The organism is Paramylibacter ulvae, assembly GCF_014652655.1.
GTDB classification, from domain to species: Bacteria; Pseudomonadota; Alphaproteobacteria; order Rhodobacterales; family Rhodobacteraceae; genus Amylibacter; species Amylibacter ulvae.
The window spans coordinates 115,343-230,685 of record NZ_BMZF01000004.1 but is presented as its reverse complement, the minus strand read 5'-3'; the positions used below and the strand labels follow the sequence as shown (position 1 = coordinate 230,685).

Genomic DNA, 115,343 nt, shown 5'->3' with positions numbered 1-115,343 from the left:
CAGATTTTTCCGAAGACACCTATCGCACACTCACCGCCGTTGACGCTGCCGTCATGGTGATTGACGGTGCCAAAGGTGTTGAAAGCCAAACGCGCAAATTGTTCGAGGTCTGTCGCCTGCGCGATATGCCGATCCTGACGTTCTGTAATAAAATGGATCGCGAGAGCCGTGAAACATTTGATATTATTGACGAAATCCAAGAAAATCTTGCAATTGATGTCTGTCCTGCGAGTTGGCCAATTGGTGTTGGTCGTGAATTTTTGGGCTGTTACGATCTGTTAAATGATCGCCTCGAATTAATGGATCGCTCTGATCGCAATGTGATCGCGGAAAGCGTTGAAATCAACGGCTTGGATGATCCAAAACTGGCCGAACATGTGCCTGCGAACTTGCTTGAAAAATTCTTGGAAGAGGTCGAAATGGCACGCGAATTGCTGCCAGAATTCGACCACCAAGCATTCCTTGATGGCACGTTGACCCCAATCTGGTTTGGCTCTGCGATCAATAGCTTTGGCGTGCAGGAATTGATGGAAGGCATCGGAAAATTTGGCCCCAAACCACAGGTTTGCCCATCCGACGTACGCCCAATTTCCCCTGATGAGTCAAAGGTTTCGGGATTTGTGTTCAAGGTTCAAGCCAATATGGACCCCAAACACCGCGACCGCATTGCATTCGTGCGTTTGTGCGCCGGGCATTTCAAACGCGGCATGAAATTAACCCACGTGCGCAGCAAAAAAATCATGGCCATCGCCAGCCCTATGTTGTTCCTCGCATCAGATCGTGAATTGGCCGAAGAAGCATGGGCAGGCGATATTATCGGCATCCCCAACCACGGCCAATTGCGCATCGGTGATGCCCTGACCGAAGGCGAAATGCTGCGGTTCGCAGGCATCCCCTCATTCGCACCCGAATTGCTGCAATCCGTACGCGCCACCGACCCGATGAAGGCAAAACATCTGGACAAAGCATTGACCCAATTCGCCGAAGAAGGTGCTGCCAAGCTGTTCAAACCGATGATCGGTGCGGGCTGGATTGTGGGCGTTGTGGGCGCGTTGCAGTTCGAGGTTTTGGCATCACGCATCGAATTGGAATACGGCATTCCCGTGCGATTTGAACAAACCCAATTCACATCGGCCCGTTGGTTAACCGGTCCGAAAGAAAATGTTGATAAGTTCATTGATGGAAACAAGGGGCATATGGCAACGGATCATGATGGTGACCCCGTTTATATGACCCGCTTACAATGGGATATTGATCGTGTGGAACGTGATTTCCCTGAACTGAACCTGACTGATATCAAAACGGTGATGGTTTAACCTGCGGGCGCGGTGTTTCGCGCCCGATCACGCCGTGCCACGCTGCGGTCACCCTGCCACCATTGCCATGCATCGCGCAGATCAAACAGGATGGATATCAGATTCACCCAAAAGATAATCGCGATAAACGCACCGTACTTGTAATCGACATCCGCCCCCACCAACGGGTATGCGACGATCAACAACGGTATCCAAAATATCAGATGCGGTATCGCCATCGCCTTGGAAAACCCACGTTGAACCAACATGATCACAGCGTTCATCGCCAAGCCTAAAAACGCCAGCAACCCAATTAACCAGCCCATAGGATCGAACAAAAAGTTGGATGACAGAACATTCACAGGCACCAATATTAGCGCGATCCACAATTGCACCCAAAGCGGTAATGCGCGAAAGCTTTGCCAAATATCCAACAGGTAACGGATCACTTGGTTTCCCAACCAACCACGATTTCATCCTCTAGGTAAACACGCGTTCCATAACGGTTTTTACCTTTTTCGTCGTATTTCATTTCATGTTTAGTTTTAGTTTTCATTACCACTTCATCCAGATCAGCGGGAATGCCCCAGACATCCACAACCATATCCATGGTCATGCCACGCGCAATGCGCCCTGCCATCATGCTGTTCACCATTTCAACATCGTTGTATCGTTTCATCCACAACGCACGTCGCCCTGCGCGCCACGCCATGCGCAACATGATCAATGCGATAATTCCAACCACAATCGCGGCCACGAAATAAATAAACCAATCTGGCATAGCGCCCCCAAACATCAATATCTGTCCACTATATAGGCAATTTTGTCGCGCAAACAATCTTAACCACACCTGTTCTTTTCGCCAGATTGACATATGCGTAAAATCCTTTAAATCATGCCCAGAGGATATGATGACACTTCGGTCATCGGGCCGCGATGAGCATGCGGCAATTATTAATGCCGCAACTAAACGCGAGAAATATGACAAAATTTATAGATTTGGGCCTGTCTCCAAAGGTCCTAAAAGCAATAGCCGATGTTGGCTATGATACCCCCACCCCCATCCAAGCCGAGGCAATACCCCCCGCATTGGAAGGACGCGATGTTTTAGGCATTGCGCAAACGGGTACGGGCAAAACGGCGGGCTTTACCCTGCCAATGATCCACAAATTGGCACGGGGTCGCGCACGCGCACGGATGCCACGCAGCCTTGTTTTGGCGCCGACCCGCGAATTGGCGGCACAGGTTGCGGAAAACTTCGAGCTTTATGCGAAATACGTAAAACTGGATATGGCCCTGTTGATCGGTGGCGTATCGTTTAACGAACAAGATAAGCTGATTGATCGCGGCGTTGATGTGTTGATCGCAACACCAGGTCGTTTGTTGGATCATTTCGAACGTGGCAAACTGTTGCTTACGGGTATTGAGATCATGGTGGTGGACGAAGCTGACCGTATGTTGGATATGGGGTTCATTCCCGATATTGAACGTATTTTCAAACTGACACCTTTCACCCGACAAACCCTGTTTTTCAGCGCGACAATGGCACCTGAAATTACGCGGATCACACAAGAGTTTTTGCAAAATCCAACACGGATCGAAGTCGCGCGCCAAGCAACGACTTCGGAAAATATAGAACAAAAAGTTTGCTGTTTCAAAGCGCCAAATCGCAAAGTCGAGGCGAAGGTGAAACGCGATACATTGCGCGCAATTATCGAGAGCCAATCCGAAACGCTGACCAACGGTATTATCTTTTGCAACCGCAAGGTTGATGTTGATATCGTTCTGAAGTCATTGAAAAAACACGGCTATAACGCAGGCGCCATTCACGGCGATCTGGATCAGCGTTACCGCATGGAAGTGCTGAACGGATTTCGCAATAACGACATTCAATTGTTGGTCGCATCTGATGTGGCGGCGCGTGGTTTGGACATTCCGAATGTATCACATGTCTTTAACTATGACGTTCCAATCCATTCCGAAGACTACGTCCACCGTATTGGCCGCACAGGTCGCGCAGGGCGTAGTGGCTGGGCGTTCATGCTTTGCCTACCCCACGAGCAAAAGCATCTGGACAAGATCGAAGAATTGGTGAAACAGCCCATTCCACGTATTGATGCGCCTATTGCAGAAACGCCAAAATCAACACGCGCGCCAAAGGCCGATAAACCAAAACACGACCAAAAAGAAAAACCGCAACGCGCCAAGCCACAACAGGCCAAGCCAGCAGCGGACAAAACCGACAAGCAAGATAAAGCACCTGCGAAACAGCAACCGGAAAAGAACGATCAAAACAATCGTCAAAAACAGCCGCGCAATCACAAACAAGAACCAAAGAACACGGTCAAAGGCATGGGCGACCATATGCCCGCATTTATGACGCAATCCTTTGATTTTGTGAAAAAAGACCCAGCGCCTCAAAATGTATCGGATGAAGACACCGATACAAACGACGACGCATAATCAACGCAAATTTTGAAAAATTTAGGGCGCTTGGTACCAAACCAAGCGCCCTTATTTTATGCGGCTTCTAAACGGTTGATCAAAACCTTGACCACTGGTTTTTTACCTGTTTCGTCTTTGCACACTTTGCGCACAGCACGTTCGGTCAACTCTTCGACCTTGTTATCATCGCCCAATGATTTTGCATTGGCGGCCATCAACGCTTGTTCAACCATCGCTTCGATTTGTTCGGCCAGATCATCCTCGATCGGGTTGGTTTCTGGTAAACCCGTTGGTTCGGCCCAAACGCCAAGCAATTCTTTTTCTTCGATCACCAGTGATACGGAAACCATGCCGCGCGTTGCCATGCGGATACGTTCCAACACCACTCCGTGCATCGCACCGATCAAACGTGTACCGTCCAGATAAACGCGCCCAGTTTCGATGTGATCATATGTTGCCGGGGCTTTGCCAGTGATATCCAGCATCGTGCCATTGGCCGCAACCGCTGCATTGATGCCCTTGGATTCGGCCAAATCAGCATGTTCACGCAGATGGCGGAATTCACCATGCATCGGGATCAACATATTGGGTTTCAACAGGTCATGAATACGTTCCAAATCGGGGCGATTGGCATGGCCCGATACGTGATAAATCCCAGCACTATCATCAATTACATTCACCCCTTGCATCGCAAAGCTGTTGATAATACGCCCAACGGATTTTTCATTGCCCGGGATGGTTTTGGATGAAAACAGGAATGTATCATCCTCTTTCAACGTGATGCCCAGATATTTACCGTTAGCCAATTGGCCAGATGCCGCGCGACGTTCGCCTTGGCTCCCTGTCACGAGTAACATCAAATGATCGCGTGGCACGTCTTGGATGTCTTCCAGTGGAATGGTGGGTGGAAAATTATCCAACACACCCGTTGATTGGGCATATCCCAACATGCGTTGCATTGAACGCCCCAACACGCAGACAGAACGCCCTGCATCAACACCCGCTTGCGCCAATGTGCGCAGACGCGCGATGTTGGATGCAAATGTGGTGGCGACAACCATGCCGCTGGCACCTTTGATCATTTTGCCAAGTGGTTCGGGTAATGTCGCCTCTGAACGCCCTGGCTGGGTGCTAAAGACATTCGTACTGTCACAGACCAACGCGTGCACGCCCTGTTTGCCAAGCTCTGCGAACAGCGCTGCGTTAAAGGGTTCGCCAACCATTGGGCTTTCGTCCAGTTTCAAATCCCCCGTGTGAACGATGCGCCCTGCTGGCGTATCGATCACCAAACCAGATGCCTCCGGTATGGAATGGGATACGGGCAAGAAACCGATCTTCATTTCGCCACATGTCACCTGTTCTGGATATGGACCGACAACCTCAACCAAATTTGGGTCTTGGCCGCGTTCTTCCATTTTGGCGCGTGCAACCGCACCTGTGAATTTGCGACAATAGATCGGTGCTTTCAGGCGGGGATATAACAGGCCAATCGCACCGATATGGTCTTCGTGCGCGTGGGTGATGAAAATACCATCCAAACGATCCGCACGTTGTTCGATATACGCAGGGTCCGCCATGATCAGATCAACACCAGGCGTGCCATCCATATCGGGGAATGTCACACCCACATCCACCAGAATAAAGCGTTCCTTACCCGCAGGGCCATAGCCGTACAGATACATGTTCATGCCAATTTCGCCCGCACCACCCAGTGGCAGGAACACCAATTTATTTTTCGAAGTCATATTATGTGTCGTTTCGTTCTGCGATCAACTTTAACCCATGCAGGGTCAAATCTGTTTCTAAGTTATCAAATATGTCTGTGCCACGTTCAAACAACGAGGCCAAGCCGCCTGTGCCGATGATTTTCATCTTGCGTGGGTGTTCGGCGCGGATTTGTTTACATATCCCTTCAACCAACCCGACGTAACCCCAAAACACGCCCGATTGCATACATTCCACTGTATTTGTCCCAATCACCTTGTCTGGCATTGTAACGTCGATATGTGGCAATGCTGCGGCAGCGGCGTGCAATGCCTCCATCGACAGGTTCACGCCGGGTGCAATCACACCACCGATATATGCGCCATCTTGGTCAACCACGTCAAACGTGGTGGCCGTGCCAAAATCCACGACAACCAAATCGCCGCCGTATAAATCATGCGCCGCAACGGTATTAACCAATCGATCTGGCCCCACGGTCGTGCCCGCATCGACGCGCACATCAATGCCCAATTCGGTTTCAGGTTTACCAACCACAATCGGGCGACAATCGAAATAGCGGTCTGATAGGACACGAATATTAAACACTGCGCGTGGCACGGTAGAACTGACAATCACACGATCAAGCGTTGCCTTGATCCCGTTTAAGTCCATCAACTGTTTGAGGAATACATAATATTCATCCGCCGTGCGTTTCGCCACGGTTTCACAGCGCCAAGATGCGATGAATTCTTTACCATCGTGAATGGCAAAAACCGAATTTGTATTCCCAATATCGATGGCCAATAACATTTGGTATCCTTTAGGTGAAAAAGATTTCGGCGGCGTGAATTGCACAGCGCCCTTTGGCGGTTTGTAATATAACCGCGCCTGTTTGGTCTAGCGTCTCGAACGTGCCAACGGTATCACCTTTTGGCGTGCGCGCAACAATGGTTTCCCCCAAGCGTGCGGCATGTGCCAACCAATCACTACGGGTGCTGTCAAAACCATTTGCACGGAATTGCGTTTCACGGGCATCATATGCGGGTGCCAGCGCATCCAAGAAACGTTCTGCGCTGATGTTCAGGCCAACATCGCCAAGCAACGATTTTGCAGGTGTCGCGGTGGTTTCCATTTTGTCAGGCTCGGGCGCATGGGCAAGGTTTACACCGATACCGATGCAAATATGGCTGGGCCCGACACCCGCCGTTTCCAACAGAATGCCCGCAACCTTGCCACCATCTAGCAATACATCATTTGGCCATTTTAATGATAATCGATCCGCCGACACACCCACATCAATCAGCGCATCGTATAATGCAAGTGCGGCGACAAAGCTGCGCAATGCAACCGTGTTCAAATCATCCTTGATATCTGCCAGATACGTCGCAGCAAAATTGCCCCGCTGCGTTGACCACGCACGCCCGCGACGCCCAACGCCATCCGTTTGTTCATGGGCCATGATCCAAACGGGCGACGCGCCATCATTAACGATCGCGCGTGCATAAATATTGGTGCTGTCGATGGTATCAAATACGCGGCGGCCCACGCCGGTGGGCCAGCCATTCATTTTAGCGCAACAAGCTCGCGGCGGCGTTGGCGGCCAAACCTTCGATCCCGAATAGGTTCACAATACCCGCGATCATCACAAACGCAGATGCCATCAAGGCCACGTAGTGCAATGTTGGCATTTTACCGTTCAAGGCATCCGCCTCTTCGCCAAAATACATCAGATAAATGATGCGCAGGTAATAAAACGCACCGATCACTGATGCAATCACACCCGCAATGGCCAGCCAAGCCAGATCGGCCTGCACCGCCGCTTTCAGAACATAAAATTTACCAAAAAAACCAACTAGTGGTGGGATACCCGCAAGTGAGAACATCAATGCGGCAAGTGCTGCTGCGCGCAATGGTTCTTGGCGAGAATAAAGACCAAGCGCGGAAATATCCGTCACCGGATTGCCGTCTTTTTCCATGTTCAGGATAAACGCAAACACACCCACATTCATCACCACATAGATCACCATGTAAATCAGCAATGATTGCACGCCCAGCTCTGTACCCGCAGCCAAACCCATCAGCGCAAACCCCATATGAGAGATCGATGAATAAGCCATCAGACGTTTGATGTTGGTCTGTCCAATTGCCGCAATCGCGCCCAAGAACATCGACACAACAGATAGGAATGCAACGATCTGTTTCCAATCAGATACCGCGCCACCAAATGCATCATGTACGACGCGTGCAAACAGACATGCGGCGGCAACCTTTGGTGCGGTTGCGAAAAACGCGGTCACGGGTGTTGGCGAGCCCTCGTAAACATCGGGCGTCCACATGTGAAACGGTGCGGCAGAGATTTTGAACCCCATGCCGACGCACATGAACACAAGGCCAAACAACATGCCAAGCCCAAGTTCGCCGTCGTGAATGGTAGATGCGATGCCCGCAAACTGTGTGGTTCCCGCATAACCGTAAACCAGTGATGCACCGTACAACAGCAAACCAGATGACAACGCGCCAAGCACAAAATATTTCAAACCCGCCTCGGTTGAACGCAGGCTATCACGGCGAAATGCCGCAATCACGTAAAGAGACAGCGATTGCAATTCCAACCCCATATAAAGCGCCATCAAATCACCCGACGATACCATCATCATCATACCAACATTGGCCAATGCGATCAGGACAGGAAATTCAAATTTCAACAGATTGTTACGGCGCAGATATTCCTGTGACAGCAACAACATAATGGCAGATGCAAATAACATCACAACCTTGGCAAAACGCGAAAACCCATCATCGATGAATGCGCCACGAAATGCGCTACGCGATACATCAACGTCAGCAGCAATCCACAGCCCCAAGCCCGCCATTACCAACGCAGTCAGCCAAAAAATGGTGCCCGCCAGACGATCCTTGCCGCCATATACGGCGACCATGAGGATAAACATGGAATAGCCTGCCAGAATGATTTCTGGCAAAACGATTTTGATATCTGTGCCGATCATGTCAGTCACCCTTAATTAATGCGACACAACAGGTGCGACGGTTTCAACCACGCCCTGTGCTGTCGCGACATTGTCTAACAAATTGCTTACCGCTGGGCCAATCAGATCCAGAACCAATGCAGGATAAACACCCAACAGAATGGTCATCACGATCAATGGTGCCATCATCAGCTTTTCGCGCGTATCCATATCGGCGATTGATTTCAGACTTTCCTTGATCAAATCACCAAACACCACACGACGATACAGCCAAAGCGCATAGGCCGCCGACAGGATCACACCCGTGGTTGCACCAAATGCAACCCATGTGTTTGCTTGGAATGCACCAACCAGTGTCAGGAATTCACCCACAAACCCAGATGTGCCTGGCAAACCAACATTGGCCATGGTGAACAACATGAATACCAGCGCGTAAACGGGCATACGCACAACCAAACCACCATATGCGTCGATATCGCGTGTGTGCATCCGATCATAGATCACACCAACAGCCAAGAACAACGCACCAGAGATAAAGCCGTGGCTGATCATTTGGAAAATCGCACCATCAATACCCTGTTGGTTCATCGCAAAAATACCCATGGTAACGAACCCCATGTGAGCGACGGATGAATAGGCAATCAGCTTTTTCATGTCTTCTTGCATCATCGCCACAAGCGATGTGTAAATGATTGCGATCACAGACAGGGTCATCACGAAATCGGCCAGAATTGCAGATGCCTCAGGGAACATAGGCAAGCTAAACCGCAAGAACCCATAACCACCCATTTTCAACAGAACCGCCGCCAAAACAACAGAACCCGCTGTTGGCGCCTGAACGTGTGCGTCGGGCAACCATGTATGCACGGGCCACATCGGCATTTTCACCGCGAATGATGCAAGGAATGCCAAGAACAGCAATGTTTGAATACCACCAACAATGGTAATCCCAAGGATGGTGAAATCCGCGCTGTCAAATGTATGTGTGTTCAACAATGTTGGAATATCGGTCGTACCCGCATCCCACCACATATACAGCATCGCAACCAGCATCAAAACGGAGCCAAGCAATGTGTAGAGAAAAAATTTGAACGAAGCGTAAATGCGTTCTTTGCCGCCCCAAATACCAATGATCAAGAACATCGGGATCAGGCCTGCTTCGAAAACCACATAGAACAGGATCATATCAAGCGCACAGAAAACCGCGATCATCAGGGATTCCAAAACCAAGAAAGCGATCATGTATTCTTTGACGCGGTGTTCAACCTTCCAACATGCGCCAATCACGATGGGCATCAAGAATGTGGTCAACATCACGAACAGGACCGAAATCCCATCAACACCAACCTTGTATTGCAAACCTGCAAGCCATTCGTGGGTTTCCACCAATTGGAACCCTGTGTTGTTTTTGTCAAAACTGGTCAGGATAAAGATCGACGCCACAAAGTTGGCAATCGTTGCCACCAGCGCCAACACCTTGGCATTATGCTGTGCCGCAGCATCTTCGCCACGCAGAACAAACATCAGGATAAACGCTGCCACCAAAGGCAGGAATATCACAAGGGACAAAAGACTGTCAGTCAAGGCCATTAGTGAGCCCCCCCAGTAATCGCAAAGTAAGTGATAATCGCCGCGAGCCCGAGGAACATCGCAAATGCATAATGGAACAAGTAACCAGATTGCGCCCGCCCTGCCCATTTGGTCAGGAATGGAATAATCCCCATGGCCAAGCCGTTGATGCCACCATCAATCACCTTGCCATCGCCCTTTTTCCACAAGAACCGACCAAGAGCCTTGGCTGGGTTTACAAAAATCAAATCGTACAATTCGTCGAAATACCATTTGTTTTGCAAAAACGCATACAACCCGCTGTGTTGCTCTGCCAATTTCGCAGGTGCCGTTGGTTTTTTGATATACATGATCCATGCCAAGATGAAGCCAGACAACATCGCAACAAACGGTGAAACCTTGACCCAGTTTGGCACGCTATGCGCATCATGGATCACGTGGTTGGTGTCGTGGTTTGCGTAAACCGAATGACCAAAGAATTCTTCAACGTGGTGGCCAAAGAAATCTTCATACCACAACATGCCTGCAAAAATCGCACCCAGCGCCAAAACCGCCAATGGGATCAACATCACCATCGGGCTTTCATGCGCATGTTCATGTGTATGCTTGTCACCACGCTCTGTGCCATAAAAAGTCAGAAAGATCAGGCGCCATGAATAAAAGCTGGTCATGGCCGCGGCAATCACCAACATGATAAATGCATATTGCGCAGGACCCGCACCCGCAGCGAACGTCGATTCAATGATCGCATCCTTGGACAAGAAACCCGCGAAACCGATATGTGTCAGCGGGATACCAACACCCGTAATCGCCAATGTGCCGATCATCATCGCCGCAAATGTATAAGGGATCTTTTTGCGCAGGTTACCGTAATTGCGCATATCCTGTTCGTGGTGCATCGCATGGATCACAGACCCCGCGCCCAAGAACAACATTGCCTTGAAAAACGCGTGAGTGAACAAATGGAACATCGCCACTGGATAGGCACCGATACCCGCCGCCACAAACATATAGCCAAGCTGTGAACAGGTGGAATATGCAATCACGCGTTTAATATCGTTTTGCACCAAGCCAACGGTTGCGGCGAAAAACGCCGTCGTTGCACCGATCACGATAATAAAATTCGGGGTGAATGTGGCGTATTCCATTAGTGGTGACAAACGACACACCATGAAAACACCCGCCGTTACCATCGTCGCCGCGTGGATCAAGGCGGACACAGGTGTCGGCCCTTCCATCGCGTCTGGCAACCATGTGTGCAAGAACAACTGTGCTGATTTACCCATCGCACCGATGAACAGCAACATTGTGATCACTTCGAGAGCGTTGATATCCCAGCTTAGGAACCGAATAGTTTGCTGTGAAATTGCCTCGGCCGTATGGGGATCAAGAATTTCGGAAAAATTGATGCTCTTGGTCAGGAAATACAGACCAAAAATACCCAATGAAAAACCAAAGTCACCCACACGGTTCACAACAAACGCTTTGATCGCCGCTGCATTCGCCGTTGGTTTGCGGTAATAAAAACCGATCAACAGATATGATGCAACGCCCACACCTTCCCAACCGAAAAACAGTTGCAACAGGTTATCAGCCGTCACCAGCATCAACATCGCCCAAGTAAAGAACGACAGATAAGCAAAGAAGCGCGGCTTATACCTTTCGCCTTCTTTCCACTGGGGATCGTCGGCCATATAGCCCCATGAATACAAGTGCACCAATGATGATACGGTTGTAATCACGATCAACATAATCACGGTCAAACGGTCAACGCGGATGGCCCAATCGGTGGACAATCCACCGCTTTCAACCCAGCGCATCAACGGGATCACATGGTCATTGCCATGGAATGTTAAAAACGCGACCCAAGACAGGATTGCGGACAGAAACAACAAACCCGTTGCCACCATCATCGCCGCTTTTTCGCCGATCATCCGATGGCCGAAACCACAGATAAGCGCACCAACAAGCGGAGCAAAAAGAAGTATTTGTTCCATTGCCCCTTAACCTTTCATTACGTTGACATCTTCAACAGCAATCGTGCCACGATTACGGAAGAAGCAAACCAAAATCGCCAGACCAATCGCGGCCTCTGCCGCCGCAACTGTCAGCACAAACAGTGTGAAAACCTGCCCCGTCAAATCCCCATGATGGGCGGAAAAGGCAACCAGGTTGATATTCACCGCAAGCAACATCAATTCGATCGACATCAAAATGACGATCACGTTTTTGCGGTTTACAAAAATTCCGAAAATGCCGGTCACAAACAAGATCGCGGCGACGGTAAGATAATGTTCAACTGGTATCATAGTCCCTGCCCCGGTTTTACGTTTTTGATTTCCATAGTTTTCGCTGGATCACGATGCATCTGTGTTTGAATATTTTGGCGTTTCACATCCGTGCGATGACGCAATGTCAAAACAATCGCACCGATCATCGCCACCAACAGGATCAAACCAGATGCTTGGAATAGATAGATATAATCAGTGTAAATCACTGACCCCAGTGCAATCGTGTTATGTTTTTCTGCCAAATCCGGTGTTACCGATTGACGAAGCGCCTCTGCGTTATCGGCCACGTTCCAATGGCCAAATACCAATCCCAATTCGATCAACAACACCGCGCCAATGGCCAAACCAAACGGCAGGTATTTGGCCATACCGCCCTTAAGTTCCACAAAATCGACATCCAGCATCATCACCACGAACAAGAACAAAACCGCGACAGCGCCGACGTAAACAATCGCCAAAATCATCGCGACAAATTCCGCACCGATCAGGATGAACATGCCAACCGCGCTAAAGAATGCCAAAATCAACCACAGCACCGAATGCACTGGGTTGCGTGCCAATACGACGAACAGCCCCGAACAGACCGCAACAATCGCAAATAAGTAAAAGGCAAGAAGTGTAATGCCCATAAGATGTTTCCCCTATCTGTATCGCTTACCGGTACGGTGCGTCTAATTCGATGTTACGTGCGATTTCCGCTTCCCAACGTTCGCCATTGGATAACAATTTATCCTTGTCGTAGAACAGCTCTTCGCGGGTTTCTGTGGAAAATTCGAAATTTGGCCCCTCGACGATGGCATCCACTGGGCATGCTTCTTGGCAGAAGCCACAGTAAATGCATTTTGTCATGTCGATGTCATAACGTGTTGTACGCCGTGATCCATCATCGCGCGGTTCCGCATCAATGGTGATGGCCTGTGCGGGGCAAATTGCCTCGCAGAGTTTACATGCGATACAACGCTCTTCGCCGTTGGGATAACGGCGCAATGCGTGTTCACCACGAAAACGCGGGCTTAACGGCCCTTTTTCATGGGGATAGTTCAGCGTCGCCTTGGGGCGAAAAAAGTATTTCATTCCCAATTTAAAACCGACAATGAAATCCGCTAGCAAAAAGTATTTCGCCGAGCGCGCATAATCAAACGCCATCAAATCCGTCCTTTATATTCTGCAAGCATTTTTGCAGGAAGTTGTATCGCCAGCTCTTCTTTCATTTGGAAATGTGTCACAACATCATCCCAATGTCCGCCCTTTTGTGTGTTGTTCAAACTCCACAAAGCGGATTCAGCGCATGGCGCGTTATTCAGTTCGTCACATGCCTGTGCACGCAACAATTGGAACGCCGCATAGTTATGGCGCACCTTTTCATAAGAATAGTCATCTTCGAAACCAGCGCGGAAACGCTCGTTATAAAAATCCAGCGTCCAAATCGCATTCTCCGCTAGAAATTTACGAAACGCAGGGCGGCCAGTTTGCAATGTTTTGAACGAAGACACTTCGAACAATTCAGCAAATCGTGCCAACTTTGCAGCGTCGTTTTTATACAGATGTTCCATCATATCCATGGATGTCAGAACCTGTGTTGATGCCATCACCACGCAAACATCACGCTTGGCCACCACACAATCCTCTGCCATCGCATGAAGCGATATTGTTTCATCCCCAACGTCAGCCGCCATCGGCGAGACCATAAGGCCAATCGCAAACGACAATGATGTTGTTAATCGACGCAACATAATTAACCCCCAACAACCCAGCGTGCATAGGCACCGCCAAAGGCACCGAATTGTGCAAAGAATGCCACGATCACGACCCAAGCCAATGACATTGGCAAGAATACTTTCCAACCCAAGCGCATCAATTGGTCATAGCGGTAACGCGGTGTAATCGCCTTGACCATTGCGAACATGAAAAAGAAGAACGCCATTTTACCGATCAACCACAATGGGCCGTCTGGCAATCCCGGGATTGGTGACAACCAACCACCAAAGAAGAACAACGATGTCAGCGCACACATCAACCAAATCGCCAGATATTCACCGATCATGAATAACAAGAATGGTGTTGATGAATATTCAACCTGATACCCCGCCACCAATTCTGATTCCGCCTCTGGCAAATCAAACGGTGGGCGGTTGGTTTCGGCCAATGCCGAGATAAAGAACAGGAATACCATTGGGAAGTGTGGCAACCAATACCAGCTGAGCGCGCCGTAATTGCCATCTTGGGCTTTTACGATATCAACCAATGACAACGAACCCGTTGAAATGATGATGCCCACGATGATGAAACCAATGGAAACCTCGTATGAAATCATCTGTGCGGCGGAACGCAAGCTGCCCAGAAATGGGTATTTCGAGTTGGACGCCCAACCACCCATAATCACGCCGTAAACTTCCAGCGAACCAATCGCGAAAATATAAAGGATTGCAATGTTTAGATCCGAAACAATCCATGTTTCGTTAAACGGAATAACCGCCCAGATCACCACAGGCAGCACAAATGCAATCATCGGTGCCAGCAAAAACACGGTTTTATCCGCACCCGCAGGTATCACCACCTCTTTGACGATATATTTCACAAAATCTGCGATCAACTGAAACAGACCCCAAGGGCCAACAACGTTTGGACCGCGGCGCATCTGAACTGCACCCCAGATTTTACGATCGCCATACACAAGGAACATCGCACACACCAACAAGAACCCAATCACAGCCAGACACTGTGCAAGGATGGTCACGAAAATTCCAAGATTTGTTTCGAAAAAGCCCATGATCAATTCCTATTCCGCTGCAAGTGCTGCTGATTTGCGTTCTGCTGCATTTCGCGCAAGCTCTGCCATAACTTCGGATGCACGTGCAATCGGGTTTGTGAGGTAATGTTCCGAAATCGCATATTTAAATGCACCTTTGCCCAATTTCTTGGGTTTCAATGCCGCGCCTTCGTTTTCTGGCACCATATCAATCGCACCCAGATGCGGATATTGCGCAAAAAGTGCCGCGCGAAGCTGTGCTAGACTGTTATATGGCAATGTCGCGCCCAATTCGGCGGACAAGGCGCGTAAAATTGCCCAGTTTTCGCGTGCATCACCAGGTGCAAAGCCTGCGCGCGCTGTCATTTGCGCACGCCCCTCGGTGTTTACAAAAATACCGCTCTCTTCTGTGTATGCCGCCGCTGGCAGGATAACATCGGCACGATGCGCACCACGATCACCATGTGACCCTTGGTAGATCACAAATGGGTTGTCGGCGATTTCAACCTCATCCGCGCCAAGGTTGAAAACCACATCTGGGCTTTTCAACGCGGTTTTAATTCCGCCTTTGGTGACAAAATCAATATCCATGCCACCCACACGTGCCGCGGCTGTGTGCAAGATCAACAATTTGCTGTCTGTATTGCTGGCCAATTGTTGTACCGCGGCCAATACCGCGTCACCATCCGCGCCTTGCAATGCGCCTTGGCCGACAATCACAATGGATTTTTTCTTCTTTGTCGCGGCGCTGATTTTCTTGGCAACCAAGCCTTCCAACGCGGCGCGATCTGTGCCGACATGGGCGTAATCATATGTCAAATCAATCGCATCGCCAACCAAACCAACGGTTGCGCCGTTGATCCATGCCTTGCGGATACGCGCATTCAACACAGGTGCTTCCGCGCGTGGGTTGGTGCCGATCAATTGGATCATTTCCGCATCATCAATATCAGCGATGGTTGCGGTGCCAACATATGCGGCGCGATTGCCTGCTGGTAATTTCGCATCATCAACGCGACATTCCACATTGCCACCCAAACCGGTGACCAATTCTTTTAGTGCAAACATCGCCTCAACAGGGGCAACATCGCCCGCGATTGCAGTAACTGATTTGCCTTTTACGGCCTTGGCGATTGCTTTGAATGCTTCGTCCCATGTTGCAGGTTTCAATTTACCACCCTTGCGAACATATGGGCGATCCAGACGTTGACGGCGCAGACCATCCCAGATGAAACGGGATTTATCCGATAGCCATTCCTCGTTCACACCATCATGGTTGCGCGGCATAATGCGCATCACTTCGCGACCTTTGGTATCCACACGAATGTTGGACCCAAGCGCATCCATCACATCAATCGTTTCTGTCTTTTTCAATTCCCACGGACGCGCCGTGAATGAATATGGTTTCGATGTCAGCGCACCAACAGGGCAAAGATCAATGATGTTGCCTTGTAACTCGCTGTCCAAGGTTTGGTTCAAATACGATGTGATTTCCGCATCTTCACCGCGCCCCGTTTGGCCCATCTGTGTGATGCCAGCGACCTCTGTTGTGAAACGCACACAACGCGTGCATGAAATACAACGCGTCATCTGTGTGCCAACCAATGGCCCCAGATCCAAATCTTGGGTGGCGCGTTTTGGTTCGCGGAAACGTGAAAAATCAACGCCATATGCCATGGCCTGATCTTGCAAATCACATTCACCACCCTGATCGCAAATCGGGCAATCGAGCGGGTGGTTGATCAACAAAAATTCCATCACGCCTTCACGTGCCTTTTTCACCATTGCCGATGTGGTTTTCACCACGGGCGGTTGGCCTTCTGGGCCGGGGCGCAAATCGCGCACCTGCATCGCACAGGATGCGGCGGGTTTTGGTGGGCCACCTACGATTTCCACCAAACACATACGACAGTTACCAGCAATCGTCAGACGCTCGTGATAGCAAAAGCGCGGTACTTCGATGCCCGCCACTTCGCAGGCTTGCAGCACAGTCATTGCGCCGTCCACTTCGACTTCGTTATCGTCGATGATTACTTTGCGTAGGTTTGTCATTACCCTATTAGCCCTTTAACAGAACGCCAACTTGGCTGTTCTTTTTGATTTCACGTTGCCCCAATGGGCAAAATGTTTCTGGTGCGTTGATGTTCACACCCTGCGATTTCAGATACGGAACGACACGCGCCCGCAATTTTGCCTTTTCTTTATCATCTTCGATGAATGCTTTCACCTCGGAATATGAATATCCTTTGGTTTTTGCGTATGAAAATAATGATTGGGCAAAAGACAAGCCCTTGATCTTGCGCGTTGAAATGGATGAACAGCGTTTGCCAATCTCATTTGCCACGGCCATATCGAACAATCCTTGGGAGATTTTGTCATAACTCCACAATGATGGTTTCGCCACGGCGACACCTGCAATAATCACGCTGATTGCTGCGGCTGTTGTTAAAATATTTCTCATACCATTGTTTCCTTCTGGTTTTGCGTTACGCAAAATGTAGGAAGCATGGCCATGTTATCCAATGACAGGGCGTTGTTATCCCTTATTTCATTGGATTTTGTCCCATTCCACATCGGGGTCATTGAATTGAGTTTACACATATTCATCCCCCTATTTCTTTTTCAAAAAGCGCCCGATCTGGGTGCGCTTTGCGTATTGTTCATCGGCGACAGTACAAAACTGTGTGAAATTTTCGCGCGTGATGCCAAGGCGTTCCAAATTTTCACTGAGCTTTTCTGCAATGATTTGTTTTGAATGGCGCGTTTTCATCAAACTACCCGCACCACGTTGAAAGTATTCGTATTCGCGCGCAGGCACATCATCGCGCCCTTCCAGAACACTGGTGCGAATGGCGAATTTCTCGATCACCCGCTCATTTTCATCTGGGTTAAATTTATAATCAGGGCATAATGAAACCATGCGAGATGCAATTTCCGCCTCCGCAACATCATCCAAGAAATCCGTTTGCACCTTCAACAGTTTTTCCGATGTCGGAACAAAGTTCATAGGCACACCCACGCTGCCACCACCACCCGTGGTGCAGCCAAACAACGCAAAGCATAGTGCCACGCTGGGTAAGCCAATTTTTGTTCCCTTTCGCATAAACCTGCTCCGGTACTTGGTGAAACTTGCTACTACTCTGCCGCAACCGCGCTGACGCGCCCTGTGCGTTTGTGTTTAATACGGTCTTCGATTTCATCGCGGAAATGGCGGATCAAACCTTGGATCGGCCAAGCTGCCGCATCACCCAGCGCACAAATTGTGTGGCCTTCTACTTGTTTGGTCACATCCAACAACATATCGATTTCTTCGGGTTCTGCATCGCCCGTTACCAAACGATCCATCACGCGCATCATCCAACCCGTCCCTTCGCGACACGGTGTGCATTGCCCACATGATTCATGTTTGTAAAATTTAGACAAACGCCAGATCGCCTTGATCACATCGGTGTTTTGATCCATCACGATCACAGCCGCGGTGCCAAGCCCGGAACGTTGTTCACGCAGCCAATCAAAGTCCATGATCGCATCGTTACATGTTGCGGCTGGCAGCATTGGCACAGATGACCCACCTGGGATCACGGCCTTGAGGTTTTTCCAACCACCGCGCACACCACCACAATGTTTTTCTAACAATTCTTGTAATGGGATCGACATCGCCTCTTCCACCACGCATGGGTTTTCAACGTGACCAGAAATCGCAAACAATTTTGTGCCTGCGTTATTTTCACGGCCAAAGCTTGAAAACCAATCCGCACCACGGCGCAGGATTGTTGGTACAACGGCAATCGATTCCACATTGTTCACGGTTGTCGGGCAACCATAAAGCCCCGCACCCGCAGGAAACGGTGGTTTCATACGCGGCATGCCTTTTTTGCCCTCTAGGCTTTCAAGCAATGCAGTTTCTTCACCACAGATATACGCACCCGCACCGTGATGCAGATACAGATCAAAATCCCAACCGGATTTTGCGGCATTTTTACCGAGCAAGCCCGCATCATATGCTTCGTCAATCGCAGCCTGTAATGCTTCGCGTTCGCGGATGAATTCACCACGGATATAAATGTAACCAGCGTTTGCACCCATGGCGAAACCTGCGATCAAACAGCCCTCGACCAATGTATGGGGATCGTGGCGCATGATTTCGCGGTCTTTACATGTGCCTGGTTCTGATTCATCGGCGTTCACAACCAGATATGATGGGCGACCATCGGATTCTTTTGGCATGAATGACCATTTCAAACCCGTCGGGAAACCCGCACCACCACGGCCGCGAAGCCCCGATTTTTTCATTTCATCAATGATCCAGTCGCGACCATTTTTGATGAATTTCGAAGTGCCAGACCAATGCCCGCGCTGTTTGGCGCCACGCAATGTACGGTCATGCATCCCATAGAGGTTTGTAAAGATACGATCTTTATCTGCAAGCATCTTCATTCATCCTTTTTTCTGGCTCTCGCGCCAGACTTGAAACAAAACAACCAGCGCCCAAAAAAGCGCTGCTAATGCGGCAAAATCGAACAAAAACGCGAACCGCGTTGGTAATCCGATTTGCCCGCCAATCCAAGAGGCCCCCATCCAAACAACCATCGTTACAAGAATAACAATCGATGCGATCCGTGCCTTGGCACGTTTTGGATCTTGGTCAGGGGCCACCTGTTCTTCCTTTATGGCTCAGGCTTGCGGCCTAAGCTTTTTTCTTTTTCTTTGAAAATTCTGTTTCGCCACCTTTAGCCAGAATTTTCGCTTGTTTAACCCAGCCATCACGCTCGATACGACCCTTAAATGTAAGGCGCTCGTCAACAAATGTGATGTCCGCTTTTTTCCAATCGGCAACCTGTACGAATTGATAAATACCAATGTCGTTCAATGTGCCTTCCAGTTTTGGACCAACACCCGAAATCAATTTCAAATCATCGGTCTTGGCTGGTGCTTTTTTATAAAGCTTGGGACCCGCGACCTTTTTGGCTGCTGGCTTTTTCGCGGCAGTAGTTTTCGCAGTAGCAGTGGTTTTCTTGGCCGCCGTTTTCGCAGTGCTGGCCGCCTTTGCCGGTGCTTTCGCAGCAGCAGTTTTTGTCTTTGCCGCAGTTGATTTTGCGGCAGTCTTCGCCTTGGCCGTTGTGGTTTTCGCAGCAGACTTCGCTGTCGTCGTCGTTTTTGACGCTGTGCTCTTTGCTGCGGTTTTCGTCTTTGCCGCAGTTGATTTTGCGGCGGTTTTTGTTTTCGCCGTTGTCGTCTTGGCCGCCGTTGTCGTCTTGGCCGTTGTAGTCTTGGCCGCAGTTTTCGTTTTGCCCGCGGTAGATTTCGCCGCTGTTTTCGCTTTGGCTGTTGTGGCCTTGGCCGCCCCTTTGGTTGTGTCCGCAGCGGATTCAGCAGCGGATGTAAAGCCAGCAGCCGTTGTCGATGTGGTATCTTTTGCAGCAGACGCTACATCACCAGCAGTATCTTTTGCAGCGCTCGCTGTATCGGATGCTGCCTTGGCAGTTTTCGCAGCAGCAGCGGCGCCCAATGCGGCAGCACCGGCACCAACGCTTGCGGCGGTGTTTATTCCTGAATCAACAACGTCGTTTGATTTTGAACAAAAAATTGTGCGCAACAACCAAGACAGCAATAATGCCGCGATGATTGCGATGATCAAACCAACCAAAAGGTTCGATGCGATCATTTTGGCCAAAACCAAACCGCCCGCAATGGCCAACAACCAGCAAATTAAATTGCAGGTGCTGTTATTTGAATTCGTATTCGTCATTTTAAATACTCCCCATTAGAAACTTAACCCGTCGTTTTGGCGGGCTTTTTCTTTGCGGCTGTTGTCCGCGATTTTAAAATTGGAACTTCATTACCTTGGATACGTTTAATCGTATCTCCGTATTCCAATGCCAAACCAGCGGATGCATTATGCGAATGCTGGCCTGTATTCATGTCTGTAAGACTTGTTAGCCCAGACAATGGTTCAGCCGCATAACGGCCGTTTTGCGGACCAGGTGTTGGCACCTCGCCGCGATCAAAAGCATTAATAATTTCGCGAAAAGACTCCGCGGTTAAATCTTCGTAGAAATCTTTGCCAATCTGCACCATCGGTGCGTTTGAACAAGCACCCAGACATTCAACTTCTTCCCAGCTAAACTTGCCATTATCAGAAATCTGATGTGCATTCTTGGCGATCATGGATTTACACACACCGATCAAATCTTCGGCGCCACAAATCATGCATGATGTCGTGCCACAGACCTGAAAATGGGCAACATTGCCAACAGGTGCCAATTGGAACATGAAATAAAATGTCGCCACTTCCAGCACGCGGATATAGGCCATATCAAGCATATCTGCCACGGCTTCGATCGCGGGTTTGGATAGCCAGCTTTCTTGTTCTTGAGCGCGCCACAACAAAGGGATCACGGCGGAAGCCTGACGTCCCTTTGGATATTTTTTCATCTGAGCTTTGGCCCATTTTAAATTGGCAGCGGTGAACTTAAAGCTATCTGGCTGTTCAGGGTGCAAACGACGAAGTGACATTTTCTTACTCCACAAGCTCTAACAAACAGGATTGCCCAACGATGCCAGATTCATATTTGCGCACACGCACAAGCATTTCATTGGTTTTAAACGTTGGGGTAATCAACGGCGCGTCTGGTTGCCAAGTCGCTGGGCATTTCAAACGTTCACGCGGGCTTCTGTTAGAGACAAAAATTCCATTAGTGATGATGGCCAAAATGAATTTCACAGCACGCGGGTCATCAACAACATTTGCACCACCCGTTGCTGGATCAATCAGCGGGCCGTAAAATTTTTCGATGGTTTCGCACAGCTCTTCTGCGTCATTCCAAACCGGACAGTTTTTTACATTATCAACATATTTTTCAGGTGTTTCGCTGATGGTGGCAAAAAATTGCCCCCAGCCCACGTTTTGATTATCCTGCGCTTGCACGGGATTCACCAGTGCAGAAATTGAAACAAACAACGCACTCACAAAACCAAAACTATAGACTGATTTTACCATTAACGGTCGATCTCCCCAAACACGATATCAAGTGTCCCGATAATCGCAGCAACATCGGCCAATTGGTGACCCTTGCTGATGTGATCCATCGCCGCCAGATGGGGGTAGCCTGGGGCGCGGATTTTCGATTTATACGGTTTGTTGGAACCATCTGACACCAAATAAACACCAAACTCACCTTTCGGGGCCTCGACCGCGACGTAAACTTCGCCTTCTGGTACTTTGAACCCTTCGGTGTAAAGTTTGAAATGGTGGATCAAGGCTTCCATCGATGTTTTCATGTCACCACGCGATGGCGGTGTCAGTTTACCACGCGCCAATACATCACCCGTGGATTCATCCAATTTCTTGATACATTGCTGAATGATTTTGATGCTTTCGCGCATTTCCTGCATCCGGCACAGGTAACGATCATAGCAATCGCCGTTTTTGCCAACAGGAATATCAAATTCAAATTCGTTATAGCATTCATAAGGCTGCGCACGGCGCAAATCCCAAGCCATGCCAGACCCGCGCACCATTACACCAGAGAAACCCCAATCAAGCGCTTCTTGTTCAGTGACAACCGCGATATCAACATTACGTTGTTTGAAAATGCGGTTTTCGGTGAGCAATCCGTCAATATCACCAAGGATCTCTGGGAATTCCATCGTCCATTGCATGATATCGTCGATCAAATCTTGTGGCAGATCCTGATGAACGCCGCCGGGGCGGAAATAGGCCGCGTGCAGACGAGCACCCGATGCGCGTTCATAAAAAATCATCAATTTTTCACGTTCTTCAAAACCCCAAAGCGGAGGTGTTAGCGCACCAACATCCATCGCCTGTGTTGTAACGTTCATCAGGTGGTTCAAAATCCGCCCGATTTCACAGAACAACACGCGGATCAAGGACGCACGGCGCGGAACCTCAACACCCGTTAGTTTTTCAATCGCCAAACACCAAGCATGTTCTTGGTTCATCGGTGCCACATAATCCAAACGGTCGAAATACGGCAGGTTTTGCAGATATGTTCTGCTTTCCATCAGCTTTTCTGTACCGCGATGCAACAGGCCGACATGGGGATCGCAGCGTTCTACGATTTCGCCATCCAGTTCCAAAACCAAGCGCAACACACCATGCGCCGCAGGGTGCTGTGGGCCAAAGTTGATGTTGAAATTACGGATACGCTGTTCGCCTGTTTGGGCGTCGTTGAAATTACCGTCCATCATTTCGCCCCTTCTGCTTTGTCATCACCAGGCAGGATATATTCGGCACCTTCCCATGGGGACATGAAATCAAACTGGCGATATTCTTGCACCAATGACACGGGTTCATAAACCACGCGCTTTTCAACTTCGTCATAACGCAATTCGTTGTAACCCGTTGTTGGGAAATCTTTGCGCAATGGATATCCGCGGAAACCATAATCTGTCAGCAAACGACGTAGATCAGGGTGGCCTGTGAACATGATGCCATACATGTCAAACACTTCGCGTTCGTACCAATTGGCCGATGGGTGAATATCGGTGATCGATGGCACCAAATCACCATCCGCAATTGCCGCCTTTAGACGGATACGTTGGTTCGTGTACATCGACAAGAAATGGTAAACGATTTCAAATCGCGTGGCGCGGGTTGGATAATCCACCGCCGTTATATCAATCAACGTGGAAAATTTCATCGCGGAATTGCCGCGCAAGAAATCAACCAACTCGGGAATTTTATTGGCGTGAACGGTCAACACCAATTCGCCCATTTTATTCACATCAAAACTGACCACAGCGGCTTCTTGCTTGATCGCAATCACTTCGCCCAGTTCGAGTAGTTCAGCGCTCATATCAAGTTACCTTACAATCGTGCCGGTACGGCGAATTTTGCGTTGCAGTTGCAAGATACCATAAAGCAATGCTTCTGCTGTGGGTGGGCAACCGGGCACATACACATCAACAGGCACGATACGATCGCACCCGCGTACAACGCTGTATGAATAATGGTAATACCCGCCGCCATTCGCACATGATCCCATGGAAATCACATAACGTGGTTCTGGCATTTGGTCGTAAACTTTACGCAATGCTGGTGCCATTTTATTGGTCAGCGTTCCCGCAACGATCATCAAATCAGATTGACGTGGGGATGCACGCGGTGCGGTCCCAAAACGTTCCATGTCATAACGTGGCATCGCGGTGTGCATCATTTCAACCGCACAACAGGCCAAACCAAATGTCATCCAGTGCAACGATCCTGTGCGCGCCCAGTTGATAACATCCGCAGATGACGTGACCAGAAAACCCTTGTCTTGCAATTCGGCATTCAACGCCGCTGTTGCAACATCCTTATCCGCGCCTGCGGTATTGGGTGATGTGACTACTCCCATTCCAAGGCTCCCTTTTTCCACTCATAGGCGAAACCAATGGTCAGCACGCCCAAGAACACCATCATTGACCAGAACCCGACAATCCCAACATGTTGGAAACTTGCGGCCCAAGGGAACAAAAATGCCACTTCTAGGTCAAAGATAATAAACAGGATGGATACCAGATAAAATCGGATATCGAATTTCATCCGCGCATCGTCAAATGCGTTGAACCCACATTCATATGCGGAAATCTTTTCGGCATCTGGATTGCGAACAGCAACGATAACAGCAGCTAGGATTAAAACGAGGCCTAGCCCCGCAGCGACACCTAAAAAAATTAGGATCGGAAGATACTCTCTTAATAGTTCGTCCAACGGACTTCCCTCTTCGGTAATGACAGCCTTCAAGCCATGAGTCAGGGATGGGTTTACCCCTTGGGTTTTAAGAGGTCAACAAGACGTGTCACTGTTCTGTAAAAAAACCAGACTGTGTTTTGATAACCATATCTATGCATGTGGGCAAAACCATGGCATAAATCCAGTTCAATTGGTGGAAAGTATATATGTCAGATGATTACCCAAACCTTGCGGGGAAAACATTTCTTTTGGGTGTTGGTGCGCATAAATCTGGCACAACGTGGCTGTCCAAAACCCTGCGCGACCATCCACAGGTTTTTATGTCCCCATTGAAAGAATTACATTTCTTTGGCAATCGCGATCATTTCGAACGTTGGCCGTTTCCTTATTTCGAACGATTGGCCAACCAATATTCCAAACCGCATTCACATACCGGCCTGCCCCAAGATGAGAAGGTATTCCAAGTGTTGGAACGCATTGAAATGGGGGGTGACGGTGATTTGTACCGAACGTTTTTTGATGAACGCGTAACCGATGAACGCGTATTTGGTGAAATCACACCGCATTATACGGCGTTAAAACCATCCGAATATGAATATGTTAAAACCCTGTTCCCAAACATAAAAATCATATTCCTGATGCGCGATCCGATTGCTCGCCACTGGTCGGCAGTACGGTTTTTGGAAAGCGTCGAGCGGCGCGATATTGCGGATGATGAATTACACAAACGCGCAATTGAAATGTTGGATAATCGCGATTTTCGTCTGCGGTCTGATTACAAAAAATGTATCAAGGCATTGGATGCGAATTTCACCCCTGATCAAATCCATTATGAATTCTTTGAAAACTTGTTCAGCGTGGATGCAATGGCACGCATCTATGAATTTTTGGGTGTGGATTATGTGGAACCATTGTTTGACAAGGTGAAAAACCCATCGCGCCCTGCGGATCTACCCGCCCCAATTTATGAACAAATTATGCGCCACCTTTGGCCGCAGTATCAATTTTGTCGTCGGCGTTTTAAACGCCAAATTCCCGATACGTGGTTTCAAGGGCGCCCAGATTAATTATCGCACCAGCCCGAACGCCGCCCACCATCATATGGTCGGGCAAGCCTTGCGTTAATCATTGACGTTGCGATATCTGTGCCGTCAATTTTCACGCGCACCAATTGACGGCGATATTTATCGCGCCCTTGGGTTTGTGTTTCAATGTGATTTGCCGTCCAAATGCGCCAGCGTAAAAACCATTTCGCACGCTGCGCCAAAATCCATTCATCAAAACATTCGCTGGCCAATTCGGGTGTATCCAACCCGACAATTCGCGCGCGGGTTTCATCGGCATTTTCACAATCAATGCTAATCGTATCACCGTCAACAATCGCGGTGATGGAACACCCCGTTGTTGGTTTCAGATACCCGATCACCACATCCCCAATGCGCGGTAAAATCACCAGCGCAAACACCGCGATTCCCAGCCACAGGTAAATACCCGATCGCCATCGGTAAAATGCATGGCGCAACATTCCTATCCTGCTTGGTGCACAACACCAACCTCTTCGCGAATGATGCGTGCAATCTGCGCACAATCATCCAGCGAAAATGTCAGCGGCAATCGCATATCAATCAACCCCGCCAGAATGCGATCTGTATTGGGCAATTCTTGGGGATCAACATAGCGCCACGAATTATGGCGTGACGTAAACCCCGTTGGTTCATCCCCGCCAAACCATTTCAATTCCACCCCGCGCACAGCACAGCGTTTCAAAACATCGCGCATCTGTGATTGTGAAAAATCGGGCAGCAAAAACTGAATGGATGATCCCACCATGCGTTCACCCGATGGGCGTTCAACAATCTGCAACGCTGGCGTATTGCGCAGCCCATTTTCCACCGCATCATATCGTGCATTCCACGCCGCCACCTGTGTATCCAAATCACGCAGTTGCGGGCGCAAAATTGCGGCGCGCAGGTTATCCATGCGCCCCGAACAATTGGGGGTATCAAGACGAATATCTTTAAATGTCTCTGCGGGTGCGCCCGCGCTATGACCATCATATAACATGTACGATCCCGATAACATCGTGGCTCGCGCCATTACTTCGGCATCATCTGTTACCAACAAACCGCCCTCGCCCGAATTCATATGTTTGAATGTTTGGGTGGAATAACATCCCACCACACCGTGGCGCCCACTTGGCACATCATTCCAAAATGCCCCCATCGTGTGGGCGCAATCTTCAATCACTTGAACATCGGCCGCGTTACAAATTTCCATCAACGCATCCATATCCACCAGATGCCCGCGCATATGGCTCAGCATCAGAACACGCGCACCGCTGGATGCGATTTTTGCACGCAGATCATCCAAATCCATCACAAGGCTTTGCGTGGTTTCCACAAACACAGGTTTCGCGCCGACATTGGCAATCGCACCGGGAACGGGTGCAAGTGTGAATGCATTGGTCAACACCGTATCACCCACACCAACTCCCAGCGCACGTAACGCTGCCGCCAGCGCATATCCACCAGATGCCACCGCCAAACAGTACTTCGCACCAACGTAACGCGCAAATTCTTCCTCTAACAATGCCGTTTCGGATTTTTCACCCGCAACCACATTATAACGATGCAACCGCCCATGGCGCATCACGCGCACCGCCGCTTCAATCGCATCCTCTGGGATGGGTTGTTGTTGGGTGAAATTGCCCGTGAATTTATCGCTCATTTCGATACCTTTGGTGGTTTGCGAATAATCAAACAGCGCGGGTTTTAAATTGCAACCCGCGCAGCGCTTGTTTCGGCAAAGATTAATCCAACATTTGCGACAATAAATTGGGCAGGTCATCGTAATGATGCAACAATGCCTCTGGCGCCAAATCCGCAATCGCATGCCCGCTTGGCCCAAATGTTACCAGAATGCTGGGCACATTGGCATTTGTGCTAGTTTTGCGATCGGTAATTGTATCGCCGATCAAAACCGATTTATCCGGCGTGCCACCAATGCGACGAATGGTTTCAAACAAATGTTCGGGGTCTGGTTTGCGCACGGGCAGCGTATCGGCCCCCACCAACGCGCCAAAATAGTGATCAATTTTCAATCGTTTCACCAATTCAACGGCAAGCCCTTCTGGCTTGTTCGTACAAATGCCAAGCGCATAGCCCGCACCCTGCAAATGATCCAATGCCTCGATCACACCGTCATATAACACCGTGTGTACATCCAAATTAGCACTGTAATAGTCCAAAAAAATTGGATGCTGTGTATCAATGTCGGCCTCGGTGTAATCGGGATTGATCCGCGAAAACCCTAAATTTAGCATCGCACGCCCACCCGCAAATGCAGTCAGCGCATCGTTTTTTGCATCCAATACCGCGCCATGTCCAAGGTTAATAAAACACGCATTTGCTGCTTCTAATAAATCCGCACTAGTGTCCGCCAACGTACCATCAAGGTCAAAAATCGCCGATTTCATCAATCACCATCCATTTTTCCCTCCATCTGCCACAGTTTCGTAACGCAGTGAAAGGTTTCTTGACCATGAAACACTTTCGCTGTGTGAAAACTGCCGCTAAAAGCAGGCAAAAGAACAAAGGTTATTTTATGTCGAACGCAGTTATTATCCTCGCCGCGGGCAAAGGCACGCGGATGCAATCCGATTTGCCCAAAGTATTACACGCTGTCGCGAGTGCGCCGATGTTGGTGCACACCATGCGCTCTGGTGAAGGGATTGACGCAGAGCGCACCATCGTTGTCGCAGGTCACGGTGCAGATTTGGTGGAAAAGGCCGCGCTCGATTACAATTCAGATGCACAGGTGGTTTTGCAAACAGAACAGCTTGGCACGGGTCATGCGGTGGAACAGGCCCGCGCAGCATTGTCTGATTTTGATGGGGATGTGTTCATCCTTTATGGCGATACGCCGTTTATCACCCATGAAACTTTGCAATCTATGAAAGATAAACGCGACAGCGGCGCATCCGTTGTTGTGCTTGGCTTTACCGCCGCTAATGCGGGTGGTTATGGTCGTTTGATCTTGGCGGATGATGGATCGCTTGATGCGATTGTCGAGGCCAAGGATGCAACGCCAGAACAGCTCATGGTGAATTTTTGCAATTCGGGCGTCATCTGTGCGCCCCGCGATGTGTTGTTTGATCTGATCGCAAAGGTTGGCAATGATAATGCCAATGGCGAATATTATCTGACGGATATTGTGGCCTTGGCACGGGATGCTGGCATGACTTGTGCCGCAGTATCCTGTGATGAATCCGAAACTATGGGCGTGAATAGCCGTGTTGATCTGGCAGTGGCCGAATCCACATTTCAATTCAACGCACGCCACGCCGCGATGATCAATGGCGCCACATTGACAGCCCCCGAAACTGTATTTTTCGCCTATGACACCATCATCGGGCGCGATGTGATTGTCGAACCAAACGTCGTATTTGGCCCAGATGTGACCATTGAATCAGGTGCAAATATCCGCGCGTTTTCCCATCTGGAAGGGTGCCATGTATCCAAGGATGCAATCATTGGCCCCTATGCCCGTCTGCGCCCTGGTGCTGAAATCGGTGATGGTGCCAAGGTTGGCAATTTTGTCGAAGTCAAAAACGCGCTCGTGGCCGAGGGTGCGAAACTTAACCACCTATCATATATCGGTGACGCAGAGGTTGGCAAAGATGCCAATATCGGCGCTGGCACGATCACATGTAATTATGACGGTGTATTCAAACATAAAACCATCATTGGCGAACGTGCCTTTATCGGATCAAATTCCGCCCTTGTTGCCCCTGTACGCATTGGTGACGATGCAATGACGGGGTCAGGTTCGGTCATTACCCTTGATGTGCCTGATGGTGATCTCGCCCTTGGGCGGGCAAAACAAGTAAACAAGGTTGGTTTTGCCTTGCGATTAATGAATAAACTCAAGGCCGCCAAAGCAGCCAAGAAAAAGGATTAAAATATGTGTGGAATCGTCGGTGTCTTGGGTAACCACCAAGCAGCCCCTATTTTGGTCGATGCGCTGAAACGTCTGGAGTATCGCGGCTATGACAGCGCCGGTATCGCCACGGTTAATGACGGAGTGCTGGATCGCCGCCGCGCGGTTGGCAAATTGGTCAACCTGTCCGATTTGCTGGTGCATAACCCGATTGCGGGCACCGCTGGCATTGGCCACACACGTTGGGCCACACATGGGCAACCTAATGTCACCAACGCCCACCCCCATCAGGCAGGGCGCGTGGCGGTGGTGCACAATGGCATTATCGAAAATTTCAAAGAATTGCGCAGCGAACTGACCGATGCGGGATATGGGTTTGACACCGATACCGACACCGAAACCATCGTAAAATTGTGCCAACAATTCATGGATGATGGCCTGTCTGCGACAAACGCCGCAGAAAAAACCATCGCCCGGCTTGATGGCGCATATGCGCTTTGCTTTCTGTTCCAAGGCGAAGATGATTTGATGATCGCAGCACGCAAGGGATCACCATTGGCCATCGGTCATGGGGATGGTGAAATGTTCGTGGGATCAGATGCCATCGCATTGGCCCCGATGACAAACAAGGTCACATACCTAGAAGAAGGCGATTGGGCGGTGATTACCCGCAACAGTTTCGAAATTCGTGATGCCAACGGAACGCTTGCCAATCGCAACATGCGCGAATTGGATATGAAATCTGCAAATGCAGACAAGGGTACGCATAAACATTTCATGTCTAAAGAAATCGCAGAACAGCCTGCGGTTTTGGGCGATGCAGTGAAACATTATATCAACACCGAACGCAACGCCGTGGTGTTGCCCGATGTGGATCTGGATTTTTCCAAAATTTCGCAGATCACCATGGTGGCCTGTGGCACCGCCTATTTGGCGTGTAACGTGGCAAAATACTGGTTCGAACAAATCGCGGGCATCCCCGTTGATTTGGATGTGGCATCCGAATTTCGATATCGCGAACCACCCCTGCGCGACAACACATTGGCCATATTCGTCAGCCAATCAGGCGAAACCGCCGATACATTGGCCGCATTGCGCTATTGCAACGATAATCACGCCCAAACCATTGGTGTGGTCAACGTCCCCGAAAGTTCGATCGCACGAGAAGCAAACGCCAGCTTGCAAATTCATGCAGGTGTTGAAATCGGCGTGGCCTCGACCAAGGCATTTACCTGTCAGTTGACCGTGTTGATGACCATGGTGATCAAGGCCGCACGCCAGCGCGGCAAATTGGATGCGGATGGCGAGGCGGCATTGGTCTCTGCCCTGCTTGGCCTGCCATCCATTATTAATGTTGCGCTTCAGGCTGAACATGAAATTATTGATGTCGCCAATGCCCTGTCAAAATTCAGCGACACATTGTTTTTGGGGCGCGGTGCGCTGTTCCCCATCGCACTGGAAGGTGCGCTCAAGCTCAAAGAGATCAGCTATATCCACGCCGAAGGCTACGCCAGTGGCGAATTGAAACACGGCCCAATTGCGCTGGTTGATGAAAACATGCCCATCGTGGTGTTTGCGCCCAAAGATGCGTTGTTCGACAAAACGGTGAGCAATATGCAAGAGGTTATGGCGCGTCGTGGCAAGGTGATCCTGTTCACCGATGATGCGGGCGCACAGGTTGCCAGCGATGGCGCGTGGAAGGTGATTAAAATGCCAACGGTACACGCCGCCCTTGCGCCAATCCTTTATGCGATTCCGGCGCAATTGTTGGCCTATCACACCGCCGTTGCCAAAGGCACGGATGTGGATCAGCCGCGCAATTTGGCAAAATCGGTCACGGTTGAATAATGAACGCCTCTGATGCGCTTGCGCAATTGATGGCGTTACAATCGGATGAAAAGGCGGCGCAAATGGCCGCTTATCACAAGGTTGAACGCCCTTATCTGGGGGTGTCCAACCCTGAAATTGATGTGCTTTATAAACAGTGGCGCGTTGAATTTGATGGTGATGCCCGCGTTGATCTGGCGCGCCTGTTATGGGATTCCAATATCCACGAGGCCCGCATCGCCGCCGCCAAATTGTTAACCCAAGCACGGATCAATCCCGATGATGCCGTGTGGGGTGAAATTTGCCGCTGGGTTCCCCAGTTTGATGCATGGGCAATCGCCGATCACGCCGCTGGTGCGGGTGCGCGGCGTTTGATCGCGCATCCCGAACGGCTTGATCTGGTTGAAACTTGGACGCAAGATGAAAACATCTGGGTGCGTCGCGCCGCATTGGTGATGACCCTGCCTTGGACCAAACAAAACCACCCCAGTAACGATGAACTGGCACAGCGTGATCGCATTTCGGGCTGGGCTGCGGGATATGTGAATGATCCTGCGTGGTTTATCCAAAAATCAATCGGTTGGTGGCTGCGTAGCCTGTCGAAACATGACAAACCACGCGTGGTTGCGTTTTTGGATCAGCACGGCGACGCGATGAAATCGTTCGCCGTAAAAGAAGCGCGTAAATATCTGTAAATACTAGCTTTTGTAAACGTTCAACACTGGCAAATCCGTCAATGGAATGCCCAGTAATTGCATTGCTGCCAATGAAATTTGCGAACCCGCACCCGCATCTCCGCCCAGCGGAATCAGCGTGACATTGGCCGATTTTCCCGTGGATTTCACCACAACGCGCCCTTCTGTTTCAGCCGTGACCAACGGTGTGCGCACCCAAATGCCCGTGCGTTCCAACAATCCCAATGATCCAACTGTTTCGCCCAGCAATGCACCCGATGTGCTTGGCGCGGCGGCGGCGGCGGCGACTTCCGCATCGCTCACTGTTGCGGCTTGTTGCGGTGTCACACCTGTGGTCAACACATCTGGATCAACGGATGCTACCTCTGTTTCATCGACGCTCTCTTGGGTTGAGGGGGCGACATCTGAAACCACTTCGGTTGATTCTTTGTATCCCTTACCGAGCGTTGGGAATGAACCCGCATTATCCGCACAGCCAGCGGCCAAAATTGCCAAACCACCCAGTGCGATTGAAATCTTAAAATGTTGCATCATTCATCCTTTGCCTTGTTGCGCTAAACTTATGCACCACAGATGTCGGTTTCAACGCGTTTGTGACCTTTGGACTATTGCACGCAAAAATTCCCCCCCATAAGGTGACATCATGACCAATACACCCAAACTTATCGACCCTTTCGCACGCGAGATCAATTATCTGCGGGTTTCTGTAACAGACCGCTGCGATTTTCGCTGTGTTTATTGCATGTCCGAAAATATGACATTCTTGCCAAAGGCGGAATTGCTAACGCTGGAAGAGCTGGATCGCCTGTGTTCTGCGTTTATCAGCCAAGGTGTGAACAAATTGCGCATCACGGGTGGTGAACCTTTGGTGCGGCGGGGAATCATGACATTTTTCCAAAACATGTCGCGCCATTTGGAATCGGGTGCGCTTGGTGAACTCACGCTTACAACCAACGGATCACAACTGGCGAAATACGCCGATGAATTGGCCGCCTGTGGTGTGAAACGCATCAACGTATCGCTTGATACGCTGGACACAGATAAATTCGCACGTATCACCCGCTGGGGGCGCTTGGCGCAGGTGTTGAACGGTATTGATGCGGCACTGAACGCAGGGCTGCGCGTGAAAATCAACACTGTCGCGCTCAAGGGTTTTAACGAAGATGAATTGGAAACACTGGTGCGCTGGTGTGCGGATCGCGATATGGATCTCACCTTTATCGAGGTGATGCCAATGGGCGATATCGGCAACGAGGATCGTTTGGATCAATATTGGTCACTCAAAGATTTGCGCGCACGTTTGGCAGAATCTTGGGATTTGGTCGAATCTGATGAACGAAGCGGCGGGCCCGCACGATATGTGCGCCTGTCCCAGACCAACCAAAAAATAGGGTTTATCACCCCGCTGACCCATAATTTCTGCGAAAGCTGTAATCGTGTACGCCTGACCTGTACGGGGCAATTGTTCCAATGTTTGGGGCAAGAAGATGAATCAGATTTGCGCAGCGTTTTACGCGACAACCCCAATGATGATGCGCCGCTGATCCGTGCGATTCATGGGGCGATTGCAACAAAACCCAAAGGTCATGATTTTGATTATTCGCGCCAACGCGCCGATGGGCAAATGACCCGCCACATGAGCCATACGGGCGGTTAACCAACCGCCACACGGCTAACCAGCCGCCACACGGTTAACCAACCGCCACATGGTGAATACGCCGCTAAACCGCGCCGCGTAACACCCGTTTGCGCGCAGGCGAAATGCTGGCGATTTCAACGCCTGTGAACACATGCAACGTGCCAAGTGCGCGATCAACCACCGCATGATCGCTGACCCACCCACCCAGCGTGAGGTAGCTGCGCAGCAATGGTGGCAATGTACGTTGTGCGGCGCGGATATCGGGCTTGCGCCCTTTTAATTCCGTGGCAAAACGATAAATCTTTGGCGCTTTGATCCGTGGCATCCATTTCTTCGGGCCCAAATGACGCTCTTTTAACAATGCCAATGCATCGGTATAGGCCGCCGCATCCGTGCCATGAAATGATGAACAACCAAACAGGATTTTGACATCCCGTTCATCAACAAATTGGGTAATTACCGTCCAAGCAAGACGTAAAATATCGGGATCAATCACATCGGGTGCGATACAAAACCGCCCCAATTCCAACTTCGCCCCGTCAAAGTTTTTGAAATGTTTCAAATCATAAAACTGTGCCGAATAAGTTTGATCGGGGCAGTCGGTTGCTGCCAGAAACATCATGCGAAAACAACACATTAGAGTGTTGGTTTTTGTGTCCTCGATCAAGACATGCAGACATTCATCATCATAGCCATCCTGATCTAATCCACCCGAATGATCGCCCAAAAATGCAGATGCACGCAATCGCTGTGCGGCCAAAATATCGGCTTGTGTTTGTGCGAAACGGGCGCGGTACTGTCCCTTTTGCAAGATCACCATTTTGCATTCTCCAATCCAGTTGGATTTCACCCACCCCGCGCATTGGCGGGGCGGCTAATCTGCACTTATATAATGATTGTGACAGTTTATTTACAGGCTGGGGTTAATTTCCGCCCAAAAGTTTACCCGCATCAATGTTACCCAATGTGCCCAAAATCTGGCTCAACACACCTGGGCCTTTGACGGGCAATTCGGTCACGCGGCGGTTCAACACAATCACGCGCCCATCCGCTAAACCAAAACGTTCGATATTGGTGATTACATCGTCGCCGTCAAATGAAATGGCAACCAATTCGCGATCAACGACGCGTGCTTCTTGATATGCATAATGGCGGATTTTGCTGGAAATATAATACCAACCACCATCGTTCATCACACCCGTGCTGGATGGCGGGCCAACGATGTCTTCGACACTTCCGCGGGTATCAATGCCCACGACCAATTCGTCCAATTCTGCATCTGACGGGGCATAGCCGTGATAACGGAACACTTCGGAACAGGCAGCGAATCCAAGCAGTAAAATGCTCACTGCTAAAAATCGGTTTAATCTTCCAAACATTTTATTCGCCTTTAACCTGTTAACCCTTGCCCACATACCCTGTGCGTGGTCTACAATCAAACATCTTGTTTCTTTGTTCAAGATCAAAGCAACACAATGCGAGTATGACGAAAAAAAACATGACGAAAAATCAACCAAAAATTCACAATGCACCTGTGGTGGCGGTTTCTGATCTGCCAAACAATGGCGAATATCGCTTTGCGCTGGAATTTTCAGCGGAACAGCTTGCACAAATTATCCAAGATTTGGAATTGGTGGACCTGACCAAATTGTCATTCGATGGCACCATCAAGGCCGCAGGGCGCGATAGCTGGACATTAAACGCCAAATTGGGCGCATCAGTGGTGCAATCTTGTGTCATTACGCTGACCCCTGTGAAAACACGCATTGATGAAACCATTTTGCGCGATTTCATCCCCGATGATCAAAATTACGAAGAAGATTCCGTATCCGAAATGGATGAAAACGTGGAAACGGAACCATTGGGCAGCGAAATTGATCTGTTTTCCATCGCATCCGAAGTGATCGCATTAAATTTACCGCCCTATCCACAGGTCGCGGGTGCATCGCTGGAAAACGCTGTTTTTACGGAACCAGGCAAGGATGCCATGACCGATGATGATGCAAAACCGTTCGCATCATTGGCGTCATTAAAGGATAAATTGTCAAAATAGCCGCCAAGTGACATAAAGGGGTTGCAGAAACGGATTTTCTTTGTATTTTCGCGGCTCTTCCATTAGGTCGGGAATCGAGACGCTCTTTGCGACTTGCTGGACTATTATAAAGGGGCGTTGCCCCACAAATTCGAGGTTGTGACATGGCTGTCCCACAAAACAAGATTACGCGCTCACGTCGTAACAATCGTCGTTCACACGACGCATTGGTTGCAGATAATCCAAACGAATGCGCAAACTGCGGTGAACTGAAACGCCCACATCACGTATGTGGCGCATGTGGTCACTATGATGATCGTCAAGTTGTATCTAGCGTTGAAGAACTCGACCTAGACGACGACGCGGCATAAAACGGCTTTGGGCTGATCCGACATGACAAACGACAGTGATCGGGTCGGCACAAATACTGTTATCGAAAAAACTGAATCAGATATTGTTATCTCGGTTGACGCAATGGGCGGTGATCGGGGTGCGATTGCTGTTGTCGGCGGGTTACATAAATCCGCCAGCAAAAACCCAGATATCCGGTTTATCGTGCATGGCGATGAAACCGTTCTGAAACCGCTGATTGCGAAACGCAAATCATTGACCGGCAAATGCGATGTCCGCCATGCAGAATCCACCATCAATATGAATGACAAACCCAGCCTTGCAATGCGCAACGGCAAGGGCACATCCATGTGGAACGCCATCGATTCCGTTAAAAACAAGGAAGCGGCGGTAACTGTATCCTGTGGTAACACAGGTGCGTTAATGGCAATTTCGATGCTGCGTCTGCGCAAGGCACCAGGTGTTTACCGCCCCGCCATTGCGGTTCTGTGGCCATCACGCAATCCCAGCGGATTTAACGTGGTTTTGGACATGGGTGCCGATGTACGCGCCGATGCGCCCGATCTGTTGAAATACGCTTTGATGGGGGCATCTTATGCCCGCAACGGGCTTGGCATTAAAACGCCGCGCGTGGGTTTGTTGAATGTCGGCACAGAAGAGCACAAAGGCCGCACCGAACTCAAAGAAGCGCATGAACTCATCACCGAGAGCTTTTCTGGCAACGAATATGAATTCGTCGGCTTTATCGAAGGCAGCGATCTGCCCACGGACAAGGTTGACGTGATCGTCACGGACGGGTTTACGGGAAATGTTGCACTGAAAACTGGCGAAGGCACGGCAAATCTAATCAGTGATTTGCTCAAAGAAGCATTCCGCTACACACCGTTTTCGCGCATCGGCGCGCTGTTTTCATATACTGCGATGCAGCGATTGAAAAAACGCATTGATCCGCGACGTGTGAATGGCGGTGTATTTTTGGGCCTGAATGGCACAGTGATTAAATCGCATGGCGATGCCGATGCCACGGGTGTCGCCGCCGCGATTCAGCTTGCCTATCAACTGGCAAAGCTTGGTTTTTCAGAAAAACTCGCCGCGCGTGTTGCATCTGCCGCCGCAGGAGGCGAAGATACGTAACGTAACGTTACAAAAACAAGACAATAATCGACCCCGGGGTAAAAAATGAAAACTACAAGAGCAGTCCCAATCGGCATTGGGCATTACCTTCCTGCGCGTGTTGTTGAAAATGCTGAATTCGAGGCAAAGATCGAAACAAGCGACGAATGGATTCGTTCGCGCTCTGGGATCGAACGCCGCCATTTTGCTGCCGAAGGGGAACTAACATCTGATCTGGCGATCCATGCGGCCAAAGATGCGCTAAAACACGCTGGCATTGCCGCCACCGATATTGATGCGATTGTTTTGGCCACCTCAACCCCTGATCAAACATTCCCATCCACCGCAACCAAGGTACAGGCCGCATTGGGTATGACCACAGGTTTTGCATTCGATGTTCAGGCCGTTTGCGCGGGCTTTCCCTATGCCTTGGCAACGGCCAATGCGATGATTGTCGCGGGTCAGGCAAAACGCATTTTGGTGATCGGTGCGGAAACATTTTCACGCATCATGGATTGGACCGATCGCACCACATCCGTGTTGTTTGGTGATGGCGCAGGTGCATTGATCATCGAAGCCCAAGAATGCGACGGCACCAATGCCGATCGCGGGATTTTATCCGCCGAATTGAAATCCGATGGCCGTTACAAGGACATTTTATATGTCGATGGCGGCGTGTCCTCTACCCAAACAACGGGTGTGTTGCGCATGGAAGGCCGCGAAGTATTCAAACACGCCGTGGCCAAATTGGCAGAGGTCGGCGAATCCGCATTGGAAAAGGTTGGCCTGCACGGCGACGATGTTGATTGGATTGTCCCCCATCAGGCGAATTTGCGCATTATTAAGAAAACAGCGCAAATCATGGGTGTGCCCATGGAACGTGTTGTGGTCACCGTTCAAGACCACGGCAATACATCGGCCGCATCGATTCCCCTAGCGTTGTCGGTGGCGGTAAAACGCGGCCAAGTCAAACAGGGCGATCTGCTGCTGACAGAGGCAATTGGCGGCGGTTTGGCATGGGGTGCTGTTGTATTACGGTGGTAAATTTGGTTTTTCTTGCCATATCAACGCGTTGATCAGACGAAATTGTTGACTCGTAAATTCGAATCCCAATATCCTAGCGTAACATTTTTGGGGAAGAGACATTATGGCCGATGAAACGTTAACGCGACTAGACCTAGCAGAATCTGTATTTCGCGAGGTCGGCTTATCCCGAAATGAATCCGCTGACCTTGTCGAAGGTGTCTTGCAACATATTTCAGATGCGTTGGTACGTGGCGAAAGTGTGAAAATTTCATCCTTTGGCACATTTAACCTTCGCGATAAAACCGCGCGCGTTGGCCGTAATCCAAAAACAGGCGAAGAGGTGCCAATCACCCCGCGCCGCGTTTTATCATTCCGCCCCAGCCACGTGATGAAAGACAAGGTATCGTCTGGAAACAAACGATAAAACCTCATGAAAAAAGCACCACAAGCATTCCGCACAATTTCCGAAGTCTCGGATTGGTTGGACACACCCACGCATGTGCTGCGATTTTGGGAAAGCAAATTTAGCCAAATTAAACCTGTCAAACGTGCAGGTGGTCGCCGTTATTATCGCCCTGCGGATATGAAATTGCTCGGCGGGATAAAAACACTGTTGCACGGCGATGGGATTACGATCAAAGCTGCACAAAAGATTCTGTCGGATAAGGGCGTGAAACACGTCTCTGAACTTTCGCCAGAATTAGATTTCCCCGAAAAAGGGCGCCGTGCAAAATCTGCCAAATCCGCAGAACCTGCACCAACACCCGCAAAAGACAAAGAAGAATCCGTGGCTGATACATCAACACCTCCTGCCCCATCCACGCCCGAATCTGACGAAACACCTGTTTTTGTACCATCACGCGATGCCGAATCTGCGCCTGCTGCACGCGATATCAAACACCCCGTCGAACAAGACGCCAAAGATCGCATCAACGCCGCCGTTGGCCAGCGCGATGAGCCGATCGTTTTGACCGAATCTGTGCCACCTGCCGCCGTGCAAACACCCGCAGAGCGCAAACGCCGAGCAATTTCGCCAACCAAAAACCGCACAACCTTGAACGATGACCAGATGATGGATGTCGAAGATCTGTTTTATCGCCTGAAAAAGGTGCGCAACCGCATGAAACGTGCGTTAAACCAATTATCTTAATCCAATCGGGTGTTTTCGCACTTGCGGTCACTAACTTTGCCGATATAAACGGTTTTCACGGGCTATAGCGCAGTCTGGTAGCGCGTTCGTCTGGGGGACGAGAGGTCGCAGGTTCGAACCCTGCTAGCCCGACCAAAATTCTGACAGGTCACTGTCAACACCACGCGGGGGGAATATGGCATATCACGGCGTTCTTCCATCACAAGCCATCACATCGATGCTGGCGCGTGGCGAAATCAATGTGACAGACCCCATTCCAGATGGTCAAGTTCAACCTGCCAGCCTTGATCTGCGCCTTGGGCGCAAGGCATATCGCGTCCGCGCTTCATTCCTTGCAGGTGCTGGCAATAGCGTTGCAGAGCGGCTTGAAAAATTCAAAATGCACGAGGTTGATTTGACCAATGGTGCGGTCTTGGAAAAGGGCTGTGTTTATGTGGTTCCAATGATGGAATCCCTCAACCTCCCTGCCGATATCAACGCTGTTGCCAATGCCAAGAGCAGCACGGGGCGCGTCGATGTGTTCACCCGCTGTATCACCGACAATGGCATCGAATTTGATCGGATCGAGGCAGGATATAACGGCCCCCTTTACGCCGAAATCAGCCCCCGATCATTTTCCGTGCTTGTCCGCCCCGGTATGCGGCTAAACCAAATTCGGTTTCGCCAAGGCCAAGCATTGCTCTCTGATGGTGAGCTTTCCGCCATTCACGCCGATATTGGCTTGGTTGATGGGCCTGCGCAAATTGATCACGGGCTTGGCTTTTCCGTTGATCTTGACCTGCCAAATGGTTTGGTCGGATATCGCGCCAAACCCCATACGGGGTTAATTGATCTCGATAATATCAACCATTACGCCGTCGATGATTTCTGGGAACCGGTTTACGCCACCGATAAACGCATCATCCTTGATCCAGGCGCATTTTACATCCTGGTCAGTCGCGAAGCCGTGCATATCCCCCCCGATTGCGCCGCTGAAATGGCACCATATCTTGCCATGGTTGGCGAATTTCGCGTCCATTACGCGGGTTTCTTTGACCCCGGCTTTGGCCATAGCGCCGCGGGCGGTCATGGATCACGTGGTGTTTTGGAAGTACGCTGTCACGAGGCACCATTTGCATTGGAACACGGTCAAAGCGTGGGGCGCTTGGTTTACGAACGCATGGCCGAAATCCCCGATTTGTTATACGGCGCGGATCTGAAATCCAATTATCAGGGCCAAGGTTTGAAACTATCCAAACATTTCAAAGCCCCGGTGTGATTGCGCCTAAACCAGCGCACGCATCCGTTACAAAATTATAACCAATCGCGGTGTATAACACCCCTGACGTCACACAGGTTTTGGATGCACATGGGCTTTCTCCCCAATTGTATCACTCGCAAAATCAACGATTTACGGGGCCATCAACCCCAGAGTGCAGGGTTTCCCCCTGTCCGACACAAACCGCAATCGGCGGGCCCGTCATGCGTTATTCCATATACGCAACATTCTGTGAAAACAGAGCGAAACCACGCAAGGATTAAAACCCTTCGCGTGGCTTTCGTGCTGGCGTATCAGCGGTTGCGATGTTGCCACATTGATTGAAACAAATGATAGGAACACTTATCAACCAGCGTTAGTTTGATATCTGAGTTGAAAGGGATTCATATGGATAAAACACCAAAGTATACTAGAGACCCAGACATTGTACGTGCGATGCGCCCGTTGCAGAAACGAGCCGCCGATCTGATCATTAAAGATGTTCTCAACAATAATCCTCCATTAAATACCGATGAGGCGATCGCACGCTACAGAGATCAACTAGGCGAGGGATTTTGGATCGATAATGGTAATGGCTGGGATGGAGACATTCGCGACACATCTATTTTTTGTTTGATCCAAAACGGCTTCGTAAAGGGTGGAGCGGTGAAACACAACAAAACTAACAATGAATTAACTGAGTGGAGTTTGGACAACGAATTTCTCGAGTACAGCGCAGACCTTGAGATCATTCACGGAAGCAATCGACGACAGGCAGAAATGCGCGACAAGGCAATGCAAACCCACGAATTTGTTGGGAAGGGAAAAGAGGCAGTTTATACCTACACCGATAGTTTATTGGATGAGCTCGGGCATAGTTATACGAAAATCGGGAAGCACACTAGTTCTGATCTCGGCTCCGTGGCGACAAGAGTTCTTTCGCAGTATGGAACTGGCAATGCAGGTATTCCAAGAATACGTACCATTTTTCGTACCGATGATGCAGGTCAATTGGAAACTGAATTTCATCGTCATATGAAAAGTGAAAATCTGCATGTTACTGACGGCATAGGTACAGAGTGGTTTGAAATAGATCACACAAAGGTTGCAGAAATTTACACGCAATTGCCCCATCGAAAATAGTCACGTTTTCTTACCCACATAAAACGCAGTGCAACATATCACGAGTCCAATTAAAAACGGTGTCCAGAAATTGAAGATCGCTCCCGCGACCAACCAATTAGTGGAACAATCCCCCGAAAGCGTATAGCCACACGCAAGCGAATTGAGGAAAGCCCACCACAGGAACGCCACAATGGATATCAGCGCGCCAGCACTCAAAATGACCCATCCTTTGGCGGTTAGGGGAACGCGTGACAGTGCGGATTTGATGGGTTTACGGCATAAAATCAGCGCCAGAATACAGGCGGGAACAAGGATAATCACAAGCATTGCAATTCCCGACATGATGGCGCACCCCGATGGTTATTTTGTATGTTACCCAGATCATAGCGCAGCGAATGCGTGTGATGCAATGTAACGATCAGACATAAAAAAACACCGACGCGCAAACGTCGGTGTTTTGAATTTTCACATGATCCAATGATCAATCGTCGCGGTGGACTTTTTCTTTGCGCTCGTGACGCTCTTGTGCCTCAAGGCTGAGTGTCGCGATGGGGCGCGCATCAAGGCGTTTCAATGAAATCGGCTCGCCTGTTGCTTCGCAATAACCATATGATCCATCTTCGATACGGCGTAATGCTGCATCAATTTTCGCAACCAATTTGCGTTGGCGATCACGGGTGCGCAATTCAAGCGCGCGATCTGTTTCTTCTGATGCGCGATCGGCCACGTCTGGAATATTGCGTGTGCCTTCTTGCATGCCTTCGATGGTATCTTTGGAATCTGAAAGCAAGGATGCTTTCCATTGTTCTAATTTTTCGCGGAAATATTCGACCTGACGGTCATTCATGAATTCTTCGTCGTCAGTCGGTTGATAGCTTTTATCTAACACTGCATTAACTTTCATTCTTGTCACCCACACATTGGGGTAGAACCCATTGCAATTGGTCGGTACGTAACGGAAACTTATTGAATTGTCACCCCTGAATCAGCGTGAACATTTGAATGTGCGCTCGAAAACTTGCAGAATTTGCTGTTTTTTGATTTGCACATGCTAAACAATTGAAATGCAATTTAAACTTTGAATAGGATGTCACATGGCCGTTGCGCTCAAGATTGCTCAACCTTTGATAGAATCACAATGGCGGCGTCTATGGCGCGACTATCTTGCGTTTTATAAAACAGAACGCACCGACGCGGTTTACGATGCAACATGGGCGCGAATTTTAGACCCTGAAAAAGACATGTATTCGCTGATTGCATTTGATGGTGATCGCGCGGTTGGGTTGGTGAATTACCTGTATCATCACAGCTTTTGGGATATTGAAAAACGTTGTTACCTGAATGATCTTTACGTGCATCCCGATGGGCGCAATCTGGGCGTTGGGCGTGCGATGATCGCCGCCGTCGTGGATCAGGCAAAATCGGATCAGTTGAAACAGGTTTACTGGCTGACGGCGAAAGATAACACAGATGCGCGCGCGCTTTATGATAAGGTGGCGCATCTGTCGCCATTTTTGAAATACGATATCGCGCTATGAAATATCTGATCATCTGTTTGGCTCTGTTTTTGGTGGGCTGTGGCGACGCCCCCCAATTAAACACGCGAAGCGGTGCGCAATCCTTTAGTGCGCAAAATTATCCCCGTGGTGTGGCACGATCAAACGGGGATATTGCGGGTGATATCCTTGATCTGACATTCGCATTGGAAAACGGTCAACGCTTGCCCGTGTTCACCCGATTTGAAACGCCCGTGCGGGTTGGGTTTGTTGGGCACGCACCCGCCGTTTTGCGCAAAGATTTGAAAAACCTGATTACACGCATTCGCAGTGAGGCGAACATTGATATTGCCAGCGTTTCAACGGGTGCAAATATTCACATTGACATCGTCAACGGCAATCAAATGCGCGGTGTCGAAAACAAGGTTTGTTTCATTGCCCCCAATGTTGAAAGTTTCGCCCAATATCGCAAACGCCGCACTGATCCGTCGCTACGCTGGGAAAATCAGACCACACGCGAACAGATTGTAATCGTGATCCCCGATGATGCCACACCACAAGTGATGCGCGATTGTCTGCACGAAGAACTGGCACAAGCACTTGGCCCCCTAAACGATCTTTATCACTTGTCGGATTCGGTGTTTAACGATGATGATTTTCATCTGATCCTGACCTCGTTTGATATGCTGGTATTGCGCAGCCTTTACAGTGCTGATTTGCAATCTGGCATGACATCGGCACAGGTCAGCGCACGCTTGCCAAAAATCTTGGCCGCGTTGAACCCCCTTGGTCAAACAGATATCAGCAATCCACGCCCCGCCACATCGCGTGCTTGGGTGAATGATATTCGCTTGGCGCAAAACACAGGCAATGATTTGGCGCTACGTCTGCGCGGGGCAAACGGCGCAGTAAACGCCAGCGTTTCATTTGGATATGGCCCCACGCGCCAAGGATTTGCACAATATATCCGCGCCGATATTTTGGCCGATGCACAACAATCGGGTGCCGCGCAAGGGTTTGCTCAAACCTATAATTTGTTTAAATCCGCTTTTGGTGAAAATGACATTCACACCGCACATGCCAGTGTGCAAATGGCATCATTGGCATTGTCTGCGGACAAACATGCGCTGGCGGATGCGGTATTGAAACCCGCAATCGCAACCGCGCGACGCCATGAAAATGCGACACTGTTGGTGCAATTGCTAGCCTTGCGGGCATCATGGGGGGATGCCACGGGCAATATTGCGGCGGCAAATGATGCACGCGCCGCCGTCACCGCATGGGGACCATACGCATTTGGCAATCGCACAGATGCGTCAAAGCTATTGCGCTTGGCCGCTGATTTGTCCAAAAGAACAGCGCAATAACCACAAGGGATCAAATCAATGTACACAGCAATCATTGCAGCCATCATCGGGGTGATCCTTGGCTGGTTTCGCGCAACCAAACGCGGCGGGAACACATTGGATAAATTGCAATACGCCGCGGGTCATGCCATTGCATTTGGTCTGATCGGGTTGGCGGTTGCGATCATTCTTGGCTGGGTCGCGGTCAGCGCATAACGCGCAAGTGTTCGCAAACACCTTGTCCAATCACGCGCCCCACCCCATATTCAAACCATGATAAAATTCACGCCGATCTTATTGGCCGTTCTTTATGGTCTGTTGATGTATTTCTTTTCGTCGCGCCGATTGCGCAGCGAACTGGATGAACATTCAACTGTGTTGGATGATCCGACATTATCGGCGATGACCAAACGTATGGCGGATGCGATTGATCTGCATCGGATCAAGGTTCATATCTATGAAATTGATCCAATCAATGGGCTGGCTGCGCCCGATGGGCGTATTTTCATCACCCGCGGATTTTTCAACAAATACAAGGATGGCGAGGTGAGCGCAGATGAACTTGCCAGTGTTATCGCCCATGAATTGGGCCATGTGGCACTGGGACATTCGCGCCGTCGCATGATCGATTTTTCGGGGCAAAATGCGCTTCGCATGGTGATTATCATGGTGCTGGGGCGTTTTTTGCCCGGGCTTGGCGTTTATATCGCCAATATGCTGACCTCACTGTTGGCGGCGCGCCTGTCGCGCACAGATGAATACGAGGCGGATAAATACGCATCCGCCCTGCTCACCAAAGCGGGCATCGGTACAGCAGGACAGAAAAGCCTGTTTTTAAAGCTGGATAAATTAACCGGTGTAGGTGGACGACCATTGGCATGGACGGCAAGCCATCCCAAAACCGCAGACCGCATCGCCGCGATCGAGGCGAATGAGGGCGCTTGGAAAAACGGGATCAGTTAATCCGCGCTGCCATATATTTGGCAAGCCGTGGCAGACGTGTGCGTTTCAACAATTTGCGCAAATCCTGATCTTCGCCAGAAATTGCAATGGCGCGTGCCAGAACATCGCCTACGACCCCATCCATTTCTGTCGGGTGATTTTGCGCGAGCTCCAACAAAAAACCATCGGGATCACGGCGCAATATGCCGTGGTTTGATAAAACCCGTGTTGGGAAATCCTTGATATTGGCGGTGATGATCGCATCCGCCTGTCCCGCTATGGCCGCTTGTAACACGTGCACATCATCGGGGTCCGGCAACCAGATTTCATCGCCAACAAATTTATCAATCGTCACACTGGCATCTGGCCAATTCGCACCCAACAGCGCGATTTCAACACCCGCAGATGCGCCAATGTCATCACCATTGCGCACGGCTGCGCGTTGCCATTCACCGATTATTCGCACCGACCAAAGTGGCGTGAATAATCCCTTGGATGCCGCGCCCAATAAAACCTCGCGCATTACTGTTGGATACAGAACACATGCATCCAACACCATCCGCATCAGTTTAACCGCAGGAATATGGATTTAAGATAACTGCTTTCGGCCAGATGTGGATGCACAGGGTGATCCGCACCCGCAGCGCCCACATGAATGATTTGTCCACTGCGCCCAGATTTACCCATGCCGCGCAAACTGGCCGTACGAAATTTGGCCAGATCAGCCGCATGTGAACAAGAACACAGCACCAAAAACCCACCTGGTTTGACCAAGGCCGCACCCATACGTGCGACACGTTCATATGCACGCAACCCTTTATCAAGCGCAGGTTTCGCAGGCGCAAATGCAGGGGGATCACAGACCACCAGATCAAATTGGCGCCCCGCTTCGGCCAGGGCGGCCATCACATCAAATGCATCACCACGCTCTGTTGAAAATTGATCACCTTGCCCCGATGCGTTTGCACCAGCGCTTGCCAATTCCAATGCAGGTGCAGAGGCATCCACAGCCAGCGCTGATTTTGCACCAGCGGCCAGTGCGGCCAATGAAAATCCGCCAACATGGCTAAACACATCCAAAACATCGCCATCCTTGGCAAGCTTTGCGGCAAATGCATGATTTGGGCGTTGATCGTAAAACAACCCCGTTTTTTGCCCGCCCAACAGATCGGCCATATAAGTCGCATTATTCATCGGTGTTGCGATGGGAGCATCAATTGCGCCGTGCAATACGGCGGTGTCTTCATCCAACCCTTCTAGCGTGCGCGCACGCCCTGTAGCGTTTTTCACGATCACGGCGGCGTTGAACACTTCGCGCAATGCGGCGGCGATCATATCCATGCGTGTATCCGCCCATGCCGCATTGGGTTGCACGACAAATGCATCACCAAAACGATCAATGATCACACCCGGCATGCCATCAGATTCCGCATGGATCAGACGATAAAACGGTTTATCAAACATCCGATCGCGATATTGCGCCGCATATCTTAATTTTTGCACGAACCAATCCTGATCCAGCGTAAATGTATCCCCTAATGCCAAAACACGCGCGGTGATTTTGGAATTGGCGTTGAACGCGCAAACCGCAACGGGGCGGCGATCATGGTCCTGTACCAAAACCAAATCCCCTGCGGGTATGTTTTTGGCACGGCGATCCAAGACCAGCTCGTCATTATAAATCCAAGGGAAACCAAAACGCACCCGCTGGGGCGATTTGTTGGGGCGCATGCGCACAATGGGCAAAGAAGTATCTGTCATGTGCCCGCTTTAGCCTGTTCGCAGCCAAAGAAAAAGGGGCGTTGACGCGCCCCTTTCAAATAATCATCTGCACGCGTGATTAATGCGCGTTGCGTGATGTTGGTAAGAAAGACAAGTTAATGCTTTTTAACCATGTTTTAAATGCAACTGCACCAGAGCGAACTGTTTCTGCGCGCATTTCTGCGGCGGCGCGTTCAATTGCGAAGATGTCCATGTATTCAAGATCTGAACTATCGATTTTTGTCAAAGACTGTGCCATATCAAAGGCTCCTTTCTGTCTGCTTGCTACAAACTTAGGATCATTCGGCACGGGTTACATCGGACAAATTCTCAAAACCGCTATGCGCCTGACGCATAACCTAGCGTCACTTCAACGCATATCTGAATGAAAATTAGGCGAACTGCCATTTTGCGCTGCATTCGCGAGCCATTTGAAAACATGATCACCAACAGAGCGGAAACAAACCAGTTTCGCCGCCGATTCATCCGTAAACCAAAATGCAACCGCCAATTGCCCCAAACGTGTGCGGCGCACCTCGCCGATCGGCAATGCATCGGGGTTTAAATTGGTCGGGCTGCCCTTGGCCAAAACATCGCGCAGATGATCGCCAGTCAGATCAAACACTGCGCGGGCATCGGACACATTCACTGCCAGATGATGTTGGCCTGACAATGCGTCTGTGATTTTCGCCTCCGCCGCATCGGCGGCTGGGTAATCCACCATGATTAGCAATTCATCGGGCGACATCCATGCAACCGAACCCTTCCCCGCCGTTTCAACACCGCGTGGTTTGGGCATTTTTGCACCCGTGATGGATTTCACAACCTTGGCCATTGCAGCGGACGCCAGATCGCCGCGCAGGGTAATCATCCCCATCAGACCAGCATCCGCAATGTCGATCAAGCCGCTATATTTCGCGCCATTCAGCGCCGTTACTGCATTAGACATTTTGACGTGTCCCTTCTGGATCAAGGAAAACTGGGTCACAGATTTCCGCCTTTATCACCCGCCCATCGGTGGTGGGGAAATCAATGATATCGCCCATGCGTTCTGGCCCATCTTCTACCAGCCCCATGGCAATTGCATGGTTCAACGTTGGTGAAAAATAGCTGGACGTGATGCGCCCGATCATATGTTTCACACCATTGTCGCGCACCGTGCCATCAACGGCATAGGCCCCATCGGGGATCACATCATTTGGCTCCACCGATTTTAACCCGACAAGCCGCCAGCGTTTTGGATCAACCATATGGCTGCGCTGTTGGGCGCGTTTGCCAAGGAAATCGTCCTTTTTCTTGGATACGGCCCATGACAGGCCCAGATCCTGTGGGATCACCGTACCATCAGTTTCATCACCAATCATGATGAACCCTTTTTCCGCGCGCATCACGTGCAAACATTCGGTGCCGTATGGCTGAATGCCAAATTCGGCACCCGCCTCCATACACATATCCCAAAATGCCTGACCCTGTGATGCTGGAACGGCAATTTCATATGACAATTCACCAGAGAAAGAGATGCGATATGGCCGCGCCTTGATCCCGCCCAATTCGCCATCCTTAAACGCCATGAATGGCAAAGCATCCGCGCTTACATCCATGCCGCCAATTTTTTCCAAAACTTTGCGCGCATTGGGGCCCACAATCGCGATTTGTGCGTATTGTTCGGTGGCATTGGCGGTGTAAACGCGCATATCCCACCATTCGGTTTGAAGCCATTCTTCCATCCAAGCATGAATGCGATCAGACCCGCCCGATGTGGTGTGACACAGGAATGTTTCTTCATCAATGCGCGCAACCACGCCATCATCAGACAAAAATCCGTTTTCGGTGCACATCAATCCATAACGACAACGCCCGACCTTGAGCGTGGACATCATATTTGTGTACATCATGTCCAAGAATTTACCCGCATCGGGACCCTTCACAATGATTTTGCCAAGGGTGGATGCATCCAACAGGCCAACATTTTGGCGCGTGTTCAGAATTTCGCGTGTGACCGCATCACCAACGCTTTCGCCGTTCTGTTGGAAACAATACGGGCGGCGCCAATCGGCGACGGGTTCCCAGAACCCACCGTTGTTATCAATCCAATGATGCATCGGGCTCTGGCGGATGGGTTTGAACAATTCACCGCGTGCATCCCCTGCAATCGCACCCATTGAAATGGGCTGATACGGCGGGCGGAATGTGGTGGTGCCCACGGCGGGAATTTCGGCGTTTAAACTATCCGCCAAAATCGCCAAACCGTTGATATTAGATAATTTCCCCTGATCCGTCGCCATGCCAAGTGTCGTGTATCGTTTGGTGTGTTCCACCGATTGATACCCCTCTTGCGCGGCCAAGCGTACATCGGACACTTTCACATCATTCTGATAATCAAGGAATGTTTTCATCTGTAATTTGCGGCTCATGCCTTGGGGCATTTGCCAGATCGGTTCAATCGGGTTTTCAGGCGCGCTAAAGACGCTTGGCACTTTGGTTGCCTTGGGTTTATGCCCTGTTTCCTTGGCGGCCAATTTGCCGATTTTGATCGCATCTTCCATCACGCCGGCCGCATCAAGATACCCATTCGCCGTGCCTGTAACATGCACAAACCCAGCGCCATCGTGGCCAAGCGGTGGGCGGTTTGGATCGGGGCGGAACATACATTGATCCGCGTCCCAATTCAGCTTGCCCCCACAATGTGACCACAGATGCACCACGGGCGACCAGCCGCCCGACATGGCAACGCCATCGCATTTGATTTCTTCCAGCTCGCCACCCTCACCCGCTTGCGAACAGATACCAACGCCCGTGACGTGTTTGTTGCCCTTCACCGATGAAATCGCCTTGCCGGTTTCCACACGAATGCCGATTTCGCGCGCCAGCGTTGGCAATTCGCCATCCGCTGTTGTGCGCGCATCGATAATGGCGGGCACGTCCAATCCTGCTTCGACCAAGGCGATTGCGCTGCGATAGGCATCGTCATTATTGGTGGCGATCACCACGCGATCACCGAGGCTCGTGCCATAATTCACCAGATAATCACGCACAGCCCCCGCCAACATAACACCTGGAATATCATTACCCGCAAATGACAGCGGGCGTTCAATCGCACCCGTTGCGGTGATAATCCGCCCAGCGCGCACCCTCCACAACCGATGGCGTGGTGTATCCATGTTTGGCGCATGATCGGTGATACGTTCGTAAACGGTGGCATAGCCATGATCGTACACACCCGCCCCCATCGTGCGATTGCGAATGGTCACATTTGGCATTTCGCGCAATGCTGCAAGGGTTTGTTCGACCCAGATTTCGGCCTCTTCATCGTCAACATCAACGCCATCCACCACGGCGCGACCACCAAAATGCGCGGTTTGTTCGACCAGCAAAACAGACGCACCCGCCTGCCCCGCCGCCAATGCGGATGCCAGCCCCGCAATGCCGCCACCGATGATTAAAACATCAACATGAGCGTAAAAATATTCGTAACGGTCCACATCTTTTTCAGTGGGTGCTGCACCCAGCCCCGCCGCCTTGCGGATGATCGGTTCAAACACATGTTTCCACGCAAAACGCGGATGGATGAATGTTTTGTAATAAAAACCCGCAGGGAAAAACCGCGACATCATTTTGTTAATCGCGCCCACATCAAACGCAAGGCTTGGCCATGCGTTTTGGGGTTTTGCGACCAATCCATCAAACAGCTCGGTCGTGGTGGCGCGTTGATTGGGTTCAAATTTTGCACCTGTTCCCAAACCGACCAGCGCATTTGGTTCCTCTGCACCCGATGCGATCAATCCACGTGCGCGGTGGTATTTAAAGCTACGCCCGACCAGCAATTCACCATTGGCAAGCAGTGCTGATGCCAATGTATCACCGCCGTATCCCGTAAGCTGTTTGCCAGCCCAATTAAAATGCACCTGCTTGGAACGATCCAGATGGCGACCACCTGTTTGAATGCGTGTGCTCATTTTACAAACCCTTCCCAATCGGGGCGTTTTTTCTTGATTTTGGCAACCAACTCTTTGGGTGGTTCCAAGGTTTGCGCAGGGTATGTTCCAAACACCTCTAGCGTCATGGTGCAGCGTGCGGCGTGAAACCATTTGCCACAGCCATAAACATGGCGCCAGCGTTCAAAATGCACACCCTTTGGGTTGTTGCGCATGAACAGATAGGTTTCCAAATCATCATCAGATGCGCCTGCGCCATGGCGCGTGATATGCGCCTGACCATCGGCGTGAAGTTCCGTTTCATCCGCGGCGATACCGCAATTTGGGCAGGTTAGGATTAGCATGTCGCACCTATTTCATATGTATTTTTGTAACCACGGTTTTCCATCAATGCGCCACCCCTGCGGCCACGCTTTCGTCGATAAAGCGTCCTTCTTGGAAACGATTGAGGCCAAATTCGGCGGCCAGCCCTTGTGGCTCGCCCGTGGCGATGACCTCTGCCATGGCCCAGCCTGATCCGGGGATCGCCTTGAACCCGCCCGTGCCCCAGCCGCAATTGATATAACAATTGCCAAGTGGTGTTGTGCCAATGATCGGGGATCGATCGCCCGTTACATCCACAATCCCGCCCCAATGGCGCAGCATTTTCAGGCGTGAAATCATCGGAAATGTTTCGATCAGTGCGCGAACGGTTTCTTCCAAATGGTGAAACGATCCGCGCTGGGTGTAATTGTTAAATCCATCGGTGCCGCCACCAATCACCATTTCGCCCTTGTCCGATTGGGACATGTAACCATGCACCGTGTTGGCCATGACCACCACATCCATACAAGGTTTGATCGGTTCAGATACGAGCGCTTGTAATGCCACAGATTCCAGCGGCAAACGGAAACCCGCCATATCGGCCAGATGCCCCGAATTACCCGCAACAACCATGCCCAGTTTGTTGCATTTAATCGCACCTTTGGTGGTTTGAATGCCCGTCACATTGCCATCCGATTTATCAATGCCCGTGACCTCGCATTGTTGGATTATATCCATGCCCATATTCGAACAGGCGCGCGCATAACCCCATGCAACCGCATCATGGCGCGCCGTGCCCCCGCGTGATTGCCACAGGCCACCCAAAACAGGGTAACGCGGGCCGGATAATTCGATGATCGGCACCAGTTGTTTCACACGTTCTGGGCCAATCCATTCGGTTTTCACACCTTGCAATGCATTGGCATGCGCTGTGCGTTGATAGCCGCGAATTTCATGTTCGGTTTGCGCCAACATGATCACGCCACGTGGGCTAAACATCACGTTGTAATTCAAATCCTGGCTCATGGTTTCGTATAATGAGCGTGCTTTTTCGTAAATCGCCGCGGATGGGTCTTGCAGATAGTTCGAGCGAATAATCGTGGTGTTGCGCCCTGTATTCCCCCCGCCAAGCCAACCTTTTTCAATCACCGCGACATTGGTAATGCCATAGTTTTTGCCAAGGTAATACGCCGTGGCCAAACCATGCCCGCCCGCGCCGATAATGATCACATCGTAATGCGATTTTGGTTCGGGTGAACGCCATGCGCGTTCCCAACCTGTGTGATAACGTGCGGCCTCGCGAGCGATTGCAAATGCGGAATATCGTTTCATGTGATCAACCTGTGGCGTGAATTCAGCCACCCTTGTGCCAAATCGGGGGCGTTTTGGCAATTCTGCACAACGGCATAAACTATGGATTTTCCGACATAACAGGGTCGTGTTTGGGGTTTCGTATTCCAACAATAGCAACTATGTCGGTGGAATGGCCGTATTTGATTCAATCGAAGAATTCGCAAGCGCGATCCCTGCGCATCGCGCCCTGTTGGGGCTTGATCTGGGGGATAAAACGCTGGGCGTTTCTGTTTCCGATACATTGTGGTCGGTGGCAACACCACGCGAAACCATTAAGCGCAAGAAATTCGGACTGGATGCGGATGCGTTGGATGTGATTATCAAATCAACCAATGCGGGCGGTCTGATTTTGGGATTGCCGCGCAATATGGACGGGTCCGAAGGGCCGCGTTGCCAAAAAACCCGTGCATTTGCCCGCAACCTGTCCGCACGTTGTGATTTACCCATTGGGTTTTGGGATGAACGATTATCGTCCGTCGCCGCAGAACGCGCGATGTTAGAGGCCGATATGTCACGCGCCAAACGTGCCGAGCTGATCGATCATGTTGCGGCGGGGTATATCTTGCAAGGGGTGCTAGATCGTCTGGCACATTTGCGTGCCACATGAGCGAAAACGATCTGGGCGAAGTGTGGAAACGCGACGAAGTCGAAAGCCCCTGTGTTAAGCTATGCGTTATTCACGAAGCATCGGGTTTTTGCATGGGCTGTTATCGTACACGCCATGAAATCGCGGGCTGGTCACGCATGGATGACGATGCGCGCATCGCGTTAAAGGAAACCCTGCCAACGCGCGCCAGCGCGATCAAAGGCAAACGACGCGGCCGCAATCGTTAACCACGCAACCCCAAAAACCGTTTCGTCGGTGGTGGTGGCGCCATTGGCATTGGTATCTTTGGTTTTGCGTCAACTTCATGACACACTACCGGTTCGATGTGATCTGTGCCGATGCCCATATCGATCTGGTTTTGCACGTGCCCCAAAACCCGCGCCAAGATTTTCGCATCAAGCGTATATAACGTAAACCGCCCCTTGGTTTTTTGCACCAATACCCCCGATCGTTCCATGATTTGCAAATGATGGGTCAATGACGCCGCTGGAATTTTCGTTTCACGCTGCAACGCCCCAACCGCAATCGGTTCGTTGCTCCGCCCCATCAAACAGCGCAAAATCATCACGCGGCGCGGATGTGACAGCGCATGAAATACCTGTGCGGTTTTATCAATACTATCCATTTGTTTTGGTTTAGCGGGAATTGGTAAACAAAAGCTAAACTTGCATGGGGCAATGATTGATAATCACATTTGCAAATATTCACGGTGGAATCGCCCCCCGAATGAGTGTTAATGAAACACATCATTGCGCATAAAGTGCGCGCAAAGTTCAGATTGAACTTCAAGCACGCCAAATAGGTAAAATGTTGACAACCAAAATATCAAAATCCAGCAAACTACACCCCGCTGCACGTCTCTCTGTGGCCCCGATGATGGATTGGACGGATCGTCATTGTCGTTATTTCCACCGCCTGATGTCGCGCCACGCGTTGCTTTATACCGAAATGGTCACAGCGCCTGCGCTGATCCACGGAGATGCGCCGCGTCTGTTGGCATTTGATGTGGCAGAACACCCCGTTGCGTTGCAAATCGGCGGATCGGACCCAGATCAATTGGCGCAAGCAACGAAAATGGGTGTTGATGCTGGTTATGTCGAGGTGAATTTAAACGTTGGTTGTCCGTCTGATCGCGTACAATCGGGCGCATTTGGCGCAGTACTGATGAAACAGCCCGATCTGGTTGCCGATTGTGTGCAAGCAATGATCGAGGCAAGCGGTGGTACGAAAATCACCGTAAAATGCCGCATTGGTGTTGATGATCAAATCCCCGAAGACGTTTTGCCCGATTTTATCGCCCGTGTTTCGGCAGCAGGGATTAATAGCTTTGCCATTCATGCACGCATGGCTTGGCTTGATGGATTAAGCCCCAAGGAAAACCGCTATATTCCGCCCTTGAATTACGATTTGGTGCATCAGATAAAGGCGGACAATCCCCATTTGGAAATCGTTTTGAACGGTGGTTTAAAAACCTTGGCAGAGGCGAAATCGCATATTGATCGCGGCCTTGACGGCGCAATGATCGGGCGCGAGGCGTATCATAATCCGCTGGCGATTTTAGGGCAAACTGATGATGTAATTTTTGACGATCCGCTGGGTAAAACCGCGCCACAAATTGTGGGGGAAATGGTTCCATATATCACCAATCACATCGAAAACGGTGGTAAGCTCCATCAGATCACGCGCCATATGTTGGGGTTGTTTAGCGGGCAAGCAGGTGCGCGCCATTGGAAACGCCACCTGTCTGAAAACGCACATAAAACTGGCGCAGATGCGCAGGTTGTGCAAGATGCGCTTAACCGCGTTTTGAACATTCAAACGGCGGCGATTGACGCATAAACGGGAGCGGCGTGATGGATGTATTAACTTTGTTACCTGTTTTGGCATTATTGCTGGCCATCGGCGCAGTGGCGGGCGTTCTGGCAGGGCTGTTGGGGGTCGGCGGGGGCATCGTATTGGTACCCGCATTTTACTACGCGTTCCAAGGATTGGGATATGACAATCCGCAAATCATGCAGATCTGCTTGGCAACATCATTGGCAACCATCATCGTGACATCGCTGCGATCATTATTAAGCCATCACAAAAAGGGTGCAGTAGAATGGTCGGTTTTACGCACATGGGCACCGGGCATTGTGATCGGCGCATTAATCGGCGTTCTGATTGCGGCACAGTTGCGATCAGATACATTGGTTTTATTATTCGGGGTTCTGGGCATTTGCATCGGTTTCTACATGGCATTTGGCAATGCGAAATGGCGGTTGGGCGATGTGATGCCCAATCTATTTTGGCGATCAGTGTTTAGCCCCGTTGTGGGATTTTTATCCGTCCTAATGGGCATTGGCGGGGGCAGCTTTGGTGTTCCATTGATGACATTGCATGGCATTCCCATTCACCGCGCGGTGGCGACGGCATCGGGGTTTGGGGTCATTATCGCCCTACCCTCTGTATTGTTGTTTTTGATGCGCCAACCGCCCGAAACTGGCTTGCCACCGTTCACGCTTGGTTATGTAAATTATGCTGCTTTTTTTGTGGTGATCTGTATGACAACATTGACAGCTCCGATTGGCGCAAACCTTGCGCATCGGTTGAATCCCAAACCACTAAAACACGTTTTCGCGATATTTTTAATTTTGGTGGCGCTTAACATGCTTCGCAAAGTTATGTTTGCGTAAAACGCTTGGCGCATATATCGCCTTGCATCACAGACAAGCCATTCAATTTAAAAGATAATTTTCCGTCAAATTTAGATAACTAGGTATCTGATACCCTTGGAGTTTAGACATGTTCGACATAACTAGATTTATCGAATTGTGTCCATAAGGGAAGCTGATTTGATCCTAAAGTCAAAGTCTTTTGACGCCTTGCCTTGCCAGTTTCCAAATGGCATGGGCATATCGTAAATGAAATAACTAGTTATTTCGAAATGGTGGTAAAATTTGGCCTTGAATTTTGGCGCGATATGATCCCAATCGCGCCAAAATATGATGAGATTAAAGCGAGATATCTAGGTCAGCCAAATAGGGCAGATCTGCCCCCACTCGTGTACAGGTGATCGCCGCCGCATAGAGACATTTTTCAAGCGTCGCCGCCATGAAATCAGCATCCGTGATATCGTCTGTTTTTACCAATTCACAAAGCAACATCGCCATGAATGTGTCCCCTGCCCCAACCGTGTCCGCCACGGTGATTTTGGGCGGCTTACCCTGAAAATCATGCGCGGCGCTAAATACCTGACCACCATCACCACCACGGGTTAAAAACACCAGCTTTGCGCCTTGGTTCAAAAATGAGCGCGCATGGTGTTCCAGATCGCAATCATCCCCGTGTAAGATACGCAAATCTTCATCACTAATTTTTACCACATCAACATAGGGCATTAATGCATCGATCCGTTTAATCCAGACCGCGGGATCAGATTCAATCGTTGGGCGGATGTTGGGATCAAGCGTGATCAGGCGATGTTTTTCGCGTTGTGCCAAGGCATGTGCGGTATCCGCCGTTTCACCCAGCACGAGCGCATATGATCCAAAATGAAGCGCACGGATGGAATCGGGCAAATCGGGCAAGTCATCCACACTCAATGTGCCATCCGCACCTTGGGTGTAAAAACTATAACTTGGCTGCCCCGTGGCATCGGTTGCGATCACGCTGAGCGTTGTTACACAATCTGTTCGTGCCAGATAATTCAGATTAACGCCTTCGTTTGCCAATAACTCCATCAACCCAGTGCCCAGATTATCGTTTGAAATCTGGGATAAAAAAGCAGATGCGCAATTCAGGCGTGACAATCCAATCGCCACATTCATCGGCGAGCCACCCGCACGCGCCACAACATTTGGCACGGCGGGATTATCTGTTGGCGTTACAAAGAGATCAAATAACGCCTCTCCGAAAATCAAAAATTCCACTGGTTTCATTATTCAATACGTAGTCCTGACTGAGGATCAAACAGATGGATCAAATCGGCAGAATTTGCATTAAACTCAAGCGTTTCACCTAGTTTTTCTGTTGGTGGCTGTGGCATTTTTGCCGAAAACATTACACCCTTGGGTGTGGACAGGTGAACCAATGCAAATTCGCCCATCTGTTCGACCAATTCCAATTTACCGCGGATCATACCCTTTGATTTCACTTGCGTGAGGTGCTCTGGGCGCACGCCAGTTATATTGCCACTCGCGTTTTTATTGTTGCAATCATCCGCTTCGAAAAAATTCATTTGCGGGCTACCGATGAAACCGGCCACAAATTGATTGGCAGGACGGGTGTACAATTCAAGTGGCGAGCCGACCTGTTCAATATACCCATCGCGCAGAACAACGATTTTGTCGGCCAGTGTCATCGCTTCGACCTGATCGTGTGTTACGTAAATCATCGTAGATTGCAGGCGTTCGTGCAGACGTTTGATTTCAAGACGTGTTTGCACGCGCAAGGCCGCATCAAGGTTGGACAAAGGTTCGTCAAACAAGAAAACCTCTGGGTCGCGAACAATCGCACGGCCGATGGCCACACGTTGGCGTTGACCACCTGACAGGTTACGTGGGCTGCGATCCAGATAATCTGTGATCTGCAAAATTTCGGCGGCTTGCGTCACGCGGCGGTTGATTTCGTCTTCTGGTGTTTTCGCCTGCATCAAACCAAAGGCCATATTTTTAAACACGGTCATATGTGGATAAAGTGCGTAAGTTTGAAACACCATCGCCACACCGCGTTTGGACGGGGCAACATCGTTCACCACCTGATCGCCAATCGCAACCGTGCCTGATGTGACCTCTTCCAGCCCCGCAATCATGCGCAAAAGCGTTGATTTACCACAGCCAGATGGCCCCACGAACACAACGAATTCGCCGTCTTCGATATTCAGATCGACGCCATGCATGACTTCGATATCACCATATGATTTTCGCAAGTTTTCTATTGTTACACCGGCCATGTCAGCTCCATTTCCTTTATTGCAGCGGATAGCTGCGTGCTAAATTCGGGATAGTCGTTTGGCAAATTGTCCCATAATTCTGTGGCGTTGATAAACGCATCCAACCCTGCGTCCGATAACATCGGTTGCAGGCGGTCCCAATTTGGTTCTGCGTATTGGATATTCATATGTCCAGCATCAATATGTTTCGCAAACACATACCAGCTGGCAATGGCACGCACGCCATGTTTTGGGAAAACCCCTTGTTTCAAACAGCCCCGCAAGGTGGGCAAAATGAAAATTGGGAATTTCAAAAATCCATCGGCACAGATACGTTCCACCGTGTCCCCAATGGATGCATTTTTAAACCGTGCAATGATTTTTTGCAGATATTGTTCTTTGTCGAACGGCAAATCAATCGTCAGTGCAGGTAAAACTTCGTCATGGGTATAACCCCAGAAATGTTCAAATAATTCGGCATCATTCATCGCACTGTCAAAGGTTTCATGCCCTTTCAACGCGCCAAGATAGGTCAAGCATGTATGCCCGCCATTCAATATGCGAATTTTCGCTTCTTCGTAGGGGGCAACATCACGGGTGACGGTTGCATCAACCAGGCCAAGATCGGGCATTTGCGCGGCAAAGTTATCTTCGATCACCCATTGTGTAAAATCTTCGCCCATCACGGGTGCGATGGGGTTGTCCCCAAACAGGGACTGAATTTCATCAATCAAAATTTGCGAGCTGCGCGGTGTGATACGATCCACCATCGAACAAGGGAACGTGCAGTTTTGTTCGACCCAAGTTCGCAATTCAGCCGCCCCTGACAATTCCAAATAACGTAGGAAATTGGCGCGCAACATCTTGCCGTTTTGACGAATGTTATCACAACACATCACGGTTAAACCGCCATTATCGGCATCTTTGCGACGCTGCAAACCTTGTTGTAAATAACCATAGACTGTGGCGTTGCCATGGCCCGATAATTCATTGGCAATAATCGTATCATGCGCGTCCAGAACGCCATTAGCATCGAGATAATATCCGCTTTCGGTGACGGTGATTGTCACCACATGCACCGATGGTGCGGCCATCAAATTTTCGGCCTGTTCGGTTTGCGTATGCCAGTCGATAAATCCGTTATGCGAACGCACACGGCGGAATTCTTGGCCACCATCAGATGCCATGCTTTTGACAATGTAACCATCGCCATCGGCGTTATTCTTGGCAAAATTTACGGTTTCTTCACGGCGCAAATTTACCGCCGTAATACCCCAAGCCAGATCGCCCGATTGTTGCATATAATCGTCAAAATAGATCGCCTGATGTGCGCGATGAAACGCACCAAATCCTAGGTGCAACACGCCCGTTTTCAACGCAGAGTGGTCGTAATTTGTTTCATATAAGCGCGGCGTTGTTTGTCTGTTCATGACGCGCTCCGTTCCGTTTTCAACAGCTCGTCCTGAGCCAATTCGCGATATTCTGAGGGTGTCATGTTTTTCATTTTTTGAAAGTGGCGGTTAAAATTGGCAAGGTTTTGATAACCAACATCAAAACAGATGCTCGAGACTTGTTCATCGGTGGCATAAAGCAGGCTACAGGCCTGACCGATGCGCACGCGATTGACGAATTCCACAAAACGATTGCCCGTCACGGTGCGAAAATTGCGCGAAAACGTTGTGGGTGACATGCCCGCAATATCCGCCGCTTTTTCCACCGAAATATCATCGGCAAAACGTTCCACGATGTAATCAACCACCTCGCAGATTTTCATCTGACGCGGATTGCGGTTTTCGTGATATAATTTCGCCACAGACAGGGTTTTTCGATCCTTGTTGCGTGAAATTTCCAGCAAGAAATCAAGAAATGCCATGATCTGATTTGACCCAGTGTTGTCGCGGATATAGGCAAAGCGTTCTTGCATATCCCCAAGATCAAAACCATTCCATTCCAAACCTGATTCAGCCTCTTTGAGCACCTGATTAATACCCGCGAATTCGGGGAATGCTTTGATCAATTGCATCAAGCGGTCTTGGTCAAACTGGATCACCATATCGCGCTCTTCGACGGGTTCTGTCCACACCTCGTCTGTGATCCAATTATGGGGCAAATGAGGACCAGTTAAAAACAAACCACCGGGCGCAAAATCACCGATATAATCGCCAACATATGCCCGCCCAGTTGTTGCCAAGATCAGATGCAATTCGCATTCTTGGTGACTGTGCCAGCGGCACAACGGGTTGGGCCAGCCATGTTCAAGATAAATCAGGCTATCGTCCTGTTCTGGGATGATTTCCAATTCAGGGACAAGGATTGGTGAACGTGTCATCGCAATACATTCCCCCCGTCCACAGATAATGTTTGTGCGGTCATGTAATTGGATTGTTCGCTTGCCAAAAACAATGCCACACGCGCCACATCGCGCGGTGTTCCCATATAGCCAAGCGGTACGGCATCGCCGACCTCTTGTTTCTTTTGTCCCAGTTTCTTGTCTTCAAATTTCGCAAATAACGCATCAACATGCCCCCACATGGGTGTGTCAATCACCCCCGGTGAAATTGCATTCACACGGATATGATGGGGCGCCAATGCCAATGCGGCGGATTGAGTATAGCTGATGACCGCGGCTTTGGTGGCGCAGTAATGTGCGACCAAGGCTTCGCCACGATGCCCAGCTTGGCTGGCCATGTTAATAATTGCACCTTTTTGGCCATGCTTTACCATTGATTGCGCGCCTGCCTGCATCAATGCGTATAATGCACGCACATTCAGGCCGAACAGGCGATCAAATTGATTTAAATCCGCGTCTAACACCGAACCCATATCGAAAATTGCGGCATTGTTGAAAAACACGTCGGGTTTGATGGATGCTGTCCATGCAATGCAATCTTGCAATCCTTGGTCATCCAGCAAATTAAACGGTTGATAAGAAAGAGATGCATGCGCTGCCCCCGCATAGGTGTCACCGATGTCTGTTGCACAGACCGATGCACCGCTTGCCAGAAAATGTTCAACCGTGCTCTGTCCGATGCCACCATTGGCACCAGTCACAATACAGGTTTTCCCTGACAAATCTGTGGGGGCAGCGTTTAACATTACTTCACCGCACCAAAGGTTAGACCCTGCACCAATTGTTTTTGTGCCAACCAGCCGAATACCACAATCGGCGCACAGGCCAGTGTTGATACGGCGGATACTTTGGCCCAGAACAACCCTTCGGGTGCTTGGAATGATGCAACAAATGCGGTCAATGTGCTGGCTTCTGTTGTTGTCAAAACGATCGACCAGAATGCTTCGTTCCAGCATAGAATGATCGACAACAGTGCCGTGGACGCGATGCCACCCCATGCAAGCGGCATCACCACTTGGCGGATTTCATTCAATGTGGATGTGCCATCCATGCGTGATGCTTCCAAAATTTCCTTGGGGATTTCGCGGAAATAGTTGAACAAGATCAACATCACGATCGGAAGGTTCATCATTGCATAGATAACCACCAAAGCCGTGCGCGAATCCAACAGGCCGAATTTTTGACAGATCAGATAGATCGGCATCAACACACCCACCGCAGGCAACATTTTGGTGGAAAGCATCCACATCAAAATATCCTTGGTCCAGCGACCCGTGTTAAACGCCATGGAATATGCGGATGGGATTGCGATCAACAATGCCAAAAGCGTTCCGCCAAAGGATGTGATGATCGAATTCATCGCAAAATGCGTGTAATTCATGCGCGATTGAATTTCCGTGTAATTTTCCAATGTCGGTTCAAAGAACAACAATGGCGGAATGGCAATCGCCTGATTTTCGGTTTTAAACCCTGTCAGCACCATCCAGAAGATTGGGAAAAAGAATGCCAATGCGGCAACCCAAGCAAAGAAAACTGCGATACGGTTCTTAAGGATATCTCTTTGTTTATCTGTCATGATTACACCGTCAGCGTTTTGCCAATTGCACGGATCAAGAAGATCGCAACAATATTGGCGAGGATGATTGCAAAGACACCACCGGCAGACGCAACACCGACATCAAATGCCTGTTGAGACTGGATATAAATCAAGTAGGTCAGGTTTGTAGATTGAACCCCTGGACCACCGCTGGTTGTCACGAAAATTTCTGCGAAAATTGCCAGATGGAAAATCATCTGGATCAGGATCACAATCGCAATTGGACGCGCCAGATGCGGCAAGGTTAGGTTGCGAAACTGTGCCCAGAAACCCGCGCCATCAAGCGTTGCCGCTTCTTTTTGTTCTTGGTCTTGGGATTGCAGGGATGTCATGAAGATCAGGATCGCAAATGGCGTCCATTGCCAGCTGACCATGATGATAATCGACAAAAGCGGAAAATCCTGAAGCCATTCAATCGGTGTGCCACCCAACGCATTAGCAAGGGCTGCGAACAGGCCGTTGTTTGGATCCATCAACATGTTTTTCCAAACCAAGGCAGAAACCGTTGGCATGATGAAAAACGGCGAGATCAACATAACACGTGCAATACTGCGGCCACGAAACGGGCGATCAATCAGCACGGCAATGGTCAGGCCCAAAATAACCGTGATGAATAAAACAGAGCCAACCAAAACAAGTGTGTTGAGCAATGCGGGCATAAACGCTGGATCGGTCCAGAAAAAACGATAGTTATCAAGCCCGATAAAGCCTGTGCGCTCTGGATACAAAAGATTGTATCGGATGGTTGAAAAGTAAACTGTCAGGCTCAGCGGGACAATCATCCAGATAAACAGAAGGATAATTGAAGGTGCCTGGAGCCATCGTGTAAGCGTCGCGTTCATCGCCGTCACCTGTCAAGTTAGAGTTGTAAATATGTGTTTGGGTATTGGGGTTCTGGGGCGATCAAATCGCCGCCCCAGAATATGCGTAGATACGTTTAGATAAGCGCGGTGGGTTTAGTAGTAACCCGCTTTGCGCATTTCGCGATCTGCTGCTTCTTGTGCTGCTGCCAGACCTTCTTCAACGGAAATGTCACCCGCCAATACGGCTGTCATTTGTTGACCAACGGCTGTACCAATTGCTTGGAATTCTGGGATCGCGGCAAACTGAACACCAACATATGGTGATGGGTTTTGCGTTGAATTCTCAGGGTCCGCAGACAAGATTGCTGTCAATTCAGCATCTGCGAATGCAGCCGCTGCTTGGAATTCAGCATTGTCATATGTTGACTGACGTGTGCCTGTCGGAACAGCGCCCCAACCGTTTGTTTCAGCAACCAATTGGATGTAGTCTTTTGATGTTGCCCATTCCATGAACTTCATCGCATCTTCTTTTTGCTTGGTACCGGCAGGGATCGCCAATGACCATGCCCACAACCAGTTTGAACCACGTGTTGTGATTGCTTGTGGCGCTTGTGCGTATGCCATGTTTTCATTTGTTAGGAATGATGCCGCGATTGTGGCGTCGATCCACATGCCGCATTTGCCTTCGTTCATCAACGCAAGGATTTCGTTGAATGAATTGCCTGATGAACCTGGAGGGCCATAGTTATCCAACAAATCTTTGTAGAATGTCACCGCATGGTTCCAAGCAGCGCTGTCCAATGCAGGTGTCCAGTCTTCGTTGAACCATTGTGCGCCAAAGCTGTTTGCCATTGTTGTCAGGAACGCCATGTTGTCGCCCCAGCCCGGCTTGCCGCGCAAACAGATACCATATTGACCAGCATCTTTGTCTGTCATTGCTGCGGCTGCGTCTTGTACGTGACCCCAGCTTGGGTTGTTTGGCATTGTCATGCCCGCTGCATCCAACAAATCTTTGCGATACATGATCATTGATGATTCACCATAAAATGGTGCTGCATACAAATTGCCTTCGTGGCTCAGACCACCGCGCATTGCTGGCAGGATATCGTCAACGTCGTAATCATCGCTGAATTCCAACGCTTCAACCCAACCACGAGAACCCCAAATCGGGGCTTCGTACATACCGATGGTCATAATGTCGAATTGACCACCTTTGGTTGTGATGTCTGTTGTGACGCGGCTACGCAATGTGCCCTCGTCCAATGTGACCCATTTTACGGTGATGCCAGGGTTGGCTTCTTCGAATTTTGGAGTCAATTTTTGCATTTCAATCATGTGACCGTTGTTCACAGTCGCGATTGTCAATTCACCAGCAGTGGCGAATGTCGCAGATGTTGCCGCCAGAGTCAGACCGACAGCCGTGTTACGAATAGATTTCATTTTTTCCTCCCAGAAATCGCAGTTGGAAAACCAACGTGTTCAAACAGGTTGTCCCTTATTCTTGGAATCAGCCAGTATTTTAGCGCTAACAACTAATACTTTTTTAACAAAAAATATCAATTTTTACCATCACATAGGTTCTAAAAGTATGTATTCCACCAAAATTGTCAAAACAATTATGTGCAAAATGTATCAGATATTGCTTTTGTTTTTGTCGTAACTTTACGAAAACGCGGTTTGATTCTCCAAAATTCCAACTGGCAATGCGATTTTTCTCGCCAGATCGACAATTGGCTTTTAGCGTGGAATGCAAAAGGATCAACACGTGGAAATAATACCCAATACATGGCGCGGCACGGGCATCAACATGGAACATATTCCATTGCCAAGCGATGACGCCACTGCCCCGATGGCATTGTTAAATCGCTGTCCCGATTATCGCCAAACACCGCTGCGCGATTGCACAACCTTGGCGCAAGCTATGGGCATCGGTGCGCTCTTTATCAAAGACGAGCGCACGCGCATGGGGCTGGGCAGTTTTAAGGCATTGGGCGCGGCATATGTCATCGCCCATCTGGCGGCCACTGGGGATATATCCGATCATGTGTTTGTGACGGCCAGTGCAGGCAACCACGGGTTATCGGTGGCGGCGGGTGCGCGGATTTTTGGCGCACGTTCTGTGGTTTACATTTCCAACGCCGTGCCAGAATCATTTGCAAAACGTCTGTCAGATCAAGGGGCAAAGGTTGTGCGCGCAGGTGATACATATCAAGCCAGCATGGATGCCGCCCAATTGGCGGCGGATGAAAACAACTGGTTTTTACTTTCTGACAGCTCTTGGGATGGATATACAACCGCCCCCCATCGTTTGATGCAAGGTTACACCGTTTTGGCCGCAGAAACCGCCGCACAAATCCCCGCCCCGCCCACGCATATATTTTTGCAAGCGGGTGTTGGTGGGTTGGCAGGGGCAATTGCACGATACGCCCGTGGCATCTGGGGCGAAGATCCCACCATCATCGTGGTCGAACCCGATCGCGCCCCTGCGTTGATCGACAGCATCCGCGCAGGGCATAGTGTTCAAACCCAAGGCGCGGAATCAAATATGGGGCGGTTGGATTGCAAGGAACCATCACTGATCGCGCTGGCGGGTCTGTCATTGGATGCGGATTATTTCATGACCATTACAGATGATGAATGTGTAAACGCCATCGCCGATTTGCCCACCAATGATTTGGACACATCCCCATCTGGTGGTGCGGGATATGCGGGGCTCACCCATTTGATCGGTCAATATGGTTTGGATGAAACCGCGCGGGTTTTATGCATCCTAAGCGAAGGTGGCGATATATGAACCAACGCGGATTTGCCATATCGGAATATCAATCGCGCACCAAACGCGCCCAATCCGCGATGGCCACACATGGCATATCTGCGATATTGCTGACCACCGCGCCAGAGTTTGCCTATTTCAGCGGATATCAAACCCGTTTCTGGGAAAGCCCATCGCGCCCATGGTTTATGATTATCCCTGCCAGCGGCAAACCCGTGGCGGTGATCCCCACCATCGGGCATGAATTGATGGCGCAAACTTGGGTGGATGATATTCGCACATGGGTATCCCCTGATCTAAACGATGATGGCATTTCAATGCTGTGTGAAACTTTGCGCGAACTTGCACCATCGGGGCGCATCGCCATCCCATCAGGGCATGAAACGCATTTACGCATGCCGCTCACTGATTATCACCGCATGATCGCATCTATCGGCGCAGATCGGTTTGGGGATGACGCCAATATCACGCGTTCCTTGCGCTTGGTGAAATCGGACGCCGAAATTGCCAAAATCAAAACCGCCTGTGATATCGCAGGGCGTGCATTTGCCCGCGTTCCCGAAATCGCGCGCGTAGGGCAAACACATGATGCAGTCTGTCGTGCGTTTCAACAGCTTTGCTTGGCCGAGGGCGCGGATTGCGTGCCCTATCTTGCCAGCGGGCTTGGCCAAGCGGGATATGGCGATGTCATTTCGCCACCCAGCACGCGTACATTATCACAAGGTGATATTTTGATGTTGGACACGGGCGTATCATGGGATGGCTATTTTGCCGATTTTGATCGCAATTATAGCGTGGGAAGCCCCGACGCCAAAACCGCCGCTGCATTTACTAGATTACAAGACGCAGTGGATGCGGGGCTGGAGGCCGCACGCATCGGTGCCACCTGCGCCGATGTATTCCACGCCATGGCATCCGTGACGGGCGGGGGCAAGGCCAGCGATGCGGGGCGATTTGGCCATGGGCTTGGGCTACAGCTCACGGAATGGCCATCATTGATCGCGGCGGAAAATTTGCCACTGGTGGCGGGAATGGTGTTAACCTTGGAACCATCCATTGAAACCAAACAGGGGCGCATTTTGGTCTACGAGGAAAACATCGTCATTCGCGAAACGGGTGCCGAAATGTTATCCCCTCGTGCGCCTGCAAATATGGTGGTGATATGAACGACTATACCTATACCCGCACAGAATTGCCCCATATCAACCTTGGCCTGATCGTTTTGCAAACCGATGAACGTATCGAACATGATTTCCAGCGGTTGTTTTCCCCGAAAACCACCAAAATCATGGTCAGCCGCATTTCCAATGCCGATACGATCACCCGCGATACGCTAAACGCGATGAAGGCAAGATTGCCAAAATCCGCGGTCATGTTTCCCCGCGTAACACGGTTTGGTGCGGTTGGATATGGCTGTACCTCTGCCAGTTCGGTAATTGGGGCGGATGGTGTGGCGGATGCGATCAAATCGGGGTGTAACACCGAACATGTCACCAATCCGCTGTCGGCCGTGATTGCCGCCTGTCGGCATTTGAATATTACCAATCTGGCACTTGTGTCCCCCTATATCGCGGCGGTGAATGCAACATTGCAATCCGCGCTGTCAAACGGTGGGATCAACACCGCAAAATTCGCGAGCTTTAATGAATCGCTCGATGAAAACGTCGCACGGATTTCGCCCGATGATATCGCCCGCGCCGCGATTGACATCGGCTCGGATCCAGCCTGTGACGGTGTGTTTTTGTCCTGTACGAATTTGGATACGCTTGACGTAATTGATGTGATCGAGCGAGCGGTAAACAAACCTGTGATCTCCAGCAACCAAGCCTTGGCCTGGCATATGGCGAAACTGACCAACACTGGCCTTGGTGCATTTCGCCCCGGGCGCTTATTGCAGGAACGATAAATGCCCGACCTATCCACGATATCGTTTTTCTTGCTTGCATGTCTTGCGCTCAACGCGACACCTGGGCCTGATATGTTGCTGATTGCCACACGCAGCGCCGCACAGGGGCGATTGGCGGGATTGGCGACCTATCTTGGCATTGCGACGGGGGCCTATGTACACGCGGCCGCCTTGGCGCTTGGGTTATCGCAATTGTTCATCGCGGTTCCCATGGCCTATGATATTGTGCGGTTCATGGGGGCGGGATATCTGTTGTTTCTGGCGTACCAAGCGTTTCGCCACACGCCAAACGCCGATCCCCAATCCAAACCCGCAAAACGCCACAGCACATGGGCCATGTATCGCCAAGGCATGCTAACCAATGTGTTAAACCCAAAGGTCGCGTTGTTCTTTCTCGCGCTTTTTCCACAGTTTTTGGATATTGAACGCGGCGCGGTTGGCTTGCAAATCCTGATCCTTGCGACGATTTTAAACCTGTCTGGTTTGATCGTGAACGGGGTGGTGATTTTTATCGCGGCCTCTGCGCGAACCGCACTGTCGCACAATCAACGGATCCGCCAACGCGCGCAATATTTTACGGGCATCGTTTTCACCGCGCTTGCCGCGCGACTGGTTTTTGATACCAAGGGATGATCACCCCGCCAAATCCTGTAATTCAGGGTAAATCACCAACCGACCAGAACTGTGTTTATCAACGTTGATCGGTGTTTCGTAAATCTGGGACAACAGCTTGCTTTGGAACACCTGCCCCACGGAACCCGCCGCAACCGTTTTGCCACCATTCACCATCACAATGTCATCGGCAAATGCCGCGGCAAGGTTCAAATCATGCAACACCACCAAAACACCAACCCCGTTTTGCGCCGCTGATCTCGCGATTTTCATGACCGCAATCTGGTGCAAAATATCCAAACTGGCCGTGGGTTCATCCAAAAACAGATACCCCGCCCCAAACAGCGTTTGATTTGCATAAACCTGTGCCAAGACACGCGCCAGATGCGCACGGTGGCGTTGCCCCCCTGACAGGTTATCAACGCGACGCTTGGCAAATTCCGACAATCCCAATTGACCCAAAATGTTGCGCACCATCACATCGGTATCACGTGGTGGTAATTCCATCGGGATTGACAAGCGCACCAATTCATCAACGCAAAAATTCGCAGATAGGCTTGGGCTTTGTTCCAAAACTGCGCGGCGGCGCGACAATTGGCGCGGAGTTAAATTCGCCAATGCATCATCGCCAAAATAAACATCACCCTGATAATGTTTCTGCTCGCCGGCCAATACGGATAACACCGTGGATTTGCCCGCGCCATTGGGGCCACACACTGCAACCAGTTTGCCAAATGGCACATCGATATTGGCACCGCGCAAAATCGGTGTGTTCCCAAATGCCAGCGATAAATTGCGTCCCGTGATCATAACCGTTTTTCCCGCAGCAAAAGGAACAAAAAGAATGGTCCGCCAATCAATGATGTGGCCAAACCGATGGGTAATTCTTGGGGTGGTATCACATTGCGCACGATCAAATCAGCACAGAGCAATAATACACCGCCCAGCAATGCCGATGCGGGCAATAACAAATGATGCGCACTGCCGATAATCATGCGTGCAATATGGGGGGATACCAATCCGATAAACCCAATCGGGCCCGCAATTGAAACCCCTGCCCCCACCGCCACGGCGCAAATCGCACAGGCGCTGAATTTGATTTTGGTGATTGCAAGGCCGCTGTGAAATGCGGCGCGTTCCCCCAGTTGAAACAGATCAAGCGCGCGTGCATAGCGCAGCAAAACCACACTTGAAATCATCATGATCGTCACGCTGATACCAACCCCGAACCAACCGGTTTTGGCCAAACTGCCCATCGACCAAAACGTCAGATCACGCAATTGCGTATCGTTGGAAATATAGGTCAAAAACCCGATGCCGGCACCTGCAATCGCATTAATCGCAACCCCAACAAGGATAAGGCGCCCAATCGACATTTCGCCGTTTTTCTGTGCAAAGCCAAGGATCAGCGCCGTCACCAAAAGTGCGCCGCAAAACGCAGCAATCGGCAAAACATAGGGGCGGACGCTTGCAGGGATTTCACCCAGAAACAAATCACCCAACACAATCACCACAACCACGGCCGCCGATGCACCACCCGATATCCCGATCAATCCAGGATCGGCCAATGGGTTGCGTAACAACCCTTGTAAAACCGCACCACAGATCGCCAACGACATACCAATGCCCAATCCCAACACCATGCGTGGTGCGCGAATTTGGGTGACAATCGCAGCGGGCATTGGTTCGCCGTTCCCCGCCATCGCATCATAAATTTGCGACAGGCTTAACCGCACGGGCCCCAGCACCAATTCACCAACGGCAACCGTGATCAACGCCGCCACAAGGGCGACAAACACCAATGCGTTAAACGAAAACCTGCGACCACGAAATTGGGTTGTTTCCAACAGTGCCATGTTAATGGGTATGTGGGTGTATGTGATGCATCAGCTCAGCCACCGCAATCGGCGTGCGCGGACCAAAGCCGAGCAATAACATCGCGTCCATCTTAACCAACCGCGCGGATTTACCCGCATTGGTGAGTTTTACATCTGCACGCCCTAATACCGCGCTATCATCGCCCATATTTTCCGCATGGCTTGCCGACATGACGATCACATCGGGGTTGGCGGCGATCAATGCCTCTGAATTCATCGGCTTCCAGCCTGTGAAATCTTGGCCAACATTCACGCCACCTGCCAATTCAATGATATCATGTGCTGAGGTTTCCGCGCCCCCCACAATCGGGGCACCATCGCGCATGGACAGGATAAACAACACCTTTGGTTTGGTTTCCAGCGCGCCAACCTGATCGGCAAGTGCAGCCATTTTCGCGCTGTAATCGGCGATCAAATCATCGGCGCGTGATTGCAATCCCAATGTTTCGCCAACGAATTTGATCTTGGTCACCACACGATCCGCACCGTGCCCAAGTGGTGCGACGGCCACATCCAAATTGGCCGCGCGCAGATTATCAATCACATTGGGTGGCCCCATGTCATCTGCACCGATCAACAGATCAGGTGCGATGGATAACACGCCCTCGGCGGACAGACCGCGCACATAACCGATTTGCGCCTTATCCTTGACCGTTTCTGGGAAACCAGAGGTGCTATCAACTGCGATCACCTGATCACCCGCGCCAAGCGCATAGATAATTTCGGTGATGTCCCCGCCCGCCGATGCGATGCGTTTATAATCCTGTGCGTGGGATGCGCCCGCAAATGCGAGCGCCCCGATCAACATGAAATGTGTGAGCAATTTCATTTCTTGCCCAACCCATCCAACAAATCGCGCCACGCTTGTAATTCTGGATTGCCTTCATGGCGCTCACCAAACATGAGGAAAAAGCTTTGACCATTGGCATCAAATGCTTCCAGCGATGTGACAAATCCGTCTTTCGATGGTTTGCGCACGATCCATGCGTGGGCCACGTGATCTTGGCGCAGATGCATATGGAATTTGGGATCAAGGATATTGGTCCACGGGCCCATCGGTTTCACATTTTCAATTGCGCCTGTGTGAATTTGAATACAGCCTTTGTTGCCAATAAAAACCATGATCGGTAGTTTTGCGTCCACTGCGCGTTCCAACGCCCAAGTGATCGCATCGGTTGGCACCTGCCATGCCACATCTTCGCCGACCAGTCGCAATGCCTGCATTCGCCCAACATTGTGTTTTTTCAACATGCCGTGGAATTGATGCACATCGCTCATGGCATCCCAATCTTTGCGCAATGCAGCCACATCCACATCGCCATCCGGGCGATCGGCGGCAACAGGGGGCAATGGGGTTGTAATGATCTGTTCTGCCGCGCCATCAATCCAATCAGCAACCAGCGCATCAAAACCCGCCCGATCGGTTTCATCGGTTGGATAGATTTTATGCACCGCTGTTCCTGATTTATCGAAAAACTGTAAACTGATCCGCAGGCCAGATTTCACCTGTTCTTCGATCACAAAGGCAAACGCCCAGCGGTTCATAAAAATGCGCAGATCAATGGTTTTGTTCAAAACCAGCCCCATCACGGGGCCGATATTTACATTGGCAAATTCACCATAACGTTCGTGCACCGCATGTTCATTGCGCGTTAAACACATCACTTCGCCAAGGCCAACCATACCCTCGATCAAGGGCGCAAAACCGCGTTCGGGATCACGGCGCAATCGTTTAGCCGCACCTGAAATTTGTTTGGCTTCGACCAGCTCTGCCTCGCTGATGCCCAATGATTTGGCGGCGTCCACGGCACGCATTGATCCCTTTTCTTGGATCAGGTTTTCAAATCGTTCGTAATTGTCTGCGATTGAATGATCTAACATTTTGCTCTCCGCTTAGAATGTTTTTGCTAATGACAGTTTGATGTTTCGCCCCTTGGCCGCTTGCGACAGATATGTCGCGGGCTGATAGGTTGTATCGGCGATATTATCGATGCCCAGATGGATTTGCGCACCCTTCAACACACCGCGATCAGGGCTGTAGGTGGCGTAAATATTGTGCACGTTATAGCCATCAAATTCACCGCGATCTTGGCTGCGGTCGGCGGCAAAGGTGCTGTTGATGCCCATCTTGAATTCAGGCGTGAATTGATATGAGAAACCAAGCATCAATGAGTTATTCGCAATTGAATCCAGCTTGGTATCATTTGGCCCCTGACCATCAATCAGGGTCACGCCCATGGATGCTGCAAACTTGCCCACGACATAGCGCCCTTCGATTTCCGCACCTTTGATGATTGCGCGATCAAGATTATCAAATCCCGGTTGCCCCGCGCCGGCATTGGTGCGCACGATCTTGTCTTTGATATCATTGTAAAATGCGGTGAATTTCAAATCGACTTCGTCATTTGCTGTGAACAGGTTTGATCCCACATAGGACACACCAATTTCTGTGTTGGTTCCCTTTTCTGGATCCAAATCCAAATTGGCAGTGCCCCCACCAAATTCATCAAAAATTTCATCATCCGTGGGCAAACGGTTTACGCGGGCAAGTGAACCAAACACGCTCCATTGTTCGTTCAATTTGTAGATCGCTGAAATTTGTGGCTCGATTGCGGTACCCGACATTGAATCGCTGGTCACCGTAACACTATCAGCGGGCGTCAGGCGTTGATGATCAACGCGCAATCCTGTGTTGATCGTCAATCGATCCGTTGGGGAAAATTCGCTCAGCGCATAAATTTCAAATGTGTCTGTCGTTGCCTCTGGGTGGGAACCAGACGCGGGATCGGATGTGCGATCTTTGCGTGATACCGCCGCGCCAAAAGTTAAATAATGTTCACCCGCCGCACCAGAAATATCGGCGGTGTTTTCTGTTTTCAGCTTCCACAATTCATAAGATCGCTCGCCGATTAATGACGCAAAAACCGGTTCGCTGGCGATTGTGCCCTGTGCCACATCAACCTGTGAATTGGTGTATGACAGGCTGGTTGTTAAATCGATAAACGGGTTGTCCGTTGGGCTGTAATTATGTTCCAGCTTTGCAACTTGTGACTGGGTTGTAATGTTGCCCACGCCCCATGGGAACGTGACACTTCCATCCAACTGATTAAAATCTTGGTTGGTGCCATCAGAATACAGATGTTGATATGACACGCCAAAACGATGATCGCCCGTAGTATAATTCGCCTTGGCCAATACATTGGCGATATCGGCATTGGTGCGGATCAATGTGTTGCCATCGCCGTCCTCGCTCGTGCCAATATCGGAATATGACAGTGCAAATAACGCATCAAAATTATCATCGGGTGCAAATGCCAAAATCGTGGTGGATTGGGTTTTATCTTCGTTTGATTCAAACGTCAGCTTTTGACGCACCGCGAACGTATCGCCATCGGTTAAAAAATCGCGCGCGTCTTTGGTTTCCATCAAAACCACGCCGCCCATCGCACCAGAACCATAAAGCGTTGATGAACCAGGTCCGCGCAAAACCTCGACCCGTTTTAACAATTCTGGTTCAACAAAAATCGACCCTTGGCGATAGCTTTCGTAATAAAGCTCTTCACCATCCACCAGTGTCAAAATTGATGACGCCGCCGATGTAACACCCGCACCAACGCCGCGAATGTTGAATGATTGGCCAAGCGGGCTGCTTGATCCAATCCCCGAAACACCGGGCACTTGGTTCAAGATATCGCCCAGATTGGCCGCCTGAATTTCATCCAGCTTTTCTTGGTTAACCACGCTCACCGATTGCGCCACATCGGATGCAACCTTCTCTTGCCCTGCGTTTATTACAATCGGATCCACGGTGGTGGATTCTTGAGCAGCGACACTGTGCGCTGCGAATGTTGCAACAACTGCAACGATAAATCTATTGGGGGTCATTTCCCGTCCTTCTCGCATATTTTTTCTTCACTGCCAGACGCGAGTCGGGTGGTTACTTTGGTTGGTTCATCTTATATCTGACAATTTTTGTCAATTATTATTTTCACGGTTGATAAATCATTGGGATCACAAAACTATGTTTTGATTTGCTCACGCCTTTCACCGCCTTTGGCATGGATTTAATCCCGTTCAAGGTTTTCAGCGCGGCGTTATCCGCCTTGGCGTTGCCCGAACGTTTCGCAATTTGAAAGCTCAGCACCTGACCATTGGCTGCAACATTCACGCGGATGGTGACAGTTGCGCGCGCCTTGATACCACGCACGGAACCTTTGCGCCGTTCAATCGCGCGGCGAATTTGTGCGCCCCACACTTCCAACGCCTTGGCCGAATTGGCAGATTTGCCCGATTTCACCGCAGACTTGCCCGCGTTCCCCGCGGACTTTCCGCCACCATTGCCTGCGGCCTTTTGCTTTGTCTGTGCTTTGCTTGCGGATGATGATTTTGTGGCGGTTTTCTTTGCGGGCGCTTTTGGCTTTGGTGTTTTTGCAACCTTTGGCTTTGGCTGTTCAATCTGCTTGACGGTTTTTGGTCGCGATTTTGGCTGTACTAACATTATATCTGATGGCGCCGCGACTTCGGGTGTTTGAACAGGTTCAACAATGGGCAACGCAGGTGTTGCATTTGGTATGCGCTCAGTTGGAATATCCACGGGTTTCGCCGCTGGTTTCACTGGTTTTATCGGCGCAGTTTTTTCAATCACCGGCTCGATCACTGGCTCAACCATCGCTTCGATGATGGGTTCGGCGGGTGCGGTCCACTCTGCCACCAATTGTTCAATCTGTGGGTTTGACCCTTGCAGCGATAACAGATGTTCGCCCGCTTCTCCGCCTGCCTGACTGCCGCTGTCGGGTATGCCAAACAGCATCACCAGATGCGCCGCCAACGCAATCGCGCCAAAACCAAGGGTTTCAAACAGCTTGATCATTTTACGGTCGCAATGATTTCAACATTGGCCGCACCTACCGTGCCAAACCGCGTCATCACACGCGCCAAAATGGGGGCTGGCAATGCGGCATCAACGTGTAATTTCACATTGCTTTTTTCATCTATTTTTCCCGCCAACCGTTGCCACGCGATATCGTTTTCAAACACATCAAATCGCACCGTGCCATCGCTGGACACATAAACGCTCAATTCCCCTTCGGCCATGTTCAACTCATCCCCGTTTGGGGGTGTGATTTCAAATGGCGCGGGTTGTTGAATGGTTGATGTCATCAAGAAAAAGATCAACAACAGGAACACCACATTGATCATAGGCACAATGGATTCCGATCTTTGCCGTGGCACTTGCGTTGAAAAATCCATTCATTCCACCATGACAACGGTTGAAAACCCGGCCCCTTGCAGCGCGGAAAAAACATCCAACATATTTTGTGTGCTCGCATCTTCGCCCCCGCGCAGCACGATAATATCATCGGGTTTGGTGGTCAGCGTTTGTAGGTTTTTAATCGCTCGCGTTAATTCCATCGGCGCACCGTTAAGCAACACAGTGTCGCCGCGCACAGTAATCAGGCGTGGTGGCCCACTGTATTTAGCACTCGCATCACCCCCCAATATCGGCAGGGTCACGGCCTGATCCTTGCCAAATTGTGATGCCAGCATGAAAAACACCAGCAGCAAAAACACCACATCAATCATGGGTGTCAGGCTGGGGCGACGCCTGCGCCGCTGTGGTAATGTCATTTCCATTACGCGCCATCCATTATTCTGCGGCCAAGCGCATGACGGCGCCCGCATCAACCCGTGGTTTTGCCAAAAAAACCTGTGTCGCGATGTCTTCGAAATCTTGGCGGATATTGTCTACCACACTTTCAAACCATGTCAGCGCAACCGTCGCAGGGATCGCCACCGCCATGCCCGCCGCCGTTGTCAGCAACGCCTCCCAGATACCACCTGCAAGGATCGCAGGATCGGCGCGGCTACCGCTGTCTTGTAATGCTTGGAATGCGGCGATCATGCCCAAAACCGTGCCCAGCAATCCCAGCAGTGGCGCAATATTTGCGATCAATTCCAACCCGCGAAGCCCCCGCCCCGCCTTGGCTAATTCCAGTTTTGCGATGCGCGTGGTCGCCTCGCGTGCCTGATCTGTTGGCAAATCTTTGGCGTGTTGAATGGTCGCCGCCGTGAAACGCCCGCGCAAGCCCCGCCGTGTTTGGGCATTATCAAGTGCCTGATCAAAATCCCCTTCGCGAAGCGCGTTCAGCGAACGCACAGCGCCGCGCCGCGCCCATGCACCCATCAACGCCAATCGCCACAATTTCCACAGGATAATCGCCAATGCCACAACAGACACCGCCGCAATCGCCCAGATCGACGGGCCGCCATCCATCAGGAATTTCGTCAGGTTTTCGAATTGATCCGACCAAGAGAAAATCGACATATCCAACATAGCACACCACAAATTACGTTTCATTTTGCGGCTGGCAGGGATTGAATGCTGGCGTTATGGGGGGAATATCTTTTCTTGACTATTTTTGTCAACTAACAATTTTGTGCGATCACTCTGTCATTGTTTCCAGCCGCAAGATCAGCTTTTCCACAAATTTTTGCGCCGCAATTGGCATCAAATTATGGGTCGAGGCCACCAAATTCACAAACCCCGTGGTCAATTCACGTGATGCAACAGGCACCAATTTATACCCGCGCGTTTGATATTCCTTGGCATCACTATCAAAGGGCAAACAAAATGCGATGCGCGATTTTACTGTCGCGCTCAGATGGGGCAATGGATCACTACATTCCATTTTGGTGGTCAATTGAATACCCGTTTTTTCACACGCCCCATCAATTTTATTGCGCAGCTCTGTATCCTGCGCAGGCATCAAAATCGCATGGTCCATCAATTCATAAAGCTTGATACCCGCTTTATCTTTCACAGGGGCGCCATTTGGCAATGCCACATGAATTTTCATTTCACTGGCATGAAGCACTTGCAAATTGCGCCCCAGCATCGGTTGATAAAACAGTGCCATATCCAGTTGGCTCCTGTTCAGCGCGGTTTCCAAATCGTCTTGGTTTACGATTTTTAGGGCAAAAGATACCTCTGGGAAATCATTCTGATAATCTGCGATTTCTTTGTGAATGAACGACAGCCCCAAATCCGCGCTCACCCCGATGCGCACCACCCCTGCACGCAGGCCCTTAATATCGTTTATCTGTGATTGTAACTGTTCAAACCCGGCCATTTGGCGCAGGGCAAATTGATAAAACAATTCCCCCTCGGTGGACAGGCGCACCCCCTTGGTTAGTCGCTCGAAAATTTGGATATCCAAATCCTGTTCCAATGCCTGAATATGACGATTCAGCGCGGATGGCGATATGGTCAAACTGTCCGCCGCGCCGCGAATTGATCCGCTTTCAGCGATCATTTTCACATATTTGAACGATTGCAAGTGCCGCATTTCACCCTCTTTTACAGGGGTTTTAGGTAAGTGGTGCATAAAACGCAACACCCTTGCCTTAATTTTGACGCAGACTGCACCGTTTTGATTTCCTAACCTTTGGTCAGAATCACTGCCCTAACACGGGTAGTGATTGTGAAACCTGACGCATCCTCCCGCGTCAAAACCTTAGGGGACAAAATGATGAAAAAATTACTACTTGCATCTGCGCTGACATCCGTTGCGGCCACATCTGCGATGGCTGAAATCAAGGTCGGCATCCTACACTCGCTTTCTGGAACGATGGCGATTTCTGAAACCACGTTGAAAGACACCATGCTGATGCTGATCGAACAGCAAAATGCCAAGGGCGGCGTGAACGGTGAAATGTTAGTGCCCGTTGTGGTTGACCCTGCATCCGATTGGCCGTTGTTCGCAGAAAAAGCACGCGAATTGATCAGCGTTGAAAATGTCGATGTGATCTTTGGCAACTGGACATCCGTATCACGCAAATCCGTCCTGCCCGTGATCGAAGAATTGAACGGCCTGTTGTTTTACCCTGTGCAATACGAGGGCGAAGAGTCTTCTAAAAACGTGTTTTACACAGGTGCTGCACCAAACCAACAAGCGATCCCAGCAACGGATTATTTTCTCGAAGAATTGGGCGTTGAAAAATTCGCATTGCTTGGCACCGATTATGTTTACCCGCGCACAACCAACAAAATCCTTGAGCAATATTTACAAGACAAGGGCATCGCATCCGAAGATATCTTTGTAAACTACACACCATTTGGGCATTCTGATTGGTCAAAAATCGTATCGGACGTTGTCGCACTGGGTGCGGATGGCAAAAAGGTTGGCGTGATTTCAACCATCAATGGCGATGCGAATATCGGCTTTTACAAAGAACTGGCCGCCGCTGGCGTATCCGCCGATGATATCCCTGTTGTTGCATTTTCCGTTGGCGAAGAAGAATTGGCCGGTTTGGACACAACCAACTTGGTTGGGCATTTGGCTGCGTGGAACTATTTCCAATCTGCCGAAGGTGAAGCAAACGCCGAATTCATCAAAACTTGGAAGGCCAAAATGGGCGAAGATCGTGTCACCAACGACCCGATGGAAGCACATTACATCGGCTTTAACATGTGGGTGAACGCAGCAACCGAAGCAGGCACAACAGATGTCGATGCGGTGCGCGAAAAAATGTATGGTCAAAAATTCCCGAACCTGACCGGTGGCATGGCGGAAATGTTGCCAAACCATCACTTGGCAAAACCTGTGTTGATCGGTGAAATCCAAGACAACGGCCAATTCGACATCATCAGCCAAACAGCAGAGGTTCCAGGCGATGCATGGACAGATTTCTTGCCAGAATCTGCGGTATTGAAATCCGATTGGAAAGATTTGGATTGCGGGATGTACAACACAGAAACCAACAGCTGTGTTCAGGTGAAATCAAACTACTAATCAATCCTGAAATTCTATGGGGGCGGCATTCGCCCCCATAACACCCCCAAAGGATAATAATATGTTGCGCGTCATCTGCGCCCTGTTGGTTGCACTGTTTTTCATCGCACCTGCATATGGGCAAAACGCTTTCCAAGATTTGGTGCAAACTCACGCACCCCAAATCATCAAAGGATCGGTCAAAACGGCCCCTGCCGTGATCGCGGATATCCAAGCCACCAAATCCCCCGCCGCCACCAGATTTTTGCAAAACTGGCAGTCCAAGGATTTATGGTATCGCCGCGCGGATGATTTGATTGTGACGGTCACAACAGATGACAATAAAACATATACATTGCTAGGATTGGCGGATCAGTCCGTGATTGGCACAGCGCAAAAATCCGAGATTAAACAAATCAAACCCAATTCTGGGCTTCGCGGATTACTTGGCACCGCCCTTGTGGGTGCACAGCTTGCCAGTGATGATCTGGCCACGCGCCGATCAAGCCTTGAAAGCCTTGCGCGGGATCCCGCACCTGAACATCTGGCGCCACTACGCGCTGCATTGAATGCGGAATCCGATGTGGATCTGCGCGCAAAAATGTTGCGCTTGGAACGATTGCTTACCCTGCAATATGATACCGACACCGATGAACGTATTGCCGCGATCAACGGGTTTGCAGGTGATCTTGGGCTTGATGTGCGTGCACGGTTGAACCCGTTGCTTGATACGCGATTGCAGCTGTCCCAAACCCCACCGGCCGCGGGCACATTTGCCCGTATGATCAACCCCGCCAATGATGAAACGCTTTCAGTAACAGATGCATATGACATGCTGGTCGCCAACGGTTGGGCAAGCGCGAAAATTTCACCCGATGACAAACGCAAAACTTTGATTGCCAACATTGAAAACGGTGCGGTTGGTGGTGTGGATATCGCCGATCTGAACACAGATGAAAACCGCAATATCGCATATGCGGCATTGGTTGATGCAGGCATCGCACCAGTTGATGTCAGCGACGCGGACATTATCAACGCCGTTGAAACCGCCTATTTTTACGACACCTACAGCGAGCAATCACCCGCCGTTATTGCCGCCGCGCAAACCGCATTAAAACGGATCAATACCAAGGTGGGCATATCCCAAGGCGTCGATCTGTTTTTGGATGGATTGTCGCTCGCCTCGATCTTTTTCCTCGCTGCGATTGGATTGGCGATCACCTTTGGTGTGATGCGCGTGATTAACATGGCGCATGGTGAATTTATCATGATGGGTGCCTATACGGGATTTGTCGTACAACAAGTCATCACCAATTACACCCTGTCGATCATCATCGCGATCCCTGCCGCCTTTGCCGTCACATTCGCCGCAGGTGTCGCCATGGAACGCCTGATCATTCGCCACCTATATCACCGCCCATTGGAAACTTTGCTGGCGACATTTGGTGTGTCGATTGCATTGCAACAATTGGCCAAAAACATCTTTGGCACACAGGCACGCCCATTAACATCACCCGATTGGTTGGGTGGCGCGTGGCAGATCAACGATGTGATCGCGATCAGCTGGATTCGCGTGGCAATCTTTGTCCTGTCGATCCTGTTTTTCCTGATGCTGTGGTTTACGCTCAACAAAACCCGCCTGGGTCTTGAAACCCGCGCGGTTACACAAAACCCTCGTATGGCGGCATCCATGGGGATTAACCCTGATAAAATCAACATGCTCACCTTTGGGCTTGGCTCTGGCATTGCGGGAATTGCAGGTGTTGCAATCGGCCTGTTTGCCAAGGTCACATCCGAGCTTGGCAGCGATTATATCGTGCAATCCTTCATGACCGTGGTTGTGGGTGGTGTCGGGAACATCTGGGGCACGCTCGCAGGGGCGGCAATGATCGGATTTTTGCAAAAAGGTATTGAATGGATGAACCCATCCAACACGCTTGCCGCACAAACATTCATGATCATTTTCATCATCATTTTCATTCAATTCCGACCACGGGGCATTATCGCCCTCAAGGGTCGCGCAGCGGGGGATTAAATCATGCAAGGTCCACTTGGAAAATTCATGCTGAAACATCCCAGCACGCTGGTATTTTTGGGCTTACTGTCGCTGTTCACCATCATTGTCACCATCGGGAGCGAGGCATTTGGCTACGGCTTTGTATCCACCTCATTTGTCAAAACCTTGGGCAAAACATTGTGTTTCTGTCTGATCGCAATCGCGATGGATTTGGTCTGGGGGTATTGTGGTATCCTGTCACTTGGCCATTTCGCGTTCTTTGGGCTTGGCGGATATATGATCGGCATGTGGTTGATGTATGAACGCACACGTTTGATCGTGATCAATGCCGCTGAAAATGCACAAATCCCCATGACCCATCAGGAAATCCAAGACGCGATTGGAACCCAGATTTTTGGCGTTGTTGGCGGGTCTGATTTCCCGTTGGTCTGGGCATTTTCGCACCTGTTCTGGGTACAGCTCGCACTGGTGGTGTTGGTGCCGGGCATCCTCGCACTTATCTTTGGCTGGCTCGCTTTTCGATCACGTGTTACGGGCGTTTACCTGTCGATCCTTACGCAAGCAATGACATTGGCGCTGGCGCTTTATCTGTTTCAAAACGATAGCGGGCTTCGTGGCAATAACGGCCTGTCTGGTTTGCAAAACCTGCCCGGTCTGGAAAGCACCGATCAATCGCTGATTTCGATGTGGTTTTTCTGGGCATCCGCATTCGCGCTTGGCCTTGGGTATTTGCTGGTGAAATTGATTGTCGAAAGCAAACTTGGCAATGTCGTGCGCGCCATTCGCGATGACGAAGCACGAGTGCGGTTTTTGGGCTATAATGTCGAAGTTTACAAGCTGTTCATCTTTACCCTCACCGCTGTGATCGCGGCCATCGCAGGTGCGCTTTACTATCCACAGGCGGGCATCATTAACCCTGCTGAAATTGCGCCAATTGCGTCGATCTATCTGGCCGTTTGGGTGGCGATTGGCGGGCGTGGGCGCATTTATGGCGCGGTGATTGGTGCGGCGGTTGTGTCATTGTTATCTAGCTGGTTCACAGGTGGCCAAGCCCCCGATATTTCGCTTGGCTTTTATACGATCAAATGGGTTGATTGGTGGTTGGTTCTGCTTGGCATCAGCTTTGTCATTGTCACCCTTTACGTGCCCAAAGGTATCGGCGGGTTGTTTGATAAATTCACCAAAGGGGCAGAACAATGAGCGGCGCATTATTAGAGGTCGATGGCATCAGCGTATCATTCGATGGGTTCAAGGCGATTAACAATTTGTCCTTTAACATCGACAGCGGCGAATTGCGGGCGATAATCGGGCCAAATGGCGCGGGAAAAACCACGTTTATGGATATCATCACCGGCAAAACACGCCCCGATAGTGGCAAGGTGATTTGGGGCGAAGAAAACGTCAGCCTGATCAAAAAATCCGAAAGCGATATTGCCAATATGGGCATCGGGCGCAAATTCCAAAAACCCACCGTGTTCGAGGATCAAACAACGCGCGATAATTTAACCATGGCATTGAAAAACAAACGCAAACCTTGGGCGGTTTTGTTTTATCATTCCAATGCGGATGACCGTGCCAAGGTGGATGACATCGCCGATGAAATCGGCCTGTCGGATCATCTGGATCGCCGTGCGGGTGATCTGAGCCATGGGCAAAAACAATGGTTGGAAATTGGCATGTTGCTGGCCCAAGAACCCCGCCTGTTGTTGGTCGATGAACCCGCCGCTGGCATGACGGTGGATGAACGCAACCACACGGTCACATTGTTGCGCCGCGCGGCAGAAACACGCGCGGTTGTTGTGGTCGAACATGACATGGAATTCATCCGCAATCTCGATTGCAAAGTCACCGTTTTACACGAAGGTTCCGTTCTTGCCGAAGGTAGCCTTGATCATGTCACACAAAATCAAGACGTCATTGACGTATATTTGGGGCGCTAACATGCTGGATCTGAAAAACATCACATTACATTACGGTCAAAGCCAGATTTTAAACGGCGTTGATTTGGCTGCAGACACGGGCAAAATCACCTGTTTGATGGGGACAAATGGTGTGGGTAAAACCAGTTTATTAAAGGTCATATCAGGAACCCATAATCATTCGGGTGGAACATTCACATTGGATGGTGTGGAACAGGGTGTGCAACCCGCCCATGTTTTGGCCAAACGCGGCATTGGTTATGTGCCCCAAGGGCGCGATATTTTTCCGCTGATGTCTGTGCGCGAAAACATGGAAATTGGTTTTGCCTGTTTGGATAAATCAGAACATAAATTACCCGAAGAAATGTTTGAACTTTTCCCCGTGCTCAAAGAAATGCAACATCGCCGTGGTGGTGATTTGTCGGGTGGACAGCAACAGCAATTGGCCATTGCGCGTGCATTGATCACGAAACCAAAACTCTTGTTATTGGATGAACCAACCGAGGGCATTCAGCCCAACATCATCCAACAAATCGGGCGCGTCATTTCATTTTTGAAAGACCAAGGCGATATGGCAATTTTGTTGGTCGAACAATATTTCGAATTTGCCTATGGGCTGGCCGATCATTTCTATTCTATGCGCCGTGGTGAAATTATTCTGGACGGTGCCAAGCGGGATGTGAAAAAATCAGATGTGCTTGCCACATTAAGCGTTTAAGAAATACCTATGTTGGATCAGACCACATCGCCAAATATGCAACGCGCCAAAGGGCGTGCGCATTTGGGATTTGTGGCGCGTGGTGGCAAAACCACGCTGATGGATTTGCACCAATCGGGCTGTGTAAAGGCCATGTTGCCACGCAACCACGCCCCCGTGATGGACGGTGTGTTGATCAACACAGCGGGCGGTGTGACAGGTGGTGATCAATTGCAATACAGCGCAACATTGGGCGATGATACGACGCTGTGTCTAACAACTCAAACTGCCGAGCGGATTTATCAATCAAGCGGTGGGTATGGCGCAATCAAAACCGATTTTTCGGTTGGTGCGAATACCACGTTTGATTGGCTGCCCCAAGAAACCATTTTATTCGATCAATCCGCATTAAAACGCAACATGACCGTCACGATGGATGCGTCATCATCGGTGATGTTAATGGAAAGCATTGTGTTGGGGCGGCGTGCGATGGGCGAAACCCTGACCAGTTGTTTTTTGTCCGATCAATGGCGGGTGATGCGATCAGGCAAACTTGCCTACGCCGATGCGTTACGGATCACCGATCCAAACGCATTGAACACCCCCGCCACACTGGGCGGAAATCGTGCATTCACCACATTGGTTTATATCGCACCAGATGCAGAAGCACGGCGCGATCAAATGCAACAGATGTTGAATTTTGATGACGTGATAACGGGCGTATCTGCGTGGAATGGATGCCTTGTTACGCGGTTCATCACAAGTGATGCACAACCGCTACGCAAGGCCTTGATCGCCACCCTCACCCAATTTCGCAACGCGCCCCTGCCGCGTGTTTGGCATATGTAAGGACGTAAAATGCAATTAACCCCCAGAGAAAAAGATAAACTGTTGATTAGCCTTGCCGCAATGGTTGCACGTGGTCGCCTTGAACGGGGTGTGAAATTGAACCACCCAGAGGCCATCGCCATCATCACCGATTTCGTGGTCGAGGGTGCACGCGATGGTAAATCCGTTGCCACCCTAATGGAACTGGGCGGCAAGGTCATTCGTGCCGATCAATGCATGGATGGTATCGCAGAAATGATCCACGACGTTCAGGTCGAAGCAACATTTCCCGATGGTACCAAGCTGGTCACCGTGCATCATCCAATCCGATAGCGGCACATGATGATGCACGGTTGGATTTTTGGATATTTAGAACATTTGGAGAAAGGGGTCGCGCAATGATACCGGGCGAAGTTTTCACACAAAGCGGCGATATTGAATTGAACAAGAGTGCCGATGCAATCACGCTCACCGTCGCCAATACGGGCGATCGCCCTGTGCAGGTGGGCAGCCATTATCATTTTGGCGAAACCAACGCGGCGCTTGATTTTGATCGCACTGCGGCACGCGGCATGCGGCTTGATATTGCGGCGGGTACGGCGGTGCGGTTTGAACCGGGGCAAACGCGAGAGGTGACGCTGGTTCCCCTTGGCGGGGCGCGGCGCGTTTTTGGATTTAACAGCGATGTGATGGGGGATTTATAATGCCAAGCAAGATTTCACGCGGTGCATATGCCGATATGTATGGCCCCACCACGGGCGATAAAATTCGCCTTGCCGATACAGAATTGTTTATCGAGGTTGAACGCGATTTGACGACCTATGGTGAAGAGGTCAAATTTGGCGGGGGCAAGGTTATTCGTGATGGCATGGGGCAATCACAAGTGACACGTGCAAATGGTGCGGTGGATACGGTTATTACCAATGCGCTGATCGTGGATAGCACAGGTATTTACAAGGCCGATGTCGCCCTGTTTGATGGGCGCATTGCGGCGATTGGCAAGGCGGGTAATCCCGACACGCAATCAGGTGTGGATATCATCATTGGCCCTGGCACCGAAATCATCGCGGGCGAGGGGAAAATCCTAACCGCGGGTGGGTTTGATTCACATATCCATTTTATCTGTCCACAACAGATCGAGGATGCCCTGCATTCTGGCATGACCACCATGTTGGGCGGTGGCACGGGGCCCGCACATGGGACACTTGCCACCACCTGCACACCGGGGCCATGGCACATTGGGCGGATGTTACAATCGCTGGACGCTGTGCCAATGAACATTGGCCTCTCGTCCAAGGGCAACGCGAGCCAGCCTGAAGCCTTGGTCGAAATGGTTAATGCGGGTGCTTGCGCGATGAAACTGCACGAGGATTGGGGCACGACACCTGCGGCGATTGATTGCTGCCTGTCCGTGGCGGACGACATGGATGTTCAGGTGATGATCCATACCGACACGTTGAACGAAAGCGGATTTGTTGAAAACACCGTGGCGGCCATGAAGGGGCGCACGATCCATGCATTCCATACCGAGGGTGCGGGTGGCGGCCATGCCCCCGATATTATCAAAGTATGCGGCGAAGAGCATGTGATCCCATCATCCACCAACCCAACCCGCCCTTATACGGTTAATACGCTTGAGGAACATTTGGATATGCTGATGGTGTGTCACCATCTGGATAAATCCATCCCAGAGGATGTGGCATTCGCCGAATCCCGCATTCGCAAGGAAACGATTGCGGCGGAAGATATCCTCCATGATATGGGGGCGTTTTCGATCATTGCGTCGGACAGCCAAGCCATGGGGCGTGTGGGCGAAGTTGCCATTCGCACATGGCAAACCGCCCATAAGATGAAAGTGCAACGCGGGCGTCTGCCCGAAGAAACCGGGGATAATGATAATTTCCGTGTGAAACGCTATATCGCGAAATACACGATCAACCCTGCGATTGCCCATGGGATCAGCCAACATATTGGTTCCATCGCCGTTGGCAAACGCGCCGATCTGGTGTTGTGGGACCCTGCGTTTTTTGGGGTGAAACCTGAAATGGTTCTGCTTGGTGGGATGATCGCGGTCGCACAGATGGGCGATCCAAACGCATCCATCCCCACACCCCAACCCGTTTATACACGATCAATGTTTGGCGCGATGGGGCGTGCGGTGGAAAATTCCGCGGTTCTGTTTGTGTCCGAGGCAGCACATGCCAATGATATTGGCAAAACACTTGGACTTGCCAAATCCACGGTTGCGGTCAAAAATACCCGCAACATCGGCAAATCGGATATGGTGATGAACAGCGCAAAACCACAAGTGGAGGTGAACCCCGAAACATACGAGGTACGCGCGGATGGTGAATTGCTCACCTGTGAGCCGGCAAGCGAGCTGCCTATGGCACAGCGCTATTTTATGTTTTGAATTGGGAGGCTAGAAGTAGTGAACAATCTACAAAAAAGCGAAATAGTCGTTTCTTCGATTTTGGCAAATCTCCTAGAGAATGGTATCCAAGACGGATTCCTAGATTTTAACCATCTAGGGACCGACGACACATTGGAACCGTTTTTTTATCCCTGTATGATTTGGTTGATTTCCGAAGGAATAATCAGGTGCTCAAATGAACACCAAGTTTTTCAGGATACGCCAGCAATAAATCCAGTCCTAACAGCTTATGGGTTTCACGTTCTTGGACAGAAATTTTTAGCCGATGGCACAACCGTTGGATTCGCTGTGCAGCAAATTAATAAAGGGGAAATCAATTTTGCTGGCATCGGTGAGGTATTTGGTGGTGTCCTTGGCGGCTTTACGAAGTCGTTGGGAAGTTGACTTGGCTTATTAAAGTCATCCAATCTTAAGGAAAATTAATGTTACGAAGCCTGTTTCACGCACCACGCAAATATCCTGAATTTTATATGGAATATTACAACCAGTTTGATTTTTATAACGGGCGTAAAAAATGGTTGAAAAGCATTCGTAAAATCCCTGTGAAGGCGGTGCATCTTTATACGATCCACTGGCTTCATATTGAACATAACAATGGTGGATTTGATCAGTATTTTTTCAATTCCACATCCACCACCGTACCAGAGGCAATTGAAGGTTTCACCGCCATTGGCATGCCCCAAGTGGCAGAGGTGGTTGCAACCGCAATGGCACGTATGGGCGATCCTTTTCCGTTTGATAAATTGGAACGCGAACCATTGTTGGACCAAGAAAACCCAAAAGTCACATTCGATGACCTTGACCAAAAATTCGAAGCCTTGGCGGATACCGATCAATTGTTTCGCCGATTGCCAAAATACGTACCCTTTGCCGATAAATATGCGGGATATTGATATGATACGCGCCACTTCCGTTACCCATTCCCATGATGCCCCCGTTGATACGGTCACGCTGAATTACGATGATCGGTTTCGTCGTCGTATCGCGCTGACATGTGATAACGGGTTTGAATTTCTGCTTGATCTGCCCAAGGTGGTGGAACTGCGCGATGGTGCGGATTTGCGCCTTGATGATGGACGCCATGTGCGCGTGCGTGCAGCCAATGAACCGTTGATGAAAGCCACGGCCAGCGATCCCCACCATTTGATCCGCGTTGCGTGGCATGTGGGCAACCGCCACCTGCCCTGTGAAATTCACGAGGATCATTTGATCCTGCGCGTCGATCACACCATTCGCGATATGTTGGAACATCTGGGCGCAAGGGTTGATGATATCACCGCACCGTTTAACCCCGAAGGCGGCGCATATGGGCATGGACGCACACACAGCCATGAGCACTAGTTCCGCACATAAATTGATGGCATGGCTTTCGCCAAGCTATCCCATTGGGGCCTATTCATACAGCCACGGGTTGGAATATGCGATTGATGCGGGCGATGTGCATGATGCGGATAGTTTGCAAATCTGGCTGTCAGACGTGTTGCAATATGGCGCGGGGCGCAATGATGCGATCCTGCTGGCGCATGCTTATCGCGCGGCTGGCGATGCGCTAGAGGCCCTGTCCGATCTGGCGATTGCCCTATCCCCCAGTGTCGAGCGTCATTTGGAAACCACGGCCCAAGGTGCGGCCTTTTCCAAGGTTACATCCGCCGTCACGGGGCGTGAGATTTCCGCGATGCCCCTGCCCGTGGCATTGGGTGTGGCGGCGCGCGCCGAGCGCATTTCATTAGATGATCTGATCCCGCTATATTTGCACAGCTTTGCCGCCAATATCATTGCGGCTGGTGTGCGGTTTATCCCGCTAGGCCAAACCGATGGGCAACGGGTGTTGCACGCATTGTTTGATCAAATTGATGACATCGCAAAACAGGCAGAAACCGCAAGCCTCGATGATTTGGGATCGGCCTGTTTTTTATCCGATATCGCATCCATGAAACATGAAAATATGACCACAAGGATTTTTCGCACATGAATAATAATGGCCCATTGCGTGTTGGCATTGGTGGCCCCGTTGGCGCGGGCAAAACCACATTAACCGAAATGTTGTGCAAAACCTTGGCACCGCACTGTTCCATGGCGGTGATCACCAACGATATCTACACCACCGAGGATGCGGAATATCTGATGCGCAAACAGGTGTTGCCACTGGAACGTATTCGCGGTGTGGAAACGGGGGGCTGTCCCCATACCGCCATTCGCGAAGATGCATCCATGAACTTGGCCGCCATTGATGAATTGAACACAGCCTTTCCCGATTTGGAATTGATATTGATCGAAAGTGGCGGCGATAATCTGGCCGCCACGTTTAGCCCTGAATTGGCCGATATCACGATCTATGTCATTGATGTTGCCATGGGCGAAGAAATCCCGCGCAAGGGTGGCCCGGGCATCACCCGATCCGATATCCTGATAATCAATAAAACCAGCCTTGCCCCGCATGTGGATGTGTCACTTGATGTGATGAACACGGATGCAGCGGCGCAGCGCGGGGACAAACCATTTTTCTTTGCCGATCTGAAATCGGGCAAGGGTGTGGATGATATCGTATCGGCGCTAAAACACATTGGCGGGTTGGGGGCGTAACACCCCCATCCCCATTTTATTTGTTGCGGATCCACAAAACGAACGGGAACGCCACCACATACATCAAAATACCATACACCGCTGACGGCAGCGCAAGTGCGGGAATACCCGTGCTTACCCCAACGATCAGCGGGGCAAGTGTGATGCCAAGCGTGCCGTTTTGAATGCCCACCTCAATTGCGATTGTTTTCTGCTCTCCCCACGTCAACCCCGCCAATGCCGAAATGGCCAAGCCAGAGAACATCATCACAATCAGGATCGTTAACAACACAGGGCCAAGTGTGGGCAGGTTATCCTTGAACAATGTCCAATTGCTTGCCAATGCGGCCAGAATGATAATACCGAACAACACAGATGCGATTTTCACCAAAATCGGTTCCGCGCGCACCGCGAAATTATGTGCAAATTTGCGGATTATCATGCCGATGATCACGGGCAATGTGGTGATCAAAAACATTGCGATGGCCAATGATGATACGGAAACCGCAGGCATATTTTCACCCATGAAATGCACAACCGCCCAGCCAATAAAAATTGGCACTGTGATGATTGACAATAACGACACAACGGCAGTTAACGACACCGAAAGCGCCACATCACCGCGCGCCAGCCGCGTAACGATATTTGATGTGGAACCACCCGGGCAAAATGACAATAACATCACCCCCGCCGCCAATTCACCTGTCAGACCAAAAATATTGATCGCAACAAATGCACAGAGCGGCACCAATAACACTTGAAACACCGCGCCGATCGCGAATGCCCATTTGCGTTCTGCCACGCGTTTGAAATCCCCAAGCGTTAACCCAACGCCAAGGCTCAGCATAATAATTGCCAGCGAAAGCGGCAAAAATACGTTTACCAGAATATCCATGAATCCTCCCAAATGTCATGATGTTCCAAACATTGCCACGCGGATTGCACGGTGGGAACAGGAATATTGTCTACGTTACGTCATGGATCACTTTGGATAGTGATTGAATTCTCATAACGCTGTTCAAGTCACTCTTTCCACGACAAACAGCGATTTCGGGTTGGTAACAGCGGTATATTTAGAATTCGGCATGACCCGCCCCATTCCCAGCGCACAGAATTTAACGGATCGCACAGGCGACACTCACGCATTTGATCCTTGCCGCACCGCCTTGGGCGCAAACGTAAAACGCGCCAAATTCATGGCGCGCTTGAAATATTATGCTTTGGATTTTAGCTCTAACCGGCGTGCGTGCAAAATTGGCTCGGTATAGCCTGCGGGTTGTACCGTGCCCAAGAACACCAGATCACATGCGGCCTGAAATGCGATGCCCGTATAATCGGGCGCCATTGGCACATATGTTGGATCGCCTGCGTTTTGTTCATCAACCACCACGGCCATGCGTTGCATGATGTCCATCACCTGACCTTGGCTAATCACGCCGTGATGCAGCCAGTTGGCGATGTGTTGCGATGAAATCCGGCATGTTGCGCGATCTTCCATCAGGCCGACATTGTTGATGTCTGGCACCTTGGAACAACCAATGCCCGCATCGACCCAGCGCACAACATAGCCCAAAATCCCTTGGGCGTTATTTTCCACCTCTGCGGTGATTTCGCCGTCTGACCAGTTTTGCCCATGCGCCACGGGGACTTGCAAAATCGTATCCACAGATGCGCGCGCACCTTGTTTTAACAACTCCTCTTGGCGCGCCATCACGTCAACCTTGTGATAATGGGTAGCGTGCAATGTCGCCGCTGTCGGGCTTGGCACCCATGCGCAATTTGCACCTGATTGAGGATGGCCGATTTTTTGATCCAGCATCGCATCCATCAAGTCGGGCATGGCCCACATGCCCTTGCCGATCTGTGCCTTGCCGTGCAAACCACAGGCCAGTCCCACATCAACATTTTGATCCTCATACGCGCCGATCCAAGGTTCGTTTTTAATGTCGCCTTTGCGTAAAAACGGCCCCATTTCCATGGATGTATGAATTTCATCGCCCGTGCGATCCAAGAACCCGGTGTTGATAAACGCCACACGGTTTTTTGCCGCGCGAATACATTCCTTAAGGTTCACCGTGGTGCGACGCTCTTCGTCCATGATGCCCAGCTTCACCGTGTATTGCGGCAAGCCCAGCGCAGATTCCACATGTGTGAAAATCTCATTGGCAAATGCAACCTCGATTGGCCCGTGCATTTTGGGTTTCACAACATACATCGACCCCATGACCGAATTGCCAGACTCGCGTTTGAAATCGTGAATAGCGATCAGGGTTGTGACCATGGCGTCCATCAAGCCTTCGCCGATTTCAAGACCATCCTTGTCCAAAATCGCAGGGTTGGTCATCAGATGCCCAACGTTGCGCACCAACATCAATGATCTCCCTTTGAGCGTGATATTGCCACCATCAGGGGCGGTATATTCACGATCAGGGTTCAATGTGCGGGTGACGGTTTTGCCACCCTTTTCAAAGCTGTCGGACAAATCGCCCTTCATCAGGCCAAGCCAATTGGAATAGGCTAAAACCTTGTCCTCTGCATCCACAGCGGCAACGGAATCTTCGCAATCCATGATCGCAGACATGGCGGATTCCAGCAAAATATCGGCAATCCCTGCCCCATCCGCGCCACCAATGGGATGGTCGCGATTAATTTGCAATTCCACATGCAGCCCGTTGTTTTTCAACAGGATCGCCGTTGGTGCATCCGCATCGCCGCGATAGCCTGCAAATTGTGATGGATCGGCAAGCCCCGTATCATCGGTGAGCAATGCGCCACCGCTCACGCGGTATCCCGAAATGTCACCATGACCACCAGCGGCCAATGGGAATGCATCATCAAGGAATGATTTTGCCCATGCGATCACCTCTGCCCCACGCGCGGCATCGTATCCTTTGCCACTGGGTGCACTGCCCATGGCGTTGGTACCATACAGTGCATCATATAATGAACCCCATCGCGCATTGCCCGCATTCAGCGCATAACGCGCATTCATGATCGGCACCACCAATTGTGCGCCCGGAACCGTTGCGATTTCAGGGTCAACATTCGCTGTTTCAATGGTGAAATCATCGCCCTGTGGCACCAGATAACCAATTTCGGTTAGGAATGATTTATAAGCGTCGAAATCATGCGGCTTGCCGCGATTTTGAACATGCCACGCATCAATCTGTGCTTTCATCTCTGTGCGGTCATTCAACAGTTCACGATTTTTGGGGCCCATCGTGTGCACCAGATCGGACAGACCTTTCCAGAATGTATCGGGTGTAATACCCGTTCCTGGGATGGCTTGGTTTTCAACGAAATCAACCATTTGATCGTCGATCTGTAATCCAAATTTTTCGCTGCGCGACATGTGAATTCTCCTCAAGATGGAACGCGGTTTGTTTACACCTCCTGCAAACAAACAACGAGAAATATTTTGCTTAACTATGCAATACAGTGTGAACCGCGCAAGTTCAACCATTGTATACCATTGTATGCCGTTAATTCGCTTGAAGTCCCGACGTAATTTCCATCATCTTGTGCCAAATCATTTTTGCGGAGAACATCATGCGCCCGACCCAAGCCCCCACGATTCGCCTGTCCGATTACCAAGAACCTGCATTTTGGGTGGATACGGTTAAGCTGTCGTTTGATCTGGATCCAACGGCGACGCGTGTGACCTCAAAAATCACATTTCGCGCCAATGATACGCGCACCGATGGGCCACATGATTTAAAACTGGATGGGCGCAATTTGAAATTGATCACAGCATCCATCAACGGCAACGCCATCCCAGCGGATTCAATTTTGCAAGATGCCGAAGGATTAACAATCCCATCCGATCTGGTGCCCCAAGACGGATTCACATGGGTAGCAGAGGTTGAAATCAACCCATCCGCCAATACCGCGCTTGAGGGTTTGTATATGTCAAACGGCATGTATTGCACCCAATGCGAGGCACAGGGTTTTCGCAAAATCACATTTTACCCCGACCGCCCCGATGTGATGGCGACATTTGATGTTGAAATCAAAGGCGACGCGCCGGTGTTGTTATCCAACGGCAATAAATTGGCGCACGGTATGTGGCACGATCCGTGGCCCAAACCTGCGTATTTATTCGCGCTGGTTGCTGGGGATCTGAAATCATACGACGACACATTCACTACTGCCTCTGGTCGCCACGTCGATTTGCAAATTTTCGTGCGTGATGGCGATCAGGATAAATGCGCCTATGCGATGGATGCGCTGAAACGATCCATGAAATGGGACGAACAGGTTTACGGGCGCGAATATGATCTGGATTTATTCATGATCGTCGCTGTGGATGATTTCAACATGGGTGCGATGGAAAACAAAGGATTGAACATTTTCAATTCCAAATATGTTTTGGCCAGCCCCGAAACCGCAACCGATGTGGATTTTGAACGGATCGAGGGCATTATCGCCCATGAATATTTCCATAACTGGACGGGAAATCGCATCACCTGTCGCGATTGGTTTCAGCTCTGCCTCAAGGAAGGTTTGACCGTATTTCGCGATCAAACATTCACGGGCGATATGCGCAGCCACGGTGTGAAGCGCATCGATGATGTGTTGCAATTGCGCGGGCGTCAATTCCGCGAGGATGCCGGCCCATTGGCCCACCCTGTGCGCCCCGAAGAATATATCGAGATCAACAATTTTTACACCGCCACCGTTTATGAAAAAGGTGCCGAGGTGATTGGCATGTTGAAACTGCTGGTCGGTGATGAAAACTATCGCAAGGCGCTTGATCTTTATTTTGATCGCCATGATGGGCAAGCCTGTACCATCGAACATTGGATTGCGGTGTTCGAGGATGCAACGGGGCGTGATTTGGCACAGTTCAAACGCTGGTATTCACAGGCGGGCACACCGACGTTAAGTGTACGCGAAGAATTCGCCAATGGGCGTTACACGCTGCACCTGTCGCAATCCACGCCACCCACACCGGGACAGCCTGACAAATTGCCATTGGTGATCCCTGTGCGTGTTGGTTTGCTTGCGGGTGATGGATCAGAGGCCGCGCCTGAACAATTGTTGGAATTAACCCAAAGCGAGCAAAGTTTTGATCTGGGCGCGTTTGATGAAAAACCAGTGCCATCAATTTTGCGCGGGTTTTCCGCGCCCGTGATTTTAAAACATGATGTGGATAACGCCACGCGTGCGTTCCTGTTCGCCCATGACAGCGACCCGTTCAATAAATGGGAAGCAGGCAGCGCCTATGCCAGCGATATGTTGGTGAAAATGGCATTGAACGATGGCGCGATTGATGCGGCGTACTTGGATGCGATCCATGCGGTGGCGCTTGACGATGCGCTTGATCCTGCATTTCGGGCATTTGCGGTTGGTCTGCCATCAGAAGAGGAAATCACCAGCGCCATCGTGGCATTGGGTGAAAAACCAGACCCCGATGCGATTTATACAGCGCGCAATGCGCTGTCTTTGGCCATGGCGGAAAAAATGGCGGATGATCTGCCAAATCTTTACACAGCAATGCAGGTTGACGGCCCCTATTCCCCTGATGCGGAAGCGGCGGGTAAACGTGCATTGGCAAGCACCGCACTTGGGTTATTGACCAAACTGGATGGGGGCAAAACCGCCGCCAAACAATTTGACAATGCCGATAACATGACATTGCAAATTTCCGCACTGGCCGCATTAATCCGCGCAGGTGCGGGTGAAACGCAATCCGCGGCATTTTATGATCAGTGGAAATCAGACAATATCGTTTTGGACAAATGGTTCGCGATCCAAGCATCCTGTGCCACGCCCGATGCTGGGCTGGACATTGTGCAAAAATTGGCCACGCATCCCGATTTCAATTGGAAAAACCCGAACAGATTCAGAAGCCTGATTGGCCCATTCGCCATGAACCCCGCCGCGTTCCATCGCATCGATGGCAAGGGTTATCAATTCTTGGCCGATTGGTTGATTAAACTGGATGCCATCAACCCGCAAACCACCGCGCGTATGGCGGGGTTGTTTGAAACATGGAAACGGTATGACAAGAAACGCCAAACCCTGATCACAGGGCAATTGCGCCGCATTGCGGATACTAAAAATCTGTCCAAAGACACATCAGAAATCGTTGGGAAAATATTAGGCTAGCCGCTTAAATATGGGTTCTGGCATGGGCGCGATCGGCAAAATCTAAATGCGGGGTCGCGCCGTATTGCACCAGATGCACCCCATCAGGATCAAGCGTGAATTTATGCATGGATGTGTGGCGCACGCGCAAAAACATTCGCGCATGTGTCATCGCATCAAGCCCAAGTGCCATCGCACCAAGCGTTGCAATCACCCCTGTCGAGCTGACCACACCCACGCGCCCTGACATCGCATTAATATCCTGCATCGCCGCCATGATCCGCGCGCAAAAATCAGCGTAGCTTTCAAGTTCATCGCACACCGCATCATCGCGCCAATGGTGCAAAACATGGGGCACATGTTCGGTAAAACTGGCGGAATCATTTGGCAATGCAATACCGTGAATTTTATTCAAACTGCCCGCAAGGCCGAAATAATCCAATTCATTCAAACGCGGATCAATCGTGTGGGGCACATCGCTGAGCGCCATGCCCTGTGCGGTTTGAATTTGGCGTTTCATGCCACCTGAAACGATGTGATCAAAGCTATTGCGCGATTTCACATATTCGCCAAGCCAGCCCGCCTGAATATGCCCCAGATCGGACAGGCGATCATAAGATGCCTCGTCCTTGGCGGCCGAATTGGCCTGACCGTGGCGAATGATTGTGATTTCGTTCATGTCCTGCCCCCATGGTGTTCCCGATGGGATAACGCCAATTGAAAAAATGTTCAACGTGGTTGCAAAACGCTGTGTTTCGCACCAATGTGTTTGCATTGTTTACAGGGGGTTATGATGCATATTATTTTGGGGTTGCTGGCCATTGCAGGCGCGGTTTATTTTTACGTGATGCGTGCAAGAAATGCCGCACATATGGCAAGCGAATTGATGGATGTGGCCAATGATGTACGTCTTGCTGCGCGCCGATTTGGATTTAAACGCAAAATGAATGTGCACCCTGTTGAGGGGCTGGATGATGGCAATGTTGCCATCGCCGCCATTGCCACCGCGTTTTTGGAATTGGACAATTTACCAACCGCCGATCAGCGCGATCATTTTTTGCTTCAGTTGCAGTCAAAATTCGATCTGGATCACTCCAGCGCCGAAGAGCTGGCCGTGTTGGGGCGCTGGTTATCGGATCAATGTCAAAGCCCAAGCGGCGCCATCACCCGTATCACGCGCCGTTTATATAAATTAGAGGGCACACCAGCGTTTGAACCATTGTTAACCCTGATCAATGACACAATGAACGCGGCCAACAGCACATTAAGCGATCGTCAGCGCGATGCGCTGGATGACATCAAACGCGCCCTGAAACTTTAGCGGCGAGAATCAACGCAAACTGTGCTACACTCGCTCTATCAAGGAGAAGAGTGATGACTGTTTACAAGGTTTTCTACGATCTCTTGGCGGATCTAGCGGAACTATTCGATAGCGAACAAAAATCAGGCGGGCATGACGCCGCATTGGCATTGCGCACAATCAGCGCCAAAAGCCACACGCCCCTGCCCCCGTCGCATCAAATCTTGTCTGAAACGATCCAAACCGCGCTGTCGATCAACCCCCATCCCATATGTGACAAAATCAAAACGGTTTTACCCTATATTGATTGGCATTGGTCGGGATTATCCGATGGGCGCATCCCGCCCGAAATTGCCAATAACATGGCCACCGCAGAATTGATCGGCCCTGATGGCATGATATTTTGTGAAAAGGTCCGCGTGGGTTTATTTGTCCAATCCCCCAACCTGAATTACGTTGCACGCAATCACGCCGCCGAGGAATCCATGATTATTCTGGGGGGGCGCTGTTATTGGCAAAAACAAGGGGAAAAGGCACAATTGCACGAAACCGGTGCGATCATTCATCACCCATCAAATATTCCCCATGCCAGTGTCACCAAAGATGATCCGATTATCGCCGCGTGGCGTTGGACGGGTGATATTGGGTATGACAAATTCCACCTGACGGGATAGATGCGTATTTTCACCCATGCAGCACAAACACCCCGATGGCGCGATGGCCACCGAGGGTTGCGTGCATATTTTCGCACTTTGGTAATTTGACGGCGCCGCCAATGCGGGTTTGCCAGACGGTGTGTAAAACCGATCCATTGCGGGTGTGAACCGCGACTTTCCCCAGATTTGGGGCCACATGTGATTTGCTGGATATCTGTGATGGGTGGATGCCCAAAACAGACCTGAACCACGAATTTGACGTCGCAGAAGTTATCCCATTTATGCGTGAATATCGCGTTACACCTGCGCACGGTGATATCGCATTCAATCCCCTTGCCCATCTTGCTGTGTTTGCGTAAAAACCACACGACACTTACAGCCGGAACATACAGACGGATTTCGCACATGCTTGACCTTGCCTACACAGAACCAAAACCCAAAGTCATTGCCGGCGCCAAGGGCGACTGGGAATTGGTGATCGGGATGGAAGTCCACGCACAAGTCGCATCAAAGGCGAAATTGTTTTCGGGTGCCTCCACCGAATTTGGCGCAGAGCCCAATTCAAACGTATCCTTCGTTGATGCCGCCATGCCTGGCATGTTGCCCGTAATCAATGAATTTTGCGTGGAACAAGCAGTGCGCACTGGGTTGGGCATTAAGGCTGCGATTAATCTTTATTCTGCGTTTGATCGCAAAAACTATTTTTACCCAGACCTGCCGCAAGGCTATCAAATTTCACAGCTTTACCACCCGATTGTTGGTGAAGGTGAAATTTTGGTTGATATGGAACCTGGTGTTGCGCGCAACGTGCGTGTGGAACGTATCCATCTGGAACAAGATGCGGGTAAATCTGTGCATGACATGGACCCAAACATGTCGTTTGTGGATTTGAACCGCACTGGTGTTGCATTGATGGAAATCGTTTCCATGCCCGATATTCGTGGCCCCGAAGAAGCTGCGGCATATCTGACCAAGATGCGCCAGATCCTGCGTTATTTGGGGACATGTGATGGCAATATGCAAAACGGCAATATGCGTGCGGATGTGAACGTATCCGTTTGCCCCGCTGGCCAATATGAAAAATACCGCGAAACCGGTGATTTTTCTCATCTGGGCACACGCTGTGAATTGAAAAACATGAATTCCATGCGTTTCATCCAAGCAGCGATTGATTACGAGGCACGCCGCCAAATCGCCATTCTGGAAGATGGCGGAACCATCGACCAAGAAACGCGTCTTTATGATGCGGATAAAAACGAAACCCGTTCCATGCGTTCCAAAGAAGAAGCACAGGATTATCGTTATTTCCCCTGCCCTGATTTGCTGCCATTGGTGATTGAACAATCATGGGTCGATGAAATCAAAGCATCCTTGCCCGAATTGCCCGACGCGAAAAAGGCGCGGTTTGTCACCGAATTTGGCATGACCGAATATGACGCATCGGTGTTAACCGCCGATGTCCGCGATGCGGCCTATTTCGAGGCGGTGGCGCAAGGGCGCGATGGCAAACAGGCCGCGAACTGGGTGATCAACGAATTGTTTGGCCGTTTGAACAAAGCCGAGCTCACCATCAAAGACAGCCCGATTTCCGCCGATCAGTTGGGCGGTATCCTTGATCTTATTTCTAAGGATGAAATCAGCGGCAAAATCGGCAAGGACCTGTTTGAAATTGTCTGGAACGAAGGCGGCGACCCCGCGAAAATCGTAGAAGAACGCGGCATGAAACAGGTGACGGATACAGGCGCGATTGAAACGGCGGTGGATCAGATCATCGCTGACAATCCCGCACAGGTCGAAAAAGCAAAACAAAACCCGAAATTGGCGGGTTGGTTCGTGGGCCAAGTGATGAAAGCCACGGGTGGCAAGGCCAACCCCAAGGCGGTGAACGAAATCGTCGCGAAAAAGTTACAAGATTAATACCGGGCGCAAGGGAAACTTTGCGCCCCATTCATGTCAGCACATGATCAACCACCGCCCAATCGGCGGGTGGTTCACGATCCATCGTTTCGCAAACCGAAATTTCAATCGTGCGACACATCGCATCCAGTGCCAACCCGTTTTGCACATGGCGAAACGGCAATTCCAATTCATTTGTCACCGACTGTAACCCAAAGAATACATAGGCAACAACGGCGGAAAAGAACGGTGCAAACCAACCCGTTGATTCAATCAACGCAAACGGCAACAACCCACAATAAAGATACGTCGTGCGCCGCACCAATAACGAATAAACATACGGCAGCGGTGTGGTAACAATACGTTCGCATCCAGCCTGTGCCGTGCCCAAGGACAATAACAATTCTGCGATTTTCAATTGGCCAAACCCGCTCAGGCTTTGATCATCTTCGATTTTTTGCGCCAAAGTATTGAGCGCCGCATTGGCGGGGTTTCGATGTGCAATGAGCGCATCGGCCTGTGTTTCAGACACCCACGGGACAACACGATCACGCACATCCACATCGCGCAAAAACCCACGGTGCAAATGGGCAAATACCACCGCAAGCGACAGTATTTCGCCGTGTTTCGATTTATCGGGCATGAATATAGTCAGGCTGCGGCCAAGGTTGCGAATATCGGCAATCATATTGCCCCATAATTTGCGCGCCTCCCACCAACGATCATAGGCGGCATTGTTGCGAAACCCCAAAAACAGCGAGAGCGCGACACCAAAAATCCCCATCGCACTGATCGATACATGGGGCAATTTCACCAGATATTTATCAATCGTTAAAACGGCAATGGACAAGATCGCAACGCCAATAATCCTGCCATAGATCTTGGGGATAACCGAACCTTTCATAATGAAAAACAACTGAAACGAAGACGGGTATTCGCGCACGATCATGGGTTTGCATCCTTTGGTTTTGTAATCAGTGTCAAATGTATCACCAAAGATCAAACCAATATGTCATCGTCATTTCATACCATTGCAAACCTGCTTGGCAAAATCTGGCCGTTTTTGCATTTTCGCCACGTTTTCACGCCGTTTCGGCAATCACGCCTTTAATATTGGACGAATCCACCCCATATCGCTATCTAGCGTTCAATTGACACGATTGATTTTCAAACACGAGGTTTCCCATGGGCAGCTACACATACAAAGTTATTCCCGCGCCCGCACACGGCAAACGCGCCAAGGGTGCCAAAGGCATCGCAGGACGATTTGCCAATGGGTTGGAAACCGCGATCAATGAATTGGCCGCCGATGGATGGGAATATATCCGCGCGGAATCACTGCCATCTGTGGAACGCATCGGCATCACACGGCGCAAGGTTGAAACATTTCAAAACGTATTGGTGTTTCGCAAAGCAAGCGATGCAGAGGTTTTGGAAACACCATCTGAAACGCCAAGCGCATTGGACAAACGCGGATCATTTTTCCGCCCCAAACCAAAGCCAGAGCCAAGCCAGCGCATTGAGCCAAAGGCCACAGCCCTTGAGGAAACCGTCGAAGACGTGGTTGAGGATGCGGTTGAAACGGTGAGCGAAACCGCCGAAAATATCGCCAAAGATTAAGGCGCGTCAGCCCCGCCCACATCCAATGCCAACGCGTGCAGCCCAGCGGCGAATTCGTCCTTAAGTTGTGCATAAATTGCACGCTGTTGGGCAACACGGCTTTGCCCATCGAATGCGGCGGCGCGGATTTTCACGCTAAAATGTGTATTGCCTCCTTCGCGGTATCCTGCATGGCCGCGGTGGTCTTCGCTATCGTCGCTGACCTCTAATACCTTTGGCGCAAATGCTGCGTCTAATTTCGATTTGATTTGTTCAAGCATTGATATTTTTCCTAAATAACGCGAAAGACCCCTTGGAAAACCGCTGTTTTTGGTTAAAGTCTCGTGTCCGAGTCGCAAAGAGAATAAACACCCATGTCTGAGAATTCCCCCTTTAATTTCGACATTTCCGTTTCCGCCGATAAAAAACGACGCAAAAAAGGCCGTCGTGGCATGTCTGGCGCATCTGAAACATCGACACGTGCCTGTCAACATCCCGATTGTGAAGAAGCGGGCAAATACCGCGCGCCGTTGAACCCAGACAACTTGGAAGAGTTCCGCTGGTATTGTTTAACACATATTCGCCAGTTCAACCAAAAATGGAATTTCTTTGAAAGCCATTCACAGGAAGAAATGGAAAAACAATTCGCCGCAGACCGTGTTTGGGAACGTGGCACAAAACCATTTGGCCAAAAAACAGCCGAACAACGCGCATGGGAGCGTTTGGGCATCGAAGACCCGCACGAAGTGTTGGGGGCAAATGCCACGCAAAACCCAGGACGTGGCAACGCATTGGGTGGTTCACGCCGCCTGCCCGCCGCCGAGCGCAAGGCCATCGAAATTTTGGAAGCCAAAGACAGTTGGACCAAGGCCGAAGTGCGCAAGCAATATAAACAATTGATCAAAACCCTGCACCCCGATTTGAACGGTGGTGATCGTTCCCACGAAGACCAATTACAAGAGGTCGTTTGGGCATGGGATCAAATCAAAGACAGTCGTTCATTTAAGTAGACTAATTGCGGTTTCGCAATTTTAGCATTCCAATATGGATTGTTGCCATGCCAACAATCCATAAGGATGCGCTTGGCAATGTTATAAACGTGTTCATAACTACAATTGCGGGAAGCACCAATAACAACATGCCAATTTCGTCAAGATGAGGGAAAATATTTCCATCTGCGAATCCCGTCCACGTAAACAGAATAAAAACACTGCTCATCGCACCAAAATAGGTTGCTATCAGCCCCGTAAACATGGCCAAAACCCAACCAGATTTCCGCGGCTTGCCAAATCCACCTGCCATAGACAGCCCAGCAATAAACACGCCAAGCAACGTGAACAGAACAATTGTTTCATCCTTGATTTCGCCGTAGAGACCCATTGCAAACAAATCCAGAACCCCCAAAATCGCAAGCGCACCGGCCACACCGATCCGCATTTTCCAATCACTGTTAATAATATTTCGCATCAATTCATTCCCCTTTTTGTACTCAATACCAAATAGACGATGCGATAAGGTGCAGAAGATGTGCAGAAATTGGGGATTTTAACGCGATGCTTACAAAACCGAAAACTATGGCCTATCCCTTGAATTCCATGGCGTTATGTTTCACTAGGGAGTGAACAGTTTTTTACGCATATTTAGGAATCAGATCATGGCAGACGGGAACCTTCAAATGATGACAGAGCCGACCAAAGACATTTCTGTGCGCGATGTGTTTGGCATCGACAGCGATATGGTTGTCAAAGGGTTCGAAGAAGGGTCCGACCGCGTGCCTGAAATCGACAGCACCTATCAATTTGATCGTGACACCACACTGGCGATTTTGGCGGGGTTTGCACGCAATCGTCGTGTGATGATCCAAGGCTATCACGGTACGGGTAAATCAACCCACATCGAACAGGTTGCCGCACGTCTGAACTGGCCCTGTGTGCGTGTGAATTTGGACAGCCACATCAGCCGTATTGATTTGATCGGCAAGGATGCGATCAAACTCAAAGACGGCAAGCAAGTCACCGAATTCCAAGAAGGCATTTTGCCTTGGGCGCTGCGCAATCCCGTGGCGATTGTATTTGATGAATATGACGCGGGTCGTGCGGATGTGATGTTCGTGATCCAACGTGTTTTGGAAGTGGATGGTAAATTAACATTGCTTGACCAAAACCAAGTGATCACACCCCATAAATATTTCCGCCTGTTCGCCACTGCCAATACGGTTGGTTTGGGCGATACGACAGGTTTGTACCACGGCACGCAACAAATTAACCAAGGTCAGATGGACCGTTGGTCATTGGTGTCTACGTTGAACTATCTGCCCCACGCTGCGGAAACGGACATTGTGGCGGCGAAAAACCCAACGCTTGATCGTGAAATCATCGGGCGCATGGTGACGGTTGCCGATTTAACCCGCGCATCATTCATGAACGGCGATATTTCCACCGTAATGTCCCCACGTACTGTGATCGCATGGGCGCAAAACTTGGAAATTTTCAACGATGTTGGCTTTGCCTTCCGTTTAACATTTTTGAATAAATGTGATGAATTGGAACGCGAAACCGTCGCTGAATTTTACCAACGTTGTTTCGACGAAGAATTACCAGAAAGTGCTGCAAGCGTGAGCTTGGGGTAATGTCCAAACCAAACGACAATCCCGCTGATCCGTTTAAAAAGGCATTGGCAGAGGCGACCAAGGCGATGGCGAATGAGCCAGAGCTGAACATCGCCTTTAGCGTTGATCCCGCAGGGTTAACCAACGAAGTGGCACGCCTGCCCCAAGTATCGCGGCGCATGACCCGTGAAGAGGTGATGCTGGCGCGCGGCACGGGTGATGCGTTTGCGCTGCGAGTGCGGTTCCATAACGAAGCCACGCACAACCGTTACATGCCACAAGGCGCACAGGCGCGTGAATTATACGAGGTCATGGCCACCGCACGCTGCGAGGCCGTGGGCGCACGCGCCATGCCCGGTACCGCTGGCAATATCGATGCGATGCTTGAGGCAGAGGCGGTGAAGCTTGGTTATGATCAAGTGAAATCTTTTAACGAAGTGCCGATGTCAACCGCGCTTGGTTATTATCTGCGCCATATTGCGACGGGGCGCGATATGCCCCCTGCCGTGAATAATGCAATGCAGCAATGGAAAACTGTGATCGAGGAACGATCAGGTGATACATTCAAAGACATTGATAATGTGCTGACCGATCAGGCGACATTTGCCAAATTTGCCCGCCAGTTGATTGATGATCTGGGGTATGGCGATGAATTGGGTGACGATCCCGATATGGATGATCAAGACGATCCCCAAGACGGCGAACCCCAAGAGGATGAACAAGACACCCCCGACACCGATGTTGGGGACGAGGCCGATGATGAAGATCAATCAGACGCCAGCGAAGATCAGCAAGAACAATCCATCGACCAGCAACAAGCGCAGGTCAGCATGGAAGAGCGCGATGAATTGGACGATGGCCAAGAAATGGATGCCCCTGACGGGCAACCGCCAATGGATCAACCCCCATTGCAACCCATTTCCGATGCTGATCCCAATTACAACGTGTTCACCACCGAATTTGACGAAGAAATCTTGGCCGAAGAATTGGCCGAACCAGCGGAATTGGAACGGCTGCGTGCGTATTTGGATCAACAGCTTGACCCATTAAAGGGCGCGGTGTCACGCCTTGCCAATAAATTGCAACGCCGTTTGCAAGCACAGCAAAACCGCAGTTGGTCGTTTGATATGGAAGAGGGCATTTTGGATGCGGGCCGATTGGCGCGTGTGGTGTCCAATCCCACAACGCCCCTTTCATTCAAGGTGGAGCAAGACACCGAATTTCGCGACACGGTGGTGACTTTGCTGTTGGATAATTCGGGTTCCATGCGTGGACGCCCGATTTCAATCGCCGCCATCTGCGCCGATGTTTTGGCGCGGACCTTGGAACGGTGTCAGGTGAAATGTGAAATCTTGGGCTTTACCACACGTGCGTGGAAAGGCGGGCAAAGCCGCGAAAGCTGGCTTCAAGATGGGCGCGATGCGGAACCAGGGCGGCTAAATGATCTGCGCCATATTATTTACAAATCCGCCGATGCGCCGTGGCGGCGTGCGCGACCAAACCTTGGCCTGATGATGAAGGAAGGGTTGCTCAAGGAAAACATCGACGGCGAGGCACTGGAATGGGCACATAAGCGCATGATCAACCGCCCCGAAGCGCGCCGTATTTTGATGGTGATTTCCGATGGTGCGCCCGTTGACGACAGCACATTATCGGTGAATGCCGCCAATTATTTGGAAAAGCATCTGCGCGATGTGATTGCGATGATCGAAAAGCGCAAAGCAGTGGAATTAACTGCAATTGGTATTGGACATGACGTGACGCGGTATTATGATCGCGCTGTAACCATTACCGATGCAGAACAATTGGCGGGTGCGATCACCGAACAATTGGCTGGTCTGTTTGACAATGATCCACGCGCACAAAAACGTAACGGAAGATAATGTTTCAAACATTTGACGCGAAGACGACACCCAAAACCGCAGCACCGCGGCTGGCACAGTTGCGCGATGTTCTGCGCGAAAACGGGTTTGATGGATTTTTGATCCCGCGCGCGGATGCACATCAAGGCGAATATGTGGTTGCGCGCGATATGCGGCTGGCGTGGTTAACCAGTTTCACTGGATCGGCTGGGTTTTGCGCCGCGTTGTTGAATAATGCTGGGCTGTTTGTGGATGGACGCTACACCATTCAAGCACGCGATCAGGTTGATACGGACCTGTTTTCAATTCAAAAATTCCCAGATGTGAAACTGGGCAATTGGTTGGTGGATGCCCTGCCCGATGGTGGAAAGGTTGCGTTTGATCCATGGCTATACACCAAGGCGCAGATTGAAGAGATTGAAAAACATATCGCTGGGCGCGGTGTGGAATTGGTGAAATCTGAAAACCTGATCGATCAGATTTGGGATGATCAACCCCAAGCGCCGCGTGATAAAATGCACGCTCACCCAATGGAATTTGCTGGCAAGCCGCATGGTGAAAAACGTTCACAGATCGCGCAGGTTTTGCGCGATGCCAAACAATCGGGGGTGGTTCTAACCCAGCCTGATAGCATTGCGTGGCTGCTCAATACGCGCGGATCAGATTTGGGGCAAACGCCCGTTGCGCTTTGTTTTGCGATGTTGTTTCAAGATGGGCGTGTCGCGCTTTTTATTGATCCGCAAAAGGTTGATGATGATTTGCGGGAACATCTGGGGGCGGATGTTGCCATTCATGATCTGGGGGATTTATCGGCAGAATTGATCCGTAACCTTGGCCCCATCCGCGTTGATCCCAAAACGACCCCGATCGCGATTTTGGATATATTGCAAAATGGAGACGTGAAGGTTGATTTTGGTGATGACCCGATCACCCTGCCAAAGGCGACAAAGAATACGGTCGAAATTGATGGCGCGATTGCCGCCCATATCCGCGACGGCGCCGCCGTTTGCGAATTTTTGGCGTGGCTAGATGGATATGATCACAGTGAACCGTTGAGCGAAATCGATGTGGTGAAATCGCTGGAAAGTTTTCGCGCAGCGACCAATCAGTTGCGCAATATATCCTTTGATACCATCAGTGGCGCGGGGCCAAATGGCGCGATTGTGCATTACCGCGTGAACGAGGACACCAATCGCACGATTTCGCAGGATGATTTATTGCTGGTCGATTCCGGTGCACAGTATTTGGATGGCACCACCGATATTACCCGCACCATTGCCATCGGCAAACCCAAGCGCGAGGCGAAACGCGCATTCACGCTGGTTTTGCAAGGGATGATCGGGATTTCAAAATTGCGTTTTCCTGTTGGATTATCAGGGCGCGAAATTGATGCGATTGCGCGCGCACCATTATGGTCGGCGGGTTTGGATTTTGATCACGGCACGGGGCACGGCGTTGGATCATACCTGTCTGTGCACGAGGGCCCACAAGGCATTTCACGCCGATCCAATGCGCCCTTGCGCGAAGGTATGATTTTATCAAACGAACCTGGTTATTACAAAGAAGGCGCGTTTGGCATTCGCATTGAAAACCTGATTTACGTTAAATCCGCCCCTGTGATACGCGGTGGCGATGCACGCGATATGTATTGTTTTGAAACGCTGACATTGGCGCCGATTGATCTGCGCCTGATTGATCGCACGATGTTAAACAGTGACGAGCGCGATTGGATCAATGCCTATCATACGCGCGTGTTTGAGGCGTTGTTCGATCAATGCAGCGCACGCGCACAGGATTATTTAACCATGGCCTGCGCACCGATTTAGGAATGTTCTTCGCGTGCGGTTTCGGCCAAGGCGCGGTTATACGCAGTCAGCGCATCAACATAGTTAAGCGCCCCCAACAATTCCGTCCCCTGTCCATCTGCACCCAATTGCACGATGGGTATTTGACCACGTGCGCCCGATTCAAACATCGGCATTGCGACTTCTAGCGTGGCGCTGGCATCAAGGTAAACGCCGTCCTCTACACTATCCCACAGGGATTTTTTGGTGCTGGGTTCCATATCCGCAAGCGGTTGCATCAAATCGGCGGTTTGAAATGTTGCCAACAGATAGCTTTGCGGCCCCGCAGCCAGATGAACGCCTTTGCGTTCCAATTGCGTCAGGAAAAACGAGCGATGTACGAGGTTTGATGCCACAGCACTGGATAATGACACCGCCACCATCACGGCCAAACCCGCCTGCCAATCGCCCGTCATTTCAAACACAATCAGACTGGTTGAAATCGGGGCGCCCAATACGGCCGCCGCAACCGCACCCATACCCGCAAGAGCATAGAGGCTTTCATCCCCCGCAACCGATGGCACGACCGATGTCGCGACCCAGCCAAAGGCAAGCCCCGTGAGCGCACCAAGCATCAAGGCGGGTGAAAACACGCCCCCACCCATACGCCCCGCCATCGTTATGGCAACGGCGATCACCTTAACCACCGCGAACAAAACGGCGGTGAAAAATGTCAGATGTCCTGTTAATGCGTTTGATGTGGTTTCGTAACCAACCCCGATGATATGGGGGAAAAATATCGCGATCATGCCCAAGAGTGCACCCGCAAATGCAGGGCGCGCCCAGCGTGGCAGGCCGCTTTGTTTAACGACAAGGTTTCCAAAATCCTCGGCCCAAAAAATACCACGCATCATGATGACGGCGGCAAATCCGCAAACAATGCCAAGCATCATGAATGCGGGCAATTGGATGTAAAATTCAGCCGCATGTTCTGGCAGCGAAAATTCGGTTGTGTTGCCAAGTGTCAGGCGGCCAACAACGGTCCCTGCAACCGATGCGATGGTGATCGGTGCGAATGCGTGGACGGCGAAATGGCGCAAGACCACCTCGAGCGCGAAAATGGCGCCTGCGATGGGGGCGTTAAACGATGCAGACACCGCCGCCGCTACGGCACAGCCCAGCAAATCGCGCCCCGTGATGCCATCGGCGTTCATCCATTTGGCGACCTTGCTGGAAATCAACGCGCCGAGCAAAACAGCGGGGCCTTCGCGCCCTGTCGAACCACCCGTTGATAGCGTAATCAGGGATGCAAGGGTGGATGCAAGCCCCGCGCGCCCCTCGACACGCCCGTTATCAAGCGCGGCACCTTCGATCACATTGGCAACTGCGCGCACGCTGGCATCTGGTGTGAACCGATGCAGGATCAACCCCACAATCAACCCGCCAATAATGGGAATAACCAACACCCAAAACCACGGCAGATGCTGCGCCGTCGAGGCCAGGATCAAATCATCAGCGCCGTATAAAAACGCCTGAATTTCGCTAATCGCGAGGCGAAACGCAACCGTGGCCAAGCCCGCCGCGACACCCAAAAATAATGCGATCAGCCAGAATTTGGTCTGTGCAGGGGCGCTGTCTTGCGCCGCTTTCGTCACGTCTTTGAAACCAGCCCAGCCATCCTTGCAACAAGTTTTTACGAATTTTACATAGGACATATTGCGATGCGATCAGATTGATTTGTGACTTTCATTCACTTTGTTTCTATGCCTATTCTTTGCACAACGCAAAGGGAGGTTTGGATGAACATTGATAAGGCCATCACAGAAATGCAGGCAGTGTTGGGCGAACGCCTGAGCACCAAAAAATCCGATTTGGATTTTCACGGCCAGAACGAAGCATATTATCCATTCACCCCGCCCGATGCGGTGGCATTCGTGCAATCCACGAAAGAGGTTTCCGATATTGTTAAAATCTGTGCGAAATATGATTGCCCAATCACACCGTGGGGCGTTGGCACATCACTGGAAGGGCATGCATTGCCGATCAAGGGTGGCTTGACCATCGATTTTTCCCAGATGAACAAAGTTGTAAAAGTTTACAACGAAGATCTGAATGTCAGCGTCCAACCGGGCATTACCCGCGAAGAATTAAACGCGGAATTGCGCACAACAGGGTTGTTTTTCCCAATTGATCCCGGTGCGAATGCCAGCATTGGCGGCATGACCGCAACACGTGCATCTGGCACAACGGCCGTGCGGTACGGTACGATGAAAGACAATGTTTTGGCATTAGAAGTGGTATTGGCCGATGGGCGTATCATCCGCACGGGCACACGGGCGAAAAAATCATCGGCAGGGTATGATTTGACCCGTTTGATGGTTGGATCAGAGGGCACATTGGGGATTATCACGGAAATCACGCTGGCCTTGCAAGGTCAACCAGAGGCAACCGCCGCTGCGATTTGCGATTTTCCTGATGTGGAATCGGCAGTGAACACGGTGATGATGGCGGTGCAAATGGGGGTTCCAATTGCACGCATTGAATTGGTCGATTCAATGATGATCCGCGCGATAAACAATTATTCAAAGCTCGACATGGTAGAAACGCCGCATTTATTCATGGAATTTCATGGATCAGACGTGGGTGTCGCAGAACAATCCGAAACCATGAAATCCATCACAGGCGAATTTGGCGGGGGTGAATTTCAATGGTCGACCAAGGTTGAAGAGCGCAATCGCCTGTGGGCGGCGCGCCATAATGCCTATCCCGCGGCACGGGGATTGAAACCTGGGTTTACGGGGCTGACCACCGATATTTGCGTGCCAATTTCCCAATTGGCAAAGGCCATTGGGGATAGCGAACAAGACATTGCCGATAGCGGGCTTTTGGGTCCGATTTTGGGCCATGTGGGCGATGGCAATTACCACGCCACATTGTTGGTGGATGCTGATGATCTCGAAATGATCGCCACCGCCAAAGGTGTGGCGCATCGCATGGCCGAACGTGCATTAGCAGTTGGTGGCACGGTGACGGGCGAACATGGCGTTGGCATTGGCAAAATGAAATATATGCAACAAGAGCACGGCGATGGCTGGTCAGTGATGGCCGATATTAAACGCGCGCTTGACCCACAAAATATCCTGAACCCTGGGAAAATGGTACAGGTGAACTAAGCCGCTGCAAAATCTGCGGCCATACGTAAATCGCGCAATGGCCGCACGATATCAATCGCATCTTGATAGGTGTGATGCGTCTTGAACGCCGCCAATGCCGCATCATCAACAAATTCGCCGTAAACCACAAAATCAACCACATCACCCGACAGTTGATCGGCATGACTGTTGCGCCCAATTTCCAGATGCGTTGCATATGGATTGGATTTCAACAACGACAGGCCATCATAAATGGTTTCCAAATCGGATTTATCGCGGGCGTTGAAAAACACGATGTGGCGGATCATGATATGCCCCTAGCCCAGCAAAGAACGCGCGGCGGCGCGGGCTTCGGCTGTGATGGTGTCCCCTGCCAACATACGCGCGATTTCATCGATACGAGCATCGCCCAACATCGGTTCAACCGTGCTGAATGTTGCGCCATCACGCACAGATTTTGATACGCGCCATTGATGCGCACCTTTGGCGGCAACTTGGGGGGAATGGGTAACGACCAATACTTGGGCATCCCGTGCGATCCCCGCCAAACGTCGCCCGACTGCATCCGCCGTGGCCCCACCAACACCGCGATCAATTTCGTCAAAGATCATGGTGATACCCGATGACCCTTTGGTCAAACAGACCTTGAGTGCGAGCAAAAACCGAGACAATTCACCACCCGATGCAATTTTATTGATCGGTCCTGCGGGTGCGCCAGGGTTGGTGGCAACGGTGAATGTGACCGTATCAATGCCGCTCGCGGATGGATCGGCATCTGTTATTTCCACAACAAAAACAGCACGTTCCAGTTTTAGCGGCGATAATTCAACAGACATTGACTTTGATAATTCAACGCCCGCTTTGGTGCGTTTATCATGCACATCTTTCGCAAGATCATCATAAGATTTCGCAGCCGCCGCCAATTTAGATTCAAGTGCAACAATATCATCCGCGCCTGTATCAATCGCACGTAAACGATTGGCAAAATCATCGGCAAGTGCAGGCAATTCATCGGGTTGCACATTGTGTTTTCGCGCCAAGGCGCGAATGGCAAACAGGCGTTCTTCGCAGTTTTCCAGCTCCATCGGGTCGAAATCAAGCGCATCAAGGGTATCTTCGACGCCGCGCTGTGCATCGCCAAGCTCGTTCATGGCGCGTGACAGGGATTGTAACGCGTTATCAAGACGGCCTTCGGCCTTGTCCGATGCGCCCTCGAGCCAGCGGGTTGCATCACCCAACATGGATTCAGCACCAGATGGTCCCAGCGCATTTGCAGCCTTTGCAATGTCTTCGCGAATGCGTTCACCCGCCTGCATCAGGCGGCGTTTTTCATCCAATGTCGTGTCTTCGCCAACCTCTGGTGACAGGGTGGTCAATTCATCGGCCGCGTGGCGCAGGTAATCTGCATCCGCCTGTGCGGTTTCAAGTGCCAGTTTGGCCGCGTCCAATTCCCGTTGAAGGCGGGCGCGTTCACGCCACGCCGTGCGCAAATCAGTCAAATCAAGGCCCGCGAATGTATCAAGTAAATCGCGGTGCCCCTTGGGATCAAGCAATCCGCGATCATCATGTTGGCCGTGCAATTCGATCAAGGTTTCCGACAGGTTTCGCAAAACCTCTCCCGAACAGCGTCGATCATTAACATATGCGGTTTTGCGCCCATCGCGCGAATTGGTGCGGCGCAGGATTAAATCATCGTCATCTGGCAGGCCTGCGTCGCGCAAAATTTCGTGTGCGGGATGATTGTTGGGTAATTCGAATACGGCGATCACCTCGCCCTGATCGGCACCGGTGCGCACCAGATCGGCGCGACCACGCCAGCCAAGCACGAAACCAAGACTGTCCAAAAGTATGGATTTACCCGCACCCGTTTCACCCGTCAGCACGTTCAAGCCAGATTGGAATTCAAGATCCAACTGATCAATTAACAACATGTCCTTGATATTCAGGCCACGCAGCATTGGAAATCCTCCGATGGGCGGTTACAGCCACGCACCCTTGATCACACGACGATAAATCGAGCTGAGCCAGCCATTGCCCTTGGTATCGCCCGTTGCATCCAACCCTTTTCCACGCAGCAATGCATAGCTGTCGGCGTACCATTGCGTTCCTTGGAAGTTATGCCCAAGAATCGCCGCCGCGGTTTGTGCATCTTGATCCAGCCCCAAGGACAGATAGGACTCAACCAAGCGATGCAATGCTTCTGGTGTGTGGCTGGTGGTTTGAAAATCCTCCACAACCACGCGGAAACGGTTGATCGCCGCGCCAAAATGACCGCGTTTCAGATAATAACGCCCAATTTCCATTTCCTTGCCCGCAAGGTGATCCAACGCAAGATCGAATTTCAACAAGGCGGTGGTGACATATTCGCTATCTGGATAGCGTTCAATGGTCACCCGCAAAGCTTGTAATGCCTGAAACGTGACACCTTGGTCACGGCTTACGTCATCGATTTGATCGTAATAGGACAGCGCAATCAGATATTGCGCATATGCGGCATCTTGATCGGCAGGATAGAAATCCAAATAACGCTGCGCCGCACCGCGGCTTTCTTCATAGAGACCGCCTTCGTGATACGAAAATGCGGACATAATCAATGCGCGTTTAGCCCATTCGGAATAGGGATACAGGCGTTCGACCTCGGAAAACCGTTCGGCGGCATCTTCTGGATCGTTATCATCCAACATCGACTCGGCAGAATTAAAAATCTGTTCTGGTGGTAAATTTTCCAACTGCTGCGCTGGTTCTTCTTTCTTAGCACAGGCCGCCAACACCAAGAGAATTGCGGTTGTGGCAAATATTTTTCTGTTCAGAACCATGTAGGACACCAATTTCAATTACTTACCGACCATAGCCAGCGAGCCTGTTGGATACCATACTTTGAGCAAAGGAAAAACGGATTCAAGCAGATATTCAAAAAACTTTTTGTTCCCACGCGTGATCATCGCCATAAATGGCGCTTACAGCGTAGGAAAATCGCTTGATTTGATGTCTGTACCAGGCAAATCGTGATCTTGTTCAGGGCTACATGTCACCCATTCCCAAGCGCCATCTGTTGCGAACAATGCACGCAGCAATTCGTTCGTCGCACGATGACCTGCGCGATTCCCGACATAACGACCCAAAATCGGTGCACCTGCCAAATACAAATCACCCAATGCATCCAACATTTTGTGACGCACACATTCATCAGCGCGGCGAAAACCCTCTGGGTTTAGAACCTTATCCTGATCAACAACGATCGCGTTATCAAGGCTCCCGCCCAGTGCGAGACCGTTTGCTTGCAACATTTCAACATCGTTGCGGCGCACGAATGTACGACAATCAGACAATTCACGTACGAATGTGCCGTTTGCCATGTTCAATTTTTTATGCTGTTCACCAATCGCACGGTCCGAAAAATCGATAGAGAAATCAATTTCCAAATTATCCGCAGGGGACAATGTAACGATCACATCATCAAATGTTACGGTCACGTCGCGCAAAACACGAATGGCGCGCACGGGTGCGTCTTGATCAGCCAAGCCAACCGCCAAAATTTCGCGCACGAATGAAATCGCGCTACCGTCCATAATTGGCACTTCTGGCCCATCAATTTCGATCACCGCGTTATTCACACCAGTGCCCGCAAGCGCGGCCATAAGATGTTCGATTGTGGAAACCTCAACACCTTCGTTGTTAGATACACGTGTGCAAAGCTGTGTGTCATTCACGGCAAGATAGTTCGCAGGAATAACCTGATCACGGTCTGTAACATCGACGCGGTGGAATACGATACCATGCCCAACACCAGCAGGAACCAAGCGCAGGTTTGCAGGCTTGCCAGAGTGAAGCCCTGTGCCGCGTAGTGTAACCGGTGATTTCAGCGTCTTTTGCATGTCTACCTCAAAGGTTTGTCGGATTCGTTATTACGTCCGCTTACCTCTGAACTAGTTTCTCTGCCTTGAAATCTCAACTCACGCTTTGTGACGGTTTGTAACAGTAACCCATCATTTACATGTCAAAACGCAAAAAAGGCGCGGAAATCCGCGCCTTTTCGCAAATATCAGTGAAATATCAGTTCGCTTGACGACGCAAGAACGCTGGAATTTCGATTTGATCGTCTTCGTGTGCCATGTCGTCATATTCAGCAGAGTACTGTTGTTCCTCTGAAAATGACGGCTGTTCACGTGTTGCTGGCGCTGCTTCTGCAGCACCTGTCATACGTGAAATGAATCCACCCAACACACCGCCACGTTTTTGTTCGGCGTGGTGTTGTTGTGGTGCGGCCATCGGCGTTGTGTGGTTCGCGCGAAGTGGCTGTTGACTAGGTTGTTTTGCAACCGCTGCTTCCAAACGTGCCAGTGTTTCCGCGCTTGGTTGACCCGCTGTTTGCTGACGCGACGGTTCAACACCAAAGCGAAGTTCCTGTGCAGGTTCTTCGTACTGTGGTTGATACGCAGGTTCTGGCATCTGATCGTCAGATGCGGATGCAACCTCTTGAACTTGTGGTTCAAACGTTTGCGCCGCAGGTGCGTATTGTTGTTGTGGTTGTTCAACCGGCGCCGCAGGTGCAACATCAAACAATTCTGGTTCAGCTTGCGCTGCAACTGGCTCTGCCACTTGTGGTGCTGGTGCTGGCTCTTCTTCTGGAACAAAGCTAGTTGTTTCAGCTTCTTGAGGTGCAGTTTCATTCGCCATTGGCAATGGTGATTTCAATGTACGGCGTGGTACAGGAATTTCTGCGGC

121 protein-coding genes, 1 tRNA gene and 1 pseudogene (2 of these 123 running past the window's edge) are annotated in these 115,343 nt (G+C 50.5%); 53 read left to right on the top strand and 70 right to left on the bottom strand.

Translation table 11 applies throughout. The features are described from left to right. A protein-coding gene (locus tag IE094_RS09705) for a peptide chain release factor 3 (RefSeq protein ID WP_189640495.1) crosses the window boundary here: on the top strand, positions 1-1,316 show its 3' portion. It extends 292 nt beyond the left edge of the window; only the last 1,316 of its 1,608 coding nucleotides appear in the window; its start codon lies beyond the left edge, outside the window; its stop codon occupies positions 1,314-1,316. On the opposite strand, the gene IE094_RS09700 is transcribed toward IE094_RS09705, so the two are convergent. Together IE094_RS09700 and IE094_RS09695 are read right to left on the bottom strand one after the other, a co-directional pair. After that, positions 1,313-1,744 carry a hypothetical protein gene (locus IE094_RS09700; RefSeq protein WP_189640494.1) on the bottom strand — a complete coding sequence of 144 codons (432 nt, stop codon included), beginning with the start codon at positions 1,742-1,744 and terminating at the stop codon, positions 1,313-1,315. The two genes, IE094_RS09705 and IE094_RS09700, sit on opposite strands and share 4 nt — an antisense overlap. Further along, positions 1,741-2,076 (bottom strand): hypothetical protein, encoded by a 336-nt coding sequence (locus IE094_RS09695; RefSeq protein WP_189640493.1) that lies wholly within the window; start codon positions 2,074-2,076, stop codon positions 1,741-1,743. The genes IE094_RS09700 and IE094_RS09695 overlap by 4 nt, the downstream gene beginning before the upstream one ends. A 200-nt stretch (positions 2,077-2,276) precedes the next feature. On the opposite strand from IE094_RS09695, the gene IE094_RS09690 reads away from it, so the two are divergent. After that, on the top strand, positions 2,277-3,758 hold the full coding sequence (locus IE094_RS09690) for a DEAD/DEAH box helicase (protein WP_189640492.1): 1,482 nt from the start codon (positions 2,277-2,279) through the stop codon (positions 3,756-3,758). A 56-nt stretch (positions 3,759-3,814) separates the two neighbouring features. Here the strand turns inward: IE094_RS09690 and IE094_RS09685 are convergent, their stop codons facing one another. The 23 genes and pseudogenes from IE094_RS09685 to IE094_RS09575 form a co-directional block, all read right to left on the bottom strand. Then, on the bottom strand, positions 3,815-5,485 hold the full coding sequence (locus IE094_RS09685) for a ribonuclease J (RefSeq protein ID WP_189640491.1): 1,671 nt from the start codon (positions 5,483-5,485) through the stop codon (positions 3,815-3,817). Position 5,486: 1 nt separating this feature from the next. Further along, positions 5,487-6,254: a type III pantothenate kinase gene (locus IE094_RS09680; protein ID WP_189640490.1), complete on the bottom strand. Its 768-nt coding sequence runs from the start codon at positions 6,252-6,254 to the stop codon at positions 5,487-5,489. 10 nt (positions 6,255-6,264) lie between these two features. Next, a complete protein-coding gene (locus tag IE094_RS09675) occupies positions 6,265-7,011 on the bottom strand; it encodes a biotin--[acetyl-CoA-carboxylase] ligase (protein ID WP_189640489.1) in 747 nt (248 codons plus the stop codon). A gap of 1 nt (position 7,012) precedes the next feature. Beyond that, on the bottom strand, positions 7,013-8,452 hold the full coding sequence (gene nuoN / locus IE094_RS09670) for an NADH-quinone oxidoreductase subunit NuoN (protein WP_189640488.1): 1,440 nt from the start codon (positions 8,450-8,452) through the stop codon (positions 7,013-7,015). 15 nt (positions 8,453-8,467) lie between these two features. After that, the gene (locus IE094_RS09665; RefSeq protein ID WP_189640487.1) at positions 8,468-10,021 is read right to left on the bottom strand and encodes an NADH-quinone oxidoreductase subunit M; all 1,554 of its coding nucleotides are present in this window, start codon (positions 10,019-10,021) and stop codon (positions 8,468-8,470) included. After that, positions 10,021-11,997: an NADH-quinone oxidoreductase subunit L gene (gene nuoL / locus IE094_RS09660; protein ID WP_189640486.1), complete on the bottom strand. Its 1,977-nt coding sequence runs from the start codon at positions 11,995-11,997 to the stop codon at positions 10,021-10,023. The genes IE094_RS09665 and nuoL overlap by 1 nt, the downstream gene beginning before the upstream one ends. Positions 11,998-12,003: 6 nt before the next feature. Beyond that, positions 12,004-12,309, bottom strand: a complete 306-nt coding sequence (gene nuoK, locus IE094_RS09655) for an NADH-quinone oxidoreductase subunit NuoK (protein ID WP_189640485.1) — start codon at positions 12,307-12,309, stop codon at positions 12,004-12,006. Further along, the gene (locus tag IE094_RS09650) at positions 12,306-12,920 is read right to left on the bottom strand and encodes an NADH-quinone oxidoreductase subunit J (RefSeq protein WP_189640484.1); all 615 of its coding nucleotides are present in this window, start codon (positions 12,918-12,920) and stop codon (positions 12,306-12,308) included. Before IE094_RS09650 ends, nuoK begins: the two co-directional genes overlap by 4 nt. 25 nt (positions 12,921-12,945) lie before the next feature. After that, on the bottom strand, positions 12,946-13,437 hold the full coding sequence (gene nuoI / locus IE094_RS09645) for an NADH-quinone oxidoreductase subunit NuoI (RefSeq protein WP_373295869.1): 492 nt from the start codon (positions 13,435-13,437) through the stop codon (positions 12,946-12,948). Then, positions 13,437-14,024 (bottom strand): hypothetical protein, encoded by a 588-nt coding sequence (locus IE094_RS09640; protein WP_189640483.1) that lies wholly within the window; start codon positions 14,022-14,024, stop codon positions 13,437-13,439. Before IE094_RS09640 ends, nuoI begins: the two co-directional genes overlap by 1 nt. A 2-nt stretch (positions 14,025-14,026) precedes the next feature. Next, entirely contained in the window at positions 14,027-15,064 is a 1,038-nt protein-coding gene (gene nuoH, locus IE094_RS09635; protein WP_189640573.1) for an NADH-quinone oxidoreductase subunit NuoH, read from the bottom strand. A gap of 6 nt (positions 15,065-15,070) precedes the next feature. Then, a complete protein-coding gene (gene nuoG, locus IE094_RS09630; RefSeq protein WP_189640482.1) occupies positions 15,071-17,092 on the bottom strand; it encodes an NADH-quinone oxidoreductase subunit NuoG in 2,022 nt (673 codons plus the stop codon). A 7-nt stretch (positions 17,093-17,099) separates the two neighbouring features. Further along, positions 17,100-17,501: a DUF5333 domain-containing protein gene (locus IE094_RS09625; protein WP_189640481.1), complete on the bottom strand. Its 402-nt coding sequence runs from the start codon at positions 17,499-17,501 to the stop codon at positions 17,100-17,102. 150 nt (positions 17,502-17,651) lie between these two features. Continuing rightward, on the bottom strand, positions 17,652-18,143 hold the full coding sequence (locus IE094_RS09620) for a hypothetical protein (RefSeq protein ID WP_189640480.1): 492 nt from the start codon (positions 18,141-18,143) through the stop codon (positions 17,652-17,654). Positions 18,144-18,175: 32 nt separating this feature from the next. Further along, positions 18,176-19,471, bottom strand: a complete 1,296-nt coding sequence (nuoF, locus tag IE094_RS09615; protein ID WP_189640479.1) for an NADH-quinone oxidoreductase subunit NuoF — start codon at positions 19,469-19,471, stop codon at positions 18,176-18,178. A gap of 6 nt (positions 19,472-19,477) precedes the next feature. Continuing rightward, positions 19,478-19,696, bottom strand: coding sequence for a DUF5337 domain-containing protein (locus tag IE094_RS09610; RefSeq protein ID WP_189640478.1), 219 nt, complete (start codon positions 19,694-19,696; stop codon positions 19,478-19,480). 31 nt (positions 19,697-19,727) lie between these two features. Then, a complete protein-coding gene (locus IE094_RS09605; protein WP_189640477.1) occupies positions 19,728-20,789 on the bottom strand; it encodes a helix-hairpin-helix domain-containing protein in 1,062 nt (353 codons plus the stop codon). A 41-nt stretch (positions 20,790-20,830) separates the two neighbouring features. Then, a pseudogene (gene nuoE / locus IE094_RS09600) lies at positions 20,831-21,556 on the bottom strand (NADH-quinone oxidoreductase subunit NuoE); the annotation flags it as partial. 4 nt (positions 21,557-21,560) lie between these two features. After that, a complete protein-coding gene (locus IE094_RS09595) occupies positions 21,561-22,040 on the bottom strand; it encodes a hypothetical protein (protein ID WP_189640475.1) in 480 nt (159 codons plus the stop codon). Continuing rightward, complete coding sequence (locus IE094_RS09590) at positions 22,040-23,248, bottom strand: NADH-quinone oxidoreductase subunit D (protein WP_189640572.1); 1,209 nt, start codon at positions 23,246-23,248, stop codon at positions 22,040-22,042. The genes IE094_RS09595 and IE094_RS09590 overlap by 1 nt, the downstream gene beginning before the upstream one ends. Then, positions 23,248-23,859: an NADH-quinone oxidoreductase subunit C gene (locus IE094_RS09585; RefSeq protein ID WP_189640474.1), complete on the bottom strand. Its 612-nt coding sequence runs from the start codon at positions 23,857-23,859 to the stop codon at positions 23,248-23,250. Before IE094_RS09585 ends, IE094_RS09590 begins: the two co-directional genes overlap by 1 nt. 6 nt (positions 23,860-23,865) lie before the next feature. Continuing rightward, positions 23,866-24,399, bottom strand: a complete 534-nt coding sequence (locus IE094_RS09580; RefSeq protein WP_099592642.1) for a NuoB/complex I 20 kDa subunit family protein — start codon at positions 24,397-24,399, stop codon at positions 23,866-23,868. After that, positions 24,390-24,755 (bottom strand): NADH-quinone oxidoreductase subunit A, encoded by a 366-nt coding sequence (locus IE094_RS09575; RefSeq protein ID WP_099592641.1) that lies wholly within the window; start codon positions 24,753-24,755, stop codon positions 24,390-24,392. The genes IE094_RS09580 and IE094_RS09575 overlap by 10 nt, the downstream gene beginning before the upstream one ends. A 188-nt stretch (positions 24,756-24,943) precedes the next feature. Here IE094_RS09575 and IE094_RS09570 point away from each other — a divergent pair, with 188 nt between their 5' ends. Further along, positions 24,944-25,804 (top strand): sulfotransferase, encoded by an 861-nt coding sequence (locus IE094_RS09570; protein ID WP_189640473.1) that lies wholly within the window; start codon positions 24,944-24,946, stop codon positions 25,802-25,804. Here IE094_RS09570 and IE094_RS09565 read toward each other — a convergent pair. The 3 genes from IE094_RS09565 to IE094_RS09555 form a co-directional block, all read right to left on the bottom strand. Next, the gene (locus tag IE094_RS09565) at positions 25,801-26,262 is read right to left on the bottom strand and encodes a thermonuclease family protein (RefSeq protein WP_189640472.1); all 462 of its coding nucleotides are present in this window, start codon (positions 26,260-26,262) and stop codon (positions 25,801-25,803) included. The two genes, IE094_RS09570 and IE094_RS09565, sit on opposite strands and share 4 nt — an antisense overlap. A 2-nt stretch (positions 26,263-26,264) precedes the next feature. Then, positions 26,265-27,464, bottom strand: coding sequence for a DegT/DnrJ/EryC1/StrS family aminotransferase (locus IE094_RS09560; RefSeq protein WP_189640471.1), 1,200 nt, complete (start codon positions 27,462-27,464; stop codon positions 26,265-26,267). Between the two features lie 82 nt (positions 27,465-27,546). Beyond that, on the bottom strand, positions 27,547-28,212 hold the full coding sequence (locus IE094_RS09555) for an HAD-IA family hydrolase (protein WP_189640470.1): 666 nt from the start codon (positions 28,210-28,212) through the stop codon (positions 27,547-27,549). Positions 28,213-28,340: 128 nt separating this feature from the next. Here IE094_RS09555 and glmU point away from each other — a divergent pair, with 128 nt between their 5' ends. The 3 genes from glmU to IE094_RS09540 are packed head-to-tail and all read left to right on the top strand — an operon-like array spanning position 28,341 to position 32,197. Beyond that, the gene (gene glmU / locus IE094_RS09550; RefSeq protein WP_189640469.1) at positions 28,341-29,696 is read left to right on the top strand and encodes a bifunctional UDP-N-acetylglucosamine diphosphorylase/glucosamine-1-phosphate N-acetyltransferase GlmU; all 1,356 of its coding nucleotides are present in this window, start codon (positions 28,341-28,343) and stop codon (positions 29,694-29,696) included. Between the two features lie 3 nt (positions 29,697-29,699). Then, positions 29,700-31,523, top strand: coding sequence for a glutamine--fructose-6-phosphate transaminase (isomerizing) (glmS, locus tag IE094_RS09545; protein WP_189640468.1), 1,824 nt, complete (start codon positions 29,700-29,702; stop codon positions 31,521-31,523). Then, positions 31,523-32,197 (top strand): DNA alkylation repair protein, encoded by a 675-nt coding sequence (locus IE094_RS09540; RefSeq protein WP_189640467.1) that lies wholly within the window; start codon positions 31,523-31,525, stop codon positions 32,195-32,197. Before glmS ends, IE094_RS09540 begins: the two co-directional genes overlap by 1 nt. 3 nt (positions 32,198-32,200) lie before the next feature. On the opposite strand, the gene IE094_RS09535 is transcribed toward IE094_RS09540, so the two are convergent. After that, positions 32,201-32,731, bottom strand: coding sequence for a hypothetical protein (locus tag IE094_RS09535; protein WP_189640466.1), 531 nt, complete (start codon positions 32,729-32,731; stop codon positions 32,201-32,203). Positions 32,732-32,840: 109 nt separating this feature from the next. Here IE094_RS09535 and moaA point away from each other — a divergent pair, with 109 nt between their 5' ends. Next, positions 32,841-33,854: a GTP 3',8-cyclase MoaA gene (gene moaA / locus IE094_RS09530; RefSeq protein ID WP_189640465.1), complete on the top strand. Its 1,014-nt coding sequence runs from the start codon at positions 32,841-32,843 to the stop codon at positions 33,852-33,854. Positions 33,855-33,918: 64 nt separating this feature from the next. Here moaA and IE094_RS09525 read toward each other — a convergent pair whose 3' ends face one another. Further along, positions 33,919-34,656 carry a GNAT family N-acetyltransferase gene (locus tag IE094_RS09525; protein ID WP_189640464.1) on the bottom strand — a complete coding sequence of 246 codons (738 nt, stop codon included), beginning with the start codon at positions 34,654-34,656 and terminating at the stop codon, positions 33,919-33,921. 103 nt (positions 34,657-34,759) lie between these two features. Further along, positions 34,760-35,215: an outer membrane protein assembly factor BamE gene (locus IE094_RS09520; protein ID WP_189640463.1), complete on the bottom strand. Its 456-nt coding sequence runs from the start codon at positions 35,213-35,215 to the stop codon at positions 34,760-34,762. Between the two features lie 119 nt (positions 35,216-35,334). Between IE094_RS09520 and IE094_RS09515 the strand changes: the two genes are divergently transcribed. The 9 genes from IE094_RS09515 (at position 35,335) to IE094_RS09475 (ending at position 41,888) form a co-directional block, all read left to right on the top strand. Continuing rightward, positions 35,335-35,889, top strand: a complete 555-nt coding sequence (locus IE094_RS09515; protein WP_189640462.1) for a YceD family protein — start codon at positions 35,335-35,337, stop codon at positions 35,887-35,889. A 143-nt stretch (positions 35,890-36,032) separates the two neighbouring features. Continuing rightward, the gene (gene rpmF / locus IE094_RS09510) at positions 36,033-36,239 is read left to right on the top strand and encodes a 50S ribosomal protein L32 (RefSeq protein WP_189640461.1); all 207 of its coding nucleotides are present in this window, start codon (positions 36,033-36,035) and stop codon (positions 36,237-36,239) included. A 22-nt stretch (positions 36,240-36,261) separates the two neighbouring features. Beyond that, positions 36,262-37,353 (top strand): phosphate acyltransferase PlsX, encoded by a 1,092-nt coding sequence (gene plsX / locus IE094_RS09505; protein ID WP_189640460.1) that lies wholly within the window; start codon positions 36,262-36,264, stop codon positions 37,351-37,353. A 45-nt stretch (positions 37,354-37,398) separates the two neighbouring features. Further along, positions 37,399-38,376, top strand: coding sequence for a beta-ketoacyl-ACP synthase III (locus IE094_RS09500; RefSeq protein WP_189640459.1), 978 nt, complete (start codon positions 37,399-37,401; stop codon positions 38,374-38,376). A gap of 103 nt (positions 38,377-38,479) precedes the next feature. Further along, positions 38,480-38,782 carry an integration host factor subunit alpha gene (gene ihfA / locus IE094_RS09495; RefSeq protein ID WP_189640458.1) on the top strand — a complete coding sequence of 101 codons (303 nt, stop codon included), beginning with the start codon at positions 38,480-38,482 and terminating at the stop codon, positions 38,780-38,782. A gap of 6 nt (positions 38,783-38,788) precedes the next feature. Next, positions 38,789-39,508 (top strand): MerR family transcriptional regulator, encoded by a 720-nt coding sequence (locus IE094_RS09490; protein WP_189640457.1) that lies wholly within the window; start codon positions 38,789-38,791, stop codon positions 39,506-39,508. A gap of 58 nt (positions 39,509-39,566) precedes the next feature. Continuing rightward, a tRNA-Pro gene (locus tag IE094_RS09485) sits at positions 39,567-39,643 on the top strand. 40 nt (positions 39,644-39,683) lie between these two features. Continuing rightward, positions 39,684-40,766: a 2'-deoxycytidine 5'-triphosphate deaminase gene (locus IE094_RS09480; protein WP_189640456.1), complete on the top strand. Its 1,083-nt coding sequence runs from the start codon at positions 39,684-39,686 to the stop codon at positions 40,764-40,766. A 387-nt stretch (positions 40,767-41,153) separates the two neighbouring features. Continuing rightward, positions 41,154-41,888: a GIY-YIG nuclease family protein gene (locus IE094_RS09475; protein ID WP_189640455.1), complete on the top strand. Its 735-nt coding sequence runs from the start codon at positions 41,154-41,156 to the stop codon at positions 41,886-41,888. A 463-nt stretch (positions 41,889-42,351) separates the two neighbouring features. Here the strand turns inward: IE094_RS09475 and dksA are convergent, their stop codons facing one another. Continuing rightward, positions 42,352-42,774: an RNA polymerase-binding protein DksA gene (gene dksA, locus IE094_RS09470; protein ID WP_189640454.1), complete on the bottom strand. Its 423-nt coding sequence runs from the start codon at positions 42,772-42,774 to the stop codon at positions 42,352-42,354. Positions 42,775-42,964: 190 nt separating this feature from the next. Between dksA and IE094_RS09465 the strand changes: the two genes are divergently transcribed. From IE094_RS09465 to IE094_RS09450, 4 genes are read left to right on the top strand one after another with little or no spacing between them, the layout of a single operon-like run. Next, positions 42,965-43,408: a GNAT family N-acetyltransferase gene (locus tag IE094_RS09465; RefSeq protein WP_189640453.1), complete on the top strand. Its 444-nt coding sequence runs from the start codon at positions 42,965-42,967 to the stop codon at positions 43,406-43,408. Next, complete coding sequence (locus tag IE094_RS09460; RefSeq protein WP_189640452.1) at positions 43,405-44,733, top strand: DUF2927 domain-containing protein; 1,329 nt, start codon at positions 43,405-43,407, stop codon at positions 44,731-44,733. The genes IE094_RS09465 and IE094_RS09460 overlap by 4 nt, the downstream gene beginning before the upstream one ends. An 18-nt stretch (positions 44,734-44,751) precedes the next feature. After that, positions 44,752-44,928 carry a hypothetical protein gene (locus IE094_RS09455; protein WP_189640451.1) on the top strand — a complete coding sequence of 59 codons (177 nt, stop codon included), beginning with the start codon at positions 44,752-44,754 and terminating at the stop codon, positions 44,926-44,928. Between the two features lie 57 nt (positions 44,929-44,985). Continuing rightward, positions 44,986-45,675 carry a M48 family metallopeptidase gene (locus IE094_RS09450; protein WP_189640450.1) on the top strand — a complete coding sequence of 230 codons (690 nt, stop codon included), beginning with the start codon at positions 44,986-44,988 and terminating at the stop codon, positions 45,673-45,675. Here IE094_RS09450 and IE094_RS09445 read toward each other — a convergent pair. From IE094_RS09445 to IE094_RS09415, 7 genes are all read right to left on the bottom strand, one after another. After that, the gene (locus IE094_RS09445) at positions 45,668-46,219 is read right to left on the bottom strand and encodes an RSP_2648 family PIN domain-containing protein (protein ID WP_189640449.1); all 552 of its coding nucleotides are present in this window, start codon (positions 46,217-46,219) and stop codon (positions 45,668-45,670) included. The genes IE094_RS09450 and IE094_RS09445 overlap by 8 nt on opposite strands. Further along, positions 46,219-47,415 carry an RSP_2647 family RNA methyltransferase gene (locus IE094_RS09440; protein WP_189640448.1) on the bottom strand — a complete coding sequence of 399 codons (1,197 nt, stop codon included), beginning with the start codon at positions 47,413-47,415 and terminating at the stop codon, positions 46,219-46,221. Before IE094_RS09440 ends, IE094_RS09445 begins: the two co-directional genes overlap by 1 nt. A 79-nt stretch (positions 47,416-47,494) precedes the next feature. After that, entirely contained in the window at positions 47,495-47,674 is a 180-nt protein-coding gene (locus IE094_RS09435) for an RSP_7527 family protein (protein WP_189640447.1), read from the bottom strand. Between the two features lie 111 nt (positions 47,675-47,785). After that, the gene (locus IE094_RS09430; RefSeq protein ID WP_189640446.1) at positions 47,786-48,364 is read right to left on the bottom strand and encodes a sarcosine oxidase subunit gamma; all 579 of its coding nucleotides are present in this window, start codon (positions 48,362-48,364) and stop codon (positions 47,786-47,788) included. Then, positions 48,357-51,371: a sarcosine oxidase subunit alpha family protein gene (locus IE094_RS09425; protein WP_189640445.1), complete on the bottom strand. Its 3,015-nt coding sequence runs from the start codon at positions 51,369-51,371 to the stop codon at positions 48,357-48,359. Before IE094_RS09425 ends, IE094_RS09430 begins: the two co-directional genes overlap by 8 nt. After that, entirely contained in the window at positions 51,368-51,694 is a 327-nt protein-coding gene (locus IE094_RS09420; protein WP_189640444.1) for a sarcosine oxidase subunit delta, read from the bottom strand. The genes IE094_RS09425 and IE094_RS09420 overlap by 4 nt, the downstream gene beginning before the upstream one ends. Positions 51,695-51,737: 43 nt before the next feature. After that, on the bottom strand, positions 51,738-52,985 hold the full coding sequence (locus IE094_RS09415; protein WP_189640443.1) for a sarcosine oxidase subunit beta family protein: 1,248 nt from the start codon (positions 52,983-52,985) through the stop codon (positions 51,738-51,740). Between the two features lie 151 nt (positions 52,986-53,136). Here IE094_RS09415 and ruvX point away from each other — a divergent pair, with 151 nt between their 5' ends. Beyond that, a complete protein-coding gene (ruvX, locus tag IE094_RS09410) occupies positions 53,137-53,613 on the top strand; it encodes a Holliday junction resolvase RuvX (protein WP_189640442.1) in 477 nt (158 codons plus the stop codon). Further along, positions 53,610-53,840 (top strand): DUF1289 domain-containing protein, encoded by a 231-nt coding sequence (locus tag IE094_RS09405; protein ID WP_189640441.1) that lies wholly within the window; start codon positions 53,610-53,612, stop codon positions 53,838-53,840. The genes ruvX and IE094_RS09405 overlap by 4 nt, the downstream gene beginning before the upstream one ends. On the opposite strand, the gene IE094_RS09400 is transcribed toward IE094_RS09405, so the two are convergent. Beyond that, entirely contained in the window at positions 53,837-54,238 is a 402-nt protein-coding gene (locus IE094_RS09400) for an ArsR/SmtB family transcription factor (RefSeq protein ID WP_189640440.1), read from the bottom strand. The two genes, IE094_RS09405 and IE094_RS09400, sit on opposite strands and share 4 nt — an antisense overlap. A 182-nt stretch (positions 54,239-54,420) precedes the next feature. Here IE094_RS09400 and dusA point away from each other — a divergent pair, with 182 nt between their 5' ends. Both dusA and IE094_RS09390 read left to right on the top strand, forming a co-directional pair. Beyond that, entirely contained in the window at positions 54,421-55,452 is a 1,032-nt protein-coding gene (gene dusA, locus IE094_RS09395; RefSeq protein WP_189640439.1) for a tRNA dihydrouridine(20/20a) synthase DusA, read from the top strand. 11 nt (positions 55,453-55,463) lie between these two features. Beyond that, a complete protein-coding gene (locus tag IE094_RS09390; protein WP_373295868.1) occupies positions 55,464-56,288 on the top strand; it encodes a sulfite exporter TauE/SafE family protein in 825 nt (274 codons plus the stop codon). Positions 56,289-56,606: 318 nt separating this feature from the next. Here IE094_RS09390 and IE094_RS09385 read toward each other — a convergent pair whose 3' ends face one another. From IE094_RS09385 to IE094_RS09350, 8 genes are all read right to left on the bottom strand, one after another. Then, positions 56,607-57,524 carry a carbohydrate kinase family protein gene (locus IE094_RS09385; protein ID WP_229802213.1) on the bottom strand — a complete coding sequence of 306 codons (918 nt, stop codon included), beginning with the start codon at positions 57,522-57,524 and terminating at the stop codon, positions 56,607-56,609. 8 nt (positions 57,525-57,532) lie between these two features. Further along, complete coding sequence (locus tag IE094_RS09380) at positions 57,533-58,546, bottom strand: ABC transporter ATP-binding protein (RefSeq protein ID WP_189640436.1); 1,014 nt, start codon at positions 58,544-58,546, stop codon at positions 57,533-57,535. Further along, a complete protein-coding gene (locus IE094_RS09375; RefSeq protein ID WP_189640435.1) occupies positions 58,534-59,955 on the bottom strand; it encodes a mannitol dehydrogenase family protein in 1,422 nt (473 codons plus the stop codon). The genes IE094_RS09380 and IE094_RS09375 overlap by 13 nt, the downstream gene beginning before the upstream one ends. Further along, entirely contained in the window at positions 59,952-60,854 is a 903-nt protein-coding gene (locus IE094_RS09370) for a helix-turn-helix domain-containing protein (protein ID WP_189640434.1), read from the bottom strand. The genes IE094_RS09375 and IE094_RS09370 overlap by 4 nt, the downstream gene beginning before the upstream one ends. Continuing rightward, on the bottom strand, positions 60,851-61,621 hold the full coding sequence (locus IE094_RS09365; RefSeq protein ID WP_189640433.1) for an SDR family oxidoreductase: 771 nt from the start codon (positions 61,619-61,621) through the stop codon (positions 60,851-60,853). Before IE094_RS09365 ends, IE094_RS09370 begins: the two co-directional genes overlap by 4 nt. Continuing rightward, positions 61,621-62,451, bottom strand: coding sequence for a carbohydrate ABC transporter permease (locus tag IE094_RS09360; protein ID WP_189640432.1), 831 nt, complete (start codon positions 62,449-62,451; stop codon positions 61,621-61,623). The genes IE094_RS09365 and IE094_RS09360 overlap by 1 nt, the downstream gene beginning before the upstream one ends. Before the next feature lie 2 nt (positions 62,452-62,453). Then, on the bottom strand, positions 62,454-63,314 hold the full coding sequence (locus tag IE094_RS09355; protein WP_099592562.1) for a carbohydrate ABC transporter permease: 861 nt from the start codon (positions 63,312-63,314) through the stop codon (positions 62,454-62,456). A gap of 114 nt (positions 63,315-63,428) precedes the next feature. Then, positions 63,429-64,715: an ABC transporter substrate-binding protein gene (locus tag IE094_RS09350; protein WP_189640431.1), complete on the bottom strand. Its 1,287-nt coding sequence runs from the start codon at positions 64,713-64,715 to the stop codon at positions 63,429-63,431. Between the two features lie 325 nt (positions 64,716-65,040). Between IE094_RS09350 and IE094_RS09345 the strand changes: the two genes are divergently transcribed. From IE094_RS09345 to IE094_RS09330, 4 genes are read left to right on the top strand one after another with little or no spacing between them, the layout of a single operon-like run. Further along, positions 65,041-66,069, top strand: coding sequence for a pyridoxal-phosphate dependent enzyme (locus tag IE094_RS09345; protein ID WP_229802211.1), 1,029 nt, complete (start codon positions 65,041-65,043; stop codon positions 66,067-66,069). Next, entirely contained in the window at positions 66,066-67,214 is a 1,149-nt protein-coding gene (locus tag IE094_RS09340; protein ID WP_189640429.1) for a M24 family metallopeptidase, read from the top strand. The genes IE094_RS09345 and IE094_RS09340 overlap by 4 nt, the downstream gene beginning before the upstream one ends. Then, a complete protein-coding gene (locus IE094_RS09335) occupies positions 67,211-67,954 on the top strand; it encodes a maleate cis-trans isomerase family protein (protein ID WP_189640428.1) in 744 nt (247 codons plus the stop codon). Before IE094_RS09340 ends, IE094_RS09335 begins: the two co-directional genes overlap by 4 nt. Continuing rightward, positions 67,955-68,587, top strand: coding sequence for a LysE family translocator (locus tag IE094_RS09330; protein WP_189640427.1), 633 nt, complete (start codon positions 67,955-67,957; stop codon positions 68,585-68,587). Here the strand turns inward: IE094_RS09330 and IE094_RS09325 are convergent, their stop codons facing one another. From IE094_RS09325 to IE094_RS09280, 10 genes are all read right to left on the bottom strand, one after another. Beyond that, positions 68,588-69,376, bottom strand: a complete 789-nt coding sequence (locus IE094_RS09325) for an ATP-binding cassette domain-containing protein (protein ID WP_189640426.1) — start codon at positions 69,374-69,376, stop codon at positions 68,588-68,590. Beyond that, positions 69,373-70,422, bottom strand: a complete 1,050-nt coding sequence (locus tag IE094_RS09320) for a FecCD family ABC transporter permease (protein ID WP_229802209.1) — start codon at positions 70,420-70,422, stop codon at positions 69,373-69,375. The genes IE094_RS09325 and IE094_RS09320 overlap by 4 nt, the downstream gene beginning before the upstream one ends. Before the next feature lies 1 nt (position 70,423). After that, positions 70,424-71,272, bottom strand: a complete 849-nt coding sequence (locus IE094_RS09315) for a heme/hemin ABC transporter substrate-binding protein (protein WP_189640424.1) — start codon at positions 71,270-71,272, stop codon at positions 70,424-70,426. Continuing rightward, positions 71,269-72,324, bottom strand: a complete 1,056-nt coding sequence (locus IE094_RS09310) for a hemin-degrading factor (RefSeq protein WP_189640423.1) — start codon at positions 72,322-72,324, stop codon at positions 71,269-71,271. Before IE094_RS09310 ends, IE094_RS09315 begins: the two co-directional genes overlap by 4 nt. Positions 72,325-72,336: 12 nt before the next feature. Beyond that, complete coding sequence (locus tag IE094_RS09305) at positions 72,337-74,328, bottom strand: TonB-dependent receptor domain-containing protein (RefSeq protein ID WP_189640422.1); 1,992 nt, start codon at positions 74,326-74,328, stop codon at positions 72,337-72,339. A 103-nt stretch (positions 74,329-74,431) separates the two neighbouring features. Further along, positions 74,432-75,313, bottom strand: a complete 882-nt coding sequence (locus IE094_RS09300; protein WP_189640421.1) for a TonB family protein — start codon at positions 75,311-75,313, stop codon at positions 74,432-74,434. Beyond that, complete coding sequence (locus IE094_RS09295) at positions 75,310-75,693, bottom strand: ExbD/TolR family protein (RefSeq protein WP_189640420.1); 384 nt, start codon at positions 75,691-75,693, stop codon at positions 75,310-75,312. The genes IE094_RS09300 and IE094_RS09295 overlap by 4 nt, the downstream gene beginning before the upstream one ends. Continuing rightward, positions 75,694-76,077 (bottom strand): ExbD/TolR family protein, encoded by a 384-nt coding sequence (locus IE094_RS09290; RefSeq protein ID WP_189640419.1) that lies wholly within the window; start codon positions 76,075-76,077, stop codon positions 75,694-75,696. Between the two features lie 13 nt (positions 76,078-76,090). Next, positions 76,091-76,801 (bottom strand): MotA/TolQ/ExbB proton channel family protein, encoded by a 711-nt coding sequence (locus tag IE094_RS09285; protein ID WP_229802207.1) that lies wholly within the window; start codon positions 76,799-76,801, stop codon positions 76,091-76,093. An 85-nt stretch (positions 76,802-76,886) separates the two neighbouring features. Further along, positions 76,887-77,789, bottom strand: coding sequence for a LysR family transcriptional regulator (locus IE094_RS09280; RefSeq protein ID WP_189640418.1), 903 nt, complete (start codon positions 77,787-77,789; stop codon positions 76,887-76,889). Between the two features lie 180 nt (positions 77,790-77,969). Between IE094_RS09280 and urtA the strand changes: the two genes are divergently transcribed. From urtA to ureG, 14 genes are all read left to right on the top strand, one after another. Beyond that, a complete protein-coding gene (urtA, locus tag IE094_RS09275) occupies positions 77,970-79,235 on the top strand; it encodes an urea ABC transporter substrate-binding protein (protein ID WP_229802204.1) in 1,266 nt (421 codons plus the stop codon). Positions 79,236-79,296: 61 nt separating this feature from the next. Beyond that, positions 79,297-81,249: an urea ABC transporter permease subunit UrtB gene (gene urtB / locus IE094_RS09270; protein WP_189640417.1), complete on the top strand. Its 1,953-nt coding sequence runs from the start codon at positions 79,297-79,299 to the stop codon at positions 81,247-81,249. A 3-nt stretch (positions 81,250-81,252) separates the two neighbouring features. Next, positions 81,253-82,431: an urea ABC transporter permease subunit UrtC gene (urtC, locus tag IE094_RS09265; RefSeq protein WP_189640416.1), complete on the top strand. Its 1,179-nt coding sequence runs from the start codon at positions 81,253-81,255 to the stop codon at positions 82,429-82,431. Beyond that, positions 82,428-83,171, top strand: coding sequence for an urea ABC transporter ATP-binding protein UrtD (urtD, locus tag IE094_RS09260; RefSeq protein ID WP_099592536.1), 744 nt, complete (start codon positions 82,428-82,430; stop codon positions 83,169-83,171). Before urtC ends, urtD begins: the two co-directional genes overlap by 4 nt. A 1-nt stretch (position 83,172) precedes the next feature. After that, positions 83,173-83,868: an urea ABC transporter ATP-binding subunit UrtE gene (urtE, locus tag IE094_RS09255; RefSeq protein WP_189640415.1), complete on the top strand. Its 696-nt coding sequence runs from the start codon at positions 83,173-83,175 to the stop codon at positions 83,866-83,868. Positions 83,869-83,877: 9 nt separating this feature from the next. Continuing rightward, positions 83,878-84,696 (top strand): urease accessory protein UreD, encoded by an 819-nt coding sequence (locus tag IE094_RS09250; RefSeq protein ID WP_189640414.1) that lies wholly within the window; start codon positions 83,878-83,880, stop codon positions 84,694-84,696. A gap of 9 nt (positions 84,697-84,705) precedes the next feature. Continuing rightward, positions 84,706-85,008, top strand: coding sequence for an urease subunit gamma (locus IE094_RS09245; RefSeq protein WP_189640413.1), 303 nt, complete (start codon positions 84,706-84,708; stop codon positions 85,006-85,008). 65 nt (positions 85,009-85,073) lie between these two features. After that, entirely contained in the window at positions 85,074-85,379 is a 306-nt protein-coding gene (locus IE094_RS09240; RefSeq protein ID WP_189640412.1) for an urease subunit beta, read from the top strand. Continuing rightward, the gene (gene ureC / locus IE094_RS09235; RefSeq protein ID WP_189640411.1) at positions 85,379-87,088 is read left to right on the top strand and encodes an urease subunit alpha; all 1,710 of its coding nucleotides are present in this window, start codon (positions 85,379-85,381) and stop codon (positions 87,086-87,088) included. The genes IE094_RS09240 and ureC overlap by 1 nt, the downstream gene beginning before the upstream one ends. A gap of 18 nt (positions 87,089-87,106) precedes the next feature. Next, positions 87,107-87,493, top strand: coding sequence for a hypothetical protein (locus tag IE094_RS09230; protein ID WP_189640410.1), 387 nt, complete (start codon positions 87,107-87,109; stop codon positions 87,491-87,493). A gap of 38 nt (positions 87,494-87,531) precedes the next feature. After that, positions 87,532-88,002, top strand: a complete 471-nt coding sequence (locus IE094_RS09225; protein ID WP_189640409.1) for a DMP19 family protein — start codon at positions 87,532-87,534, stop codon at positions 88,000-88,002. Between the two features lies 1 nt (position 88,003). Then, positions 88,004-88,450 carry an urease accessory protein UreE gene (locus tag IE094_RS09220; RefSeq protein ID WP_189640408.1) on the top strand — a complete coding sequence of 149 codons (447 nt, stop codon included), beginning with the start codon at positions 88,004-88,006 and terminating at the stop codon, positions 88,448-88,450. Next, complete coding sequence (locus IE094_RS09215) at positions 88,440-89,081, top strand: urease accessory protein UreF (protein WP_189640407.1); 642 nt, start codon at positions 88,440-88,442, stop codon at positions 89,079-89,081. Before IE094_RS09220 ends, IE094_RS09215 begins: the two co-directional genes overlap by 11 nt. Then, positions 89,078-89,692: an urease accessory protein UreG gene (gene ureG / locus IE094_RS09210; RefSeq protein WP_189640406.1), complete on the top strand. Its 615-nt coding sequence runs from the start codon at positions 89,078-89,080 to the stop codon at positions 89,690-89,692. Before IE094_RS09215 ends, ureG begins: the two co-directional genes overlap by 4 nt. A gap of 16 nt (positions 89,693-89,708) precedes the next feature. Here ureG and IE094_RS09205 read toward each other — a convergent pair whose 3' ends face one another. Both IE094_RS09205 and IE094_RS09200 read right to left on the bottom strand, forming a co-directional pair. Then, positions 89,709-90,566 carry a bile acid:sodium symporter family protein gene (locus IE094_RS09205; protein ID WP_189640405.1) on the bottom strand — a complete coding sequence of 286 codons (858 nt, stop codon included), beginning with the start codon at positions 90,564-90,566 and terminating at the stop codon, positions 89,709-89,711. A gap of 318 nt (positions 90,567-90,884) precedes the next feature. After that, a complete protein-coding gene (locus IE094_RS09200) occupies positions 90,885-93,023 on the bottom strand; it encodes a malate synthase G (RefSeq protein ID WP_189640404.1) in 2,139 nt (712 codons plus the stop codon). A gap of 197 nt (positions 93,024-93,220) precedes the next feature. Here IE094_RS09200 and pepN point away from each other — a divergent pair, with 197 nt between their 5' ends. Continuing rightward, complete coding sequence (gene pepN / locus IE094_RS09195) at positions 93,221-95,782, top strand: aminopeptidase N (RefSeq protein ID WP_189640403.1); 2,562 nt, start codon at positions 93,221-93,223, stop codon at positions 95,780-95,782. Positions 95,783-95,786: 4 nt separating this feature from the next. Here pepN and IE094_RS09190 read toward each other — a convergent pair whose 3' ends face one another. Further along, on the bottom strand, positions 95,787-96,440 hold the full coding sequence (locus tag IE094_RS09190; RefSeq protein WP_189640402.1) for a histidine phosphatase family protein: 654 nt from the start codon (positions 96,438-96,440) through the stop codon (positions 95,787-95,789). A gap of 111 nt (positions 96,441-96,551) precedes the next feature. Between IE094_RS09190 and IE094_RS09185 the strand changes: the two genes are divergently transcribed. The 4 genes from IE094_RS09185 (at position 96,552) to gatB (ending at position 99,634) form a co-directional block, all read left to right on the top strand. After that, positions 96,552-97,082, top strand: a complete 531-nt coding sequence (locus tag IE094_RS09185) for a hypothetical protein (protein ID WP_229802203.1) — start codon at positions 96,552-96,554, stop codon at positions 97,080-97,082. Positions 97,083-97,135: 53 nt separating this feature from the next. Beyond that, entirely contained in the window at positions 97,136-97,735 is a 600-nt protein-coding gene (locus tag IE094_RS09180; protein ID WP_189640401.1) for a dimethylsulfonioproprionate lyase family protein, read from the top strand. 209 nt (positions 97,736-97,944) lie between these two features. Next, on the top strand, positions 97,945-98,076 hold the full coding sequence (locus tag IE094_RS15610; RefSeq protein ID WP_268247225.1) for a hypothetical protein: 132 nt from the start codon (positions 97,945-97,947) through the stop codon (positions 98,074-98,076). A gap of 46 nt (positions 98,077-98,122) precedes the next feature. Next, positions 98,123-99,634, top strand: a complete 1,512-nt coding sequence (gene gatB, locus IE094_RS09175) for an Asp-tRNA(Asn)/Glu-tRNA(Gln) amidotransferase subunit GatB (protein WP_189640400.1) — start codon at positions 98,123-98,125, stop codon at positions 99,632-99,634. A gap of 31 nt (positions 99,635-99,665) precedes the next feature. Here the strand turns inward: gatB and IE094_RS09170 are convergent, their stop codons facing one another. Beyond that, positions 99,666-100,562, bottom strand: a complete 897-nt coding sequence (locus tag IE094_RS09170; RefSeq protein WP_189640399.1) for a bestrophin family protein — start codon at positions 100,560-100,562, stop codon at positions 99,666-99,668. A gap of 236 nt (positions 100,563-100,798) precedes the next feature. Here IE094_RS09170 and IE094_RS09165 point away from each other — a divergent pair, with 236 nt between their 5' ends. After that, positions 100,799-101,233, top strand: a complete 435-nt coding sequence (locus tag IE094_RS09165; RefSeq protein WP_189640398.1) for a DUF4177 domain-containing protein — start codon at positions 100,799-100,801, stop codon at positions 101,231-101,233. On the opposite strand, the gene IE094_RS09160 is transcribed toward IE094_RS09165, so the two are convergent. Beyond that, the gene (locus IE094_RS09160; protein WP_373295867.1) at positions 101,230-101,493 is read right to left on the bottom strand and encodes a BolA family protein; all 264 of its coding nucleotides are present in this window, start codon (positions 101,491-101,493) and stop codon (positions 101,230-101,232) included. The two genes, IE094_RS09165 and IE094_RS09160, sit on opposite strands and share 4 nt — an antisense overlap. Before the next feature lie 93 nt (positions 101,494-101,586). On the opposite strand from IE094_RS09160, the gene IE094_RS09155 reads away from it, so the two are divergent. Continuing rightward, positions 101,587-102,222, top strand: a complete 636-nt coding sequence (locus tag IE094_RS09155) for a DnaJ domain-containing protein (RefSeq protein ID WP_189640397.1) — start codon at positions 101,587-101,589, stop codon at positions 102,220-102,222. Position 102,223: 1 nt separating this feature from the next. Here the strand turns inward: IE094_RS09155 and IE094_RS09150 are convergent, their stop codons facing one another. Beyond that, positions 102,224-102,679, bottom strand: a complete 456-nt coding sequence (locus tag IE094_RS09150) for a hypothetical protein (RefSeq protein ID WP_189640396.1) — start codon at positions 102,677-102,679, stop codon at positions 102,224-102,226. A gap of 187 nt (positions 102,680-102,866) precedes the next feature. Between IE094_RS09150 and cobS the strand changes: the two genes are divergently transcribed. From cobS to IE094_RS09135, 3 genes are read left to right on the top strand one after another with little or no spacing between them, the layout of a single operon-like run. Beyond that, positions 102,867-103,841 (top strand): cobaltochelatase subunit CobS, encoded by a 975-nt coding sequence (gene cobS, locus IE094_RS09145; protein WP_189640395.1) that lies wholly within the window; start codon positions 102,867-102,869, stop codon positions 103,839-103,841. Beyond that, complete coding sequence (gene cobT / locus IE094_RS09140) at positions 103,841-105,703, top strand: cobaltochelatase subunit CobT (protein WP_189640394.1); 1,863 nt, start codon at positions 103,841-103,843, stop codon at positions 105,701-105,703. Before cobS ends, cobT begins: the two co-directional genes overlap by 1 nt. Continuing rightward, the gene (locus IE094_RS09135; RefSeq protein ID WP_189640393.1) at positions 105,703-107,508 is read left to right on the top strand and encodes an aminopeptidase P family protein; all 1,806 of its coding nucleotides are present in this window, start codon (positions 105,703-105,705) and stop codon (positions 107,506-107,508) included. The genes cobT and IE094_RS09135 overlap by 1 nt, the downstream gene beginning before the upstream one ends. Here IE094_RS09135 and IE094_RS09130 read toward each other — a convergent pair. Beyond that, positions 107,505-109,181, bottom strand: coding sequence for a chloride channel protein (locus IE094_RS09130; protein WP_189640392.1), 1,677 nt, complete (start codon positions 109,179-109,181; stop codon positions 107,505-107,507). The genes IE094_RS09135 and IE094_RS09130 overlap by 4 nt on opposite strands. Positions 109,182-109,265: 84 nt before the next feature. Here IE094_RS09130 and IE094_RS09125 point away from each other — a divergent pair, with 84 nt between their 5' ends. Then, complete coding sequence (locus IE094_RS09125) at positions 109,266-110,639, top strand: FAD-binding oxidoreductase (protein ID WP_189640391.1); 1,374 nt, start codon at positions 109,266-109,268, stop codon at positions 110,637-110,639. Here IE094_RS09125 and IE094_RS09120 read toward each other — a convergent pair. From IE094_RS09120 to ftsZ, 5 genes are all read right to left on the bottom strand, one after another. Beyond that, positions 110,636-110,926, bottom strand: a complete 291-nt coding sequence (locus tag IE094_RS09120) for a Dabb family protein (protein ID WP_189640390.1) — start codon at positions 110,924-110,926, stop codon at positions 110,636-110,638. The genes IE094_RS09125 and IE094_RS09120 overlap by 4 nt on opposite strands. Before the next feature lie 9 nt (positions 110,927-110,935). Then, positions 110,936-112,576, bottom strand: coding sequence for a DNA repair protein RecN (recN, locus tag IE094_RS09115; RefSeq protein WP_189640389.1), 1,641 nt, complete (start codon positions 112,574-112,576; stop codon positions 110,936-110,938). Between the two features lie 21 nt (positions 112,577-112,597). Continuing rightward, complete coding sequence (locus IE094_RS09110; protein ID WP_189640388.1) at positions 112,598-113,434, bottom strand: outer membrane protein assembly factor BamD; 837 nt, start codon at positions 113,432-113,434, stop codon at positions 112,598-112,600. Positions 113,435-113,575: 141 nt separating this feature from the next. Continuing rightward, positions 113,576-114,493, bottom strand: a complete 918-nt coding sequence (gene lpxC / locus IE094_RS09105) for a UDP-3-O-acyl-N-acetylglucosamine deacetylase (protein ID WP_189640387.1) — start codon at positions 114,491-114,493, stop codon at positions 113,576-113,578. A 178-nt stretch (positions 114,494-114,671) separates the two neighbouring features. After that, positions 114,672-115,343: the end of a cell division protein FtsZ gene (gene ftsZ, locus IE094_RS09100; RefSeq protein WP_189640386.1), read on the bottom strand. It continues 972 nt past the right edge of the window; 672 of the gene's 1,644 nt are visible here — the last part of the coding sequence; its start codon lies off the right edge, out of view; it ends in the stop codon at positions 114,672-114,674.

Coding starts and splice junctions, on each gene's coding strand:
- urtC (WP_189640416.1), top strand. CDS start 81,253: ATGCAAGGTCCACTTGGAAAATTCATGCTGAAACATCCCAGCACGCTG.
- IE094_RS09620 (WP_189640480.1), bottom strand. CDS start 18,143: ATGCGAAAGGGAACAAAAATTGGCTTACCCAGCGTGGCACTATGCTTT.
- IE094_RS09425 (WP_189640445.1), bottom strand. CDS start 51,371: ATGAGCACACGCATTCAAACAGGTGGTCGCCATCTGGATCGTTCCAAG.
- IE094_RS09440 (WP_189640448.1), bottom strand. CDS start 47,415: ATGACAGATACTTCTTTGCCCATTGTGCGCATGCGCCCCAACAAATCG.
- IE094_RS09540 (WP_189640467.1), top strand. CDS start 31,523: ATGAACGCCTCTGATGCGCTTGCGCAATTGATGGCGTTACAATCGGAT.
- dksA (WP_189640454.1), bottom strand. CDS start 42,774: ATGAAAGTTAATGCAGTGTTAGATAAAAGCTATCAACCGACTGACGAC.
- IE094_RS09325 (WP_189640426.1), bottom strand. CDS start 69,376: ATGATCACGGGACGCAATTTATCGCTGGCATTTGGGAACACACCGATT.
- IE094_RS09110 (WP_189640388.1), bottom strand. CDS start 113,434: ATGGTTCTGAACAGAAAAATATTTGCCACAACCGCAATTCTCTTGGTG.
- IE094_RS09625 (WP_189640481.1), bottom strand. CDS start 17,501: ATGAGAAATATTTTAACAACAGCCGCAGCAATCAGCGTGATTATTGCA.
- IE094_RS09450 (WP_189640450.1), top strand. CDS start 44,986: ATGATAAAATTCACGCCGATCTTATTGGCCGTTCTTTATGGTCTGTTG.
- IE094_RS15610 (WP_268247225.1), top strand. CDS start 97,945: ATGCCCAAAACAGACCTGAACCACGAATTTGACGTCGCAGAAGTTATC.
- IE094_RS09380 (WP_189640436.1), bottom strand. CDS start 58,546: ATGGCCGGTGTAACAATAGAAAACTTGCGAAAATCATATGGTGATATC.
- IE094_RS09595 (WP_189640475.1), bottom strand. CDS start 22,040: ATGGTAAAATCAGTCTATAGTTTTGGTTTTGTGAGTGCGTTGTTTGTT.
- IE094_RS09555 (WP_189640470.1), bottom strand. CDS start 28,212: ATGAAATCGGCGATTTTTGACCTTGATGGTACGTTGGCGGACACTAGT.
- IE094_RS09515 (WP_189640462.1), top strand. CDS start 35,335: ATGACGAAAAATCAACCAAAAATTCACAATGCACCTGTGGTGGCGGTT.
- IE094_RS09280 (WP_189640418.1), bottom strand. CDS start 77,789: ATGCGGCACTTGCAATCGTTCAAATATGTGAAAATGATCGCTGAAAGC.
- gatB (WP_189640400.1), top strand. CDS start 98,123: ATGCTTGACCTTGCCTACACAGAACCAAAACCCAAAGTCATTGCCGGC.
- IE094_RS09525 (WP_189640464.1), bottom strand. CDS start 34,656: ATGGTGATCTTGCAAAAGGGACAGTACCGCGCCCGTTTCGCACAAACA.
- IE094_RS09480 (WP_189640456.1), top strand. CDS start 39,684: ATGGCATATCACGGCGTTCTTCCATCACAAGCCATCACATCGATGCTG.
- IE094_RS09650 (WP_189640484.1), bottom strand. CDS start 12,920: ATGGGCATTACACTTCTTGCCTTTTACTTATTTGCGATTGTTGCGGTC.
- IE094_RS09430 (WP_189640446.1), bottom strand. CDS start 48,364: ATGTCTAATGCAGTAACGGCGCTGAATGGCGCGAAATATAGCGGCTTG.
- IE094_RS09695 (WP_189640493.1), bottom strand. CDS start 2,076: ATGCCAGATTGGTTTATTTATTTCGTGGCCGCGATTGTGGTTGGAATT.
- glmU (WP_189640469.1), top strand. CDS start 28,341: ATGTCGAACGCAGTTATTATCCTCGCCGCGGGCAAAGGCACGCGGATG.
- IE094_RS09465 (WP_189640453.1), top strand. CDS start 42,965: ATGGCCGTTGCGCTCAAGATTGCTCAACCTTTGATAGAATCACAATGG.
- IE094_RS09220 (WP_189640408.1), top strand. CDS start 88,004: ATGATACGCGCCACTTCCGTTACCCATTCCCATGATGCCCCCGTTGAT.
- IE094_RS09160 (WP_373295867.1), bottom strand. CDS start 101,493: ATGCTTGAACAAATCAAATCGAAATTAGACGCAGCATTTGCGCCAAAG.
- nuoI (WP_373295869.1), bottom strand. CDS start 13,437: ATGGCGTTTGATTATGCGCGCTCGGCGAAATACTTTTTGCTAGCGGAT.
- IE094_RS09355 (WP_099592562.1), bottom strand. CDS start 63,314: ATGAACGCGACGCTTACACGATGGCTCCAGGCACCTTCAATTATCCTT.
- IE094_RS09565 (WP_189640472.1), bottom strand. CDS start 26,262: ATGTTGCGCCATGCATTTTACCGATGGCGATCGGGTATTTACCTGTGG.
- IE094_RS09570 (WP_189640473.1), top strand. CDS start 24,944: ATGTCAGATGATTACCCAAACCTTGCGGGGAAAACATTTCTTTTGGGT.
- IE094_RS09130 (WP_189640392.1), bottom strand. CDS start 109,181: ATGTCCTATGTAAAATTCGTAAAAACTTGTTGCAAGGATGGCTGGGCT.
- IE094_RS09585 (WP_189640474.1), bottom strand. CDS start 23,859: ATGAGCGCTGAACTACTCGAACTGGGCGAAGTGATTGCGATCAAGCAA.
- IE094_RS09685 (WP_189640491.1), bottom strand. CDS start 5,485: ATGACTTCGAAAAATAAATTGGTGTTCCTGCCACTGGGTGGTGCGGGC.
- IE094_RS09310 (WP_189640423.1), bottom strand. CDS start 72,324: ATGTTAGATCATTCAATCGCAGACAATTACGAACGATTTGAAAACCTG.
- IE094_RS09215 (WP_189640407.1), top strand. CDS start 88,440: ATGAGCACTAGTTCCGCACATAAATTGATGGCATGGCTTTCGCCAAGC.
- glmS (WP_189640468.1), top strand. CDS start 29,700: ATGTGTGGAATCGTCGGTGTCTTGGGTAACCACCAAGCAGCCCCTATT.
- IE094_RS09285 (WP_229802207.1), bottom strand. CDS start 76,801: ATGAAACGTAATTTGTGGTGTGCTATGTTGGATATGTCGATTTTCTCT.
- ureC (WP_189640411.1), top strand. CDS start 85,379: ATGCCAAGCAAGATTTCACGCGGTGCATATGCCGATATGTATGGCCCC.
- IE094_RS09405 (WP_189640441.1), top strand. CDS start 53,610: ATGAGCGAAAACGATCTGGGCGAAGTGTGGAAACGCGACGAAGTCGAA.
- IE094_RS09460 (WP_189640452.1), top strand. CDS start 43,405: ATGAAATATCTGATCATCTGTTTGGCTCTGTTTTTGGTGGGCTGTGGC.
- urtA (WP_229802204.1), top strand. CDS start 77,970: ATGATGAAAAAATTACTACTTGCATCTGCGCTGACATCCGTTGCGGCC.
- IE094_RS09295 (WP_189640420.1), bottom strand. CDS start 75,693: ATGGATTTTTCAACGCAAGTGCCACGGCAAAGATCGGAATCCATTGTG.
- nuoG (WP_189640482.1), bottom strand. CDS start 17,092: ATGACAAACCTACGCAAAGTAATCATCGACGATAACGAAGTCGAAGTG.
- ihfA (WP_189640458.1), top strand. CDS start 38,480: ATGGCCGATGAAACGTTAACGCGACTAGACCTAGCAGAATCTGTATTT.
- IE094_RS09680 (WP_189640490.1), bottom strand. CDS start 6,254: ATGTTATTGGCCATCGATATTGGGAATACAAATTCGGTTTTTGCCATT.
- IE094_RS09180 (WP_189640401.1), top strand. CDS start 97,136: ATGACTGTTTACAAGGTTTTCTACGATCTCTTGGCGGATCTAGCGGAA.
- IE094_RS09120 (WP_189640390.1), bottom strand. CDS start 110,926: ATGATCCGCCACATCGTGTTTTTCAACGCCCGCGATAAATCCGATTTG.
- urtB (WP_189640417.1), top strand. CDS start 79,297: ATGTTGCGCGTCATCTGCGCCCTGTTGGTTGCACTGTTTTTCATCGCA.
- IE094_RS09135 (WP_189640393.1), top strand. CDS start 105,703: ATGTTTCAAACATTTGACGCGAAGACGACACCCAAAACCGCAGCACCG.
- pepN (WP_189640403.1), top strand. CDS start 93,221: ATGCGCCCGACCCAAGCCCCCACGATTCGCCTGTCCGATTACCAAGAA.
- IE094_RS09315 (WP_189640424.1), bottom strand. CDS start 71,272: ATGAAATTGCTCACACATTTCATGTTGATCGGGGCGCTCGCATTTGCG.
- urtE (WP_189640415.1), top strand. CDS start 83,173: ATGCTGGATCTGAAAAACATCACATTACATTACGGTCAAAGCCAGATT.
- lpxC (WP_189640387.1), bottom strand. CDS start 114,493: ATGCAAAAGACGCTGAAATCACCGGTTACACTACGCGGCACAGGGCTT.
- IE094_RS09155 (WP_189640397.1), top strand. CDS start 101,587: ATGTCTGAGAATTCCCCCTTTAATTTCGACATTTCCGTTTCCGCCGAT.
- IE094_RS09170 (WP_189640399.1), bottom strand. CDS start 100,562: ATGATCGTGCGCGAATACCCGTCTTCGTTTCAGTTGTTTTTCATTATG.
- cobS (WP_189640395.1), top strand. CDS start 102,867: ATGGCAGACGGGAACCTTCAAATGATGACAGAGCCGACCAAAGACATT.
- IE094_RS09330 (WP_189640427.1), top strand. CDS start 67,955: ATGCCCGACCTATCCACGATATCGTTTTTCTTGCTTGCATGTCTTGCG.
- recN (WP_189640389.1), bottom strand. CDS start 112,576: ATGCTGCGTGGCCTGAATATCAAGGACATGTTGTTAATTGATCAGTTG.
- nuoN (WP_189640488.1), bottom strand. CDS start 8,452: ATGATCGGCACAGATATCAAAATCGTTTTGCCAGAAATCATTCTGGCA.
- IE094_RS09420 (WP_189640444.1), bottom strand. CDS start 51,694: ATGCTAATCCTAACCTGCCCAAATTGCGGTATCGCCGCGGATGAAACG.
- IE094_RS09475 (WP_189640455.1), top strand. CDS start 41,154: ATGGATAAAACACCAAAGTATACTAGAGACCCAGACATTGTACGTGCG.
- urtD (WP_099592536.1), top strand. CDS start 82,428: ATGAGCGGCGCATTATTAGAGGTCGATGGCATCAGCGTATCATTCGAT.
- IE094_RS09185 (WP_229802203.1), top strand. CDS start 96,552: ATGATGCATATTATTTTGGGGTTGCTGGCCATTGCAGGCGCGGTTTAT.
- IE094_RS09305 (WP_189640422.1), bottom strand. CDS start 74,328: ATGACCCCCAATAGATTTATCGTTGCAGTTGTTGCAACATTCGCAGCG.
- IE094_RS09690 (WP_189640492.1), top strand. CDS start 2,277: ATGACAAAATTTATAGATTTGGGCCTGTCTCCAAAGGTCCTAAAAGCA.
- IE094_RS09200 (WP_189640404.1), bottom strand. CDS start 93,023: ATGTCGCGCAGCGAAAAATTTGGATTACAGATCGACGATCAAATGGTT.
- ruvX (WP_189640442.1), top strand. CDS start 53,137: ATGGCCGTATTTGATTCAATCGAAGAATTCGCAAGCGCGATCCCTGCG.
- IE094_RS09360 (WP_189640432.1), bottom strand. CDS start 62,451: ATGACAGATAAACAAAGAGATATCCTTAAGAACCGTATCGCAGTTTTC.
- IE094_RS09300 (WP_189640421.1), bottom strand. CDS start 75,313: ATGATCAAGCTGTTTGAAACCCTTGGTTTTGGCGCGATTGCGTTGGCG.
- IE094_RS09165 (WP_189640398.1), top strand. CDS start 100,799: ATGGGCAGCTACACATACAAAGTTATTCCCGCGCCCGCACACGGCAAA.
- nuoL (WP_189640486.1), bottom strand. CDS start 11,997: ATGGAACAAATACTTCTTTTTGCTCCGCTTGTTGGTGCGCTTATCTGT.
- IE094_RS09290 (WP_189640419.1), bottom strand. CDS start 76,077: ATGGAAATGACATTACCACAGCGGCGCAGGCGTCGCCCCAGCCTGACA.
- IE094_RS09445 (WP_189640449.1), bottom strand. CDS start 46,219: ATGCGGATGGTGTTGGATGCATGTGTTCTGTATCCAACAGTAATGCGC.
- IE094_RS09350 (WP_189640431.1), bottom strand. CDS start 64,715: ATGAAATCTATTCGTAACACGGCTGTCGGTCTGACTCTGGCGGCAACA.
- IE094_RS09665 (WP_189640487.1), bottom strand. CDS start 10,021: ATGGCCTTGACTGACAGTCTTTTGTCCCTTGTGATATTCCTGCCTTTG.
- IE094_RS09415 (WP_189640443.1), bottom strand. CDS start 52,985: ATGAAACGATATTCCGCATTTGCAATCGCTCGCGAGGCCGCACGTTAT.
- IE094_RS09250 (WP_189640414.1), top strand. CDS start 83,878: ATGTTGGATCAGACCACATCGCCAAATATGCAACGCGCCAAAGGGCGT.
- ureG (WP_189640406.1), top strand. CDS start 89,078: ATGAATAATAATGGCCCATTGCGTGTTGGCATTGGTGGCCCCGTTGGC.
- IE094_RS09240 (WP_189640412.1), top strand. CDS start 85,074: ATGATACCGGGCGAAGTTTTCACACAAAGCGGCGATATTGAATTGAAC.
- IE094_RS09320 (WP_229802209.1), bottom strand. CDS start 70,422: ATGGCACTGTTGGAAACAACCCAATTTCGTGGTCGCAGGTTTTCGTTT.
- IE094_RS09125 (WP_189640391.1), top strand. CDS start 109,266: ATGAACATTGATAAGGCCATCACAGAAATGCAGGCAGTGTTGGGCGAA.
- IE094_RS09535 (WP_189640466.1), bottom strand. CDS start 32,731: ATGATGCAACATTTTAAGATTTCAATCGCACTGGGTGGTTTGGCAATT.
- IE094_RS09400 (WP_189640440.1), bottom strand. CDS start 54,238: ATGGATAGTATTGATAAAACCGCACAGGTATTTCATGCGCTGTCACAT.
- IE094_RS09335 (WP_189640428.1), top strand. CDS start 67,211: ATGAACGACTATACCTATACCCGCACAGAATTGCCCCATATCAACCTT.
- IE094_RS09365 (WP_189640433.1), bottom strand. CDS start 61,621: ATGTTAAACGCTGCCCCCACAGATTTGTCAGGGAAAACCTGTATTGTG.
- plsX (WP_189640460.1), top strand. CDS start 36,262: ATGACAAACGACAGTGATCGGGTCGGCACAAATACTGTTATCGAAAAA.
- IE094_RS09375 (WP_189640435.1), bottom strand. CDS start 59,955: ATGAACAGACAAACAACGCCGCGCTTATATGAAACAAATTACGACCAC.
- IE094_RS09605 (WP_189640477.1), bottom strand. CDS start 20,789: ATGACGAATACGAATTCAAATAACAGCACCTGCAATTTAATTTGCTGG.
- nuoF (WP_189640479.1), bottom strand. CDS start 19,471: ATGCTTGCAGATAAAGATCGTATCTTTACAAACCTCTATGGGATGCAT.
- IE094_RS09490 (WP_189640457.1), top strand. CDS start 38,789: ATGAAAAAAGCACCACAAGCATTCCGCACAATTTCCGAAGTCTCGGAT.
- IE094_RS09190 (WP_189640402.1), bottom strand. CDS start 96,440: ATGAACGAAATCACAATCATTCGCCACGGTCAGGCCAATTCGGCCGCC.
- rpmF (WP_189640461.1), top strand. CDS start 36,033: ATGGCTGTCCCACAAAACAAGATTACGCGCTCACGTCGTAACAATCGT.
- IE094_RS09150 (WP_189640396.1), bottom strand. CDS start 102,679: ATGCGAAATATTATTAACAGTGATTGGAAAATGCGGATCGGTGTGGCC.
- IE094_RS09370 (WP_189640434.1), bottom strand. CDS start 60,854: ATGACACGTTCACCAATCCTTGTCCCTGAATTGGAAATCATCCCAGAA.
- dusA (WP_189640439.1), top strand. CDS start 54,421: ATGTTGACAACCAAAATATCAAAATCCAGCAAACTACACCCCGCTGCA.
- IE094_RS09205 (WP_189640405.1), bottom strand. CDS start 90,566: ATGGATATTCTGGTAAACGTATTTTTGCCGCTTTCGCTGGCAATTATT.
- IE094_RS09580 (WP_099592642.1), bottom strand. CDS start 24,399: ATGGGAGTAGTCACATCACCCAATACCGCAGGCGCGGATAAGGATGTT.
- IE094_RS09225 (WP_189640409.1), top strand. CDS start 87,532: ATGTTACGAAGCCTGTTTCACGCACCACGCAAATATCCTGAATTTTAT.
- IE094_RS09455 (WP_189640451.1), top strand. CDS start 44,752: ATGTACACAGCAATCATTGCAGCCATCATCGGGGTGATCCTTGGCTGG.
- moaA (WP_189640465.1), top strand. CDS start 32,841: ATGACCAATACACCCAAACTTATCGACCCTTTCGCACGCGAGATCAAT.
- cobT (WP_189640394.1), top strand. CDS start 103,841: ATGTCCAAACCAAACGACAATCCCGCTGATCCGTTTAAAAAGGCATTG.
- nuoK (WP_189640485.1), bottom strand. CDS start 12,309: ATGATACCAGTTGAACATTATCTTACCGTCGCCGCGATCTTGTTTGTG.
- IE094_RS09560 (WP_189640471.1), bottom strand. CDS start 27,464: ATGAGCGATAAATTCACGGGCAATTTCACCCAACAACAACCCATCCCA.
- IE094_RS09640 (WP_189640483.1), bottom strand. CDS start 14,024: ATGTTGCGTCGATTAACAACATCATTGTCGTTTGCGATTGGCCTTATG.
- IE094_RS09500 (WP_189640459.1), top strand. CDS start 37,399: ATGAAAACTACAAGAGCAGTCCCAATCGGCATTGGGCATTACCTTCCT.
- IE094_RS09590 (WP_189640572.1), bottom strand. CDS start 23,248: ATGGACGGTAATTTCAACGACGCCCAAACAGGCGAACAGCGTATCCGT.
- IE094_RS09520 (WP_189640463.1), bottom strand. CDS start 35,215: ATGTTTGGAAGATTAAACCGATTTTTAGCAGTGAGCATTTTACTGCTT.
- IE094_RS09675 (WP_189640489.1), bottom strand. CDS start 7,011: ATGAATGGCTGGCCCACCGGCGTGGGCCGCCGCGTATTTGATACCATC.
- IE094_RS09435 (WP_189640447.1), bottom strand. CDS start 47,674: ATGGCACAGTCTTTGACAAAAATCGATAGTTCAGATCTTGAATACATG.
- IE094_RS09340 (WP_189640429.1), top strand. CDS start 66,066: ATGAACCAACGCGGATTTGCCATATCGGAATATCAATCGCGCACCAAA.
- IE094_RS09245 (WP_189640413.1), top strand. CDS start 84,706: ATGCAATTAACCCCCAGAGAAAAAGATAAACTGTTGATTAGCCTTGCC.